Genomic DNA, 115,343 nt, shown 5'->3' with positions numbered 1-115,343 from the left:
TGGCTTTGAGTTCGTTTAGGTCAATTTCATTGTCTTTTATAATATTAGGGTATGAGAGGAAGGGTTTGCCATCATTTAAAGAACTTTAGTTCGTTTACGAGGATTGTAAATGAAATAGGATAATTGAAATCCATAATTAGAAATGATTTATTAAATATTATATCTTTACAGTCAAGAACAACGTTAGGGATAGTATCCCTAGCCCGACGCCACTTTTTAAAAGAGGCGTTTCTTTTTATATGCAAGTTCTAAGCTACAAATTAATTGTATATCAACTTTGTTGCTAGTTCAACATTAATTTATCATTCCTCAAAAAAAAATTTACGTGGGCCAATTTTGCCAATTTTTGTCCACATCAAAAAAACGTGGGTCATTTTTTTAATTTTTGGCCCATGTTAGCGTTTGCTGTTTTCGGTTACAATACTAATTTGCTCACCTTCTTCTTTTTTTAGGCTACTTACATTTATTAGAAGTTCAATTAAATCATTATTGAAATAGTAATTTTCCTTTCCAATCTTATTCTTTGTTATCAAACCTATTTCGCAAAGCTGATCGAGATGCCTGCCTGCTGTTTTTCTAGCTATTCGAAGGTCGTTTTTTATAAATTCTATTTTTGTATAAGGATGTTTAAATAAGCTATTGATCAAATCTTGCGAATAAATTCTGGGTAATTCAGAACGGATTTTTTGTTTGTGAATTACCATTAATTTTTTAATCTCACGGATAATAAATGAAGTTTGTACTGCCGTTTCTTCTACAGCATCGAGCATATAGAGTATCCAAGGCTCCCAATTATTGGTTTCTCTAGTTTGTTGTAGCAAACTATAATAGGTTGATTTATTTTGGTTAATATATCTACTTAAATATAGTATTGGTAATTTAAGCAAGTTTTCTTTTACTAAATATAAAATGTTAATGATACGACCTGTTCTTCCATTACCATCGTAAAACGGATGAATACTTTCAAACTGATGGTGAATAATTGCCATTTTTACAACAGGATCTAAATCTGTCAGTGATCCATCATTAATGAAAAGTTCAAGATTGCTCATTAAATCAATAATTTTATCAAATTCTTGCGGAGGGGTATATACGGTTTCGCCTGTTTGGTCATTCTTCAATGCGGTGCCCGGTACTTTTCTAAAACCAGCATCATTTTCTTCAAGCAACTCTTGTAGTTTAAGAATATGGTTTACCGTAATTAGTCCACTCTCTTTTACTTGACTAAACCCTTCTAAAAGTGCTTGTGCATAATTATAAACTTCTTTAGCTGCATGGCTTGTAAACTGACGGGTTATAGTATCACTAGTATAAAGCTCATCATGTGTAGTAACAATATTTTCAATTGCAGAACTGTCTTTAGCTTCCTGTAACGAAAGCGTATTGAGTATTATTCTTTCATTTGGAATACTTTCGGCCACACCATTTAGCCCGGCTAAAGCCGCACGTACAGCATTAAGTCGCTTTAATACCGCTTTAGTCTCTACTTCTTGCTGTAATGGTAAAGTAGGTATTTGATGTATTTTGGCCATTTATAATCAAATTAAATAATACGTGGGCTAATTTAGGCTTTTTTTGTCCACATTAAAATAACGTGGGCTATTTTTTTAATTTTTGGCCCACGTTGTTATTGAAACACAAATATTTGTATCAGCCCTTGTGTCTCAAACCCGATTGTAGTGAAAATCCTTTTTGCTGCTGTCATCCTAAGCTTGTCGAAGGATTGTGTGTTTATTGCAAAGGCGCTTCGACAAGCTCAGCGTGACAATTGTAGCATATTCGTTCGCAAAAAGATTGTAACGAAAAGCGGGACGAACTTTAATAGTTGCAGCAATAAGCTTTTCTAAAATAAAAAAGCTACCCTTTTGAGGTAGCTTTAAAATATGATTTGTCTTTCTGAAAGGTTGTAAGAATCTTTTAATTAGATTCCTCGTCGCTAATGCTTCCCTCGGAATGACGACTTTATGTTATGCCAATAATCTAATTGGCTCTTCTAATAATCCTTTTAAAGTTTGTAAGAATTGAGCTCCAGTTGCGCCATCAACCACACGGTGATCGCAACCTAAAGTTAACTTCATTACATTACCCGGAACAACAGCACCATTTTTAACAACTGGTACCGCTTGTATAGCACCTACAGATAAAATTGCTCCATCAGGTGAGTTAATGATTGAGGTAAACTCATCAATACCAAACATACCTAAATTAGATACTGTGAAAGTTGAACCTTCCCAATCCGCAGGTTGTAATTTTTTAGCTTTTGCTTTAGCACCAAAGTCTTTTACTTCTGCCGAAATGTGAGATAAAGATTTACCATCAGCAAAACGAACAACAGGCACTAATAAACCATCTTCAACAGCCATAGCTACACCGATGTTGGTATGCTCGTTGAAACGGATTTTATCGCCACCCCACGATGAATTTACCGCTGGATGTTTTTTCAAGGCAATAGCAACTGCTTTAATTACGATATCGTTGAAAGATACTTTTACTGGAGCAACTGCATTAATTGCTGTACGAGCAGCCATTGCGCCATCCATATCTATACTTACCGTTAAGTAGAAATGTGGAGCTGTGAATAAACTTTCGGCCAAACGTTTTGCAATAACTTTACGCATTTGCGAAACTGGCTGTTCAGTAAATTTAACTTCGCCAGCATAAGTTGGAATAACTGGTGCTGCTGCTGCAGTTTCTTTTGGACTTTCGGCTTTTGCACTTTCAGTCTTAGCTGCGGGCGTGAAGTTTTCTACATCTTTTTTAATGATGCGACCACCTTCTGCACTACCAGCAACTTGTGCTAAATCAATTCCTTTATCTTTTGCAATTTTTTTAGCCAAAGGCGATGCAATGATACGACCACCGTTAGCATTTGAAACTACTTGCGCTTTTTCCTCTTCTTTAGGTCCTTCTTCTTTCGCACTTTCAGATTTTTCTGCCTCTTTACTTTCTGATTTAGGAGCTGGCACATCGCCTCCCGCCAAAATACCACTTACATCAGTTCCTTCTGGACCAACAATTGCAATAATGCCATTTACTTTGGCAGCTTCGCCTTTGTTAACACCAACGTGTAATAAAGTTCCAGTTGCATAACCCATTACTTCCATAGTAGCCTTATCGGTTTCTACATCAGCTAAAATATCGTCATCTTTTACTTTATCACCTACTTTTTTATGCCACTCAGCAATAACGCCTTCTGTCATGGTATCGCTTAACAAAGGCATACGAATTACTGTAACACCTTTTTTAGCTAATTCTTCTTCGCTTAAGCCACCGCCTTGTGCTGGTGCTTCTGCTTTAGTTTCTTCTTTTTTCTCTTCAGCTTTAGGCGCTTCTTCTTTCGGACCTTCGGTCTTCTCCTGACTTCCCGACTCCGCTTCTAAAGCAGCTTTATAATCTTCGCCTTCTTTACCAATTACGGCAATTACGGCATCAACCGGAACGGCTTTACCTTCTTCAACGCCGATAAATAATAACGTTCCATCCCAGTAAGATTCTAAATCCATGGTCGCTTTATCAGTTTCTACTTCTGCTAAAACATCACCGCTTTTAACTTTATCGCCTACTTTTTTATGCCACTTTGCCATCACCCCTTCGGTCATGGTATCGCTCATTTTGGGCATTTTTACTATATCAGCCATTTATATATATCTATTGAAATGCGTTTCTATTAAATTTCTTGGTAAGGATAATCAGATTGAACGTATACATCTTTGTATAACTCTGATGGATCTGGCCATGGAGATTCTTCAGCAAATTTTACCGATTCATCAACAATACCTTTTACTTTTTCTTCAATTTCAGTAATCCAAGCTTCATCAGCATATTTCTCTTTCAAAATCACTTCTCTAACTTGCTCAATTGGATCTTTTGCTTTGTACTCTTCCAATTCTTCTTTAGTACGATATTTAGCAGGATCAGACATTGAGTGACCTCTGTAACGATAAGTTCTCATTTCTAAGAAAGTTGGCCCTTCACCAGCACGAGCACGTTGAATTGCTTCATCCATTGCGTTGTGAACGGCAACAGGATCCATTCCGTCAACTGGAGCACATGGCATATCAAAACCTAAACCAATTTTATAAATATCAGACATGTTAGTAGTACGCTCTACCGAAGTTCCCATAGCATAACCATTGTTTTCGCAAACAAAAATTACTGGCAACTTCCACAACATAGCCATGTTAAACGATTCGTTTAAAGCACCCTGACGAACAGCACCATCGCCCATGTAACATACATTTACATTTTTAGTGCCTTTGTATTTTTCTGCAAAAGCAATACCAGCACCTAAAGGCATTTGACCACCTACAATACCATGACCACCATAAAAGTGATGCTCTTTGCTAAAAATGTGCATCGACCCACCTTTACCTTTAGAACAACCTGTAATTTTACCATACATTTCTGCCATGATGCTATTTGCACTCATACCTAAAGCCAAACCGTGAGCGTGATCTCTGTAAGAGGTAATCATAGAATCTTCTGGGCCCATAGCCGAAATTGCACCAGCAACAACAGCTTCTTGACCGATATATAAATGACAAAAACCACGAATTTTTTGCTGTCCGTATAATTGTCCAGTTTTTTCTTCGAATTTGCGCATTAGCAACATCGACTCAAACCACTTCAAATAGGTATCCTTATTAATTTCTACTGCACTCATGTTGAGGTATTGATTTTTTGTTTGTGGAGCAAATTTAATTTTTTTTCTGGTAATTTAAGCTATAGTTAAGTGTAAAATCATCAATAGGTACAGATAGCATATTGAAATACAAGTGTTTTATTCATATTTATATCACAGCTTGTAAAATCAAACATTTTTTTTTAATCAATCATCAAGCGCTTTAATCATTTCAATTGATTTACAACATAAAATATAATTTTGCGAATATGTTATTTTGCATAATCTACAAACAAATTTTATACTTCAGAAAATTTAGAATGATGAAATTAAAATCGAACAACTTTGTTGATTTTAAGACAATGAAATGATAAAATGTTAATAACTTTTACTTTTAAACATTTAACATTTGGATAACATTTGTAAATAGCATACTTTTGCTACCCTAACAATAAGCCCTTAGTGGTGTACGTTTAAGTGTAAGTGTCATTTACCCAAACTTAACAGTATAACATGAATAAAAAGTTTTTGTTTTCTACCCTAATCGTTCTTTGCAGCTTTTCTGCTTCATTTGCCCAGAACAAAACAAAAGAAACCAATAAATTAGAAGACCCGGATAACTTAGCCTCGCAATATTTCTCGCAGGTAATGGGTGTGGCTGTAGATGCAACCTCTAACTTAAAATTGTATAAATTTATTTACGAGTGGATTGGAACTCCTTACCGTTTTGGAGGAAATACCAAAAATGGAATTGATTGTTCGGCCTTTGCAAAAACCATTTATCAAAAAGTTTTTAACACTACCATTTTACGTAACTCACGTGATATTTTTAGTATGGTAGATCCTTTAGCTAAAGATGAATTGAAAGAAGGAGATCTAGTTTTCTTCAAAATTAAAAGCCGCAGCATTTCTCACGTTGGTGTTTATTTAGGTGATAATCGCTTTGCGCATTCTAGCTCTGGTGGTGTAAAAATCAGTAACTTAAACGAGCCATATTATAGCCGTTATTTTTACAAGGGTGGAAGAATTTTGGACGACGCCAAAAAAGATTTTGTAGAAGAATAGTTCAGTTAACAGTTGACGATTTACAGTCAAAAAAGTAAAATATGTCACCCTGAGCGTAGTCGAAGGGTAATCCCTCCCAAATAACTGAGAGGGATTTTTTTATACCTAAATATGAAGAAATTTTTAAGCCTTTTGTTGATTGTTAGCGGATTAGCTTATTTTTTGATGAGCTGCCAGAATAAAACGACTAAAAATGATACTATAGTTAAGATCGATACTCCGAAGTTAAGGAAGATTAAAGACACCATTAACATTGTTGCGGTTGGCGATATGATGTTGGGTTCTGCTTTTCCGAGCAAAACAAATCTTCCGCCAGATGATGGGGTAAATAGTTTTATAAACGTAGCTGAATATTTAAAAGGTGATATTGTTTTTGGCAACCTAGAAGGATGTTTTTTAAACTCTGGAAACTCTTCTAAATGTATTGGATCAAACCCAAATAGCTGCTACGCCTTTAGAATGCCCGATAGCTATGGAGCCATTTTTAAAACTGCTGGTTTTAATGTGTTGAGTATTGCCAATAACCATGTTGGCGATTTTGATGCCCGAGGAAGAAAAAATACCGCAAAGATTTTAGATTTACTACAAATCAACTATGCTGGTCAGCTAAATAAACCATTTGATATTTTTGAGATAGACAGTGTGAAATATGCTTTTTGTGCATTTGCACCTAATGAAAACACAGTTTCGATCAAAAATATTGATAGCGCCAAAAAGCTTGTAGCTAGCTTAAAAAAGCAAGTAGATATTGTTATTGTATCATTTCATGGTGGTGGAGAAGGCGCAAATTTTGAGCATGTAACGCGTAAAACAGAAATATTTTATAAAGAAAATAGAGGCAATGTTTATGCATTTGCTCATGGCGTAATAGATGCAGGTGCAGACGTTGTTTTAGGACATGGCCCACATGTAACCAGAGCAGTAGAAGTTTATAAAAACAAGTTTATTGCTTATAGCTTAGGAAATTTTTGTACTTATGGTATGTTTAGCTTAAAAGGCTCAAACGGTTTTGCTCCGCTTTTACAATTAAAATTAAATGCCAAAGGCGATTTTTTATTTGCTGATGTAATTTCGGTTAAGCAGGATAAGATTAATAGATTAACTGTTGATATAACAAACACCGCCTTTAAAAAAATACAAACTTTAACCAATTTCGATTTCCCTGAAAATCAGTTAAAGTTTGAGAATAATAAGATTAGCTTGAAAAATTAATAAGTATTTTCACTGTTAGCAATAAACAAATTCCAAAATTTCAAAGTTGGAATTATTAGGCTTACAATAATTTTCATAATTCTTGCATTTGTACATTTATACAAGAATTATAAAAAAAAGAAAACACTAAGCTTCGTCTTTGGTATTTCTTACCAAACCAATGCCCGAGACAAAGAAGATAATACCAATAATACCAACTACAATTAATTCTCTAGTACCAGTGCTGTGTTGCACAAAGCCCCATCCAGCATAAATAAGGCCAATAATACCTAAAATGGTAAGTACAGTTCCAAAAGTTCTTTTAACGTTCATAAGTTTAGATTTAATAGCTCTATAACATCAAACTTGTCTTTTTGTTTGTGCGGGTAAACAACAAATTTTAAAGCATAAAAAAACCCGCCAATTGTTTAGCGGGTTTTAAATAGTTAAGTAAATTTATTTATTAAAAGTTGGCAAATTAGTCGCAGTTTTTGCTCCTTCTGTTAACTTCATCAAATCAACCATAATTTTTAAGCTTTCATCTTGCACAAAATCAAATGCTTCCTCTTTAATGGTTTTATCACCTTTTTTAACTGGTGCTAAACCTCGTGATGCTCTTAGTTTATTTAAACGGTCATAAGATTTTGCTTCTAATTCATCGCGTTCTTTTTTAAGTTTAGCTTCATTTAATGTAATTGAAGTCTCGCCCTCACGTTTTTTAGATTCTAAAATATCTTCTTGTAAAATTTTATAATCTAAAGAAGTAGCCATTCTTTGCTGATGCATTTTCAACAAATTTGATTTTACATCTGTTAAATTAGCCACACTTTGAAAGTTTGATGGTTTAATTACATCAAATGGCAAAGCCGATGGCTCTGTATCTTCTCCTATTTTATCTAGTGGATAAATAGATGGAAATGTAAAATCTGGAACTACGCCTTTATGTTGTGTACTTGATCCGTTTATACGGTAAAATTTACCCATTGTTAAATTAAGTTGCCCTAACTGCGGAACTCCATTTTTATCAACTATAGTTACCGTATTGCCATTTTTATCTGGAGCAGCAACAACTGTTGAATTTGTTTTGCTTTTTGTAGCAGCAATAGCCGACATCATTTTTTGAAGGATAGAAGAGTCTAGCATATCGTTTAATGAAATTACACGCTGTACAGTTCCTTTACCATAGGTTTGTGTACCCATTACAACGCCACGACCGTAATCTTGTATTGCACCTGCAAAAATTTCAGAAGCTGATGCACTTAATCTATCAATCATTACACCCAAAGGGCCAGTCCAAACGGCACCAGGATCCTTATCTGAATTTACACTAATTTCTTTATTATATTCTCTTACTTGAACTACTGGTCCTTTATCAATAAACAAACCTGTTAAATCAATCGCCTCTGGCAATGAACCACCACCATTTGCTCTTAAATCAACCACTATTGCATCAACTTTATCGATGTTTTTTAAGGTATCAATTAATAAACGAACATCACGAGTGGTACTTTTATAATTTTTATCTCCAGCTCTAGCTGCTTCCCAATCTGCATAAAAACCTGGTACATCTATAATTCCTATTTTGTAAGGTTTGCCATCAGATTGAACTGTTTTAACTGTTTTCTTCGCAGATTGATCAGCCAAAATTACTTTCTCTCTTACCAATGTAATAATTACAGGTTTGGTAGACATATCTTGTCCAACAGGAATAACTTTTAACCTAACTGTGGTGCCTTTAGGACCTTTAATTTTTGAAACTGCATTATCAATTCTCCATCCAATAATATCCTCAAACTCGCCATTTACACCTTGTGCAACGGCAACAATTCTATCACCAGCGTTAATTTGTTTGCTTTTAAATGCTGGTCCGCCTGGTACAACAGAAACTATTTTGGTTACTTCATTGTCTAATTGCAACGTTGCACCAATACCTTCAATAGAACGAGACATTTCTTGATTAAAAGATTCTGCATTTCTTGGATTGAAATAATTGGTATGCGGATCAACAGCTTCAGTAAAAGAGTCCATCAAAATCTGAAAAACATCTTGGTTATTGAATTTAGCAGCTTGTGTTTTTAATCCTTCGTAACGTTTAGTTAATGTCTCTATATTTTTTGATGCATCGGCACCAGTAATTTTTAAGTTAACTAATTCATATTTTACACGTTTTTTCCAGATATCATCCAACGCAGTGGAAGAACTTACCCAAGGCATTTTTTCGCGATCGTAAACATAGGTATCATTCTGATTAAAATCATACTTCGCTTTAATTTGCGCTAATGAGTAATTAATGCGATCGTTATATCTTTTTAAATAAACATTGAAAATATAAAATGGGGCACTCAAATCTCCATTTTTAAAATCATCATCTAACGCCGTTCTATATTGCTCAAATTCTTTAATATCACTTTCTAGGAAGTAATATTTTGAAGGATCTAAAGCCTTAATATATCGATCTAAAACAATCGAAGAAATAGAATCATTGATTTTAATTTGTTTGTAATTGTAATTTTCTATCAAACCAACAACCTGTCTTAAAGCCAAACTCTGTTGATCATCTGGTTTAATATTCTGAACACCATCGACCATTTTTTGTGGTTTTGGCGAAGCACTGCAAGCAAGAGCTGCAGCGGTAAATGTTATCATTAATATTCTTCTCAACATCTCTTTAACTGTTTTAAGTTCCATTCTTATAAAATCATCATCCAATATGATACCAATTTTTTAAATAAACAAAAAAGATACAGTTTTACTCTGTATCTTTTTTGTAAACTTTATAAAAGCAATATTTTAAACGGTTTTTCTATTCATCAATTTTAAAATAGCGTTTTTATTTTTTATCAGATTGTTTCTCAGCTATAATAGATCTATTACTTTTAATTTGCTGATTAAATTGCGTAATTTTTGATGTTTTAGCCAATAACTCTGCTCTATTTAAATCTTTGGTAGCCAAACTGTATTCTTTCTTTTTAATCTTTACCAAGGCCAAACCAATAACCGAATCTATATATGAAGTATTATTACCTATTTGGCGAGCTAAAATTCCTTGTTGCGTATAAAACCACATCGATTGTGTGAATTTATTAGCGGCTAGGTAGATTTTTCCTAATTGATTATAAGAAGCCATTTGCCCAGCTTTACTTCCAATTTTTGAATAGGTTTTTAATGCTGCATTTAAAACTACCTGTTCAGCCTCTGAGTAACGGGTTAGCAACATGTGTATGTTACTCATGCGCAATAAAGTAGCACCATATCTGCTAAACTTTCTATCGTTATTATATTCAAATGCTGCTTTACCAAATAATGTTAATGCTTCATTCAAATCTCCCCGGCGTTCGTTTCTTTCTGCATCTTCAAAAAACTCATCAGCCTCATTTTCACCATTTTGGGCAACAGCAATATTTATTGCCGAACCTACCTGAGGTACATCTTGAGGCCCCGAGTTAATGTGTTGAGCATCAACCTGAAGAACAAGTAATAAGAATGAAAACGTTAAACAGATTTTATTCATCCTACGAAGATATAGAAATTTTAGTTAAACAACTGTAAGCTACCATCAAAAGAAGCCCAAACCATGTAAGGATGAGAATCGCAATGATAAATTTCGCCTTTGGCGGATATACCAATAACTCCAGCAAAACCATCAAATGATTGGAGTTCAACAAAAGATTTATCACAAGCATCTTTTAGTGCAAAACCATCAATAACACGAGTTACAATTTTGGCAGCCAGTGCGCCACTTACAATATCTTCGCCAACACCTGTACAAGAAATACCAGCAAATTCATTGGCAAAATTACCTGCAACTGTTGCCGAGTCGCTAACACGACAAGGAATTTCAAATCCTTTTCCGCCAGTAGATGTTGCCGCAGCAATATTTCCTTCAGCATCTAAAGCTACACAACCAACTGTACCTTGTTTATTTTGTTGGTTTAGCTTTTCGTTATATTCATTTTGTCGTTGTTCGGTAATGGGATTAAAATATTCGAACCCATTATTGCGAGCAAAAGCTAATGCTCCTTCACCACTTAAAACCCGATCATCATAAGTTAAAAGCTCTTTAGCAACTTCTATTGGGTTTTTAACATCTTCTAAGTTAATTACACCACTAAATTTCTGAGTTTTACCATCCATTAAAGAAGCACTTAATCTTACCTTTCCATCACTTTGTATTTGAGAACCAATGCCCGCATTAAAAAGTTCGTTGTCTTCTAAAAGTGCAACCGTATAAACAACTGTTTCTAATGCTGTATGCGAGTTTAAGTATTGGTAAGATTTTTCAACAATGGTAGCTAATGCAGTTTGCTTTGCTTTTTTTGTTTCTTGGTTGGTAGATGATTCACTGAAAAATCCACCATGTATAATCACTTTCATTTTTAGCGTATAAAGTATCAAGATTCTAGGATCGAGTATCAAGACTTGCGAATCTTAGCTCGAAAACTACAACTGTAACCTGAATTAATCTACTGGTACAGTTTTAGGGTGATGAATTACCAATTGGTGTGTAGATAAATCATAAACATCGCTATCGCACATTACATGTACCACCATGTTTTTAATTGATACAGGTTGTCCCATTTCAACATCAGTTAAATTGGTATCTGCCATATGCCTTCCATCAACCAAAATTACCATGCCAGAGCCAATGGCCTCCATCGTATTGCCTTGTATGTAAAGTCCAGTATCTTCCCCTAAACCAATACCCAAAATACCCGGATTACTTGCTGCTGCATATAACAAACGCCCAATTCTACCTCTTTGTACAAAATGAGTATCTACAATTACACCATCTATAAACCCTAAACCACCCGTAATTTTCACTTCACCTTTTAACAAAGCATCTTTACTGCTACCTTGGTAAATCATATTTTTTGAACTTGCGGCAGCACCTGCTGATGTACCTGCGATTACAATCTCTGTATTTTGATATTTATCTAACAAAACACGATGAATTTCGGTACCACCAAATATAGATGATAAGCGTAACTGGTCTCCGCCAGTAAAAATGATCACATCAGCCTGCTTTATTCTTTCAGCATAAGCTGGATTATTAGCCTCTTCTCTACTGCCAATATTTAAAACACCAACATCATGTACATCTAATTGTGCAAATGCTTTGATGTATTCTTCGCCAACTTTTTCAGGAATAAGAGATGCTGTAGTCATTATTTCGAACCTCGATTCGGTATCTTTGGCAGACTCAGTAGTTATTCTTTTTAAAATTCCTCGCTCAAAAAAGTTCATGTTTTGGGGCAAACCGAACTGTGTTTCGGCAAAACTTCCTGTATTAATTGCGCCACCAATTATTATTAATTTCCCTTTTGGAGCCATGCTTATTCTTTAGATTTTTGCTAAAATGCCAATTTTATATGCATTAGCCTAATATTTAACATTATTTTTATCAATATTATACTATTAATTAACATTTTGAAAGATTTACGGTAGGTGATTTAACTAATATTTAAATTTTATGCCGCTAAAAATCTTTTATTTTTGTTGTTAAATAAATTGAAAAAAAATTTATACTTTAATTTTTTCTTTTGAGATCAAAATCTCAACGGAGTAAACACTCCAAAACTACCAATTTAAACAAGACAATTAAATGAAGATATTAGGCATACAGGTACTTAGGGGACCAAACATTTGGTCGATAAATAGGAAAAAATTAATTCAAATGCGATTGGATTTGGAAGACATGGAACAACGTCCTACAAATTTGATTGACGGCTTTAGAGAAAGAATTGAAAAACTCATTCCATCCTTATATTCACATCGTTGTAGTAAAAGTGCACCTGGTGGTTTTTTATTACGTGTTGAAGAAGGTACCTGGATGGGGCATGTAATTGAACACATTGCTTTAGAAATACAAACTTTAGCAGGCATGGACACTGGCTTTGGCAGAACCAGACAAACCAAAACCGATGGTATTTACAATGTAGTATTTAGTTATACCGAAGAAAAAGCTGGTGTTTATGCCGCAGAATCTGCTGTTCGCATAGCGGAAGCTTTAATTGATAATAAAGAATATGATTTAGAACACGACATACAAAAGATGCGTGAACTAAGAGAATCTGAACGTTTAGGTCCAAGTACAGGTTCTATTGTTGATGAGGCGATTGCTAGAGATATCCCTTGGATAAGGTTAAACAAAAGCTCATTGGTACAATTGGGTTATGGTAAAAACCAAGTTCGTTTTAGAGCTACCATGACAGAAAGAACCAGCAGTATTGCTGTTGATATTGCCGGAAATAAAGATGAAACCAAACGTTTATTAAATGATGCAGCTATTCCAGTTGCAAAAGGCATTACTGCATCAACATTAGAAGATGTTTACGAAGCAATTAAAAGAGTAGGTTTCCCTTTGGTGTTTAAACCTTTAGATGGCAACCACGGAAAAGGAGCAACAATTAATGTAAAAAATGAAGAAGAGGCTGTTGCTGCTTTTCATTATGCAAAAGAATACTCGAGAAGAATTATAATTGAAAGTTTTATTACCGGACATGATTTTAGAGTTTTAGTGATAGACCATAAAATGGTTGCTGCAGCTTTACGTGTACCCGCCCACATTAAAGGCGATGGTAAAAGCACCATTCAAGAACTTATTGATTTAGAAAATGCTGATCCGCGTAGAGGATATGGCCATGAAAATGTGTTAACTGAGATTACTGTTGATAGAGATACGGAAGATTTATTGGAGAAAAAAGGTTACACGTTAGCAACTGTTGCACCAATTGGTGAAATTGTATTTTTAAAATCTACTGCTAATTTAAGCACTGGTGGAACATCAATCGATGTAACAGATCAGGTTCATCCGCAAAATGTTTTTAACTGCGAGCGAATATCAAGAATTGTAGGATTAGACATTTGCGGTATTGATATTATGGCGCAAAATTTAACTGAACCACTTACAGATAATGGTGGAGTTGTACTTGAAGTAAATGCAGCCCCAGGTTTTAGAATGCATTTGGCGCCAAGCGAAGGTTTACCACGAAATGTTGCCGCCCCTGTTATTGATATGCTTTATCCGCCAGGAAAATCGGCACGTATACCAATTATTGCAGTTACTGGCACAAATGGTAAAACAACCACCACACGTTTAATTGCTCACATTGTGAAAAATAATGGTAGCAGGGTTGGTTTTACAACATCTGATGGAATTTATGTACAAAACACCCTTTTAATGAAAGGCGATACCACTGGTCCATTTAGTGCGGAATTTATTTTAAAAGACCCAACGGTTGAAGTTGCTGTTTTAGAAACTGCCAGAGGGGGGATTTTACGTGCGGGTTTAGGTTTTAACAAATGTGATATTGGCGTTGTTACCAATATACAAGAAGATCATTTAGGTATTTCAGACATCAATAATCTTGATGATTTGACCAGAGTTAAATCTGTGATAATTGGTGCAGTGAAAAGAAATGGATGGGCAGTTTTAAATGCTGATAATTCTTATTGCCTAAAAATTGCTCAAAGTGCTGATTGTAATATTGCTTATTTTAGTATGGATGAAAAAAATCCGACAATTAAGGAGCACAGCAAAAAAGGTGGTATTTCTGCAATTTACGAGAATGGTTTCATTACCATTAAAAAAGGCGATTGGAAAATAAGGGTGGAGAAAGCAACGCACATTCCGTTAACTTTTAATGGTTCAGTTGCATTTATGATCCAAAATGTTTTGGCTGCAACGCTAACTACATTTTTATATGGATGTAAAACGGAAGACATCAAACTTTCTCTTGAAACCTTTATACCATCTGCAGCGCATACACCAGGCAGAATGAATGTTTTTAAATTTAAAGATTTTAAAATTTTAGTAGATTTTGCACATAACCCAGATGGTTTTAATGGAATAAAAGATTACTTGGCCACAGTAGATGCAACTGAACATGTTGGTGTTATTTCAGGCACTGGCGACAGAAGAGATGAAGACATTATCGAAACTGCACGTATTGCCGCTCAAATGTTTGATAAAGTAGTGATTTGCCAAGAAAAGTATTTAAGAGGGAGAACGCAACAAGAGTTGATCAATTTATTAATAACTGGCTTAAAAGAGATAAAACCTGATATTGCAATTGAAGTTAATAACAATGGCGAAGAATGCATGAAAAATTTAGTTACTCATGCTAAATCAGGATCATTTATTACCATTTTAAGTGATACAATTGATAATGCAATACAAAAAGCAACTTACTATTTAGATAAAGAATTAGAAAGTAAGTAAGCATTAAAAACAAAAAAAATCCCATTTTGCAAATGCAAAATGGGATTTTTTTTGTTATAAATTTTTATTGTGCATCTCTTAATGCTTTAATCTCATCGTGAGAAACTCTTAAATCTGCTTTTTGTTCTGTAATTAAACTTCTCAAATCCGCTGAAAGACCTTCTTCTTCTAAAGCCATTTTATAAGCTTTTTGAGCTGCATCTTCACCAAATTCGCAGTTATTTAAAATAGTTTTACGATCATGACCTGAGAAAATTGCTTTTACGTCCATCCAAGCTCTGTAAATTTTCCCTGAATTAGTAGTACCGCTTTCTGCATCTTCTCCTAAAGCTTGTACTTCTGTAGCCAAAGCCATTTTATGTTGATGACTTTCGCCAATCATTTTTACAAATAATGCTTTCAAATCAGAATCTTCTGCTTTTAATTCTTCGATTGCTTTTTCGTAACCTGCAACTCTATCGTTATTAATTTGAATTAAGTCGTTTAAAGTTTCTGTGTTTACTGTTCTATTTTCCATGTCTTTTTATAGTTTTGATGTGGTTTAAGAACATAGATCTACAGTAAAAGTTTAACTTTCCTTAGCACATTTAGGAATGTTTATTTTAGAAATGAAAAAGGATTGCCTTGTGTATAAATATTTAAACCACATAGCTACATAGTTCAGCATAAACAAAGTAATGTGTCTATGCAGTGAAAAATTAAATCTTTGACAACGGCAAATACCCTAAAAAGATTTCGTCTTCTGGCATTTCATCTACAGGTGTAAATTTTAAAGCATATTTGCTTTTTGTTTCTTTTGATAAAATATCTTTGATCTCAAAAATATCATCAACATCAACACCAAACTTGTCATCAATGTGAGAAGTAGCACCTTTGAAGCCTACGTGTTTGTAAAAAGCACTTTCTTTAGCTTCTTTGATAGCTAAGGCTTTTTGGTCAGAAACGGCGAGCATTTTATAATGGAGCTCTTCAAACTCATCTCGTTTGTAACCGCCCAAATTCATAAAAAACAAACTTCTAACTTCTGTTTTATTTTCATCTGCTTTATCAATTACCTCAACTTTATAGTTGCCAACTTTTTTTACAATTCGGTAAGCATCTACATGTATTTTACCTTTCGCCTCTGGCCAAAAAGCAATCATTTCGGGCAATAAATCCTTAACTGAATTTCCAATGCCAAAAAAAATATCGTGTTGTTCTATGTTTCTTCCTTTGGGGGTAGCTCCCAATAAAATCATATATAATTGAGGTAATTGCATGTATCTTATTTAATGATAAGTTTAATTTTAGAACATTTAAAAGTCGCTTAACGTTTTAAAAACATCAAATTTGTTTGAGTAATTTAAAGAAACTGTATTAATGAACTTCCTTTTTAAATCTTTCGATCAGTTTTTTACACCTAGCTTCAACTTCTTTAAAAACTGGCTCAAACAAATGACTATGACGATAAGGATCCATAACCTCACCTCTATCTGCCAAAAAGAATTGAACTTTATTTCGCTGCTCATCATTTTTAGCAAGTTTTAAAACATCTTTATAGTTGTTTTTATCCATTACCAAAATGTGATCAAACTCATCAAATAAGTTGCTTGTAAAATGTCTTCCCCTTTGGGCAGAAATATCATAACCAAACTCTTTTGCTACAGCAGTACCTCGTTTATCTGGCGGATTACCTACATGCCAATCACCAGTACCAGCAGAGGCTACTTCCCAACCTAAATTTTGCTCATTAATTAGATGACGCATTACACCTTCTGCTAACGGGGAGCGACAAATATTACCTAAACAAACCATTAAAATTTTCATGCTATTTTTTTTGTGCATTATAGGTAGATACAATAGTGTGAATTGATCCATTCAAAGTAATATTGTATGTTTCAGTCATGGTATCTTCTTTCTTGATAAATGATCTTACAGGAAATTCATTATTATAATTAAGCATAATCTGATCGCCCTCTCTTGTCCATCTATACTTCGCACGATTGCCCCACATATCACAAAGGGGTCCATTTGAGGTAGCTTCAAAAAGACCGCTTGGATAAAATGTAAATTTGAAATTACTAGTGCATCCAAGTGGATTTTCTAAGCTCAGGTAATCTGTTGTTGTTTTACCATTTCTTGTTACAGCTGGACTAGCAACTTGGGATGTTAAAACCCAGTTATAATCAGTTAAATCTTCTGATACCTCTCTTTTTTTACAAGAAAAGCTCAATAAAATTAAGGCTAGAGATAAAAATAATTTCATAGTTTATATAGTTTATATCTCTAATACGATTTTCGATTAAAATTCGCTACAATAAAAAATTAATGCTTAGCTATAAATATTATTTAAAATCCCTGCTAAGCGAACACCACCTTTTAGTAGTTGGTCGTTAACTGTTCCAATCCAATCAAAATTGTACCTGTAACTTAGTTTATCATCATTTTTAATACCCGTAGCGTAAATTTTATTACAAATGGTATAAGATTCGAAAACACAATCTTTTAAACTAGCTTTCTGTAAAGTAGCTACTTGTTGTGGTGTTGTAAAATTAATTGCTTTTGTAAACTCTGTAAAACTCAATTGCTGAAAATCGATTAAACCTTCATCCCATACTCTATGTAGGTTAGATTTTTCGCCAAACCATAACAATTGAACTCTATTACCTCCTAAATCTTCTTTACGAGCAGTATGCATTGGCTGATGTAGATCGCCAACTAAATGAATAATCATTCGCAAGGCCAATTTCTTTTGTTCTAGTGTACTTTTACTATTCTTAAGCACAGCAATCATTTGGTTGGTTTTGTTATAAATGTTAGGCTCAGGTTGCTTATCTAAAAACGTAAAAACATCACTTTGCGATAAATTTGCGGGCAAGTTTACATAATGCCAATTGCCTAAATAATTATAACTGGTATCAGATTTTATAAAATCTGCCCAATTAGCAGACATCGCCAAGCTTTCATTACCTAAAATTTGCTTTATTGCTAACCTCGTTTTAGCACTAATGTATTTATCGGCCACCTCACCAACTACACGATGACCAATTACACCCCATGCCGATGCCGTAAAAGGCAAAGCGGCAATGGCTACAAAGGCAATTGCCTTTTTCAAACTCGAAAATCTCTTCATTTTATAATTCTTTAGGCACACAAGTAATTTTTTCTTTTAGTGCCAATATACATTCCCTTTGATCATTTAAACTTGCTAAAACCAATTGATTGGCTCCAGAAGATTTGATCATAAAACTGGTTAAATATCTTCCGTTGCGGTAACAGCCAGAAACTTTTTGTTTATAATTTGCTTTGGTAAACGTACCATTTAGCATTAAAGTATCGCCTTTAACTACATAGGTTCCTTTGGCGTATTCCTTCCAAACCCCGTTATTAAAGCAGCTATCTTCGTAATAATTTACTTTAGAATAAGTTGTTAAATCTACGTAAAACGAATCGCAGGTTATTTTAAATTGATGCTTGGTGTAGTTTAACAATTGATCTGCGTTTGCAATGCTATCCTGTTTCCAAACGCCTTGCAGCAAAGCCTCACCCTTACCTTGTACGTTGGGTAAACGGGTGCAGGAAAGGTAAAAAGCTAGAAGGAAAATCATCACCATCCATAAATCCCTTCCCCGAAGGAGAAGGGACTTTTGGACAGTAAAATTATTGAAGTTTCGCAACATATTAAAGTTTGGATTTTTACGCTTAACATCCCTCCCAGCCGCGGCGGAAGGTTAGGAGGGGATTATTTCAAACTTCCAACCATATCTTCTGGTTTAACCCAAGCGGTAAATTGCTCGTCGGTTAACAACCCTAATTCTACAGCAGCTTCGCGTAAAGTTTTATTTTCTTTGTGCGCTTTTTTAGCAATTTTTGCTGCATTTTCATAACCAACATGCGGATTTAAAGCTGTAACCAACATCAAAGAATTTTCCATGTGTTGTTTAATCATTGGTTTATTAGGCTCAATACCTTCTGCACATTTATCATTAAACGAAACACAAGCATCACCAATTAAACGTCCGCTTTGTAAAACATTAGCTGCAATAACTGGTTTAAAAACATTTAATTCAAAATGACCATTGCTACCGCCAATACCTACGGTTACATCGTTACCCATTACCTGTGCACAAACCATTGTCATCGCTTCTGGCTGTGTCGGATTAACTTTTCCTGGCATAATAGATGAGCCTGGTTCATTATCCGGAATAATGATTTCTCCAATTCCCGATCGCGGACCAGAACTTAACATTCTAATGTCGTTAGCCACTTTCATTAAAGAAACCGCAACGCGTTTGTAAGCGCCAGATAATTCTACCATTGCATCATGAGCTGCTAAAGCTTCGAATTTATTTGGTGCAGTTACAAAACCTAAACCTGTTAATTCTGCAATTTTTTTAGCCACCAAAACATCATATCCAGCCGGTGTATTTAATCCAGTACCAACTGCAGTACCTCCCAGAGCCAATTCGCTAATCATTACCAAAGCATTTTTAATTGCTCTAATGCCATTGTCTATTTGCTGTACATAACCAGAAAATTCTTGCCCTAAAGTTAAGGGTGTTGCATCCATAAAATGCGTACGACCAGTTTTTACAATATCATTCCACCCCGCAGCTTTTTTCGCCAAAGTATTTCTTAATTTTTCTAACCCAGGAATGGTAATTTCTACCGCTTGTTTGTAAGCTGCAATATGCATCGCAGTTGGGTAAGTATCATTACTCGATTGAGATTTATTTACATCATCATTCGGATGTAACACTTTTTTATCATCAGCTAAGTTACCACCATTTAAAACATGTGCTCTATTGGCAATAACCTCATTTGCATTCATGTTGCTTTGCGTACCAGAACCTGTTTGCCAAATTACCAACGGAAATTCTGCATCAAGTTTACCTGCAATAACTTCATCGCAAGCATTGGCAATTAATTGTGCTTTATCAGTTGTTAAAACACCTAATTCGGCATTAGCTAATGCTGCTGCTTTTTTCAAATAACCAAAAGCATGTATAATTTCTTTCGGCATACTTGCCTCCGGACCAATTTTAAAATTGTTACGCGAACGTTCGGTTTGTGCACCCCAATATTTATCTGCAGGCACCTGAACCTCGCCCATGGTATCGTGTTCTATTCTAAAACTCATGTTGTTATTATTTTTTTCCCAAATTTAACCTTTTTGGCACTTAAATTAAATTTATTTAGAAACGTTACATAAACATTAGAAAAACATTGGAAAGCGGTTCTTGGCAAGCTGTAGCCCCACTTTCCGCTTTACTTCGGGCAACCAAAGGTTTAGCCCTTCGTGTTCGCTGCAATTGGGTTTATTTTACAATATAAAGTGGTCGTATCCAGATTAGTTACCCACAATCAACTTCTGCTTTTATCATTTATAACTTTCTTCTCAAATTCTAAAAACATAACAATGTTTAAAACTCTTTTGCGTTTAAAAAGGCAATAATCCTTATTTTGCCAACTTTTTAAACCTGTATCTCTATCTACATGAAGTTTCGTTTACTAATCACTGCATTTGCTTTAACCATTATTTCGCTCTCCGCTTGCACCTCAAAAGAAGAAAAAGTTAAAAAGGCAGCTGCCGATAAAAAAGTTAGGATTAAAGAAGACGATAAAGCAGATAGTACTTTATTGGTTTACAATCCAAAAAAAGAAGACAAATGGATTGCCGATTTTGCAGAAAATTTGCATCGAAAATATGGCTTTAATGGCAACATTTTAGTAGCCAAAAAAGGTAAAATTATTTATCAAGGTGCTAAAGGTTGGGCAGATTATTTACATCGCGATAGCCTTAAAATAAACTCTGAATTTGAGTTGGCGTCAATTACCAAAACTTTTACAGGCGTTGCAATTATGCAATTAATAGAAGCTGGAAAATTGAATTTAACCGATGATGTTAAAAAGTTTTTCCCCAACTTTCCTTATGATGGTATAACAGTAAATATGCTTTTATCCCACCGAAGTGGAATGATGAATTACGTTTACTTTATAGATGACATTTGGCGCAAGGAAAAGAAAGATATGAAAAAGGGGATTTCTAATCAGGATGTGCTGCAGGTTATCGCTGATAAAAAACCCAATCCTTATGCCAAACCCGATAACAGATTTCATTATAACAACTCAAACTATATGGTTTTGGGTGGCATCATAGAAAAAGTATCTGGCAAACGTTATTCGCAATTCATGATGGAAAATGTGTTTAAACCTGCCGGGATGAAAAACACCCATGTTTATTCAAAAGCAGAATATGAAAAAATCCCTGTTGATGTAGTTGGGCATGATCGCAACAATTTTAAATACTCGGTAGCACAAAACTTTTTAGATGGCCCTGTTGGCGATAAAGGAATTTATAGCACCATACATGATTTGGTATTGTTTGATAAATATTTAAAAAACGAAAGACTGTTGACCAATAAAAGTTTAGACTCAGCTTACGTAGGCAGAAATAAACCTGTAAATGGTCACTTTAACTATGGCTATGGTTGGAGAATGTTTGATGGAAAAGGCATGGATAAAGTAGTTTACCACACAGGTTGGTGGCATGGTTTCCGCCATATTTATGTTCGCGATTTAGATAAGGATATTGTGGTTATTTTCTTGGGTAACAAAACCAATGGAAGTTTAATGCAATTAGATGAGTTGTATAAATATCTAAAAATGCCAATCATCCGTAAAGGTGCTTATAGTGGTGCTGGTAGTTTACCTGGTAGCGATGAGGATTAAAACCCCAAACCCCTAAAGGGGCTCTAATTTTAACACCCTATTTTTTCAAAAAAGAAAAGATAATTATTTCTGTTAGCAAAAGCCCCTTTAGGGGTTTGGGGTTAAGAAATCTTGTCTAAAGCGATTGCTCTAGCCTTTTTGCTTAAATAATTTTTAAGCAAAATATTTTCTGGCAATTCTAACATGGCATCTTTTCCAAAAATCTCTATGACTGTATTTCTAGCCTCTTGTAAAATAATCTGATCTTTTGCCAAGTTGGCCATTTTCAATTCTAAAACACCACTTTGCTGTGTACCTGTAATATCACCTGGTCCACGTAATTGTAAGTCAATTTCAGATATTTCGAAACCATTGTTTGTTTTAACCATGGTTTCTAAGCGTAGTTTTGAGTTTGGCCCTAACTTATTCCCCGACATTAAAATGCAATATGATTGTTCTGCACCTCTACCAACCCTACCACGTAACTGATGCAGTTGTGACAGTCCAAATCGCTCTGCATTTTCAATAATCATAACCGATGCATTTGGTACGTTTACGCCAACTTCAATTACCGTAGTAGCTACCATAATTTGGCTTTTACCATCAATAAATTGCTGCATTTCGTATTGCTTGTCGGCATTTGGCATTTGCCCATGCACTTTACTTATTTGATAATTTGGTAATGGAAATTCAAAACGCATTTGCTCTATTCCAGCTTCTAAATGCATTAAATCTAGCTTTTTACTCTCTTCAATTAAAGGATAAACAATGTAAACTTGGCGGCCTTTCGCAATTTCTTGTTTCATAAAACCAAACATTCGTAAACGCTGGCTTTCGTATAAGTGCAGCGTTTCAATCGGTTTTCTACCCACAGGCAATTCATCAATAACAGAAACATCTAAATCGCCATATAAAGTCATGGCTAAAGTTCTTGGAATAGGTGTAGCTGTCATTACCAAAATATGTGGCGGAATTACATTTTTGCGCCATAGTTTAGCTCGTTGTTCAACTCCAAATCGATGCTGCTCATCTATTACAACTAAACCGAGGTTTTTAAATTGAACCTTATCCTCTATCAAAGCATGGGTGCCAACTAAAATATCAATCTCACCACTTTCTAATTGTTGGTGCAAAATTGTTCTTTGCTTTTTAGTTGTATTTCCCGTTAGGATACCAATATTTACCAATTCTCCTTTTAACAAATCAATTAAGGATTGATAATGTTGACGTGCTAAAATTTCGGTAGGAGCCATCATACAAGCTTGGTAACCGTTATCGTTTGCTAAGAGCATGCTCATTAAAGCCACCACTGTTTTACCACTGCCAACGTCACCTTGTATCAATCGGTTCATTTGGCTTCCCCTTTGGGTATCTAACCTAATTTCTTTAATTACTCGTTTTTGAGCATTAGTTAAATCAAAGGGAAGCATCGTTTTATAAAAGATGTTAACTTTATCTCCAACGGTATTAAAAAGAGCCCCTTTATATTTCAGACTTCTTAATTGTTTATTATGCAACAGCTGAAGTTGGATAAAAAAAAGCTCTTCAAATTTCAATCTCCGCTCTGCATGTTGTAGCATGGTAGTATTTGCCGGAAAGTGAACATGAATTAAAGCATCCCTTCTACTGATTAGTTTATACTTCTCTAAAACATACGAAGGTAAAGTTTCTCTAACTTCGTTAATATGTAATTCAATAATATGATGAACTAACTTCTGGATACCCTTACTATCCAAAAACCCTTTCTTCATTTTTTCGCTGGTATGGTAAATTGGTTGTAAGGTTAAATTACCAGTTATACCAGTTTGTCTGGGATAAGTTTCTAAATCAGGGTGAGATATACTAAAACTGCTCCCAAACAGAGCGGGTTTGCCAAAGGCGATGTAAGTAGTACCTCTCATCACATTTTCTTCAACCCATTTTAAACTTTGAAACCAAACCAAGTCCATTGTACCAGTTTCATCAGCAAATTTTGCAACAATTCGTTTTTTCTGCTTTTCTCCAACTATTTCCTTGCTAATAATCTTGCCCACAACCTGCACCAAAGGCATTTCGGGGTTTAGCTCATTAATTTTATAAAATCTTGTTCTATCTATATACCTAAAAGGATAATGATTTAAAAGTTGCTCATAGGTAGATATACCCAACTCCTTTTGCAAGAGTTCAGCTCGTTTAGGGCCAACGCCTTTTAAGTAAACTAATGGTGTATCTAAATTAGTAGCAAACAAAGCGATATTATTTTCTTTTAAAATTAAAGATATCTTTTATCAAGTACCAATTAAATAAGAAAACAGCAAATAACAATAATAAATATGCTAATAACTGATTAAAACTAATTTGCTCATCAAAATATAAAACAGCTATGGCAAAAGCGATAATTGGATTAAGGTAAATGATAATGCCTAACGTTGATGATGGTATACCAATTAGCGCATACAAACTTAAAAATAGTGGAATTACCGTAAATACTATTGCTATGATCGTGATGTGACTCCAAAACCATAACCCTTCCGGAAAAGCCTCATGATGATATAAATAAAATGGCATCATTAAAATTACGGCTATAGCTATTTGAAGCGCTAAAACATTCAACTTATCTAAATGCTGCATTTTACGCTGAATAATTAAATAAAAAGCATATAATGCCGCAATGCCAACCGACCATAAAACCTCAATTATAGACCCCGTAGCTAATAAAACAATACTTAGCAAGGCAATGCCTAACGCAATCAATTTAATTCTTGAAAGTTCTTCCTTAAGAATTAAAAAACCACCAAATGCAGTAATTAAGGGGCATACCATATAAGCAAATGCTGCTGATTTTAAGCTCACATTATTTACCGCATAGATGAAAGTATACCAGTTTAGCGTTAGCAATATAGAGGCACCAACAATTTGCCATATAATAATCTTTCTCTCTTTTAAAGTAACTGATTTATAATATTGAAAATCTTGCCTTAAATACTTTCTTCTGAACAATAATATCGCAACCCATATAACAATTAAAGATGTAAATATGCGATAGTATAAAATCTCTTCAGAAGGAAATGCTTTTAGGTTTCTAAGTGGGATAGAAAAAAAACCCCAAATTGCAACAGATAAAAACGCTGCTAATAAATAACGTGATTTAGATTTCAAAAAACTATGCTTTATATGCAGTAACTGAAATCTCTACATTTACACCTTTTGGTAGTCCTTTTACTGCCACAGTTTCACGAGCCGGAAATTCAGAATCAAAGTATGAACCATATATTTCATTTACTTCTGCAAATAAAGCCATATCAGACAGAAAAATTGTGGTTTTTATGATATGAGCAAATTGGTAATCAGCTTCTATTAATACTGCTTTTATGTTACGCATTACTTGGTGAGTTTCTTCATCTATTGAACTTGTACTTAACTCGCCATTTTCTGGATTGATTGCTACTTGACCAGATGCAAATAAAAATCCATTTGCTATAACAGCTTGGCTGTATGGACCAATTGGAGCGGGTGCATTTGTTGTATTGATAATTTTTTTCATTAAGATTTTAGTATGAATAGTTGAAATAATTTGTAAATAATGCCGCCAAGAAATAGCAGTATAGCCAATGCATTGATAATGTGCATCGCTTTAAGGTTAAAATTGGTTGGACGATTTGGGTCTTTTTTTCTAAAAAAGTACATAAACAAATGTAGGCATAAAAAAAAAGTCCCGACCAAATGGTCAGGACTTTTTTTTATTGAATTAAGAAAGATTAGTTTCTTGAAGTTTCAACACGACGATTTTGGATACGACCTTCTTCAGTATCGTTAGAAGCGATTGGATTAGCTTCGCCAAAACCTTTAGCAGTAACTTGACTAGCGTTAACGCCAGAGTTTACTAAGTAAGTTTTAACAGAATTAGCTCTGTCTTTAGATAACTTCATGTTGTATGCAGCAGTACCTTCGCTAGAAGCGTAACCTTTTGTAGTTACTTTACCACCGTTTTCACGCAATACTGAAGATAATTTATCTAAAGTTGGGTAAGATTCAGTTTTTAAAACTGAAGAGTTAAATTCAAATTGGATAGTTTCGAAACCAGTTACATTAGATGCAGTTTCAGTAGTAGTAGTTACTGGAGCTGGAACTGGAAGTGGACAACCAGAACCATCAACTTTAGTACCTGCTGGAGTACCAGCACATTTGTCAAATTGATCAGCAACACCGTCACCATCAGTATCTTTTTTCAAATCTTCAACAGATTTTTCTACGTTAGAAACACGGTTTTTCAATGCTTCAACTTCTTGACGTAATGTAGGATCTTTTAATTCATCATACATCATAGCTACTGGGTTAACCCAATCTAAATTAGGTTTAGCTTTCGAACCTAAAGAGAATTCTAAACCAGCAGAAGCGTAAGAATATCTATCTTTTGAAGTACCACCTGCATAAACACCATCAACGTTATCGCCATCAACAAAATTCATTGTATAAGCTAAGTTGAAAGATACGCGATCAGAAACTTTAAATTTGATACCAGCACCTACAGGAATGTAAGCTTCTTTGATGTAATCATTATCACGCTCTTCACCATACTGACCTTTGAAATCAGTTGTAGTTCCAGCAGCAGTAGTTACTTTAGGGTTATAAGCCATTAAACCGTAACCTGCAGTAACGAAGAAATTAACTGAATTCTCACGACGTAAGAAATCAACAGTTGCAACGTTAACAACACCTCTAATATCAGCAGCATACTGAATATCAGTTTCAAATTCTCTAGCACCATTTCTGATACCACCTGGTGCATCTGTATTTGTTCCAGATAATTTACCACGGAAAATGTTACCTTCTAAACCGAAAGCATGACCTAATTGCTTACGTAATGAGATACCATAACCTAAGTTAACATCCCAGTTAGTGAAGTCATTTGATCCACCAGTTACAACAACTGGAGCTAAAACTCCACCATTGATACCTAATGACCAAGTTCTGTACTGTGCTCTTCCGCCGAATACTTTCGCAGAAGAAGTAGTTGCTGGAGCATCTTGAGCGCTAGCAAGAGAGGTAACTCCCATTACTGCTACAAGAGATGCAACAACACCCTTTTTTAAAGTAGAATAATTCATAATTTTCTTTTTTAAGGTTAAACAAATATTAATTGTATAATTTTTTGTAAGACAAAATTAAACAAATTTTTATAATCTCAAAACACTTGTACAAACTCCGTTCCAAACTTTATATTTAGCACACAATTTATTACATTTGGTTTATTAACTTTAATTAAAGATAGCTAAAATTATGAAATACAAGCAAATAAACAATTTGTTATTTGTACAAAACAGATCGAATTTTATTAAAAGGCTTAAAACTAATGCAATAGCTATATTTCAATCTAATGATGAATTTCCGCGAAGTGGAGATCAGAATTTTCTTTTTAAGCAAAATGCCGATCTGTTTTATCTGTCAGGCATTGATCAAGAACAGTCAATATTGCTGCTTTATCCCAACTGTCCTAATCCGTTGTACAGGGAAGTCCTATTTTTAAGACAGACTAATGATCATATTAGAGTTTGGGAAGGTCATAAATACACTAAAGAACAGGCAAACATAGTCTCAGGTATTAAAACTGTGTATTGGCTATCAGATTTTGAGCAAATATTACACAGCGTGATTCATTATGCAGATCACATTTATCTTAACTCTAACGAAAATGACCGTTATGCACACACCGTAACTTATAGAGATATTAGATTTATAAATCAACTAAAAGAAAAATATCCATTACATCATTATGAGCGAGCTGCCCCAATAATGCGAGATTTACGTGTAATAAAATCTGATACTGAGGTAGAACTTACCCAAAAAGCTTGTAATATTACCAAAGATGCGTTTAATAGGGTTTTAAAATTTGTAAAGCCAGGTATTTCAGAATACGAAATTGAAGCAGAAATTATTCATGAATTTATTAAGCAGCGAGCAACGGGCCACGGGTATACGCCCATAATTGCCTCTGGAAACAATGCAAACATTTTGCACTACGTTGATAATAATCAAATTTGTAATGATGGTGATTTAATATTAATGGATTTTGGCGCAGAGTACGCTAACTATAATGCAGATTTAACCAGAACCATCCCTGTTAATGGTAAATTCAGCCGTCGACAAAAAGATGTATACAATGCTGTACTCAATGTACTTAATGAAGCAAAAAAAATAATGGTTGACGGAGCATTATGGAACACTTACCATGAACAAGTTGGAGAAATCATGACAGAAGAATTAATTAAGTTAAAGTTAATTTCGATAACTGATGTGAAAAACCAACCTAAAAGCCAACCAGCCTATAAAAAATATTTTATGCATGGCACATCTCATCATTTAGGTATTGATGTTCATGATCTTGCAAGTAGATATACTCCATTTGCTGCTGGTAATATTTTAACATGCGAACCAGGCATTTATATCCCTGAAGAAGGTTTTGGGATAAGATTAGAAAATGATATTTTAATCACAAAAGATGGAAATATTGATTTGATGGCAAATATTCCGATTATAGCTGAAGAAATTGAAGAGCTTATGAATGCTTAATCCAATCCTCAACAAATCTATAAATATTAAAATCGCTTAATTTTATAGCTTCATTTATTGCTTGATGAAGCTTTTTTTGATCAACACTTTTCATTTTATAGTGTTGAATTAATCGAATAGCTTTTTCTGCCATTAAAAAGCCTTTTCTGTTATTGGTATTTATGATGGGCTTGACAATCCAATTGCAAAGTTGTGGTATGCCTTCATTTTTTTCGGCTACTGTTTTAAATAATGGTATATCTTCTACTTGCTGATGAATCATCTTCTTCAAATTATTTGCAAAAGTATCAGCCCCTTCTCTATCAGCCTTATTTACAACAAATGCTTGGGCAATCTCCATCAAACCCGATTTTATATTTTGTATTTCATCTCCAGATTCTGGCACTAAAACCACTAAAGTTTTATCGGCCAAACCAGCAATTTCTACTTCCGATTGCCCAACACCTACTGTTTCCACAATTATTAAATCGAAATTAGCGGCCTTTAACACATCAATCATTTCTAAGGTTTTAACAGAAACCCCACCCAAAGCACCACGAGTAGCTACAGATCTGATATAAACATTAGGATTATTAAACTGCTGAGCCATTCTTATCCGATCGCCCAATAGCGAACCAAAATTAAATGGGGAGGTTGGGTCTACTGCCAAAATGGCTACTCTTTTACCTTCATTAACAAAATGGTTAGTAATTTGATTAACCAATGTGCTTTTACCGGCCCCAGGAGGACCTGTTATGCCAATTACTGCAACATTCTTTACTTCCAATTCTTTTAATAAACTTGCAGAGGGTTCAATCTCATTTTCTACAAGCGTTAACACTCTTGCTAAAATGCGAAAATCTCCATTTGTAATACCTTTAATAAGATTTTGGTAAGAATTCATTAAACAAATAAACAGAATTTTATTTTTAACAAACAATGTCTTTTTCAATTTTGATACGTTATCTTAACTTATCAACTTGTAGCATAAATAAACAAACTACAAAAACCGTAACTTTGTAGTCCTTAAATTTTTAAATGAAAACCTATTTTAGATTATTATCCTTTGCTAAACCAATAGAAAAGTTTGCAATACCGTATGTTATTGCAACGCTTTTCGCAATTATATTTAATACATTTTTATTCACGCTATTGGGGCCAATTATGAATACTATATTCTTAAAGCCTTGTGATGACCAAATAACAACTGTAACTAAAGATAGTTCATGGAACCCAATGAATTTATTTAGTCAATATATAGATCAAGTTATTTTAACCCACGACAAAACTTATGCTTTACAGTTAATATGCATTGTAGTTATTTTTACTGTACTGCTAGCAAATTTCTTTCGTTATTTTTCTCAAAGATATATGGAAGATTTGAGAGTGCATACCCTCTTAAAGCTTAGAAAAGCCGTGTTTGACAACGTGATGAATTTACATGTTAGCTATTTTAATAACGAAAGAAAAGGAGATATCATCTCGAAAGTAGCTTCTGATGTACAGGTAGTACAATTTACAGTTACCAATACCTTACAGGTTGTATTTAAAGAACCAGTACAACTGATATTTTATATAGCGGTTTTAGTTTCCATTTCATTTAAATTAACCATATTTTCTTTACTAGTAATCCCTGTCTCAGGTTTTATCATCAGTAAAATTGTAAAAAGGCTAAAACAGCAATCTACACTTTCTCATGAATCATTCGCTAAAATGATAGGGTTCTTAGACGAATCATTAAGTGGAATAAAAATTATCAAAGCATTTAATGCCACTTTTAGGATAAAGGAAAAATTTCAAAAAGAAAATCAATTCTATTCTAATTTGAATAGAAAAATGGCCAGAAGGCAACAACTCGCTTCACCAGTTTCGCAAACTTTGGGTGTATTTGTAGTAGTTTTTATTTTGCTATATGGCGGAAGCATGATTTTAAGTGGTAATAGTGACCTTAAAGCTGGAGAATTTGTGATTTACTTAGCCACTTTCTCACAAGTAATGCTGCCCATTAAAGCAATCACAGATTCTTTTAGTAGTATCCATTCAGGCATATCTGCCGGAGAAAGGGTTTTAGATTTAATTGATACCGAGCCTGCATTGGTAAACAAGTTAGATGCTAAAGAATTGTCGAATTTTGGCACTGCAATAACTTTAGAAAATGTTTCATTTAATTATGGAGATAAACAAATTCTAAAAAACATTTCACTTACCATAGAAAAAGGGAAAACTGTTGCTTTGGTTGGTCCATCGGGAGGTGGAAAAAGTACTTTAATGGATTTAATTCCTCGTTTCCACGACCCCAAATCTGGTTTAATAAAAATTGATGGCTTTGATTATAAAGATTTAACTGTAGAAAGTATTAGAATGCAAATGGGTACGGTTAATCAGGAGTCTTTCTTATTTAATGATACCATTCAAAATAACATCGCCTTTGGCAAACCCGATGCAACAATTGATGAGGTTATTGCAGCGGCTAAAATTGCCAATGCACATGAGTTTATTTTAAATACAGAAGAAAGCTATCAAACTTTTGTTGGCGATAGAGGAAACAAACTTTCTGGCGGACAAAAACAGCGAATTTGTATAGCGAGGGCTGTTTTAGCTAATCCGCCGATTATGTTATTAGATGAAGCAACTTCTGCATTAGATACAGAATCTGAAAAATTAGTACAGGATGCCTTGAATAATTTAATGCAAAATCGTACCTCAATTGTAATTGCCCACCGTTTAAGCACCATACAACAAGCTGATTTAATAGTAGTAATTGATAAAGGAGAAATAGCTGAAAGCGGTAGCCATCAAGAGTTGATGGGCAAAGGTGGTTTGTACAAACGTTTAATTGAGATGCAAACTTTTAATGATTAATGATGGATATTTCAATTAATCAAGCAAAGATTAGTATTGTTATAGTTGTTAGAAATGCCGTAAAAACGATTGAAAACACTTTAAAAAGCATTATAAATCAGGATTACAAGAACTTTGAATTGATAATTTTGGATGGGCTTTCTACTGATGGAACTTTAGCAGTTATTGAAAAATACAAAAACGAAATAACTTATTTTAAATCAGAAAAAGATAATGGGATTTACGATGCAATGAACAAATCAATTGAGCATTGTACTGGAGATTATATTTATTTTATTGGTGCCGATGATGAGTTAAATAACAAAACTGTATTAGCTGATATTTTTAAAAATCAATTAATTAATGATGATATTATTTATGGTAATGCATTTTATATTAAAAGAAAAAAAATCCGTTTCGGAAAAATAAATCGCTACCACTTATGTAAGCACAATTTCAATCATCAAACTATATTTTATCCTAAAAGTGTTTTTAAAAACTATTGTTACGAAACAAAGTATACCATTTGGGCAGATTATTATTTAAACATAAATTTATTTTTTATAGCCAAATATAAATTTGCTTATGTAAAAGTTATTGTTTCAAAATTTAATGATTTGGGTACATCTGGTATTAACAATATAGACATGACATTTGAAAAGGATAGAAAAAAAATTGTTTCAGAAATTTTTCCTTTTGATGTTTATGTTTTTCATCTTGCCCGTAGACTATTTTTAACATTGCAGCGATATTTCAAAAATTAACAAATGAATAATGTAATTATTGTCCCGCTTTATAAAAATGAGCTCAATCAATTTGAACATATCTCTTTAAAACAGTGTTTTAAAATATTTATTGGCAGAAAGATTATTGCCATAAAACCCAAAAGCCTAAACCTATCTAATATAACTAAAGAATATACTTTCAATGATGTTGTTTCTTTTGACGATGAATTTTTCATTGATATCAATGGCTACAATAAATTAATGTTGTCAGCCATTTTTTATGAACAATTCTTGGCCTACCATTATATGTTGATTTATCAAACTGATGCTTTTGTATTCACAGATCAGTTGGATTTTTGGGCAAATTCTGGATATGATTATATTGGCGCTCCTTGGCTAAGGCCATTAAAAAACAACAATATTTTTAATAGATATATATTCGATATCAAATGTTATATCTACACCAAATTTAATGTGAAGAAAAATGGCTTACCAAAAGGTAAGCAACTTTATAATAAAGTAGGAAATGGCGGATTTTCGTTAAGAAACATCTCAAAATTTCATGAAATCTGTATAGTAAAAAGAGAACTAGCAGAGCGATATATTAATTTAAATAATCCTTCTTTTAATGAAGATATTTTTTGGTCTATTGAAGTGAATAGAAAAAGGTTAAACCTAAAAATCCCAAATTTACGCTTGGGCATAAAATTCGCTTTCGAAAATTATCCAGCATACGCTCTGAGATTGAATAACGGCGAGCTGCCATTCGGTTGCCATGCTTGGGAAAAGAATTTAGCGTTTTGGATGAGTTTTTTAAAAAATGAGGGATACAATGTATGATCATTAATTTTTACCTACTTACTTTCAACCTTGTACTTTAAAACATAATACCACAACTTATATTTTAATGCATTGCTCATCACCTTACTATTTTTAAACTTTTTTAAATAGCTTAGGATTTCCAAATATGTTTTCTTCGATTCAACTAATGAAACGATAAATCTCTTAAAAGCCCTTTTCTCAATCTTATATTGCTCATCATTTGTAATGTTGTCAACAAATTTAGGCAAGATATTTTCCCACTTGTTTTGAATTTTTAATGTATCCTCTAACCATTTTGCATCATAACTCCCTTCAGAAAAATGCTCAATTAGAATGTCATATGTTACAAAAACACCATATTCGCGACCTACATTTAAGCAAAAGTCAATATCATAACAGTGAAATCCTTCTAATAACTTCTCGTCAAATGGTCTAGCCAAAGCAATTGTCCTTGTAGTTGAAAGCCATAAACCATCTAAAACAACTACCTCTGCTGGTGATGTACCTTTTGGATTATTATAGATGAGTTCTTTTTCTTTATCTGATTTTTTATAACATTGAATATAATTTGAAAAGGTGGTTGTACCATGATTACTATCAGCTCCCCATCCTGATGGAGCAAGTGATTTGTATGAGCTTCCAACAACACCTAAAACGCCAATACTCGTATTCTTTTTAAAGGTATCGACTAGTAATTTCCCCCAGTTTGATGTGCGATAAGCAATGTCTTCATGCATAAAACATAAAATTTCAAACTTTGCCTTATTAGCTCCATTATTATATACCTCGCAAATACCTTTATTACCAGTTGAATTATTATAGGCTATAATTTCATAAGGAACACCAATAGTTTCATCGATATTTAAACTTACGTTAGCTAACATCTCTTCGCTAACAGAACATATTATGATTGATATCATTTTAGATTACTTATAACAAAACATTAAAACGCTCACTATAAATAAAAGTATTTTATCATACTTTATCCTTAAGCCAGCCTCATATTAATAATAGTGAAAAACTGCATCTTTTACAAATTTAGTTACTCCTATAATTGGGATTATTAACACATGATATGCTATGACTACTTTTTATAAAGATAGAAAACCGCAGTATCACCACGTTTAAGTTCATTCAATTGCTGAGCTTTTGATTCATAATCCTCCATTTCTTGTTCAGAGAAATTTTCGTAGTAAGGATATGGCCCATAGTTATTTTTTGAAGAAAATAAAGGAATACTTTTTTTATATAGTTCACTAGCCCAAAACTGAAAGCTTGAAGAATCAAATAAAGTATGCTTAATATTGAAACTTGTATGATCTGCGAGTATTTCCATACTTTTTAATGTATGCAGAAAGAAGTGCCTAGGAGCATCTAACTGAACCCAGTTCTCTCCATAAATCTTCCACGCATCTCCTAATATTGGAATGCAAATAGCTAGACAACCATTTTTTTTTAACAGACGATGGCAATCATTTAAAACTTGGTGCTGTTGATCCATGTGCTCAAATACATGATTCATCATTATCACATCGTATCTATCGGGATCAAGTTCGTTCAATTCTTTTTTTCTAATTTTTACACCATAGCCATGGTCAATTTCTTCTGGCAGATACTTATCTACCCCTTCAACATTTTCAAAACCAAAATTAAATAAATCGCACAATAAATATCCTCTTCCACAACCTACCTCAAGGATACGATCTTTAATTCCAACATTTATATGTTTTATATAATTTAAAGCAGTAGCCTTACGCTTTAGAACTCTTTTAACCCTAAAACGCCCAAATAATCTTTTTATAAATGGTTTACGCTTTAAAAGGGCTGTTTTTGTGGTAAAAGAATAATAATAAGGTGGATAATATTTATCCATATTACCTGGAATTTCAGCTATTTGTAAACAACCGCAATTTGAACATTCATTGTATTTGAATTCGTCATTAAAGCCAAACATCTTCTCTTTAAATGTATAAGTTTTACTAAACTTAGATTCGCAAATGTGGCAGACTGGGGCTAATAAACTTTCAGTGTTCAATTAAATTCGTGATTAATTAAATAAATTCATTCTTTTAAGATTTTTATAAATGATAAGAAATTCTATTAAAAAAATATTCTTAATTGGAAGGTACAAAATTAAAGACACTTAAGTATCTTTTAATTAGTTTAAATACGATAAGAAAACTACTAACTTCAATCAATTGCAAAAAAAAAGTGACCTCTTGTTAAAGGTCACTTTTTGATAATATTTAGTTATTTACAACTTCCTTTTAACCTCTACTTGTTCGTAAGCTTCTACAATATCTCCAACTTCGATATTATTAAAGTTTTGGATGTTTAGACCACATTCGTAACCTTTAGAAACTTCTTTAACATCATCTTTGAAACGTTTTAACGAAGCTAATTCACCTGTGTAAATTACCACACCATCACGTACAATACGGATTTTGCTATTTCTAGTGATCTTACCATCTAATACCATACAACCTGCAATGGTACCAACTTTTGTAATTTTAAAGGTTTCTCTAATCTCTACGTTAGCCACAATTTTCTCTTCAAATTCTGGAGCCAACATACCTTCCATAGCCGCTTTAATCTCGTTAATTGCATCGTAAATGATAGAATATAAACGAATATCGATTTGTTCAGCTTCTGCTAATTTGCGGGCACCTGGCGAAGGACGTACTTGGAAACCGATAATGATAGCATCTGAAGCAGAAGCCAACAATACATCAGATTCTGAGATTTGACCCACTGCTTTACCAATAATATTGATCTGAATTTCTTCAGTAGATAACTTCAATAATGAATCGGCTAATGCTTCGATAGAGCCATCCACATCACCTTTAACAATTAAGTTTAACTCTTTAAAGTTACCAATTGCTAAACGACGACCAATCTCATCTAGCGTAATATGTTTCTGTGTACGTAAACCTTGCTCACGCATTAACTGTAAACGTTTATTTGCAATTTCTCTCGCTTCAACTTCACTTTCCATTGCATTAAACTTATCACCCGCAGTTGGCGCACCTTGCATACCTAATACTTGTACAGGTACAGATGGGCCAGCTTCATTAACTTTAGCACCACGTTCGTTAAATAAAGCTTTTACTTTACCACTATAACTACCTGCTAAAATCGGATCACCAACTCTTAATGTACCAGCTTGTACCAATACAGTAGTTACAATACCACGGCCTTTATCTAATGTTGCTTCGATAACCGTACCCGTTGCACGTTTGTTAGGATTAGCTTGTAATTCTAATATCTCTGCTTCTAATAAAACTTTATCTAATAATAAATCTACGTTTAAGCCACTTTTACTTGATATTTCTTGCGACTGGAATTTACCACCCCAATCTTCAACCAAAATATTCATTACAGATAATTGTTCTTTCACTCTATCTGAATTAGCTCCTGGTTTATCAATTTTTGTAAAAGCAAATACTAAAGGTACACCAGCAGCCTGTGCATGGTTAATTGCTTCTTTAGTTTGAGGCATCACCGCATCATCCGCAGCAATAACAATAATGGCAATATCTGCTACTTTAGCACCACGAGCACGCATCGCTGTAAAGGCTTCGTGACCAGGAGTATCTAAGAAAGTAACTTGTTTACCAGAGTTTGTAGTTACTTTATAAGCTCCAATGTGCTGTGTAATACCACCAGCCTCACCAGCAACTACATTCGCTTTACGAATATAATCTAGCAATGATGTTTTACCATGATCTACGTGACCCATGATCGTAACAACAGGAACTCTAGCTTCTAAATCTTCTGCTGCATCTTCTTCTTCAATTACGCTATCGGCTTCTTCATCAGCTTTTACAAACTGAATTTCGTAACCAAATTCATCAGCAACAATTGTTAAAGTTTCTGCATCTAAACGTTGATTAATAGAAACGAACATACCCAAACTCATACAAGTACCAATAATTTTTGTTACTGGAACATCCATCATATTAGCCAACTCATTTGCCGTAACAAACTCAGTAACTTTTAATACTTTAGATTGTAATTGTTCTTCTGCTGCTGCTTCTTCTGCAGTTAAAGCAACATCATCACGTTTCTGACGACGTAATTTTGCTCTTTGTGCAAATTTACCAGATTTACCTGCTCCACTTAAACGTGCAAGTGTTGCTTTAATCTGATCTTGTATTTCTTTTTCTGTTGGCTCTTCTTTTGGTCCGCCAGATGGAGCACCTGGACGAGCATTTCTAAAGTTTGGACGACCACCAGCGGTATTGTTAGTGTTATTTCTAAAATCTGGTCTGTTAGCTGGCACACCTGTTCCGGCAGGGCGAGGAGCTTGTTGTCCTTGCTGACCTTGACTTGGAGCAGCGCCCTGCGTACCTTGACCTTGTTGAGGTGCATTTGGTCCACCTGGCGTTTTTTTACGCTTACGTTTACGTTTAGCAGCTTCACTATCATTTGATGAAGCAACAGGTTGATTTCTACGGTCTGGTGTTGTTGGTAATACAATTTTACCAATAATATTTGGTCCAGATAATTTTACCGAACGAGCTTTAATTACTTCGTCTTCCGCTGGAGTTTCTGCAACAGGTGTAGCTGTAACAGCTGGCTTAGCCTCTTCCACTTTTGGTTTTTCTTCAACCTGTTCGGCAGGCAGAACAACCTTAGTTTCTTGAACTGGGGCTTTAACTTCTTCAACAGGAGCTGGCTTTTCTTCTTTCGGTTGCTCTACCTTAGGTTCAACTTTAGGTACTTCAGCAACTACAGGAGTTTCCTTTTTTGTTTCAACTACTGGCGCTGGCTCTTCCTTCTTATCAGGACGAGTTTTTGTATTTAAATTGTTTAAATCAATTTTACCTACAATTTTAACACCAGGCAGCGAACCATCATCTTCTTTTGCAACTATAGGCTCCGCAGGTTTTACTGGCTCAGCAACTTTAACTGGCTCAACTGGCGTAGCTTCTACAGGCTTTTCTTCCTTTGGCTTCTCAGCTGGAGGAGTATAAGAATGAAGGTTTTTAATTAAAATCCCTTCGTTTTCAAAATCTTGTTTTTTACTAGGCACCTCAGGAGCTTTCTCAGCTGCTTCGGGTTCATCACGACGAATTTTTCCTATAACTATCTGATTGGCTTCTTCTTTTACGATTTTATCCCCCTGAAACTCCTTCATCAATGTATCGTACATCTCTTTAGAAAGTTTGGTAGTGGGCTTATTTTCCACAGCAAAGCCTTTCTTACCAAGAAAATCTACTGCTGTAGCAATTCCTATGTTAAGCTCTTTGGCTGCTTTAAATAAAATTACGGCTTTGTCGTCTGACATCTATTATCCTATTATTTTTACTAATTATATACAAAAGTAACGTTTATTCTTGTTTATTCAAGCATACAACGTTATTCAAATTCCGATTGAAGAATACTAATCACTTCTTTGATTGTTTCTTCCTCTAAATCGGTACGTTTTACTAATTCATCTACTGATAAAGCTAAAACACTTTTTGCAGTATCGCAACCTATTGCTTTTAATTCATCAATGATCCAGCTATCAATTTCATCTGAGAATTCTTCGATATCCACATCTTCATCTTCTTCTCCAGCTTCACGATAAACATCAATTTCGTATCCCGTCAATTTACCTGCCAATTTAATGTTGTGTCCGCCACGGCCAATTGCTAATGAAACCTGATCTGGTTTTAAATAAACCGAAGCAGTTTTATTTTCATCATTTAATTTAATCGACGTAATTTTTGCCGGGCTTAAAGCTCTCTGAATATACAGAGAAACATTGTTTGTAAAGTTAATTACATCAATATTTTCATTTTTTAACTCTCTCACGATACCGTGGATACGAGACCCTTTCATACCAACACAAGCACCTACCGGATCAATTCTATCATCGTAAGATTCAACAGCAACTTTAGCTCTTTCTCCTGGTTCACGAACAATTTTCTTGATCGTAATTAAACCATCAAAAATTTCTGGAACTTCAATTTCGAACAAGCGTTGTAAAAACTCTGGTGCAATTCTAGAGATGATAATTTTTGGTGTTGCATTAACCATATCAACTTTAGAAATTACGGCACGTACCGAATCCCCTTTCTTGAAATAATCTGCAGGGATTTGTTCTGTTTTAGGCATCATTAATTCGTTGCCTTCATCATCTAATACCAAAGTTTCTTTTTTCCAAACCTGATAAACCTCTCCTGTTACAATTTCGCCAACTCTATCTTTATATTTCTTAAAGATTTCATCTTTTTCTAATTCTAAAACTTTAGAAACTAAGGTTTGGCGAGCTGCTAAAATCGCTCTGCGACCAAAACTTTCTAATGTAATTTGCTCAATGTAATCGTCCCCAACTTCCATATCAGCATCTAATAGCTTCACTTCAGCAAGTTCTATTTCTAGATCATCATCTTCAGAAAAACCATCTTCCATTACTTTTCTAGTTCTCCAGATCTCCAAATCCCCATTATCTGGATTTACAATTACGTCACAGTTTTCGTCTGTTCCATATTTTTTACGCAACATACTGCGAAATACCTCTTCCAGTACACTAATTACTGTAGGGCGGTCGATGTTCTTAAAGTCTTTAAACTCCTGGAATGAATCGATTAAGTTAATATTGCTCATTTGTTTATTTAAATGAAATTAAAACCTTTGTTTCTACTATATTATTAAATTCAATTTGGGTATTTACCAGTTGAACTTTTTTACCTTTTTCTTTTACTTTCTCTTCAATTTCAATTGCCAGCTCACTAACCGAAATTAATTTACCCTCTTTTGCTGTACCATCACTCAATTTAATGCCTAAATCTCTGCCAATGTTTTTATGAAATTGACGATTTAATTGTAGCGGTTCTCCAACACCAGGAGATGAAACTTCTAAATTATAAGCTTTGTCAATGGTGTTTTCTTCTTCTAAATGAAAACCAACATGTCTACTAATCGCTGCACAATCCTGAATACTGATCCCTTCATCACCATCTACATGAATAATGAGTTTATTGTTTGGAAGCATCTTTATAGACACTAAAAACAGTTCGGGTCTGTCTGCAATCTTTTCTTCAACGAGTGCTGCAACTCTTTTTTCTACCTGCATATCCTAATTTGTTGTAAAAGAAAAGAGGGGACTCTGTCCCCTCTTCTTCCTCTATTACGGTGCAAATGTACGAATTATTTTTGCAAAACAAAAAACCCTTTTGAAAATGAGGCGCATAACTAACGTTTTAAAATTTTTTGCTGCGCTTTTATTTGCCTACCAACCTGCGATTTTATGATTTCTTCGCTTTTGGCAAATTGTGTATTAATCATCGTTTCTATCAAGTAAACCTTCCCTCTCACAAATTCATTTTTTGGTGTGTAAATTAAACTGTCTCCTATTATTGTTAAATCTCCAGGGTACACTATTTCCATACTTAATGAATCATCTTCGCTAGGTGTTTGTAAAACCGAAACAACGTTTTGATAGGCAGAATCCGTTTCAAGGTTGGTTTTAAGTTGATATAAACTAGCGTCATTAATGTTTTTGATAATGATTTTTGAACTATCAGAAGAAAACTGAATAGATAATGGCTCACTATTTGTACTGCCGCAAGCAATTAAAAACCACAATAGGTTTATAATTGCAAAAAATTTAACTTTATTAAACATTTAACTAAATTAACATTATGAAGCTTATTCTCGAAATTTTATTAATGGGCTTTGCCATGATGGTGGGCGCCTACCTAGTACCCGGCGTTAGTGTAGATGGCTACATGAGTGCGCTAATTGCCGCTTTATTAATTGCTTTAGCAAATGCAACCATAGGTTTAGTGCTTAGAGTTTTTACATTTCCCTTAAACGTATTAACACTCGGCTTAATCTCATTTATCATCACAGTTTTAATGATTTTATTGGTAGATAGCTGGATGAAAGGCTTTAATACCTCAGGTTTCTTAGCCGCGGCAATTTTGGCCATTGCAGTTTCGCTTATTAAAATGATTTTAGATTCTATTTTTGGCGTAGAGAAAAAGTAACATACAAATAACCGCAAAGAAACAACCTGCCTGCCAGCAGGAAACGCAAAGTTAATTTGATCTGCTTCGCGTACTTGTTTTCTTTGCGGTTAAATAATTACCTGTATACTTGAGGGCTATTTACTTAAAATACTTCTGCTAATTACCATTTTCTGTATTTCCGATGTTCCTTCGTAAATCTGCGTAATTTTTGCATCACGCATTAAACGCTCTACATGGTATTCTTTAACAAAACCATAACCTCCATGTATCTGTACTGCTTCAACTGTAACATCCATAGCTACTTTACTGGCAAAAAGTTTAGCCATAGAACCAGCTAAAGTATAAGACTGACCTTGATCTTTTAACCAAGCAGCCTTATAAACCAACATTCTGGCAGCTTCAATTTGAGTAGCCATATCTGCTAACTTAAAGGCAATTGCTTGATGATCTGAAATAGGCTTACCGAAAGATTTACGTTGTTTTGAGTACTCAAGCGCCAACTCGTATGCTCCAGCAGCTATGCCTAAAGCTTGTGCTGCAATTCCAACTCTACCACCTTCTAAAGTTTTCATGGCAAATGAAAAACCGAAACCATCTTCGCCAATTCTATTTTCTTTAGGCACTTTAACATCGTTAAACATTAATGAGTGTGTATCAGAACCGCGAATACCTAATTTATTTTCTTTAGGGCCAATTGTAAAACCAGGTGTGCCGGCTTCTACAATAAATGCATTTATACCTTTATGTCTTAATTCTTTGTGGGTTTGCGCAATTACCAAATAGGTACTCGCTGTACTACCATTGGTTATCCAGTTTTTAGTGCCGTTTAACAAATAATAATCGCCCATATCTTCTGCAGTAGTTTGTTGCGAAGTAGCATCAGAACCTGCTTCTGGCTCCGATAAACAAAAAGCACCAATTTTTTCGCCAGATGCCAAAGGTTTTAAATATTTTTCTTTTTGCGCCTCGTTACCATAAGCTTCTAAGCCATAGCAAACTAATGAATTGTTAACCGATACCACAACCGATGCTGATGCATCAATTTTTGAAAGTTCTTCCATTACTAAAACATAAGAAACAGCATCCATGCCACTTCCGTTATATTTCGGATCCACCATCATACCTAAAAAACCAAGCTCGCCTAACTTTTGAACTTGTTCCTTCGGAAATTTTTGATGTTCATCTCGCTCTATAACTCCCGGTTTTAATTCTGTTTGTGCAAAATCTCTGGCCGCTTGCTGTATCATTAATTGTTCTTCACTTAATTCAAAAAGCATAATTTAAATTTATATATGGTTAGATTTTCCAAATTTAGTGTTTCTTAGTTAAATTGCTATGGCTGCATAGTAATTTTTTTATCATCATTTTATTTAAACGCTTAAAAATGAGACAGTAAAAGTTTTTAGAAAGGCGACTGTATGCAAGAAAATTAGTTTGCCCTGCTGTTCGCTTTACTTCGTGGCAACTGAAGAGTTACCACTGCGTGTTCGCTACCATCAGGCTTATTTTACAAAAGCTTTTGCTACTATGTATGGCAACCCACCCAAGCACAGTGTAATTAGCTAAAATAAACAGATGGCAATGGATGACGATTTTCCCCGAAGAAGTCGGGACTAAAAGCATCGGCAGAAATGAAAAGCAGGACCGTGGCAACCGAAAAGCACAGCAATTGCTTTTCAAAACAAAATAAATGTTTACGTCTTCTAGAAATAATAAAATTGAAAAGAATAAGGCCTCGACTACGCTCAGCCTGACATATACCCTACTTTAACAACTTATTGTTATCGTCAGGAAAAACCAAAATTGGCTGATATTTTTTAGCCTCTTCCATAGGCAATGAGCCGTAAGACATAATGATTAAAATATCACCAAGCTGAACTTTTCTGGCCGTTGCACCATTTAAACAAATCATACCAGTACCACGCTCACCTCTAATGGCGTAAGTTTCGAAACGCTCACCATTGTTGTTATTTACAATTTGAACCTTTTCATTAGGTATAATATTAGCTGCATCTAATAAATCTTCGTCTATTGTAATGCTTCCAACGTAATTTAACTCAGCCTGTGTTACTTTAACACGGTGTATTTTCGATTTTAGGATCTCGATAATCATTTGGCAAAGTTAGTAATTAAGGTTGAAGGTAAAAAGGTAAAAGCATAAGGCTACAATAAGAATACAATAAATTTTAGTCTTGTTAGCCTAAAAGCATGTTATCTATCAATCTGGTTTCGCCAACTTTTGCGGCTACTAAAGCAACTACACTGCCTTTTTCTTCGTGCTCAATAGGCAACAAAGTATCATCATGAGCTATCGTAAAATAGTCTAGTTCTACGCCATTTGTATCATTAATCATTTGTTTTGCCTCAGTTAGCAAATCCTTTAATTTCAATTTTTTATAATTATCTGCAACAAATTTTAATGCTTTACTTAAAACAAGCGCATTCATTCTATCATCATGAGATAGATGAATGTTTCTAGAACTCATCGCCAAGCCATCATCTTCTCTTATAATTGGGCACGATACAATTTCTATCGGTAGGTTAAAATGCCTAACCATATTTTTAATCATCAGCACCTGCTGAAAATCTTTTTGACCGAAAAAGGCAACATCTGGGCTAACTGCATCAAAAAGCTTTTTTACAATTTGAGTTACGCCTTGGTAATGCCCTTTTCTAAATTCACCTTCTAAAACAAACTCAGCCGGCCCCAAATCTATAAGCCAATTTTCTGGAGTTGGAAAGCTAGGGTACATCTCGGTTACAGTTGGCATAAAAACAAAATCGCAGCCTGCCTCTGTTAGCATTTTAATATCATGAGCCAAAGGGCGAGGATATTTTTCTAAGTCTTTAGGATCGGTAAACTGCGTTGGATTAACAAAAATACTACAAACAACCACCTCTGCATTTGCCTTTGCAATAGCTATTAGCGAAAGGTGCCCATTGTGTAATGCACCCATTGTTGGTACCAATGCTATTTTAGATACTGCCTGTTTAAATGGCTTTAGTATAGCTTTTAAAGCTGAGATCGTGTGTATAATTTCCAAATTACCAAATGGTTTTTAAGGGTGCTAAGTTGGTAATAAATCTATTATTTACAAAGCCTACTGCATAACTTATTGATAAATATTAATATTTTACGTACCTTTGCACCTTGATAATCTTGAAATTAACATAATTTAATATACAATATGGAGATGGCAAAAACGAAGCTACTGATTGTTACACACGAGATGTCGCCTTTCCTCGAACTCACAAAAATTTCAGAAATTACCCGTCAGTTACCACAAGCAATGCAAGAAAAAGGATTTGAAATCCGTATCTTGATGCCTAGGTTTGGCAACATTAACGAAAGAAGAAACAGGTTACATGAAGTGATCCGTTTATCTGGAATGAACATTATTATTGATGATAATGACAACCCACTAATTATTAAGGTGGCATCTATTCCGGCTGCTCGTATGCAAGTTTATTTTTTAGACAATGAAGACTATTTTCAGAGAAAATATGTTTTTAGAGATAAAGAGAATAAATTTTATGCAGACAATGATGAGCGTACCATTTTCTTTTGCAAAGGTGCTTTAGAAACGGTTAAAAAATTAGGTTGGGCTCCTGATATTGTACATTGCCATGGCTGGATGACTTCTTTAGTACCGGCATACATTAAAACTACTTATAAAAACGACCCAACATTTAAAAATGCAAAGGTTGTTTATTCTGTTTACGAAAACTGTTTTACTGAAAAGCTAAATACAGATTTACACAAAAAAGCGATGATGCAACACATGACAGCAGAAGACACAAAATCTTTTGTTGGTGCTGATAACAATAGCTTACACATTGGAGCGATAACTCACGCTGATGCAGTAGTGTTAGCTGATGAAAAGCTAGATGAAGAGGTGTTAAAATTTGTTAAAGATTCTAATAAACCAACTTTAGCTTTTAATTTAACCGAAAATTATGAGAATTTCTTTACTTTTTACGAAGAAATATCTAATGAAGAATTGGTTTCGGTAGCTTAATAAAGCATTATTTTAATAAAAAATATGAAATAGGCCATGTACCAATTCGATTAAACGAATACATGGGCTATTCCATATGACCGCTAAAAAAAATATTTTCCACATATGAAATTTATAAAACTAGACTTATTAACGTTGTTGATAAGTCTTTTTCTTTTCGCATCATGCGAAAGTACATCAACAATTGGTTTAGAGGTTGACCCAAGCTCGGCTGTGCAAGGAGATTTGATAGACACCATAACTATAAATTCAAGAACGCAGTTAGAGGATGTAACGAATACAAGAGGCGTTAGCAGACATCCTCTTGGTAACCTAAAAGACCCAATTTTTGGCACAACAGAATCTAGTTTAGCCATGGTAGTTAATTTACCAAATGCTGCTACTCATGATTTTGGAACTAATCCTGTTTTAGACTCTGCTGTATTGGTGTTAAATTACGGAGGTCAGTTTTATGGTGATAGTACTGCAAGCTATAGTGTAGATGTTCATCAACTTACAGAAAATATTAGTCAAAACGATACTTATTTAAACAATAAAACATACACTAACGCTACAACTGTTATTGGAAATAAAACTGGCAAAATTTATCCAACCACACGATATAAAATCACTGATATTGTTTCTGGGAAACCCGATACATTAAAAACAGTTACTCCGCAATTAAGAATTGTGCTTGATAAAACTTTTATCCAGAACAACATTGTTAACCTTGCTGCTGCCAATTTAAAAACTAATGCAAATTTCGTTCAGTCATTTAAAGGCCTTAAAGTACAAATTAATAAGACAGGCTCAACAGGCAATGGCGGCGTAATGTTTTTTGATTTTGCGGGCTCAAACTCAGCATTAGCCCTTTACTATAAAAAACAAAACAGCACTACAACTACTGTTACAGATACCGTTCCTGTGGTAAATTTTCCTATTGCAAATTCATTTAACGCAATTGCCGCTACTATCAAACATGATTACACTGGTACAGTAATAGCTACACAATTAGCAAACCCTAATACCCAATATGCTGTAACGTATTTACAACCGCTTGCTGGCTTAAAAAACAAAATTACATTTCCTCATTTAGGTAAATTTGCTACAGCAATTGGAAAAGTAATTGTAAATAAAGCTGAATTGGTAATTGATTTGAGCAATGGTTCTGATGTAATACCTTACAATGCTGCCCCACGATTGGCTTTATATAGGTATGATATTGCAGAGCAAAGACAAAATTTGCCAGATAATAACCCAGGTTCGCAAACAGTTGCTGGTGATATAAGGTATCCCCAAAATCTATCATACTCTTTTGGAGGATTTTTTGATCCAATAAAAAAACAATATATTTTTAATGTTACCTTATATGTACAAGATCTTCTTTCTGGCACTACAAAAGATTATGGTACTTTCTTAGCGCCAACACCATCAGGCGCTTCTGAATTTAGTTTTTTCCCATCAATTTCTACAGGTGCAAGATCGGTTATAGGAACTTACAAAAAGAACCCTATTGCTGGTGATAATACCATGAAGTTAAATATTTATTATACTAAAATAAACTAATTATATCCTAACTTACTTTATACTATTAAATCCCCCGAGAATTTTCTATTTTCGGGGGATTTATTTTTTGAAAAACATATGTGTGGAATTGTAGGCTACATCGGCTTCCGCGAAGCTTGGCCAATTGTAATTAAAGGTTTAAAAAGATTAGAATATCGTGGATATGATAGTGCTGGTATTGCATTAATAGACCATAATGATCTAAATATCTATAAAAAGGCAGGCAAAGTTCAAGAGCTTGAAAATTATGCTAATGGAAAAAATGTTTCTGGCACTGTTGGAATGGGACATACGCGTTGGGCAACTCATGGAGCTCCATCAGATAGAAACTCTCATCCACATACCTCTAATAACGGAAGATTAAGTATTATCCATAATGGTATAATAGAAAATTATGCAACATTAAAAGAGGAATTAGAAAGAAGAGGCCACACTTTTAATAGTGATACCGATACAGAGGTTTTAATTCATTTAATAGAAGAAATTTACAAAAATGAGCAGAATGATCTTTTAGAGGCGGTACGTTTGGCGCTTAAAGAAGTAAACGGTGCTTATGCAATAGTAATAATGGATCAGGATCATCCAGATCAGTTAATTGCGGCTAGAAAGGGAAGCCCTATGGTTATTGGTGTTGGCCAAGGGGAATATTTTATTGCTTCTGATGCTACTCCAATTATAGAATACACCAAAAATGTAATCTATCTTAACGATAATGAAATCGCGTTTCTAAAAAGAGATGAGTTATTGATTAAAAGATTAGATAATGTGGTTCAAACACCATATATCCAAGAGTTAGAGCTACAACTTGAAATGTTGGAGAAAGGTGGTTACGATCATTTTATGCTAAAGGAAATTTATGAGCAACCTCGTTCTATTAGAGATTGTATGAGAGGTAGGATTTATCCTGCTGAGGGCAAAGTTCAATTAGGCGGCATAAAAGAATTTGTTGATAAGCTTAAAAATATCGATAGAATAATTATTGTAGCTTGTGGCACATCATGGCATGCTGGTTTGGTAGGAGAATATTTGATAGAAGAATATGCTCGTATTCCTGTTGAAGTAGAGTATGCATCTGAATTTAGATATAGAAACCCGATCATTACCGAAAAAGATGTGGTAATTGCCATTTCTCAATCTGGCGAAACTGCAGACACCATGGCGGCAATTGAAATGGCCAAAGAACGTGGCGCAACAATTTTTGGTGTTTGTAACGTAGTTGGCTCATCGATACCAAGGTTAACACATGCGGGTGTTTACACACACGCCGGACCAGAAATCGGGGTGGCTTCTACAAAAGCTTTTACTGCTCAAGTTACTGTACTAACGTTGATGGCATTTTACATGGCTCAGCAAAAAGGAACAATCACAAATTCTAAATTAATTGAGTTATTAACTGAACTAGATACAATTCCAGATAAAATCCAGTTAGCGCTTCAATCAAATGATACCATCAAAGCAGTTGCAGAGAAATTTAAAGATTCAAGAAACTGTTTATTTTTGGGTAGAGGAAGTGGTTTCCCTGTAGCTTTAGAAGGTGCATTAAAACTGAAAGAGATTTCATATATCCACGCGGAGGGTTACCCTGCAGCAGAGATGAAGCATGGTCCTATTGCCTTAATTGATGAGGAAATGCCTGTTGTAGTTATTGCAACAAAAAATTCATCTTACGAAAAGGTAATCAGCAACATACAAGAGGTTAAAGCTAGAAAAGGTGTTGTAATAGCCATTGTAACCGAAGGTGATGTAGAAGTTAAAAAGATGGCAGATTATTGTATTGAAATACCTGATGCAGATGAAGCATTTTTACCGCTTTTGGCAACTATTCCGCTACAATTATTATCTTATCATATCGCTGTTATGAGAGGTTGTAACGTAGATCAGCCTCGAAACTTGGCAAAATCTGTTACCGTAGAGTAATTAAACAAAAACCCCGAAAATTTCGGGGTTTTTATTTGAATTTATATCAGAAGGGTAAATCACCAGTAGAGTCTACCGGACTTACGAAATCATCCTCGCTTTTTGGCGTTCCCGTGCTTGCAGGGGTATTCTCAAAATCACTTTTTCTACCTAACATCGTAAAGTTTTCTGCAACCACTTCAGTTACGTACTTTTTAACCTTTTCTTTATCTTCAAAAGAGCGAGTACGAAGTTTGCCTTCTATATAAACTAATTTTCCCTTCTGGAGATATTTAGAGGCTACCTCGGCCAAGCCACGCCACAACACAATGTTATGCCATTCGGTTTGCTCTACCCTTTTTCCATCTTTATTATACGTTTCGGAAGTGGCGAGAGGAAAACTCGCAACAGTTACTCCTCCATCTAAATGTCGAACTTCAGGATCTTTTCCTAAATGGCCAACTAAAATAACTTTATTAATACCAGACATAGTTTATTTGGTTAGTTTTATAAATATGTTTCTACGAAATCGCTGATTACTTTTGGATGTGGTAAAGTCTTAAATTCATCAATTGTTAACGATTTTATTTCTGCATGTAGATTAAAGTTAATAATATAATTTTCTAAAGCAAAAAATTGCACATATATAATTTGGTGTGTTAACAGGTGCTTTTTGCTTATTAAGGGCTTGATAATTACTTCCTTACCAAAGCTTTTTTTAACCAATTCCGAAAAAGATAAATCTGATATATCTGCAAATTCAATAGTTTCTATCAAAGGCAAATCATACATTTGCTGCCATACATCACCAGCGACTCTTTGCTTTGTAAGTATATCATCACCCTCCAAACACAAAAAATAATTAAACCACCGTTCTCTAACTTTTACCTTTTTCAACTTTACAGGCAAAATCTCAATTTTATTGTGGTTGTAAGCGAAGCAATCTAATTGTAAAGGACAAACTGCACATAAAGGCAACTTAGGCTTACAATGTAATGCACCAAACTCCATAATTGCCTGGTTATACAATGATGGCTGCTGATCTTCAATCAAATCTTGAGCTAAAGTTGAAAACTTTTTTTTCCCAATAGTAGAATTAATAGGCTCTTCAATTCCAAAATATCTAGCTAAAACTCTAAAAACATTACCATCAACAACCGCTTTAGCTTGGTTATTGGAAAATGATGAAATTGCAGCGGCAGTGTATTCACCAATTCCTTTAAGCTTAATCAAATCGTCGTAAGCGTTTGGGAAAATGCCTTTATGTATTTCTAGAACTTGTTTTGCGGTATAAAGCATGTTTCTACCTCTAGAATAATAGCCTAAACCTTGCCAGTGCTTTAAAATTTCTGTTTCGCTAGCATTTGCAAAATCAACAACTGTTGGATAATTTTCTAAAAATTTATTAAAATAGGGTAAACCTTGCTCAACACGTGTTTGTTGTAAAATAATTTCAGAAAGCCAAATCACATAAGCGTCGGTTGTGCTGCGCCAAGGCAAGTTGCGTTTGTTAGAGAGATACCATTTAACAATTTCTTTTTGGAAGTTCATTAGCCCAAAAATACAATCAATTTATATCAATTTGGTAAAACTTGCAATAACCTGATGAATATCATTGCAAATAAATCATCTTTTATTTTCCTATCTCATTAAAAAGCAATACTTTTGCAACCCCAAAACAGTTATAATATTTAACACACAATAATTTAATAAATAGAAAATATGACTAAGGCAGATATTATTTCAGAAATATCAACAAAGACAGGAATTGAAAAAGTAGACGTACAAGAGACAGTTGAAGCGTTTTTCAAGGTGATAAAAAATAGCATGATCGGTGGCGATAATGTTTACGTAAGAGGCTTTGGTAGTTTCGTAGTTAAAAAAAGAGCGCAAAAAACTGCTAGAAATATTTCTAAAAACACTGCCATTATTATCCCTGAGCATTTTGTACCAAGCTTTAAACCAGCAAAAGTATTTGTTGACAAAGTGAAAAATGCATCTAAAAAAGTAAAAGCAGAAGCTTAATCTATTATGAAAACCAATATCCGTTCAAAACAAGTTATAATTATTGTTGCAATGCTATTGCTTGTTGGATTTTTGTTTTCGAGAGAGATTAAAGCTTTAGTAATACCTAAACAAGAAACTGCTCAAATGCCTGCTGCACAACAGCAAAACACCGCTACAATAAGTATAGAGGAAGCATCAACAACTGCTAAAAATTTAGTAAGCAATGCAACAGCTAAAGATATTACGGTATTAGAAAGCAAATATAAAACAGCTAAAGCAGAAGAAAAAATCGCAAATGCGAAGGTATTAGCCCAGAAATGGGAAGATTTTGAACAATCTGTACCGAGCGCTTTGTACTTAGAAGTTGTTGCCAACAGTGAGCCTAGTCTTAACAATTGGTTAAATACTGGAAATCGTTTCTTAAAAGCATTTGATAATACACAGGATAGTTTAGTGCAACCAGTAATGCTGCAAAAAGCAAATGCAGCTTTTACTAAGGCACTAGCAATAGACTCTATCAGTAATGATGCAAAAACTGGACTTGGAATCTCAATCGTTAACGGAATGGGAGCACCGATGCAAGGTATTGCAATGTTAATGGATGTAGTTAAAAAAGATCCAAAAAACCTAAAAGCAAATATGAATTTAGGCATGTTTGCAATTAAATCTGGCCAGTTTGATAAGGCGATTATTCGTTTTAATGACATCATCAGCAATATTAAAGCTACACCAGATGCCTATTTTTATTTAGCAACAGCTTATGAAAATTTAGGTAAAAAACAAGAAGCAATAGACGCTTATTTAAATAGCAAAAAATTAGCAGCTAACCCAACACTAACAAAATTTATTGATAGTAAGGTTACTGAGTTAAAAAAATAAACGTTAATTAACAGATTAATAAAAACATTTAAAACTTAAAATTATGCCAAGCGGTAAAAAAAGAAAAAGACATAAAATGGCTACGCACAAACGTAAAAAACGTTTAAGAAAAAACAGACACAAGAAAAAATAGGATTTTCCTATTTTAATTGACCAAAAATAAATGCTCATTAACCTTTGCATTTATTTTTGGATTCTATGTTTTTTTGTCCATGTGTAATAAGGCGTAATAGCCTTAAAATCTGTAGCTTTTGGTAAAGGAATTAATAATCGATTCATCTCCTACGGGAGTAACCATAGCTTTAATTGAAGATAAATACCTAGTAGAACTTCATAAAGAACACATCAACAACAATTACGCCGTTGGCGATATTTATTTGGGCCGCATAAAAAAAATTATGCCGGGCTTAAACGCTGCGTTTGTTGATGTGGGTTATGAGAAAGATGCATTTTTGCATTATTTCGATTTAGGTCCGCAGGTACAGTCTTTAATAAAGCTTACAAAAATTAAGCGTAACGGTACAGTTAATGGCAATTTATTAGATAATTTTAAATTAGAAGGAGATATCAATAAAGCGGGTAAAATATCCGACATTGTTACCAAAAATTTAATCTTACCTGTTCAAATTGCTAAAGAACCTATTTCTACAAAAGGACCACGATTAAGCTCTGATCTTTCTATTGCAGGAAGATACATTGTTTTAGTGCCCTTTTCGAACGTAATATCGATTTCCAAAAAGATTAAAAGCAATACCGAACGTAATCGTTTAAAAAAGATTATTGAAAGTATTAAGCCTAAAAACTTTGGGGTAATCATTAGAACCGTTTCTGAAGGAAAAGGTGTTGCCGAATTACAAAAAGATTTATTAGACTCAGTTTCTAAATGGGAAAACTTTGCAAAAAAGTTACCTGATGCTGAGCCTTCTAAACGCGTTTGGGGAGAGATGGATCGTACTTCTACCCTAATACGAGATATTTTAAATGCTGATTTTGCTAACGTTTATGTAAACGATGCAAATCTGTTTGAAGATATTAAATCTTATGTTCATGAGATTTCTCCAGAAATGGAAAAAATCGTTAAATATTACAAACATAAAGAGCCCATCTTTGAGCACTTTGGCGTAGAGAAACAAATTAAAAATGGCTTTGGCAAAACAGTAAATTTTGCCGGTGGTGCCTATTTGGTGGTAGAACATACCGAAGCTTTACATGTAATTGATGTAAATAGCGGTAACAGAACAGCCAGCAAAGAAAACCAAGAAGAAAATGCGCTTCAAGTTAATAAGGAAGCTGCAAAAGAAATTGCTCGTCAGTTAAGATTGAGAGATATGGGCGGTATTGTAGTAATCGATTTTATCGATATGCACAAAGCAACCAACCGTAAAATGCTTTTCGATTACTTGCGTGAGTTGATGTTGTTAGACCGTGCTAAACACACCATTTTGCCTCCGAGTAAATTTGGATTGGTACAAATTACCCGTCAGCGTGTAAGGCCCGAAATGAATATTGTTACGGTAGAGAAATGCCCTACTTGTGATGGTACCGGAGAAATTAAGGCAAGTATTGTTTTAATGGATGATATTGAAAGTAATTTAACTTACATTTTGCAAGAGCAGAATGAAAAAAATATCACACTTTGTGTACATCCTTATATTGCTGCTTTTATTAAAAAAGGAATGGTTTCTTTACAATGGAAATGGTTCTTTAAATTTGGCCAGCGTATTAAAGTGAGATCAGTTTCATCTTATAATTTAACTGAGTTTCATTTTCTGTCATCTAAAGATGAAGAGATAAAATTGTAACAACAAGTTACGATTTCAGATTTACAAATTACGATTGCCTGGTTTCAAAAAAGAAATCAGGCTTTTTTGCTTAAAACTTAATCTGCTATTTAAAACGATTAGCTTTAAATTCGTATTTATAAATTGTCATTCGTAAATCCCTGTCTACTGTAGGCAGATAAAATCGTAAACACGCTTTTCGAGATGTTCTGAAAGGCATCTCGAAGTAATTAATAAAGTGGATTTGAAATCCACTATATTTAAAAGTTCAAGATGCGCTTCGCTTAACATCTCGAACAATTATGATGACTAAAATATCAGCCTTGTTTCAAAAACGAAATCAGGCTTTTTTGTTTAAAACTTAATCTGCTATTTAAAACGATTAGCTTTAAATTCGTAGAGACAAATCGTCATTCGTAAATCCCTGTCTACCGTAGGCAGATAAAATCGTAAATCAAATTGGCTAAAACTAAATCAGCATATTTCTGTCAGAGTTGTGGTTTCGAAACCGCTAAGTGGTTGGGCAAATGCCCATCTTGTAACCAATGGAATACCTTTGTAGAAGAAGTAATTGAAAAGGGCAATTCGCATGTACCTACTTGGAAATCGCCTTCTGGTACACAGCGTTTAAGTAAACCAAGTAAGGTTGAAGACATACAAAGCGCTACTGAAGAAAGAACAAGCACTGGCGATTTAGAATTAGACCGCGTTTTAGGCGGTGGCTTAATTGCTGGTTCGGTTATTTTAATTGGTGGCGAACCGGGTATTGGTAAATCTACGCTTATGCTCCAATTAGCATTAAATGTAGTCGGGAAAAAAGTGTTGTACATTTCTGGCGAAGAGAGTGAGCAGCAAATTAAAATGCGTGCCGAAAGGATTACCACTCAACCTAAGGCAGATTGTTTTATCCTTACCGAAACTTCAACCCAAAACATATTTAAACAAATTGAGCAGTTAGAGTCAGAAATTGTAATTGTAGATTCGATACAAACCTTACATTCTGCTCATATCGAATCTACTCCTGGTAGTGTATCTCAAGTTAGAGAATGCACCGCAGAATTACTTCGCTTTGCAAAAGAAACCAATACGCCAGTATTTTTGATTGGCCACATTACCAAAGATGGTGCTATTGCTGGTCCGAAAATTTTAGAACACATGGTTGATACTGTTTTACAATTTGAAGGCGATAGACATCACATCTATCGAATATTAAGATCGATAAAAAATCGTTTTGGTGCCGCAGCAGAGTTGGGTATTTATGCTATGCAAAGCAGCGGGCTAAGAGAAGTTTCTAATCCTTCAGAAATATTATTATCTCAAAGGGATGAAGAACTAAGCGGCATAACCATTGGGGCAACTTTAGAGGGCGCTAGACCAATGTTAATAGAAACACAAGCATTGGTTAGCGTTGCAGCGTATGGCACGCCGCAACGATCGGCAACTGGCTTTGACACCAAAAGAATGAACATGCTCTTGGCGGTATTAGAAAAACGTTGTGGCTTTAGGTTAAGTGCCAAAGATGTTTTTTTAAATATTGCTGGCGGAATTAAAGTAGAAGATCCTGCCATAGATTTGGCTATTATGGCAGCGATTATATCTTCACATGAAGATATATTTATATCTTCTAAAATCTGTTTTGCAGCAGAAGTGGGCTTATCAGGAGAAATTAGAGCAGTAAATAGAATAGAACAAAGAATTTCTGAAGCAGAAAAACTAGGCTTTGAAAAAATATTTATCTCTAATTATAACCTAAAAGGATTAAACAAAGATAAATTCAAAATCCAAATTGTTACGGTAAGCAAAATTGAAGAAGTTTTTAGTTTATTGTTTGGGTAATTAGCTAAGACTAGGAATATTATTACCCAATTTATGCTTAATTGGGTAAAATTTCTACATACTGTTGAATAGAAAAACTTGGCACATTAGATCAAAAATATACTAAATATTTGTATTTCAGATAAATACAGTAATTTTTTAAATTATTAATCATATTGGACAACTTATTGTCTTATGGTTATTGTTCTCATCTAGTAATGGAGGTTAACAAAACAATAGGGATGATTGACCTCACTACTGCAAAGTAGTGGGGTTTTTTTCTGAATAATTTTTATTCACAAGATTATTGCCCTAAGTAACAAGATTTTAAATACTTTTGTATCAGCACAAAAAATATCAAAACAATGAAAAAAGTTATTTTAAGTATTGCATTCAGTTTAATTACTGCATTAACATTTGCTCAAGATGCAAATACAATTGCTGGTAAAGCATTTGGAGATGGCGTTAAAAAAGGCGAGATCATTACCACCGCAGAAGTTGATGCAAAATTAGGCGACAGCACTAAAAGAGATATGAAAGTTACTGGCGAAGTAGTATTAGTTTGTCAGAAAAAAGGTTGTTTCATGAACTTAGCTATGCCAAATGGCGAGACGATGTTTGTAAACTTTAAAGATTATGCTTTTTTTATGCCCAAAGATTTGGCTGGTAAAAAAGTTGTGATTGATGGCTTTGCAGAAAGAAAAGAAACCTCTGTTGAAGATTTAAAACATTTTGCAGAAGACGCTAAAAAGTCAGCAGAAGAAATAGCAAAAATTACAAAACCTAAAAAAGAAATTGTGTTTGAAGCAAAAGGAGTTGTAATTTTGGAAAATTAAGAAGGTTCTCCTTTTTAATATTGATTGATTGAACCCTGCTCTCTCCGGAGCAGGGTTTTATTTTTATAATTATTTTGTAACAGCTTTAGTTATTTCATATCTATAATTTTATATTTAAATAAAAAATAACGCCCATGATTATTATCGCAATTATCGCCATCCTTGTACTAATTTTTGGTATCAGCATTTACAATTCTTTAATTAGCAAAAAAAACCAAGTTGCCAATGCCTTTTCAGGCATTGATGTAATGCTTAAAAAACGTTTCGATCTTTTGCCAAACTTAGTAGAAACTGTAAAACAATACACCCAGTATGAAGGAGAAACCTTAACCAAAATTACCGAATTACGTGGCAAGGCCTTAAGCACAAACGCTACCGAAGGTGATAAATTAGCCTTAGACCAACAGATTGGTACAGCAGTAAAAGGATTAATGGTTAGTGTAGAAAATTATCCAGATTTAAAAGCAAATACCAACTTTTTAAATCTGCAAACTACGTGGACAGAAAGTGAAGAACAAATTGCCGCAGCCAGAAGAAACTATAATGCAACTGTTACCACTTACAACAATGCTGTAATGATGTTTCCGAGCAATATGTTTGCAGGCATGTTAGGTTACCAAACTATGCCAGTTTTAGAAACTGCTTCCGAAGAACGTAAAAACATTAGCGCAAAAGAACTTTTTAATAGTTAATGGCTCAAGATTTTATCAGCAACCCTCAAATTCAGCCAGTTTTAGCCGAATTAGAAACGCTTAGAAAAAAGATTGTATCTAAGCAAACTCAAGGCTGGGGAGCAATTGCATTTGGCATTTTACTGCTAATTATTGCCGTAGCTTATAGCGCAGTAATTATCGGTGTTGTAGTTGGTGCAGCTGCCATAATTCCTGGTGTGGTTATCCTTTATAAAATTAGCGATGAGGGTGCGCTTTACAAAAGCCGCTTTAAGCACGAAATAATTGGCGCTGCCTTAAGTTCAATAGATCAAAATTTAACAATTAATCCAAATAATGGCATTGCCGAAGAAGAATTTAAATTCTCGCAACTATTTACTCAAGAGCCAGATAGATACCACACAGAGGATTTGATTACTGGTAAAATAGACAAAACTGCTTTCTATTTTGCTGAGGTACATGCCGAGTATAAAACCGAAACGCAAGGCAAAAATGGTAGGCAAACCCATTGGCACGATATTTTAAAAGGCATAGTATTTACTGCAGATTTCAATAAAAACTTTAACGGCATCACCGTAATTAGACCGAAAGATTTTGGCGCTACTCTTGGAGCATGGTTTTCCAAAAACGTATACTCTTTCGGCAATAAAAATGTAGTAGAGCTTGAAAATGATGGTTTCAATAAAAATTTCGTGGTATACAGCACCGATCAAATTGAAGCCCGTTACATTTTAACACCAGCATTAATGGAAAAAATTAATGATTTAAATAGTCGATCGGCTTACACTGTTTCGCTATCTTTTATCGATTCCAGAACTTATATTGCTTTCCCATTAGACCATAATTACTTTGAAGCTCCTGTTTTTAAATCGCTACTAAAACCAGATTTGTTAAAAAATGATATGGCAATTTTAGGTTTTATGTATGATATTGTACATGAGCTAGATCTGAACACCAGAATTTGGACTAAGCAATAATTATTATATTCATATTTTGATGATGAAGATTTTTGAAAAGCTAAGCTAGTATTTCATATCAAAGTTAGTCCCGCTGAATGTTTTACTTCAGGGTAATTAAAAAAATTACCACTACGTGTTCGCTGAATATCTTTAAGTTAAGCTTTTGATTTTGCACACTGTATGTCATTGCGAGGCACGAAGCAATCTCCTTGCCTTTTAGAGTCTAATTACAAAGAGGAGATTGCTTCGGGCGATGAAAAATCGACCCTCGCAATGACGAAACTCTCTTAACTTAATGGGATTAAGTATTCACTTCCGTCGGGTTTAAATAACATCTGGTGTGGAGCTATACAGGGTTTCCTTGCACTTGCCTAAGTTAAATAGCCCAAATTGAAGCGGCATACTTTTTATTAGTATAGGTAAACTTACAAAGTCTGATAATTTTATAGAAAGCGACTTCTTAAGTTTTAGCAGAGGTCCAAAAAGATATAGCGGAAAGTTGGACTGCCCTTAATCGTTGTAGTTTCATTGCGCTTCAAAACTAATTTAACTCATAGATTTTTCTCTCCGCTCTGAATGACAAAAACGTTATAAAAAAATCCCTTAACTTTCGCTAAGGGATTTGTATAAGTCTTCGACTAGGCTCAGACTGACAATTCTATTTTGATAAATACATCGATTTGTCTTTAACCAATTTACGGAAATAAGGATCTTCTAAATCTTTAATGAAACGTATAGCTTCACCAGTAGATTTCATTTCTGGCCCTAATTCTTTGGTTACTTCTGGGAATTTATCGAAAGAGAAAACAGGCTCTTTAATGGCATAACCTTTTAGCTTGCGCACAATGTTAAAATCTCTTAGTTTATTAACGCCAAGCATAATTCTGGCAGCGATGTTAATGTAAGGTACATCGTAAGCTTTGGCTATAAAAGGTACTGTTCTCGAAGCACGTGGATTTGCCTCAATTACGTAAACTTTATCATCCTTAACCGCAAACTGAATATTTAATAAACCAATTACGTTTAAAGCTTTTGCTATTTTCTTCGAGTAATTTTCCATATCGGCAATTACTTTTTCTGATAAGCTAAAAGGAGGCAAAACTGCACTCGAATCGCCAGAATGGATACCTGCAGGCTCAATGTGCTCCATTAAACCAACTATGTGGCAATCTGTTCCATCAGAAATTGAGTCTGATTCAGTTTCTTCTGCTCTATCTAAAAAGTGATCGATTAAAACACGGTTACCAGGTAAATCGCCGAGTAGTTTTACTACTGCTTTTTCTAAATCTTCATCGTTAATTACGATGCTCATTCCTTGTCCGCCTAATACGTAACTTGGGCGAACCAAAACTGGATAACCAACCTCGTTTGCAACAACAATTGCTTCTTCTGCATTTTCTGCTACACCATATCTTGGATAAGGAATTTCTAATTCTTTTAACAAATCAGAGAAACGACCACGATCTTCGGCAATATCCATATCGTTATAAGAAGTTCCGATGATTTTGATGTTATTCTCATGTAGTTTTTCGGCCATTTTAAGCGCCGTTTGACCACCTAATTGTACAATTACACCAACTGGATTTTCTAATTCAATAATCTCACGTACATGTTCCCAGAAAACTGGCTCGAAATATAATTTATCGGCCATGTTAAAATCTGTAGAAACCGTTTCTGGATTACAGTTGATCATGATTGCTTCGAAACCACTTTCTTTAGCTGCTAACAAACCGTGTACGCACGAGTAATCAAATTCGATACCTTGACCAATTCTATTCGGGCCAGAACCTAAAACAATTACTTTCTTTTTATCAGAAACAATAGATTCGTTGGTACCTAATTCATCTCCGTTTGATAATATTTCTTTACCTACTAATGAAATCTGAATTGGCGCTTCCTCAAAAGTGGAGTAGAAATATGGCGTTTGCGCTGCAAATTCTGCTGCACAAGTATCAACCATTTTGTAAACCCTTCTAATGCCTAGTTCTTTTCTACGATTGTAAACATCATCTTCGGTTACGTTACCTAAAACGTAAGCAATTTGTATGTCTGAAAATCCTTTTTGCTTTAAGTTAAAGAAAACGTCTTTCGGTACATTGTTTAGCGAATATCGCTTTAATTCTACCTCAAGGTTTACTAATTCTTGTATTTGGGTTAAAAACCATTTATCTATTTTGGTTACCTTACGGATAGATTCTAAAGGCACACCCATGCTCATTGCATCTTTAATTAAGAACAATCTGTTCCAACTTGGATGCTCTAAACCGTACATTATTTCTTCAATGCTTCTGTTATGTCTCCCATCAGCACCTAAACCAGCTCTGCCAATTTCTAAACTTTGCGTTGCTTTTTGTAATGCCTCTATAAAACTACGGCCAATTGCCATTACCTCTCCTACAGATTTCATCTGCAAACCTAACTCCATATTTGCACCTTTAAATTTATCGAAATTCCAACGAGGGATTTTTACGATAACATAATCTAAAGTAGGTTCGAAATATGCTGAAGTTGTTTTGGTAATTTGATTTTCTATTTCATCTAAATTGTAACCGATGGCTAATTTAGCTGCAATTTTTGCAATTGGATAACCCGTTGCTTTACTTGCCAAAGCTGATGAACGAGAAACACGAGGGTTAATTTCGATAGCGATGATGTCATCATTATCTGGGTTTACAGAGAACTGAACATTACATCCGCCAGCAAAATTACCAATGGCACGCATCATTTTTATAGCTTGATTACGCATTTCTTGGTAACAACGATCTGATAATGTCATTGCTGGAGCAACGGTAATTGAGTCTCCAGTATGAATACCCATCGGATCGAAGTTTTCGATAGAACAAATGATAATTACATTATCGTTTCCATCTCTCAACAATTCCAATTCGTACTCTTTCCAACCTAAAACCGCTTTTTCTACTAGAACTTCGTGAGTTGGCGAAGCTTCTAAACCACGTTTTAAAGCAGCATCAAAATCTTCTTTTTTGTGCACAAAACCACCACCAGAACCACCTAATGTATATGATGGGCGAATTACCAATGGAAAGCCAATGCTTTGTGCGGCTTCTTTTCCTTCTAAATAAGAATTTGCAATTTTTGATGGAGCAACACCCACACCAATATCAACCATTAATTGGCGAAACGATTCTCTGTTTTCGGTTTTTTCGATTGCAGCAACATCAACACCGATTATTTTAACACCATGAGCTTCCCAAATACCACGTTCTTCTGCATCAACGCAAAGATTTAATGCTGTTTGACCGCCCATGGTAGGCAATACGGCATCAATTTTAGGCAAATTTGGATTTGTTGCGTGGTCTGTTAAAATTTGCTCAATCGAATCTAAAGTTAATGGCAATAAATAAACATGATCGCCGATAACTTTATCCGTCATAATTGTTGCCGGATTAGAGTTGATAATTGAAACCGTAATTCCTTCATCTTTAAGAGAAAGTGCGGCTTGAGAACCAGCATAATCAAATTCGCAAGCTTGGCCAATAATGATTGGTCCTGATCCGATAATTAGTACTGAACGTATAGAGGTATCTTTAGGCATGAGGTTTTTAAAAAAGTCTAAAGTGAATAGTCAAAATTTTTGACTGATAGCTGGAAGAATTCCTTTGCTATGATGAAATATCCCAACTGCTCTGTCGGGATGCAAAGATAGGTTTTTGAACAGAGATTTAATTGATTTATTTAAAAAATATTATAATAAAAAAGAGGACAATTTGCCCTCTTAATTTTATTTCGAAATATGCAGTTATTGCATTAATTTAATTTCGCCAATATCTGTTGTAGCACTATCTGCTACTGCTACGTTTTCAACTGATATATCTTTATAAGGCGCATTTGCCTTAACCCAAACCATATAGGTGCCCTTTTTTACATTACTAAAAACAAAAGCTCCGTTATTGATCTGACTTCTTAACGTATCAGTTCCTGCAATTGCTAAAACTTCTTTGGCGCCTTCTGCAGGCGTTACTTTTCCTTGTATGCCGCCTTGTTTAATTGATCCGAAGGCAAATAAGCCCAATGATAGGGCTGTAGCAACCAATATATTTAAACCTGCTCTTTTCATAATGATAGATTTAATTTTTTATAAATACTTAATTAGATAAGTATAGAAATAACAATTCATTAAATTACATTGTTTCAATTATAAATCATTTGTATAAAATTCAATACATCAAATAATTTCTTAGCATAAAAACTTTTTGCAAGCAATAATCGTTTATATATTTAACAAAGCATCTCAGTTAGATTTTGTTTCAGAAGTCACGCAAAAGTCAAGAAGATGTTGAAAAACAATTATTGGCAAAAATGTTGTACTAATGGTAATCATAATGCGTTTAGTAAGTGTTATCAAAATTTGCACAGCGATTAGCTGATTTGAAATCGATCTAAAATTTCCTCAACAAGTTTGAGGATTCTTCATAAATAGTTTGTTTGGTTTATTTTCCGGTAGGGGTTGTTCCCTATCGGATTTTTTGTTTTACATGATTTTGTTAACTAAACATGTCCACTTAACCATATTCAAAACTGATATGTATTTTATACATTTGAAAAATGTTAGTATTGGCAAACGGATTTACTGAAAGCATAAACCAATTTCTTTTCGGCACTGGATTGTTAGAATGGTGCGGAGTTTTTACTGGCATTCTTTGCGTTTGGCTTGCTGCAAAAAATAACATTTGGAACTGGCCTATTGCCTGTGTTTCGGTGATAATTTATATTTTCATTTTTTTTGAAGGGAAACTTTATGCAGATGCTGGTTTGCAGGTATACTTTTTATTTATGAACTTATACGGTTGGTATTTTTGGAGTAAACACAGAAATAATCCAACCCAAGAAAGACCAATATTAAACATTACTAAAAAGGAAATACTGCTTTCTATCGCTGGCATCATTTTGTTTACCGTAGCTTTGGGTTTCACCTTGTTTAAAAAAACAGATGCCTCATTTCCATTTATTGACAGCTTTTGTACAGCTTGTAGTTTAGTTGCTCAAGTATTTTTGGCTCGTAAAGTTTTACAAAATTGGTTAATTTGGGTTTTTGTAGACATCATTTATGTTGGCGTTTATTTCTCAAAAGATTTATACGCAACAGGGTTGATGTATTTATTATACATCGGCATTGCAACTATGGGCTACATAGATTGGAGGAAAATTTACCGTGAACAAAAAAATTAAAAAAATAGCGATCGTTGGCCCAGAAAGCACGGGCAAATCTACCATGTCTATTGCTTTGGCTAAACATTATAATGTGCCTTGGGTACCAGAATATGCCCGCTATTATTGCGAAGCTTTACCAGCGGATTGCACTTTGCAGGATGAAATTAATATGTTTCATGGTCAGGTTGCTTTAGAAGAATCTATTTTGGCTACTGCCGAAACCGATTTTATTATTTGCGATACCACTTTTGCAACGGTAAAAATTTGGAGTGATGAATTTTTTGGAGAAACGCCTCAAATTGTTTTAGATGGATTAAAAAATCGTCCGTATGATTTTTATATTTTGTTAGACATTGATTTGCCTTGGCAGGATGATCCACTAAGAGATTTTCCGCATAAGCGAGAACATTTTATGCAAGTTTGGCATAATGAACTGAGCGCTCTTAATGCAAATTATGTTGTTATTGGCGGTATTGAAACTAGGTTGCAAAATGCGATTAAAGCAATTGATGAATTCTTGTAGCGGGAAAATTAAGGCGCCATTTTTTGATGATTTGCTAGCGTTAACGATGGAAGCGGCATCCCCCGATTTTTCATCGGGGATACAGCGGACAGCGTGTAAAAACGCCCAAAAAAAAGAACAAGTAACTAATTTTACAATCAATTTCGTATTCTCAATCATTTTGTTTTACATTTGCCCCATCAATAAGGGGTGCCTTGTTTTGTAAAAAACACAAATAAAGGCTGAGAACATACCCATTTTAAGGTTGAAGGTAAAAGCTTATAAGGTTGAAGGTAGCGATACGCTAACCCTAAACACTAACAGCTAAACCCTAACTTTAAATGCACCTGATCCAGGTAATGCTGGCGTAGGGATGGTTTATGGAGTTTAACTAAGGCTGGGAGTACCCCTACTCTTGGCAGGTTTAACTAAAACAAAATTACAAATTGAAAAATTTTAAAATCTTGGCATTATTTGCCATGCTATTGCCTTGTGTGGCTATGGCTCAAATTACGGTTAACGGTAAAGTAACCGACAACAATCAAAAACCTTTAGCAGGTGCAACCATCAGGTTAAAAAACAATGTTACGGCTGTTAACTCAAATACCAATGGCGATTACACTTTAAGTTTGCCATCAGGCAGATACACTTTCATGGTTAGTTTTTTAGGGTACCGAACTGAAGAAAAAACAATTAACCTAAGCTCAAACACAGCACTTAATTTTAGCTTAGCGCAACAAATTTTTATTGGAGATGAAGTTGTGGTTAGTGCAACAAGAGCAAGTAAAAACTCGGCCACAACATTTAAAAATTTAGATAAAGCGGCAATCGAGAAAAATAATCTTGGTCAAGATTTACCTTACTTGCTAAACCAAACGCCATCTGTTGTAGTAAGCTCTGATGCAGGAACAGGAATTGGTTATACTGGCATAAGAATTAGAGGTAGCGATGCCACAAGAATAAATGTAACTGTAAATGGTATCCCATTAAATGATGCCGAAAGTCAAGGAAGTTTTTTCATTAATCTACCAGACTTAGCCTCATCAGTAGATAACATTCAAATTCAACGTGGAGTAGGTACATCTACCAATGGTGCAGGTGCTTTTGGTGCAAGTTTAAATATACAAACAACTACCAGAAGAGATTCGGCCTATGCCGAGCTAAACAATACGTATGGTTCTTTCGAAACTTGGAAAAATACCGTAAATGTAGGTACAGGATTAATTAATAACAAATTCAGTTTTGATGGGCGTTTATCTAGAATAAAATCTGATGGCTATGTAGATCGGGCTTCTGCTAATTTAAAATCGTTTTTTGTTTCAGGTGCTTATTATGGCGAAAAAGATATCCTTCGTGCCAACGTATTTAGCGGAACAGAAAAAACTTATCAAGCTTGGAATGGAATTTCTGAAGCAAAATTGTTAACAGATAGAAGACACAACGACTTCACTTACGATAACCAAACGGACAATTATCAACAAGATCATTACCAGTTATTTTATACCAGAACATTAGGTAGTCAATTAACAGCAAATGCTGCTTTACATTACACTTACGGCAGAGGTTATTACGAAGAGTTTAGAGAAAATCAGGTATTAGATGATTACAATATCCCAGCGGTGAATATTGGCGGAGCTACAATCACAAATTCTGATTTAGTGAGAAGATTATGGTTAGATAACGATTTTTATGGGGTAACCTATTCATTGAACTATACGCCAAAAAGCAATTTAAACTTTATTTTGGGTGGCGCATACAATGAGTATGATGGTAAACATTTTGATGAAGTAATTTGGGCACAATTTGCAAATTATGATGGAAGTGGATCAATTAGACACCGATACAATGACAATGATGCTTTTAAAACAGATTTTAACATTTTTGGTAGAGCCAATTACCAATTAGATAAATTTAATTTCTTTGCCGATTTGCAATACCGTAGTGTTTATTATTCCTATTTTGGTATCGATCCATCGGGTACTCCGGCACAGCAAAATGCTAGTTTAAATTTCTTCAATCCGAAAGCAGGTTTGACTTATAATTTTAATGCAAAAAGCAATGTTTATGCATCTGTTGCGGTTGGTAACAAAGAGCCAAACAGAAGAGATTTTACCGATTCGAATATCAATAGCAGACCATTGCATGAAAATTTAACCAATTTTGAAGCAGGTTACAGAACCCAATTTAGCAACCTATCTTTGGGGGTTAATGGTTATGCAATGCTGTATAAAAATCAATTGATTAACACTGGTGAGCTAAATGAAGTTGGCGGACAAACCAGACAAAATGTACCAGATAGCTATCGTTTAGGTTTAGAATTTGATGGTAGATGGCAAATATCTAAAGATTTTTATTGGGCTGGAACAGCTACATTTAGTACAAATAAAATTAAAGAGTTCACAGAATTTATTTACGATGAAGACCCTACTGCAATAAATCCAGTTGTAATTAACACGTATCAAAATACCAATATTTCTTTCTCTCCCTCGGTAATTGCATCTAGTGAGATAGGCTATAATGTGATTAAAAACGGACAAATTGCTTTTGTAAGTAAATATGTGGGCAAACAAAATTTAGATAATACATCTGCCGGTAATAGAACCTTATCAAGCTTTTTTGTAAATGATATTCGCCTAAGCTACAACACCACATTTGCTGGCGTAAAAAATATCGGATTAACGTTTATGGTGAATAATGTATTTAACGAATTGTATGAAAACAACGGTGGTTCTTACAGCTATCTTTTTGGCGGAGCTTTAGAACGTGGCAATTATTATTACCCACAAGCAACCCGAAACTTTTTGTTAAATTTAAGCCTTAAGTTTTAACCCCCAACCCCCTAAAGGGGGCTTTTTACATCGTCATATCGAGCGCAGCGAAGCGAGGAGATATCTACAGATTTGCACTGCTAGAACAAAAAAAGTGTAGACTATTACAGATTTCTCCTCGCGGAAAGCTCGTTCGAAATGACGTAAAATATATCATGAAAAAATACATCGAAAAATTACATTTCATCACGCATGATCTTGCACAAAGTTCACACATTGAACAAGTGCAAGTAGCCTGTGAAGCTGGTGCAAAATGGATCCAATATCGTTGTTTAAGCAAAGCTGATGATGAACTTTTAGCGGACATCAATCTTATTGCAGAAATATGCGATGATTGGGGAGCAACTTTAATTGTAACCAACCACATCCATTTAAAAGGCAAAGCCGATATTCAAGGTTTTCATATTGAAGATATGGATGCAGATTTCATCGCCCTGCGTAAACAAGTTGGAGAAGAATTTACTTTAGGTGGCTCTGCAAATACGGTTGAGCAATTGATAAAATTGGCAAATGAAGGTGCAGATTATGCTGGTTTTGGGCCATTTAATACAACCTCTACTAAGCCAAACGATAATCCTTTGGTTAGCATAGATGAATATGCCAACGCTGTAAAAAAACTAAAATCAGCTAATATAGATTTACCAATTTTAGCGGTTGGCGGAGTTACTCTAGCAGATGTGCCAACATTAATGACAACTGGAGTTTTTGGTATTGCTGCATCATCAGCAATAAACCAGGCCGAAAATATGTATGAGGCTTATGTAGATTTTTACAGGGAAGTAAATTAGTTCTCAAACTTTATCATTCCGAGGCACAGCCTGTCCCGATTTCTCGGGAAGGAATCTCTAATAGGGATACTTCGCTGCGCTCTGTATGACAATGAGCATATTAAATTACCAAAATCAGGTCATTTTATGATTGTGAACAGATTCAAAGAAATTGAACAGCTTATATTTGAGCATATCAAATAATAAAACATGGATAACGCAAGTACGGATATCTTAAACATTGATGATGTTAAGTTATTAGTAGATGATTTTTACGGAAAAATTAGAGACAATGAACTTTTATCTCCCATTTTTAATGGCGTTATTAAAGAAAACTGGCCTGCCCATTTAGAGAAAATGTATGGCTTTTGGCAAACTTTATTGTTAGATGTGCAAGCATACAGCGGCAGTCCGTTTTTGAAACATGCTAAACTTCCCATACAAAAAGAACATTTTGACACATGGATTAGCTTATTCAATGAAACCGTAGATGAACATTTTACAGGCGAAAAAGCTTCAGAAGCCAAATGGCGTGCAGTAAGAATGAGCGAAATGTTTCAATATAAATTAGATTATTACAAGAACAACCCTGCTCAACCATTAATTTAATTGGTTAAAATCTTGTAATTTTTCCCTTTGTTATACTTTCCTGTTATTTTCTGTTAAATAATTAAGCTACTAAACCTTATTTTAGCAGAAATTATTTTCCATTGGAAGAACAATCTGTTTTAGCCGAAAAAAAAGACCCATTTGCTGCCCTCAGGTTTAGAGAATTTCGCTCATACATTGGCATGCGTTTCTTTTTCACTTTTGCTTACCAAATGCAAGCCATTGTTTTAGGCTTGTACATTTACGATTTAACAAGAGATCCATTAGCACTGGCTTTTATTGGTTTATGCGAAGCCATTCCATCTATATCAATTTCACTTTATGGAGGCTATGTGGCAGATAAAACAGAAAAAAAAGGATTACTGATTAAAATTTTCGCTGCTGTTTTAATTTGTTCTCTGGTAATGTTAACCTTTACCAATAAGCAGATGGGGCTGCAAAAAGATACAATTCTGCCCATTTTATACAGCATGATTTTTTGCATCGGCTTAGCTAGAGGCTTTTTCGGACCAACAACCTTTTCTTTAATGGGGCAAATTTTACCAAAAAAATTATATCCAAACGGGGCAACTTGGGGTAGTTCTAGCTGGCAATTGGCTTCAATTTTAGGTCCAGCAACAGGCGGTTTAGTATATGCTCATTTTGGCATAACCAACTCATATTTGGTTATTACCAGTTTTATTTTTGTTGCTTTAATCTGCATTCTATTTTTAAAAGCGCACCCACCAACATTTATCCCTAAAGAAAGTATTTTAAAAAGCTTAACCGAAGGTGTTCAATTTGTTTTTAAAAGTAAAATGATGTTGGGAGCCATTAGTTTAGATTTGTTTTCGGTGTTTTTTGGCGGAGCAGTTGCGCTTTTACCTATTATAGCGATAGAAATTTTGCATGTAGGATCCGAAGGTGCAGGTTATATGCGAGCTGCAGTTTCTGTTGGTTCGGTTTTAACTATGTTGGTTATGACTAAATACCCACCGATGAATAAACCTTGGCGTAATTTGTTAATTGCTGTAACAGGCTTTGGTGTAAGCATCATTTGTTATGGCTTATCAACTAGTTTTTACCTTACGCTATTCTTTTTATTCTGCGAAGGCGCTTTTGATAGTGTAAGCGTTATCATCCGTTCTACCATTATGCAATTGCTTACACCAGACCAAATGCGTGGACGAGTATCAGCGGTAAATAGTATGTTTATTGGCTCATCAAATGAAATTGGCGCTTTCGAATCTGGTTTAACAGCAAAGTTAATGCGTACGGTTCCGGCTGTAGTTTTTGGCGGTAGCATGACCCTAATTATTGCTTTCGTTACTTACATGAAAACTAAAAATTTATTGCCACTTACCTTAAATGATATTAAGCCAGCCGATAAAATTGAAGATCAAATTTAAATCATTGGGGTATTACTATTTGCCTTTAAATAGTCTTTTCTAATCACTAAGTAAATAATGCTACCAACAAAAGGAGCAAATAAAACCAAAGCCAAGAAAACAAATTTCATTAAGCCTGTTTTAAATTCTGATCGTAAAATATCTACAATACAGTAAATAATTAACAGAAAGGGCACAGCTACAATCGCTAAAATTAACCCAATTTCTGCACCACCCATGTTTAAAAATTCTAAAAGCATATCTAATAAATAGATTTGTTATAGAAATAGTTTTAAAATTTTTGAAAAGCAATAATTCTGTAGCTATTAAAGTTAGTCCGGCTTTCCATTGTATCTGTTCGCTTCCTTCGACTACGCTCAGGATGACAGCTCACAGGATGCCATTTCAATCCGGTTTAAATTGCAAGTTTTTTGCTACTATTAGGGGCTGCAATTTGCCAAGAACCACCAACTTTGTTAATTAAATCAGCCAAAGGCAGACAGGCTCCGATTTAGCTTTAATATTTTTGTCATGCTGAGCTTGTCGAAGCACAAAAATATGATAGCATTGGCGGGACTACAATTGCCGATGAAAAACTGACATTGTTTTTCAATAGATTTAAGCATTACGATACCCAGTCAAGCTGGGTACAACGAAACGACTGAAAACATTGCGACTCCGAGGAACAGCCTGTAAAGATTTTGAGCAAGGAATTTAATATTGGAATTAGGGATAGAGATTCTTCACTATGTTCAGAATGACAAATTTTGCCTAACTATCTAAACGTTCCCCAACCTGCTGTCTCCACATGGCGTAATACAAACCTTTTTCGGTCAATAAATCTGCGTGTTTACCTTGCTCAATGATGTTTCCTTTCTCCAATACAAAAATTCGATCTGCATGGCGAATGGTTGATAAACGGTGAGCAATTAAAATGGTAATATGACTGGTTAAAACAGAAACATCACGAATAGTTGCGGTAATTTCTTCTTCGGTTAAGGAATCTAATGAAGAGGTTGCCTCATCAAACACCAAAATATCAGGATTACGCAATAAGGCTCTAGCAATGGATAAACGTTGTTTTTCGCCGCCCGAAACTTTAACGCCACCTTCACCAATTACGGTATCTAAACCTTTATCAGCTCTTGCCAACAAATTATGGCAAGCCGCCTGATGCAACACTTTCATAATTTGCTCGTCGCTTGCATTTGGTTTTACAAATTGTAAATTTTCTCGTATCGTACCTGAGAAAAGCTGCGTATCTTGCGTTACAAAGCCAATTTTTTCTCGGAGCTGATCTAAATCTATCTTTTTGCCAGAAATTTTGTTGTAAAAAACTTCTCCTTCTACAGGTTGGTATAAACCCACTAAGAGTTTAACTAAAGTTGTTTTACCAGAACCAGATGGACCAACAAAAGCAATAGTTTCCCCATTATTTACAGCAAAACTAACTCCGTTTAAAGCATTGTGTTTGCCAGACAAATGTTTAAAACTTACGTTTTCAAAAGCTAAAGTTTCTACCTTTTCTATCTTAGCAGGATTAGCTGGTTTAACATCAATTGGTGTATTTAAAATCTTTTTAAAATTACCCAACGAAACCTCGGCCTCACGCCAAGCTAAAATTACATTGCCCAATTCTTGTAGCGGACCAAATAAGAAAAACGAGTAAAACAAGAAAGAAAAATATTGACCTGGTGTAATTGCTTTATCAAATATTAGCATCAATAAAACCACTACCATGGTACTACGAACCAAATTTACCGTTGTGCCTTGTACAAAACTCATGCTACGTACATATTTTACTTTACGTAGCTCTAAACCTAAAATTTTGTAGGTAGTTTTGTTTAAACGGTCAATCTCTTGACTAGCCAATCCTAAACTTTTCACCAATTCGATATTACGTAATGACTCGGTAGTAGAACCTGCCAAAGCTGTTGTTTCTGCAATAATAGAACGTTGGATGGTTTTAATTTTTCTGCTCAAAAACCAGCTTAAAAAACTAATAATTGGAATAGAAGCTGCATAAATTAACGAAACCTTGTAGCTTACGCTTAGTGAATAAACGATTACGAAGATTAATCCAATTAAGCTTACAAATAATATACTAATAAACGAGGTGATAAATTTCTCACTATCAGTTCTTACTTTTTGTAAAATACCTAAGGTTTCTCCACTTCGTTGATCTTCAAATACCTGATAAGGCAATTCTAGTGAATGCTTTAAACCATCAGCGTACATTTTGGCACCAACTTTTTGTACAATAATGCTGGTAAAATAATCTTGTAAGTTTTTGGCGATTCTTGATACCATTGCCGCACCAACAGCTAAGCCAACCAAACCTAAAACACCCCAGATATATTCCTCCCTGCTTAATTCAGTATGTCTGTTGATATATTTATCTAATATTTGTCCGGTAAAATATGGATCCATTAGTGAGAAACCAATGTTAAAAGATGCAAGTACCAATGCAAGCACTACAATCCACTTGTAATCTTTTAAATAGTTGAGCAGTAATTTCATGTGTTGTTTATTAATGGGTTTGAGTTTTATAAATTGCATTAATGAACTCGCACTCTCGGTTTGTTTTGGGGTGCAAAAATAAACAAAGGGAATGAAGCTTAGCTACATTCCCTTTTATATTACATTTTAGCGATATAGTGATTGCTTATGCAATAAGAATCTACTATATCGTCATGATATCTTTTTCTTTCACTTCTGCGTGTTTATCAACTTTTAAGATGTAAGCATCGGTAATCTTTTGCACTTCGCCTTCACCGGTTTTAATTTCATCGTCAGAAACACTTTCGCCTTTTAATTTTTGGATTTTGCTGTTGGCATCTTTACGGATATTACGAACAGTGATACGGCCTCTTTCTGCTTCCTCCTTAACTTTTTTAACTAAATCTTTACGGCGTTCTTCTGTTAAAGGTGGCACAACCAAACGGATAATTATACCATCATTTTGTGGGTTGATACCAATGTTAGCTTCCATAATTGCTCTTTCGATAGGAACCAATAAAGATTTTTCCCAAGGTTGGATAATTAAGGTACGAGCATCTGGCGTAGTAATACCACCAACTTGAGCTAGTGGAGTTGGTGTACCGTAATAGTCAACCATAATTCCATCTAACATACCTGCTGATGCTTTACCAGCTCTTATTTTAGTTAGTTCAGCTTCGCAATGTGCAATTGCTTTATCCATTGTTGCCTGAGCATCTACCAATTGTTTCTTTATGAGGTCATTCATGATTTGTAGTGTTTATACAAAAATATAAAAAAAGCTTAAAACTAGCCCTGTACCAAGGTCCCTATTTCTTCGCCGTTGGCAATTTTCATAAAGTTGCCATGTTTGTTCATATCAAATACGATGATTGGCACTTTATTTTCTTCGCAAAGTGTAAATGCAGTCATGTCCATTACATTTAAACCTTTTGCATATACTTCTCTAAAAGTAATTTCCGAATATTTTGTTGCAGTAGGATCTTTCTCTGGATCTGCGGTATAAATTCCATCAACACGAGTTCCTTTTAGAACAGCATCTGCGTTAATTTCAATCGCTCTTAATGCTGCTGCAGAATCTGTAGTAAAATAAGGGTTGCCGGTTCCTGCACCAAAAATAACTACTCTGCCTTTTTCTAAGTGACGAACAGCTCTCCTGCGTACAAATGGTTCGCAAATTTGTTCCATTTTAATGGCTGATAACAAACGGGTTTTTAAACCAACTTTTTCTAACGCATCTTGCAAAGCCATACTGTTAATTACGGTAGCTAACATGCCCATGTAATCAGCTTGTGCTCTATCCATACCAGATTTTTCTGCACTTAAGCCTCTAAAAATGTTACCGCCACCAATTACAATTGCTATTTCAAGACCTTTGTCGTGAACTGCTTTAATGTCTTCGGCGTACTGTTTAACACGCTCATTATCAATTCCGTATTGCTTATCGCCCATTAACGATTCGCCGCTTAGTTTCAGTAAAATCCGTTTGTACTTCATGACCTCAAAAATAGGTAAATGTTTTAAAGTTGGAAAGTATTAATGTTGAAAGGTTGAATTAACTTTCTTTCCTTGAAAAATAATTTCCTTAGTCTTAAGAGATTGATCTAAAATTATTAGGTTAGCAGCATAACCGATTGCTATTTTACCTAGCTCATCTTGTTTGCCTATAACCTGTGTGGGGATTAAATTAGCCATATTTAATGCGTCATTTAAAGGAATATCACAGTTATCAACACAATTTCTAACCGCATCAACCAAAGTAATATTCGAGCCAGAAAGTGTGCCATCTGGAGTAATAAATTTATCGCCCACCAATTGATGTTGGTATGGTCCGATATTACAAGCAGTAACGGCATCCGTAATTAAAAACAATCTACCTTTAGCCAATTTATAGCTCAATTTTATCGCTTCAAAATTTACATGGCTGCCATCGGCGATGATACTTGCCAAAGCTGTTGGGTGATTAAAAAAAGCAGTTGGTAAATTTGGCTCACGATGATGGATTGACGGCATTGCGTTAAACAAGTGTGTTGTTGTAACTATCCCTTTGTTGTAAGCTTCAGTTGCCTGCTCAAAGGTAGCATCGCTATGCCCCATAGAAAGCACTATATTGTTATCCAATAAAAGCTGTATTACTTCATCATCTTGTAATTCTGGAGCAATTGTCATCATTTTAACCACTCCATCTGCATGTTCAAGCACAGCTTTAACTTCTTCTAAAGTTGCTTTTTTGATAAATTTAGAAATATGTGCGCCTCTTCGCTTTACATTTAAATATGGGCCTTCGAGGTGTAAACCCATAAAACTTTTTGCCTTTGGGCGATATGCTTTTGCTGCTTCTATTGACTGACGAACGATTTCGGGAGAGTTTGTAGCAACACAGGCTAAAAAACTTGTTGTGCCTTTGCTAATTAAATCTGCATCCATTTGTGCTAAGGTTTCTACACTGGGGTAAGCAGAAAATAAATTGCCACCGCTACCATAAATTTGTAACTCAATAAAGCCTGGCACTAAATAATCTTGTTCTGCATCAATTATTTCGTAACCGTTTGGTAAGGTTCCATCGGTAAATGCTACAATTTTACCTTCATTAATTAATACCGTTTGGTTGGCAATTAACTCATTATCTTTAAAAAAACGGCTGTTAGTTATGGCTATCATGATATCAAAAATTGCAGGCAAATACGTGTTTAAACACCGATAAATCGTGTTTCATAATTTACTATTTATTATAAAATTTTGTAAATTTCTCCAAATATTGAAAGGAAGATGAGCAAAAAAGCAAATAAAAGCACAACATTTACAAAGCCAAATTTACAAGAAAAATCTATCGATTTTAGCGATCATATTTGTACGGTTATTATTACGCTTTACCTACTCATAGAAATGTCTCCGAAAATAGAAATTCAAGACCAAATGGGGTTACATTGGCTATTGATTGCGGCTTTAAATTTTCTTTCTCTGTCTTACATTTTTAGCAATAAAAATTTAATTGATCCTTTTCAGTTAAAATCTGTATTTAGAAATGCCATAAGCATCCCTTATTTACTCTTTACCTTTATATCTGGTGTTTCAATAATTTTAGCGCTAAATCCTGTAGAGGGTTTGGTAGTTTACAGCAGAGTTTTAACCACCGTTTTGGCCTTTCTTGTTCTTGGTGTTTTACTATTTAACAAATTGCACTTAATAAAAAATATTGCCTTAGTTATTACATTTTTGGCGCTAATGCAAGGTTTTGAAAGCGTAACTTACTTTTATAAAAATGTTAACAAAACTCCAATTGATGTATTAATTAACGATTTACAAGGAACCACTGGCAATAAAAATGTATTTGCAGCTGCTTTTATCATCAAACTTCCATTTATTATTTACTGCATAATTACACGTCGATCTTTATTAAAAGTAGTAGCCATTTTAAGTCTCTTTCTATGCCTATTTTCGGTGTTTTTAATAAATGCAAGGGCAGCATTTTTAGGTCTAATTTTAGAATTAACCATCATAACTATCGGTATGGCTTACCTCAGATGGAAAGATTTAAAATCAAAAAAGCATCTATTTAATACCAGTTACATCATTGTTGTTTTATTACTAAGTTTTATGGTAAGTCAGCATAGCTTAAAAAATGCGACTAAAGATAAAAGTTCTACATATGGTACGGTAGCCACTAGGCTAGGCACTTTAGCAGAACAAAATACTAGCGAAACAAATATTAGACTTGCCTATTGGAAAAAATCGATAGACTTAATTAAAGAAAAACCATTTATTGGCGTTGGTTTAGGGAACTGGAAATTATACACTCCATTATACACCAACACTATATTAGATGATAATGTATTCTCCAAACATCCACATAATGATTTTATTGAAGTTGCTGGAGAAACTGGTGTACCAAATGCCCTCATTTATTTATCTATTTTTATAATTGCTTTTTATTTAACTGTAAAGATTTTAAGTTCTGATAGAAGTTTAGAAGCAAAAACAATCGCAATCATAACTTTTGCTGCCTTGAGTGGTTATTTTGTTGATGCATTTTTTAATTTTCCGGCAGAAAGACCAAACATACAATTCCTTTTTGCATTGGCTCTTGCCTTATTTATTGTAAGCTGGCGTAATGGTAAACCACTTTTTATAGTTAGCAGTACAAATAAACCTTTAAAGGTATTTGCTGGGCTAGCGATATTACTTTGCATAAGCACTATTTATGTAAACGCGATGGTTTTTAACTCGTCTAGAGCACAATACAAAGTAGATAATGATTTGGCCGCAATAGATGGGATAGATACTGCGATGCCAAAATTAAAATACGAGGATGTTAACCTAATGTTTCCGGAGATGCCAAACATTGGAGAAAACTCTGAGACTATTGGCTTTAAAAAAGCAAAATACTTGCAAAAGGAAAAAAGATTTGATGAGGCAATTAAACTGTTAGACAGCGTACATTATCAAATGCCAAATTTAGTTTATGGCGATTATTTGAAATGTAATATTTACCTAGAAAAGAAGCAGTTAGACAGCGCCTTTAAATATGGCAAAAAAGCAGCTTATGCTAAACCTAGACATTTCTATTATTTTAGAATGGCTAGTTATTTGGCCAGAGTACACAAAGATGTTAAAGAAGTGCAAAAGCTTTTCAATCAGTATAATAAGTATCGAAAAGACCAGCAATCCTATTCTTATTATGCAGAATCGCTATTTTATAGTGATTATAGTAAAACGGAAGTTAAAAAAATTGTTAATGAAGGCTTAAAACTTTATCCTACCGATGCAACCATGCTTGGTTTAAAACCTTATTTACCATAATATAGGTTTGCATATTGCAACTGTAAATAATTGCACAAGCTTAAGTTAAATATATCCCTTACTAGTTCGAGCTTGCAGCTCGGACTTATAATTTTGGCACGAGCTACAACCTCACAACAGCGTTACGTTTTAAGCTATGCAACTGCAAATAATTTCACAATCCTGAGTTTTACAAACCCGATAGCAGTGAAAATTTTTGTCACGCTGAGCGTAGTCGAAGCGCAAAAAATTGGAACAAATAGCGGGACGAACGATAATGTGGAAAAGGATTTTGCTTTACCAAAAAAATCTTGAAGACATTGAGAATCTGTCTTGAAAACGTATTAATAAGTTTAACTTCCAGCGTATAGCATTACGATTGCCAGTCAAGCTGGCAATGACGGACATAACTAAACAAAAAAAGTCCCGATAAATCGAGACTTTTTAATATTGTAGTAAGCTTAAAATTAAGCGCCTAATTGTACTCTTGTGAAAGCTGTTACAGTTAAACCTTTAGAAGTATTGTCTAAAAATTTACGTACATCCATCGAACCGTCTTTAACAAACTCTTGGTTTAATAAAGTACTGTCTTTGTAGAATTTGTTCAATTTACCAGCTGCAATTTTTTCAACCATTTCTTCTGGTTTACCTTCTTGACGAATAACATCTTTAGCAATTTCGATTTCACGCTCGATAGTTGCTGGATCAACACCGTCTTTATCAACAGCAACTGGGTTCATTGCAGCAATTTGCATTGCAACATCTTTACCAGCATCAGTAATATCAACACCATTTGCACCTTCAAATACTACTAAAACGCCCATTTTACCGTTAGAGTGGATGTAAGAAACGATTTTTTCGCCAGATACATTTGCATACTCTTGAATAACGATTTTCTCGCCGATTTTACCAGTTAATTCAGTAATTGTTTCTGCAACTGTACGTCCATCTTCTAATGTAATAGCTGCTAATTCTTCTGCATTAGCAGGATTATTAGCAACTGCAGCAGCTAAAACAGCCTGAGCTAAATTACGGAAATCTTCAACTTTAGAAACTGGTTCAGTTTCGCAAGCTAAAGCAACTAATTTACCATTTGTACCATCTGCTGAAACAGCGATTGATACTAGACCTTCTGAAGTAGCATTACCTGAACGAGCCGCACTTACTTTTTGACCTTTTTTACGCAATAAATCAACCGCAGCTTCGAAATCGCCATTAGCTTCTACTAAAGCTTTTTTGCAATCCATCATACCAGCGCCAGTTTGTTGGCGTAGTTTATTTACATCTGCGGCAGTAATTTGTACTGTTGACATTTTGTATGTTTTTTAACCCGCAAATCCCGATAAATCGGGACTTGTGAGTAAGTTATTAATTTTATTTATTTTAAACCTTTCCCCCTTTAGGGACTAGGAGTTTATCCTTCTGTAGAATCTTCTGCTCCAGCTTGTGCTTCAGCAGTTTCTTTTTTAGTTGGTCTTTTCTCGCCAGCAGCTCTAGGCTCTTTAGATTCTGGAGCATCAGCAGCAGTTTTAACAGCTACAGCTTCTTTTTCAGCTTCATCATCTTTTTCGCGCTTGCGCTCGTCTAATCCTTCTTCAATTGCTTTGATAATTACATCAGTAATCAATAAAATTGATTTTGTTGCATCATCATTTGCAGGAATTGGGAAATCGATGTTAGATGGATCAGAGTTAGTATCAACCATTGCAAAAGTTGGGATGTTTAATTTCATCGCTTCTGCTACAGCAATATGCTCTTTTTTAACGTCGATTAAGAAAATTGCAGCCGGTAAACGGTTTAAATCTGCAATACCACCTAATAAACTTTCTAATTTGATACGCTCACGTTGGATCATCAAACGCTCTTTCTTAGAAAGAATTGAGTAAGTACCGTCTTTAGTCATTTTATCGATGGTAACCATCTTTTTAATTGACTTGCGAACAGTTGCAAAGTTGGTTAACATACCACCTAACCAACGCTCGGTTACGAAAGGCATGTTTACTTTTTTTGCTTGTTCAGCAACAATTTCTTTAGCTTGTTTTTTAGTTGCTACGAATAAGATCTTACGACCTGATTTTACGATTTGTTTAATCGCTGCTGCAGCTTCTTCAGTTTTAGTTAAAGTTTTGTTTAAATCTATAATGTGAATCCCATTGCGTTCCATAAAAATATATGGTGCCATTTTCGGATTCCATTTGCGGGTAAGGTGACCAAAGTGTACACCTGCATCCAATAAGTCTTGATATGTAGTTCTTGCCATTGTGTTTGTCTCCTTTAAGATTAACGTTTACTGAATTGGAATTTCTTACGTGCTTTTTTACGTCCTGGTTTTTTACGTTCAACCATACGCATATCACGGGTCATTAACCCTTTAGCACGTAATGCTGGTTTTTTCTCAGCATCTAATTCAACAATAGCCTTAGCAATTGCTAAGCGAACAGCTCCTGCTTGTCCTGTAACTCCACCACCTTTTACATTTACAGTAACATCATATTTACCTAGCAATTCAGAAACTTCTAAAGCTTGGTTAACAACGTATTGTAATGGTAATGTTGGGAAATATTCTTTGTGGTCTTTACCGTTAACGGTAATAATGCCGCTGCCTTCTTTTAAATAGATACGGGCAACTGCAGTTTTTCTTCTACCTGAAGTATTTGTAACTGACATTTCTTTTCTCTTTTAATTAAAGTTTAATGGTTTTTGGTGCTTGTGCCGAGTGCGGGTGTGCATCTCCAGCGTAAACAAAAAGATTGGTGTACAATTTTTTGCCCAATTTAGTTTTTGGTAACATACCACGAACAGCCTTCTCAACTACGCGAGTAGGGTGTTTTGCCATTAATTCTTTAGGAGAAATAAATTTTTGACCACCTGGATAACCAGTATAAGAAACATATTGTTTATCGCTAAACTTGTTTCCAGTCAATTTTACCTTGTCTGCATTAATAACAATAACGTTATCACCGCAGTCTACGTTTGGGGTAAATTCAGGCTTGTGTTTTCCTCTAATAATCATAGCGATTTTAGAAGACAAGCGCCCCAAAATCTCTCCTTGTGCATCAACTACAACCCACTGTTTATTAACAGTTTTGGCATTGGCAGAGACAGTTTTGTAACTTAACGTATTCACTTGCTTTTATTTAATTTGTTAAAAAATATTTTTATTCCCTGTTTTTTAGGGACTGCAAAGATAGGGAGAATACTTTAATTGTCAAAGAGTTGAGAGAAAAAAATTACCCCAACCCCTAAAGGGGCTTTTTATTTATCGAAACCTGCTGTTTATCTGTTCAAAGTCCCCTTTAGGGGGTTTAAGGGGTAAAGCAAGGATTTATGGTTCTTTTGATTGGCAGTCTGGCTTTGCGCTAAATCTTTATTTTCAGCTTTGACAACTTTCTTTCAGCCTTGCTATTAAAGTTGTCAAAGCTCAATAGAAAATAAAGGATATCGCTGCAATCCAGCTTTTACGGCAAATACAATGAAAGAAAAGAGGGTTGCAAATTAGGCTACAAATCATCAGGCTTAAAACCAATTCGTTTTCTTGGCTGGTTTTCCTTATCAATTAGCTTATCTAAATAGCCAAAAACAAGTTCTTAAAAATCAAACCACCCCGGTCTTCGACCACCCCTCCAATGGAGGGGAATTTAGGTCGCAATTCCCCTCCATTGGAGGGGTGCCTGCAAGGCGGGGTGGTTATAAAGCTTGCTATATTCACTCAACAAATTTCTCAACCTTGTAAAAATTCTTACAATTTGAATGTTCACTTGTATGGCTTGTTGGCTATTTAATATGCTTGATAACATTAATACGCCATGTTAGGCAAAAGCAAAAGGAGAATAGCGCAATCCCATCTTATCAGAATTGGAGGTCACAAATTTTCACTTCCAATTCTCCAATTCACTTTTAGTAAGCTCAAACATAAAGTCTTCAGGAAATCTGTCTATATTTCTCTTTGCAGCTTGCTTTAAAACTCGTGTTTCTACCCCCATAAAGTTCCGCTAAATCACGGTCTAGCATCACTTTTTGGTTTCTGATCACATAAATTTTGTTTACAACAATATCATCTGATAGTATTGCAAGGTTTTGTTTGTTGGTCATAGGTATATTAAATATAAAATTTATTTTGGCTTTTGGAGGTCACAAATTATGACATCAAAATTTAGCTATCTTCCATTATTCTTCTCCAGCAATAAATTTATATCTTCGCTTCATGTCATCACATCACATAGTTAGAGAAAAACAAGAACCAGCATTGTATATTCATCATTTAGGTAACTTTGATGAAGAATATTTAGGGCAACTTTTAGAATGGAGCCCAACTTTAATTGTTGCTGCAAGCGAGTATGAAAAGGTAATTTCGATGGGCTTAAAAGTGGATATTGTTTTTGGTAATGATGAAAACTTGAACACTCAAGAAAACACAAAGTGGATGTTTACCCCTCATGAAAGTTTGCCTACAGTGGTAAAATATTTAATCTCAGAAAAATATCCGGCAGTAAATATCATTAGTGTAGAGAATAAATTTGATGATCTGGCTTGTTTTTTAAACGACATCAACATTGTTTTATTTACTGAAACCGAAAAAAGTTATGCTGTAAAAAAGGATTTTAGTGTGTGGAAACCAGCAGGCTCAATTTTTAAGATAGACATAGTGGCTTACTTTGAAACCGATAATTTAAAGCAAATAGATAATGGAGATTTTGTAGTGATAAAAGATGGTTTTGTAAGCTTCAATTTTATGGTAGATTATTTGTTTTTGTCTGAGCCTTTGAATTAATTATCATGATACTTTTAAGAAAAGCGAAAGAGGCTGATTTACAAATTATCAGCGATTTAGCTGAGCGAATTTGGCCACAAACCTACAGTGAATACATTAGCGAAGAACAGTTAAGATACATGTTAGACTTAATGTACAGTAAAGCAGAACTTCTTTTTCAGCTGCAAGAAGGTTACAATTTTATCATTGCTGATGATGGCAAAGAAGATGTGGGTTTTGCTTGCTCATCGCTAATTGAACCAGAAACTGCCACTTATAAACTACACAAATTATATGTTTTACCAGAAATGCATGGTAAAGGTGTAGGTAAAATTTTAATTAACGAGGTTAAAAATTTAGCTGTTCGCGAAGGCGGAAAATTTTTACAACTTAACGTAAACAGAAATAATAAAGCAGCTGATTTTTACCAGAAAATTGGCTTTAAAATAAAAGAAACCGTTGACGTGAATATCGGCAACGGTTTCTATATGAATGATTATGTGATGGAAATTGAGATCAGTTAACAGTTCTCAAATTCACAGTTTTCAATTGACAATTGCCAACTGAAAACTGCCAATTGAATTAATTCCCTCTTATTGGATCTTTTGGCTTTGCTACATTTGGATATTTGAAAGTTTTCATTTCCTGTTGCAACAGTTTTACAGTTCTTTCTAATTGCGGATCTCTACCTTCTATTAATTCTTTGGGAGTTTGCTCAATAAAAATATCTGGTGCAACACCTTCATTTTCGATGATCCATTTGCCTTTAGTATCATAAATACCAAAGTTTGGCGAGGTAATACTTCCTCCGTCTAATAATTTAGGATAACCGCTAATGCCAACTAAAATACCCATAGTTGTACGACCTACCAATTGTCCTAAACCTTTCTGCTTAAACATATAAGGCATCATATCGCCACCAGAACCAGCATTTTCATTAATCAGCATTGCTTTAGGACCAAAAATACCATTACCTGGTGTGGTAAAACTTTTGCCATCTCTAATTGCCCAATAGCTAATTAAATCTCGGCTTAGTAAATCAATTACATAATCTGCTACAGAACCACCACCATTATTTCGTTCGTCTAACAGCAATGCTTTTTTATCCATTTGCGAGAAATAGTACCTGTTAAAATAAGTAAAACCATCCTGACCAGTGTTGGGCATATAAACATAAGCAATTTGGCCATTGCTCATTTGGTCAACTTTTTTACGGTTTCGCTCTACCCATTCCATTTTTCTCAATTCCATTTCTGCTCCAATAGAAATTGGCAAAACCACAACTTCTCTGGCACCGGTTAAACTTGGTTTTGTATTTACTTTAATAGCTACTTGTTTGCCTACTTTAAAATCAAACAAGCTATAAATTGAGGTAGTTGAAGTAACTGGAACTCCATTAACCGCAACAATGTAATCTCCTTCGTTAATGTTTAAACCTGGCTCTGCTAATGGTGCTTTAAAGCTTGGATTCCAATCTAAACGGTTAAAAATCTTTTTGATTTTATAAAAACCATTCTCAACTTCATAATCGGCACCCAGCATTCCTACAGCTACAGCAGTTGCAGTTGGCTCATCGCCAGGATAAATGTAATTGTGACCAACCACCATTTCGCCCATCATTTCGTTAAACAAATAGGTTAAATCAGAACGGTGGTTTACATGAGGTAAAAACTTCTCGTATTTAGCTTTTACAGCTGGCCAATTTGCACCATGCATGTTTTCTACATAAAAGTATTCTTTCTCCATTTGCCAAACTTCATTAAACATTTGTTTCCACTCGGCAGCAGGATCTACTAAAACTTTAATTCCATCAAGTTTCACTTTTCCAGTTTCGGGTGTAGCAGGTTTTTGCGCTGCAGGAACAATAAAATATCCACCTCTTGAGGCATAAATCATACTTTTCCCATCGGCACTAATGCCAAAACCGCTAATTCCAGTAACTAAAGATTTCGATTCCATTTTGTTTAAATCGATAGCATTTAGCTCACCGTTTTTTAGATATAAGAGCTGTCCTTCAATAGATCCATCTAAGTAAGATAAGCCATTAGCTATTGGCAAAGCGATAATTCTATTACTTAAATCATCTAAATCAACAACAATTGATTTAACTTCTGGAGTTTTAGCTTTTGTTTCCGCTTCTTTCTTATCCGAAGTTTTTTTATCCTCTTTTTTAGGCTCATCCTTTTTAGGCGCTGACTCTTCTGGTTTTACGCTTTCTTCATCGCTTTCTGTTTTATATAAAGAAGGTGTTTTTTTTGCTAAAATTAAAGCATAAGCATTAAAACTAACAGGGCGTTGGTAGGCCGACATGTGCAATCCGCTACCAGCCAAACCAATATCAGTGCTTGCTGTGCAGAATAAATATTTACCATCTTTACTAAACGATGGATTGTTGGTGTTACTCATTCCATCAGTTACTTGTGCATGTGTTGCTTTTTCTAAATTATAGATGTAAATAGCGCTTACTCCACTTTCTAAAGTTGCTACATAAGAAATCCATTTAGAATCTGGCGACCATGATGGCTGTAATTGATTGTATGTTCTATTGGTGTGCGAACCTAAATTATCTTGTTTAACCAATACAGGTTTTTTAGTATTGATATCGATGTAATATAAATTTAAGTGACTATCGCTGTAAAACAGTTTTTTACTATCTGGCGACCAAGTTGGCGAGAAATAGAAGTGTGTGCTACCTAAGTTGATGTATTCTGGCTCACCTTTGCTTACTTGATTTTGTAATACCAATTGGTATTTTCCATTCTTATCAGATAAGTAAGAAATGTATTTTCCATCTGGCGACCAAGCTGGATATTTTTCATAACTGCCTGGCGAATTAGATATATTTCTTGCATCACCTTTTTCTTTTGGAACAGTAAAAATTTCACCGCGGCTTTCGAATAAAGCTCTAACACCTTTTGGCGAAATATCATATCCTCTAATATCACTTGCTAATTCTTTAAAGTTAACACGTTTGTAAGGCGCATCTGCCTGTATACTAATACTAATTGCAGTTTCTTTGTTGGTAGCAGGATCAAAAACATGAATTTTTCCGCCCTGCTCAAAAGCCAATTTACCATTACCAGCAACTAAAGATTTAATGTCGAAATCTTTAAATTTAGTTAACTGATCTACTTTTTTAGTTTTTACATCGTAGCTATACAAGTTTAATGTTAAATCTTTATCCGATAGGTAATAAACTTTGCTGCCAACAAATTGTGGTTTTACATTATTAGAGGTATTGCCTGGAATAATTTCGATATCATTAGTGTTGGTATCGAAAATCCAAACGCTTGGCATGCCTCCGCCTCGGTAACGTTTAAAAGCAACATTAGAGCGGTCTGATGGGTCGGTGTTTTTAATATAAGCCCAATATCGTTGGTCTGCAGATGGCGAACCTTGCACAGCTTCTGGCATTGGTAAAGCTTTTTCTTGGGTTCCATCTGCCTTTATACGATACATTCTTGAGGTTAGCGTATAATTGTAATCACGAACTGCCGTGAAATACAGCTCTTCATTATTTAGCCAACCTCTAATCACATCGTTACCCGGATGATAAGTTACTCTTTTTGGTGCTCCACCTTCTATCGGAATGATATAGATATCACTATTGCCATCGTAATTACCCGTAAAAGCGATATGTTTCCCATTTGGAGAAAAAACAGGCGATTGCTCTACTGCTGGATTTACTGTTAATCTTTTAGCATTGCTGCCATTTAAATCCGAAATCCAGATATCGCCACCATATACAAAAGCTAGATTATTGGCGCTAACCGCTGGGCTGCGTAGCAATAAGGTTTCATCACTTTGTGCATTTGCCGTTTTTGTTAAGCAAAGCGATAAACCAGCCAACAAAAAAAGTTGATTTAGTTTGTTAAATTTCATTGTGTTTGTTTGGTTTAAGGTTTATTGTCTTGGTGCTAATTTTGGGATACGAGCTGGCGTATCAATTCCTTTAACTATGCTAACCGCACTTTTAGCAATTGCTTTTATGGTTGATAAAATATTTTCTACATCTAAGGTTTTATACTCGTCGGTAACTTGATGGTAATGTGGATCAACATCAATTTGATCGGTACTGATGGTATGTGCTGGAACCCCAAGAGCAGCTAAGGTTGCATTATCACTTCTGTAAAACAACTGCTCTTTAATGTATGGATCTGGATGGAAAGTAAATTCAGTTCCTGCTAAGTTTTTCTGTAAAATTTTGCCGAAATCAGATTTATCATAACCCGTAATGAAAGCGGTATTTTTACCAAATTTACTGTCTTTCCCAATCATCTCGATGTTAAACATGGCAACTACATCATCAGGATTTAATTGTTGCGAAAAATATTGCGAACCATACCCACCAACTTCCTCAGCAGTAAAAGCCACAAAAATTAAAGTGCGCTCGTTATTGTTTGCTTTTTTATAATATTTAGCCAAAGCAATCATTGCAGATGTACCCGATGCATCATCGTCAGCACCATTCATAATGCTATCGCCATTTTTAGCCTGAACTATGCCCATGTGATCGTAGTGACCAGAAAACACCACTAATTCTTTCGCCTTAGATTTACCCGGAATAATACCAGCCACATTAAATAAAGGCATTTTTAGCACTTCGTTTTTTAAATCAACTTTAAAATCTTTGGTAACTGTATCTTTATCGAGTACAAAAACTAAAGCGCTTTGCTTTGCTGTGTTTAGATCTTTTTCGTCAACTGGCCTACCGGTTTGCCCTTGTAAGCGTTTAAAAATATCAACAAATTTAACATCAACTAAAATCAACTGTTTTTTGCCACTTCTACTAATTACCCTGTATTGGCTCAAAAAATCTTTATTCGGATCTAGCTTAATCCAACCATCGCTATTGGTTTGATCAAAAGAAAGTTCTTTTGAATTGTTACCCATTACCACTATGTTTTCACTTGGTATAGCTTGCCCATCAATAGTAACTGAAACTGTAGTTGGCTTTAATTGATATTTATAAAAAGTTTGGCGATAGCCAGTTGCACCTTCAAGTGGTTTTAAACCAATCTGCTTAAATTCGTTTTCTATAAATGTTGCAGCTTTATCAATGCCAGGCGTAAAAGTTCTACGACCTTGCATTTCGTCGCCAGCCAAAGTTTTAATCAAGTGATCTACGTAATCTTTGGTAATAATTTTATTGATGTCTTGGGCATTTGCAACACTAGCTACAAAAATGACAAGGAGTGTGTAAATTGTTTTTTTCATATTCTTCTGTATTTTAATCCCATCAGGGATTTGGGTTGGTTTATTTAATCTGTGAGTTTAGCCAATTGTCTCTAAATGTTTGCATTGCTGATGTTAATATTCCGCCTGTTTTTTCTATCGAAACTATTTCTAATGTTGGGTTTTCTGCTAAGGTAAGTTGAGTTTTTTTCTCTTGTCCGTGGTAACTGTATGTAATTTCAATTACATCTCCAGGTTTTTTAGACTCAATTATTTTGTTTAACGAAGCTTGGTCTTTTACCTCATTACCATCAATACTTACCATAATATTATCGATATCTAAACCAGCATTGTAAGCTGGTGTACCTTTTAAAGTTGCCCCTAAAGTTGCTTTTCCATCTTCGAAATTCACTCTCCCAAAACCTGTAAATGCCTTGCCAGGATTAGCTTTTCTTAACACATAGCCTGCATTAAGCAATAATTTTGTGTAATCATTTTTAGCCGTTCCGTGAACATAGTTTTTAAAAAAATCTGCAGCAAAAGCTGGATTTTTTGTTAATTGAGCTAAAACCTTCTCCAAATCTTGCATGGTATAGGCAATTTCAGGTTTACCATGTGCTTTCCATAAAGCTTTCATGTAATCATCAAGCGAAAGCTTAAACTCGGCCCGTAAACGTAAATCTAAAGCTAAAGCAACCGATGCGCCGTAAATGTAGTAAGAGGTGAAAATATTGCTTTTATTTGTTTGATCTATTGCCACACCAGCATCAGCAAAAACCGCATACTGACTGGCTTGTACTGGCGAAAAATTTTGAGCACCAGGCGATGTTAAAACCGTATTGATAATTCCATTGAACGTTTGAGCAGCGTTTTCATGCGTTCTAAAACCTGCTCTGGTTAATAACAAATTGCCATAATATTGCGTAAATCCTTCAGCTAACCATAAACCATCGCTTATGTTCGAGTGCTCGAAATTAAAAGGCTCTAATGTTTTTGGTCTTAATCGTTCTACATTCCACGCATGAAAAAATTCATGAGAAAAAGTGCCCAACAAGCCAGATTCGTAACCTGCAATTTTTGGGGTACGCTGTACAATTACAGTAGAGTTTCTATGCTCCATTCCATCACCAGCGTATTGTGGTAAAACATCATGTAAAAAGTAATAATTACCATGATCAAACTTTGGCAACTCGCCCCAAACTGCTTCTTGTTCGGCAACAACTTTTTTAAGCATTGTAGCGTAATTATCTACAGTAGAAAGTTCATCATTAGAGTGAGAAATTAAATGGATGGTTTGTGTTTTTCCGTCAGCAGATTTTACATCCCAACTAACCGATTTGTAAGCGGCAATTTCGGTTGGGCTATCCATAAAATACTGCAAATTTGGAGCACTGTAAACTCCATTTTCCTCTTGCTTTAATTGCGTAGCAACTTTCCAATTCAGCTTTTCATCATAAATAAATTTTACTTTTCTAGCTCTGTTATCCCAACCAATTGGATAAATAAAAGTTGCAGGCATATTCATGTGTGCATGAGTTTCATCAAAACCTGCATAAGTTCCGTCAATCCAATTACCAAAAAGTGTATAGGTAATGCTCACGCTTACCCCATGATTTGGGATGGTGTATTCATCGCCTGCTGGCTGCGTAATTTTTAATTCTTTTCCGCTGCCATCAAAAGCCTTTAAGTTATAAACGTTTTTGCCAAATTCGTGTGTAGCGTATCTTCCTGGTGATGAACGGCTCATCCTTATCTTTAACGGACCAACGGGCACATCTCTTAAAAGCATGGTAATTTCTGCTTCGTGATGTATGGCATTTGGAAAATTAACTTCGTAATAAATAGCGTTCTGTTGTGCAAAAACGGCTAAAGAGATTATAAATAAGCTTAAGCTGAGTATAATTTTTTTCATCAAACTAAATTTGCCTTTAAGTTAAAGCTATTGCGCTAAAAAATACAATTATGTGAGAATTATTACTGATAAGACGACGGTTTGATACAATTGGTTGCACCGAAAATTTAAACCGCAAAGGCACAAAGAACACAAAGTGATGCCTTAAAATAAAAAATTAGCCAGTGGCAAAACGTTAACGGGTTATTCCTCAGACAAATCTCTACGAGCCTTGTTTCTAATCTGTTCTTTTCGTTTTTCTATTTCAGTGCCAACTCTAGTTTCATGAATGCCATCTGCAACTTCAATTTCAAAATCTTTATCCTTACCTGAGATATGAACGTGTGCAGTTTCTACATTTTCAACCGCATAATCATACGGGCCACGGCTGCTCATTAGTTTCACAAAAACAGGCAAACACTCAAAAAAGATAAATAATAAACCTATAAACGTAACTGCAATTGCGGTATTAGTATCTTTTGTACCATCAACGTTATAACTCAATTGCCCCAACGCCCAATTTCTATCTGCAAAACCTGCAATGCTACTTAAACTGTCTAATTGCTTACTGGTATACAATTTCTCAGTCATTAAGCCATCAAACTGTTTTCTTCCATCAACAAAAGCTTCCATTTTGCGCACATCTTTAGTTAAAGTATCTAAATTTTGTTCCCGCTGTTTCAGCTCTGCTTCCTTTCTTTTAGCATATGGGCCATAACCCATTACACCCGAAGTTTCATTGGTTTTATTGCCAAAAATCTCAAAATTGAGTTTTTGCCTATCCGCCTTTATGGCCGCAGCTAATGAATCTCTTTCGGCTTTGGCAGTGTTAAGTTTAGTAATTTCTATGGTGTATTTTTTGCCGAAAGCCTTGTTTAAAGTATCAATTTTAGACCGTTGCCCATTTAAGTAACTTACGTTTAAACGCTCTTTAATTTCTTTATCAAAAATCTTTAATTCTAACGGCCTCGAGATTACCATACCAATCATAATAGCCAATAAAATACGAGGAGTGGCTTGCCAAAATTGCTTATTGTTTGATGCATTTTTATTGATGCTTGATACAATATAGCGATCCATATTAAAAATGGCTAAGCCCCAAATAATGCCAAAAAACAGGGCAAATAGCCAAGCAAAATCTCCACCTTTAAACACAAAATACATGGCGTAACCACCAGAAAGTGCCGCAAATAAACCCGTAAAAAATATGGTTGCACCAATACCAAAATACTTGTTGTGTTCTGTAGGATGTTTTTCTAAAGTTTCGAGGTGTACGCCAGAGCAAAACCAAAAAAAGCGGGAGATTTGTTTCATTTGCAGGGTTTAATGTTGTAATTAGATAGTCAATTGCCAAAATTGTTACAATGCTAATTTACTCCGTTTTATTGAGCTATTTGGGTAATGTGAATTAATTGAAGAGCTTATTTTTTAGAAAATGAGCGTTTGGTAACAGGTGGCGGCCAATATCCCCGCTCTACACTACAATCTTTTACCCCTAATCCCGAGAAATCGAGAGTGGTAAAAGTATTTCCGTTTCGATCGGGTTTATAATGAAAGTTAGGTAGCCCGATTGCATTTTGCCTAAATAAGATTATAGTTTAGCCAAATGTGCAGTGGTAACGAAATGTGATTAAGTTTAGCATTATTAATATTTTAGCGAGGACGCCCACATGAGAAGACTCCAGCGTTGGCGTCCACGCCAACGCTTAACTTAATGTGTCCCTGTAGCATAACCATACGGCAACACTTACAAACAAATACAGCGCTTCGAAAAAAATATAATCTAATCTCAAGGCGATTAAATTATGAGATTTTAATTTTAGACTTTCGTAAGACTTTACCTTGTTATTCATTTTTGTACATTTGAAAAAATATTAAATTATGAACCCGACATAATTTAAATAATCAATAATTTTTTAAGATGATTATTTAAATTATCAAAGGCTCCATATTTCCATAAAGCAAATAAAACAAACCAATATGAAAGAGATTTCGGTACAAGAACTAAAACAGAAAATAGATAACAAAGAAGATTTTCAATTGATTGATGTTAGAGAAACTTTCGAGTACGAAACCTCTAATTTAGATGGATTAAACATCCCTTTGGGTGGTATTTTAATTGAAACAGATAAAATTGCAACAGATAAACCTGTAATTGTACAGTGCCGTAGCGGTAAAAGAAGCGCTGCCGCCATTATGCAGTTAGAGCAATTACACGGTTTTGATAACTTATACAATTTAAAAGGTGGTATTTTAGCTTGGCAAGAAGCTTACGACCCGAATATGCCGGTTTACTAATTTTGATTGAGAGAGTTTTGAATGATTGACTGTAGCGTTTTGCGAATATTCAATAATTCAATCCTGTTTACTAATTTTGAATGAGAGAATTTTGAATGATTGAGTGGGCATAACGCATAAATTCACTCATTCAAAATTCAATCCTTCTATCATTTTTATGAAAAAAAAGATATTCCTCAACGTACTTTTTAATATAGGCATTATCCTTTGCATAATTGGCATTGGTTGGGCTTACAACAACAATAGTCCGCTCGTTGTTGCCTTTTTTGCCGCAGCTTTAGTTGCTTTTGCTTACGTAAAAATACAGCTGATAAAGAGTTTAAACAAGGATTTTAAGAAGTAGGTTCTTTAAACAAACCCTCACCACCAACCAAACCCAAACCCGGCAAATCGTTTAAAATATATTTCCCATCCTCAAATTTTGGCTGCTCAAAAGGATTGTTAACCGTTAAAAAAGGTCCATCTAAATCTGCCCAATCGCACAATGGAGCTAACGCTGCACCTGCTAAAGTGGCAATAGAAGTTTCGCTCATGCAACCAATTAAAACTTTCATGCCAAAGCTGCGTGCTTTTAAAATCATTTGGTGCGCTTCGTACATGCCGGCACTCTTCATCAGTTTAATGTTAATGCCATGGTAAGCGCCTTTTAGCGTTTCCATATCGCCAATTCTTTGTACGGCTTCATCGGCAATAATGGGTATGGGACTGCGTTCAGTTAACCAAGCGTTACCATCTAAATTATTTTTATCCATTGGCTGCTCAATCAATAAAACACCCTGGTCGTGCAGCCAATAACACATGTCGATTGCTTGTTTTCTGTCGCTCCAGCCTTGGTTGGCATCAACGTATAAAGGTAAATTGCTTACACTGCGAATGGTTTGGATCAGCTCTTTATCATTATCTCTGCCCAATTTAATTTTTAATACTTTAAAACCTTTGGCATCAGCTACTTTTTCTTTTAAAACTTCAGGTGTATCAATCCCTAATGTATAAGAAGTAATGGGCATTTTGTTTTTATCAGCACCATAAATTAATGCACAAGTTTGATTTAAAATTTTGCCATTTAAATCGTTTAAAGCAATATCAATTGCTGCTTTTACTGCCGGATTTCCTTTTTCAATTTCATTTAAATAAGTATGAATTTCAGCAAAATCAAACGGATGTTGAAACCTGTTAAAATCTACTTTGGCTAAAAAAGCTGCTGCGGTAGTATGGCTCTCGCCCATGTAAGGCACCATACTTGCCTCGCCATAACCTGTAAAACCTTCGTAATCTAGTTTTATTAGCAATAATGGAGTACTTGTTCTGGTAAATTTCGCTATCGAAAATGGATGTTTTAATTCTAATTCAAATTGCTTGCAACTTATTTTCATTGTTTATCGTCTAATCATTAAAGGGTTTCACAACCTTAGGTTATATTTGTTCATCTAAACGCCAATAGCCATGAAAACTATCTCAAGATTACGGTATTTTCTTTATTTATCCATACTAATTGTTGGATGTACCACTGGAAAAAATGCTTTGCAAAAAGGCAATTACGATTTATCTGTATTTAAAGCCATCGATCGCTTAAAAAACGCTCCTAAAAACGAGGAAGCATTATACGTTTTACCCATTGCCTACGATTTAGCTTTAAAGGAACATTTGCGTAAAATTGATGAAGCTAAATTATCGTCGGATGTGTTGAGATGGGAAACTGTTTTAGGTCATTACCAAAAGATTAATCAATTAAGTGATGAAGTGAACAGCTCACCAGTAGCTTTGGGATTGATCAAAAATCCATCAAAATATATTAATGAGGTTGAAGATAGCAAAATTAAGGCTGCTGAGGTTCGTTATGCTTTAGGTTTGAATCAGCTTAACGAGAATAACAGAGCTAGCGCTAAAAATGCCTATTACAATTTCGAAAAGGCGCAATATTTTTATCCAGCTTATAAAGATGTTAGCCAAAAATTAGATGAAGCTTATTGGGCTGCTGTATTAAAAATTGTGGTGCAACCAGTTAGGGTAAACAGCAGTTATTACCAGTTAAGTAACCAATATTTTCAGGATCAGGTAGCTCAATTCATGAAAAATTACCAGCAAAATCGCTTTGTAATTTTCTATTCAGAGCAACAAGCAAATCAACAAAAAGTAAATCCAGATCAGATATTAAGATTAAACTTTGAAGATTTTATTGTGGGGCAAACTTATGTTAAAGAACGTGTGGAGAAAATTAGAAGAGATAGCGTAGTAATTGGAGAAACCAGAACCAAAGCTAAAATTTATGGAACTGTTACTGCTACGCTAAGTATTTTTGATAAACAAGTTTCATCATCTGGTTTATTAGCAATGACTATTTTTGATAACCAAACTCAGCGAATTATCCGCCAGCAAAATATACCAGGCACTTACATTTGGCAAGATAGCTGGGCAAATTACCATGGTGATGAAAGAGCTTTAACTAATCAGCAGTTACAAATGACCAGAAGAAGAGAAATTGCACCGCCACCACCAGCTACTTTATTTGTAGAATTTACGAAGCCAATTTATGCACAATTGGTAAATGAGATTAGTAATTTTTATAATAGGTATTAGGTTTCTCATCATTGCGAACCCGAATTTTGATCGGGTTCGCAATCTCCTTGCTAAAGTTGGGAGATTGCTTTCCGGAAAAACCCTATCGTGTGGACACAAATATTAGGATTTATTAATTTCTCTATGCCGCAAGGCATCAAACTTTTGAAGCATCAAAAGTATGCAAAAATGCTTGTCAATCCCGCCATGTGCCTTTTCACAGGCCCTCGCTCATCAAAAAAACAGCGGCACTTCGTTTTGCTCGCTAGTGATGAATGAAGGCATCTGCTTACTCGAACACAAAACCACTGCGTTTAAGGTTTGTAAGTGCTATTTGTTCTTTTGTACACCTGTTTTTTTGATTTGGCAGGCACTGGGGATTGACGGTAGCTCTTGGCACAAGACAGGAATGTATTAACGGAACTTAGCAAAAAGTCCAAAAATAATGAGCAAAAAGATTTGTCCACACGATAGGAAAAGTCGCGACAGGCTGTGCCTCACAATAACGAGCACATTAAAAACCTTTTTACTTCCAATTGATTTACCAAACCATTTTATTCACTAATATTGCAGCAAATGAACACAGCTGTATACAATCCTTTCAAAAACTTCGATTTTAAAAACGACAAATGCTTTTTAAGTGGCGATACTTTTTCATCGCCTTTGGCAACTGTAAACGTTTTGCCTGATTGGTTATTGAGCATGGCCAACTTAACAGGAAATGAACAAATCCAGCTGTTAGATGAAACGATTAGAACCTATAAAAGTTTAGTTGTGCCTTGTAGTGCTAAAGTTTACGATGAATTTGTATCGCCATTAGAAGATAAAATTGCCTTAGCTTTTGGTAAAGGATATGAAGGTGTATCGGCCTTGCCAGAAATAGATTTGTTTAATTGGATTGGTAAATTGATGTACAGCTTTTTGTATATAGAAATGCAGGGCGCAATCCGTTTACAACAATTAAGTGGAGATGGAATGAACATGTCGCAAGGTTTAATGCACAAGTTTGGCAACTTACACACCATGTTGCAAAGTATATACCGAGAAGTTGTTTTAGAAGATTTTACACCTTGGTCTATTGTTGTTGTGCCATTAGAAAACGAGGAAACGGCATTTAGTTTTAGAGATGAAATTAATACGCTAACTTTCTCCTTAAAATTTAAGGGTTTCGGTATTGTAGCCTGTTTACAAGACAATGGAACCAACAGAAGATACCATCAAGATATTTTAAAAAGTATAAGTGGTAAAAAACTTTCTGAACAACAGTTTGAAGAAATTGCGGCTCGCTTTTTTTATTCGGCTTATTTGTTTAATCGCCTACCAGAATATACCATTATGCCAGTTGATGGCGTGATTTACATTGATGCCATGCCATTACAAGGTATGCAGAACAAACCACTTTTTGATGCTTGGGCACACAAAACTTACGGACAAGTGCTAGAAAATTTTTGGAAACCTTGGGGCCACACGCTTTTTGAAATCATTAAAGATCCAAGAGCGCCAATGAGTTATTTTGACGAACCTTTTTTACCTGCTACCAGTTAAATATTGAATTCCTAAAGTAAGTTTTTCTATAAAATTTGGTATAATTCCAGGTACGAAAACTATCGTAAAAACTAAACCTGTTAGGGCGCCAAAAAAGTGTGCATCATGCCCAATATTATCTTGCCCTCTTTTACCCATATACCACGAATAATATAAATAAAGTACCGCAAATAAAACAGCAGGCATTGGTATAAACATTACCAATAAAAGTGTGGTAGGTTCAAATAAAATGTAACTAAACAAAACGGCACTAATTGCTCCAGATGCACCCAAACTTTGGTAGCCATAATTATCTTTATGTTTAATTAATGAAGGAACATCACTTAACACTAAGCCCAGAAAGTAAAGCAAGCCAAATTGCCAATGTCCAATCATCATCTCTAGCTTAAAAGCGAAGAAATAAAAAGTAAACATGTTAAAAATTAGATGCATCCAATCTGCGTGAATCAATCCGCTAGTAATAAATGTATATACTTTGCTCCCTTTACTTACGGTATAAGGATGGAAAATAAAATTACCCATTAATTGCCTGTCGTTAAAGGCATAAATACTAGTAATTACGGTAAATAAAAATATAATCGAAGCTACGGGAGTTTCGTTTAAGTATTGCATCATGTTATTTTAGGTTTAGTTTGGTGTTTTGCATTAACCTACCAATCGGATAACGCATGGTTGTTTTTTCGAAATAATCGGAGTTTTTGTATACGAAATCTAATTGCATTCTGGCGCTTTTGGCAAATTCAGGATTTTTTAGCTTTTCTGCATCAAGTTTGGCTTTTAAAGATGGGTTCTTTTTCAATAAATCTGCTGCAGTATCTTCAAAAGCGTAACCAGAGTAGCCTTCTTTTTGCCCTAAAATCGAATCGAAAAAATTCCAGTTAAAGAATGAGTCAATAGCTTGTGGTTCTAAGGTTTCAACTATGTATCTATTACTAAATTGGTTTACATAAACCACATAATCACCCTCGTAAAATTGTATATTTTGTTTCACCGTATTTACATTTACTGCCGAATGCTGGTAATGACCTTCGTAAGCACGAGTACTGGTTTTCATATCGCCTATGTAATACGTATCTAAATCTAATTTTATATCGCTTGCTAATTGCTGCATTTTTACATTGTTTAATTTAAGCAAAGCGATAACTTTATCCCAAGCCTTTGGAATGACATAAGCAACGGGTTTATTTACTTTTAAACTGGGCTCAAAATTGTTCCAATATTTGATGGTTTTGGTAAAAGGTTCATTTCTATCGTAATAAAGGCGATCAATTCCACTAATTTCACTTGGTTTATATTTGGCCGTATAACCTTTAAATTCAATACTATCATAAACATTTCTGTTCAATTTCCAATCTAGCGCAAACTCGTTTTGTTTGGCAGTATATTCATCCGCTTTGCGTTTATTCTCTCCAATTATTTTAGCATCGCGAACTACAATATCCTTATAGGCAAACAATAGTTTATAGGTAGATTCTACACGCTTATCAAAACTTTTAAGCATGTGTGTTTCTGGCATAAAGCCGATGGTATTATGTAGCGCAGAATAACCAGTAGAATAGCGTGGATATTCTATAAAACCAGTAATTCCTGTCTCTGGTGTTTCGCCAATAGAATTTACATAAGGTATCAATTCAAATCCTTTGGCTTTCATTTGGCTATACAAATCTGGCACCATTGTTTTGGTTAAATAATTGGCCAGTATCGGATTGAGTTTATCCTTCTGAGTAGGAATTAAAGTCATGGTGTACTGATAATCAGCACCATTACTGGTATGCGTATCTACAAAAATTTCTGGTTGCCAAGTGTTAAATATCTGTTGAAAAGCTTCCGAGTTTTTAGAGTCCGTTTTGATGAAATCTCTATTTAAATCGTAATTTTTGCTGTTCCCTCTAAAACCATAAGCAATTGGGCCGTTTTGGTTGGCACGAGATGTACCTGTTCTATCATGGCTCCCATCAATATTATAAACAGGAATTATACAAATCACTACATTATCAGGAAGCTGATTCGCTTTTAATAAATCTCTGGCAAACATCATGCTGGCGTCTATGCCTTCGGGTTCGCCCGGATGAATTCCATTGTTAATTAATAATATCCTTCGATCAGCCTTTTTTATTAATGAAGGATCAAAAACTCCATTTTTAGAAAGCACCACTAAATGTAAAGGTTTGCCAAAGTCGGTGCTACCATAAGTAAAAAGTTTAGCTTGTTTAGGATGGTTTTTCGCTAAGCCTTCGTAAAATTTTATGGCTTCGGCATAAGTTGTTGTTTCCCTTTTATTACTTAACTCATAAGGTGTTTGTTGAGCCCAACAAGAAACAGCAATAAAAAAAAATATAACGAGGAATAATCTCTTCATAAAACGACATGGATTGACGCCCTAAATTACCTCTTTTATTTTAAAGGCAGCAAATTGTGAAGTAATACAAAAATTTTTGATTAAAAAATTCTTTTAGAAATGCCCACGGGGCCAAAATTATACTTAATGCCTACAGATAAAAAGGAATATAGATCTGGAGATTTATTGGAAAAAATGGCCAATGAATCATTATAACCATCTAAACCTTCACCAAAAGTTACATTTCCTTGGCAGTTTATATTTAAAATGTATCTCAGTTGATCGTAGCTGTCTTTAAAATAAAAGTTCATGCCGAGGTTAACAGGCATTAAAAGTTCAGTGCTTTTGTCTTGCCCCGGAAACTCATAACCCAAGGGAGGAAATTCTGCTTGGGTATTGGGTTTATAGCGAACAATGTAGTTCATCTTATTCTTTATTGCGCCAATACCAACGCCTAAATACAACCCTTTAATTACATTTAAAAAATTATTGCGTTCATAATCTATAAACTGCCCAAGAGCTACTTTTCCATTTAAAGTTAATGCGTTATAATTATTTTTAAACTGCCTATTATGAGGGTTAGTTATGATGTTTCCACCATTAATTTTACCTGCTTGAAACTCTAACCCTACGGATGCAAAAGCGGTAAGATTATAATCTGCAGTTACGTAACCAGCATAACCTTGACTATTCTCTTGAACATCGGCATAAGAAATTGTTGTACCTATACCAGCACCAAGTCCGATTTTATAGAAGTTTACTTGACTATAAACTAGGGTTGCAAAAGACAACAACGAAAGCGTTAAAAGTATTTTTTTCAAGTGCTTGTTTTTTATAGGTTTACCTACAAAAATATAATCTTTAATCAATTTTTTAAATATTATTTTTGAAACGATGAATACTTATACCAACAACGAAACGAAATTACAACAGCGATTTATTAAATATGCTGAAATAGATACGCAGTCTGATGCTAGCTCTACAACATGCCCATCAACAGCAAAACAAAAAAAATTAGCAAAAGTATTGGTTAATGAGTTATTAAGTATTGGTATTACTGATGCCCACTTAGATGAAAACGGATATGTTTACGCAACAATTCCATCAAATACAAACAAAACAGTTCCAGTAATTTGTTTTTGTTCTCACATGGATACTTCACCAGATTGCAGTGGTGAAAATGTAAAGCCAATTATCCATCAAAACTACCAAGGGCAAGACTTGGTTTTGCCTGATGACATCAACGTAGTTTTAAGGTTAAGTGAACATAAAGATTTAAAACATCAAATTGGTAATGATATTATAACCGCAAGCGGAACAACTCTTTTAGGTGCAGATAATAAAGCTGGAGTAGCTGAAATTATGGAGGTTGCTGAATTTTTGATGCAAAACCCAACCGTAAAACATGGTGAAATTAAAATTTTATTTACCCCTGATGAAGAGATAGGAAGAGGCGTAGATAAAGTTGATTTAAAGAGATTAAACGCTGATTTTGCCTACACGGTTGATGGCGAAACTTTGGGTTCAATTGAAGATGAAACTTTTTCTGCTGATGGTGTAAAATTAATTATCAAAGGCGTAAGTGCTCATCCTGGTTTTGCTAAAGGTAAAATGGAAAGCGCAATTAAAGCATTGGCTGATATTTTATCGGCTTTGCCAAAAAACAAACTCACACCAGAAGCTACAAGTGAGAAAGAAGGATTTATACATCCGGTAGATATTAAAGGGAATGCTGAGCAAGCTGAAGCAGATTTTATCATTAGAGATTTTAATGATGAATTGCTAAAAGCTCATGAATTAACTTTAGAAAATGTGGTGAAAGAAGTGATTAAATCCTATCCAAACTCGAACTATGAGTTAAAAATAACCGAACAATACCGAAACATGAAAAAGGCATTAGATCAACATCCTCAAATAATGGATTATGGTATTGAGGCGATAAAAAGAGCAGGCATTAGCCCAATTAAACGAAGTATAAGAGGCGGTACCGATGGTTCGCGTTTATCATTTATGGGTTTGCCTTGCCCTAATATTTTTGCTGGCGAACACGCTTTTCATAGCAAACAAGAATGGGTTTCGGTACAGGATATGGAAAAAGCGGTGCAGACTATCATCAATATTGCTTGTATTTGGGAAGAAAATGCTTAGCTTTTAACATTAAGCAGTTAAGATTATTGAGCAATAAGAGAAATTTTGTACTCTTTTTTCTTAATTCCTTAATGTTAAAATTTATTAGCTCAATGTCAGCTTCGCTAAATATTGATCTTCTTCATCATCAAAAACAACTTCTAAATCCCACCCATTTTGATGAGCTACATGAGCCAATGTACCTTGATCTAAATACAACCAATTGAACCAATTGCCTTTTTGCGCTTTATACTCATAACAGTAACTAACTTCTCCGAAATAATGGTTGGCAGGTTTTTCTAAATCTTCGTATAAGTAAGAAATATCTGATGTATCAAAAATTAGCTGGCCATCTGGGTTAATCATATCTTTAGCCTTAACAAGAAAATCTGCAAAACCCTGTAATGTTCCTGTTAAGCCAATTCCGTTCATCAAAAATAGCAGTGTGTCGTATTTCTCCTTAACTAAATAAATATCTTGCTCAAAAGCTTTTTCTACACCTCGCTGCTGCATTATTTTCACCGCATCGGCGGAGATATCAATAGCCGTTACATCAAAACCTATTTCTTGCAAAAACAATGCATGACTGCCCACACCTCCACCCACATCTAAAATTTTGCCGTAGCATAAACTTATTGCTTTGTGTTCTAAAAAAGGCATTTCATCTTCGCCTCTAAAAAATAAATCTACAGGCATTTCTTCAACTTCGCCGTATGAATTATGTAACCACAAAACATCGGCTTTGCCAGTTTTATAAAAATCGCTGATTGCATTTCCAAATACATCCATTTGGTAAAGGTAAAGAATTGTTTAATTGGCAGATTGGCCAAAAGGATTTTTTTGAGATTGATTAAATTCTACTCGAGTTTTTGGTAAACTATCTGGATAATTTTCTCTGATAAAAGCAATCATATTTTCGCGGATATCGCAACGCAAATCAAACGCCTGACCAGAGTTTCTGGCACTCATTAAAAACCGAACCTCTACATTTAACTCTTTATTATCGGTTACCTGCACAACATTTACTTTTTTATCCCAAAGGGGATGTTCATTTAAAAGTCGAGTTAATTCATCTCGCAAAGGCGGAATAGGTAAATTATAATCTACATATAAAAAAACTGTTCCTAATAATTCTGCCGAAACCCTTGTCCAGTTTTGAAAAGGTTTTTCTATAAAATAAGTTATCGGTAATATTAATCTTCGTTGATCCCAAATTTTAACCACTACATAGGTTAACGTAATTTCTTCCACTCTACCCCATTCACCTTCAACAACTAAAACATCATCAATTCTAATAGGTTGTGTAAAAGCAATTTGAAAACCTGCTAATAAATTTCCTAAAGATTTTTGAGCAGCAAAACCGATGATGATACCACCAATGCCCACACCGGTTAATAAACCCGCACCAATTTTTCTCATACTCTCAAAACTGAGTAAAACTATAGCAATAGTAACCAGAACAATTAATACAATTACAAATTTTCTAATGAATTGTAATTGCGTTCTTATTTTACGTTCTCGAAGATTATTTTCTTTGTTTAAATCGTATTTATGAGCAACGATGTCTTTTAAAATACCAATAAAACCAATTAAAATAACAGAGAAATTAATGGTCAATAAAACTTCAAGCAGTTTTAAAAATTGAGCTTTTGAATGGGCAGAAAGCAACATATAATTGCTGGAAATGCTGAGCAAAAGCAAAGGAATAAAAAATCCAATCGGAGTACTTAAATTTTTAAGTATCGATTGGATTTGAAATGTTGCCCAATAACGAGCAAAAAATTTAAAAGATTTAAGTAAAATAAATTTAATGGCTACCCCAAGTAAAATTGCGCCAGCTCCTAAAATTAAATTTTTTAAAATTGGAGCAATTGAGGAGCCAAAAAAATCATCTAAAAACTGCAAATTAACTAGGTACTTTTACATTAGCTAATTTATCTTTTACGGTATCTTTAATGGTAGATAATTTGTCTTTAGAACTATCTAAAAGTTCGCAAAACCAATCACTTACTTTACCTTTTAATTCATCATCTTTATCTGATGCAATAACTAATGCCACCACAGCACCTAATGCAGCTCCAGCTAATACGCCTGCTAATATTTTTGTTTGCTTTGTCATAATCTAAAGTTTTAATATTTTTCTAACAACTTAGCTTTCATATTGTTCTTTTTAATTGTAAATTTTAGTGGTTAATTTTATACTATGCTTCAAAAACTGTCTTACTTAAACATCATGTTGGCTATTATTTATGTGCTTTTTTATTTTAAAACCATCAACATAAATTCAGTAGGGATATTTTTAATTATCATCATCAACTGGTTGGCTTTAAGAGCTAGTCAGCAAGAAAATTACAAGTTGAGCATTTGGCATTTTGCGGTAGGCTTATGGAGCTTATACTACGCTTGCTACACCGCTTACGGAATTTTTAATATTGTAAGCTCATCACTTGAATACGGCTTTGTTAGCAACGATGTAAATATCTATTTGATATTTGCAAGTACATTTACCATTTGTATTTTAACTCAACTTGTTTTATATGCGCTAAAAGCGAAGCTTAAATAAGAAATACATTATTAAAAAATAAGTAAACTGTACCAAAGCAAAAATCTTATATCAACATTTGTTATTAGATAATATTTGAAAGACTATCAATTCCACAAAATAAATTATGTATTTTAGTACTGATGAGTAAAAGTAAATTTGAAATAAGCAAAGAAAGTGGCCCCCATTTAAGGTTAGCAACTTTAGCAGGTAGTTGGGAAGGCAATACCTCAACTTGGTTTGAGAAAGATATTTTAGCTGATGAAGCACCAATGCGTGCCAAAATTAGTATGCTAATGGATGGTAGATTCATCAATTACGAGTACAGTAGCACATTAAACGGCAAACCTTACGAAGGTATAATGACTTGGGCTTATGATTTAGGTAATGAAAAATGCCAATGTAGCTGGGTAGATAGCTTTCACATGGGTACAGCAATTATGCATAGTGAAGGCCAAGAAACCAGAAATGGATTTAGCGTTACAGGTACCTACGGATGGATAGGAATTGGCGAACCATGGAGCTGGAGAACGGAACTTGAAATCATCAACCCAGATCAATTTATTATAAGAGCATTTAATATTTCGCCAGCCGGCGATGAAGCAAAAGCCACAGAAACAATTTACCACAGAGTGAAGTTGTAAAGCGATTAATAATTAATTTATTTCAAAAACTTAAGCACGCATAAATCCGTAAGTTGTTTACATCTGACAATGAAAGCTGTAAAAAAACAAAATTTACCTTCAAAAATTTGTGTGGTTTGTAACAGGCCATTTTCGTGGCGTAAAAAATGGGAAAAACACTGGGATGAAGTTAAATATTGCAGTGAACGTTGCCGCAATCAAAAAACAAACTAAATGAATTCAAAAACTTTCATTTTCGCTGGGGCATCTAGCGCTATTGCAATATCTGCGGCTAAACAATTACAAGCCGAAGGCCATCAAATTATTGGTTTATCGACTAAAAACACACCCAATGATTATAATGAGTTTTACACCATAAACAAGTATGAAACTGAATATTTTCCTAAAATTGAGGCGCAAATAGATGGTATCGTATATTTTCCGGGCACTATAAATTTAAAGCCATTTAACAGAATTACCATAGCAGATTTTTTAAATGATTACCATATTAATAGTTTAGGTGCTGTGGCTTTTGTGCAAGCATATTTACCAAATTTAAAAATGAGTAAACAAGCTAGTATTGTATTTATTAGCACTGTTGCTGTTACTGCCGGAATGCCTTTTCACTCATCAATTGCTATGGCTAAAGGCGCAGTAGAAGGACTTACAAAAGCTTTAGCGGCAGAACTCGCTCCTGTTATAAGGGTAAACTGTATAGCACCATCACTTACACAAACTCCCTTAAGTGAGAAATTTACCAATACCCCCGAAAAGTTAGAAGCAGCAGAAAAAAGAAATCCATTAAAAAAAGTGGGCAGTGCCGATGAAGTTGCCAATGCCATCACTTTTCTTTTAAGTGAAAAAGCAAGCTGGATCACTGGTCAGGTAATAGGAATAGATGGCGGTATGGGCAATTTAAAATTGATGTAAATAATTTTTAAAAGCTAACAAAGCTCAAAATCGGCAATAGCCATTTCTTTCCCATTAACCATAATTGATAATTTATGCAATCCGCGATAAAACGTTTTGGTGGTAATTAGTTTAAAACTTTGTTTACGTATAATTTTTACTTCCGCACCTGCGGGATAAGATTTCTCGCTAATTTTAAAAACTTTGCCTGCTAAACTGCCATTATTTTTAAGATAATAAACGGTGTATTCTAAACGAATATACCGCTCAATTTTATCCTCATTTTTAAGCACAAAAGAAAATTCTAACGCATTGCCTATCGCTATTTTAGCCATTTCAATTTGAAAGTTTTTTATTCCTAAACACTTCGTGTCTAAACCATAAAAGCTTAATATTTCTGGGTGTCCACTCTTTAATAAGCTTCTACAAGCATGTTTAATAATGGCATCGGTTTCTTTACCTAAGCCTTGCCATTTTTTGGCTATTTCAATTACAATCTCTGGGTTATCTTTTGTAATGTCATTTAAGTTATTTGCCACACTTCTACGAACATATTCAGATGGATCTGTTTTCAGATTTTCTAAAATTGGAAGTATTGTAGAGGGATCTCTTTTTAAAGCTGGTATAGCTGCACCCCAAGGCAAACGTGGTCTACAGCCCTCACTTGCAAAGCGCCTAACATGATAATTTTGATGTGTTGACATTTGCAACATATCTGCCATTAATTGATTGCCATATTTTAGCAAAAACGGACGAATAGCAAATTCAGCACTTATAAATTGAGTTAAAAACACAAGCGAATTGATTGAGTTTTTATAATCAGCTAAGCCATAAGTGGCAATGTAATCTGGCAAAAACATAAACACTAATTGCTGTTCTGCAAAACCATCAGCCCTAAGTTGAGTTACAATTTTTTCTATCAATTGGGTACTTTTAGCAAAATCTGTTGGCATAAAATGATGCAGCACTTTTGTAGTATGCTTTACCCTTTCTTTCCATTCCATTTGATAAAAAGCATCATCCAAAACTAAGTCGATAAACTTAGCTGAAACAAAATCTGGTAGCGTTTTAGTTAATGTAGAGGCAAATGCCTTGTAAAATTCTTCGTTGTAAATATCTTTAATTAGGCCCATATCAATATTGGCCTGTAAATTAAAGAAACATCATTCTATTTTTAAAATTAGATTTCAACAAAGTTTAGTTTATGATTTATTTAGCAAGCGCATTAAATTTATATATTTGCACTATTGAAAAATATTATAAATCTGGTATAGGTAAAGATTTTTAAAATCTTTGTAAATAATTGGCCCCGTAGTTCAACGGATAGAATACCTGCCTGCGGTAGGCAGGGGTGTTTCCTAAACATTAGATATGGATATTTATTATGTTTATGCTATTAAAAGCGAAGTTGATGGAAGAATATATGTTGGTTTTAGTTTAGATGTTGAGAAGAGATTAAAACAGCATAATGCTGGGAAAACCAAATCTACTAAGGGATATAGACCTTGGAGATTAATTTCTACAGAGGAGGTTTTAAGTAGAATAGCTGCTAGAGCTAGAGAAAAATATTATAAATCTGGTGTAGGTAAAGATTTTTTAAAATCTTTGTAAATAATTGGCCCCGTAGTTCAACGGATAGAATAGATGTTTCCTAAACATTAGATAGCAGTTCGATTCTGCTCGGGGCTACAAAAACTAAATCGCTTCTCCATTAATTGGTAAAGTAAACCAAAAAGTACTTCCTTTGCCTATTTGGCTTTCTACACCAATTTCTCCTCCATGGCGCTTTACAATATCTGCGCTAATGTACAGCCCTAAGCCTAAGCCAGAAACCTGTAAACCAGACTGGTCTGCTCTGTAAAAACGATCAAACAAATAAGGGATTTTATCATCAGTAATGCCTGGTCCCTTATCTTGCACTTGTACATTAGCAATGTTACCCTGCTGCTCTATTTTAATTATAATATCTTTAGAATCAGGAGCGTATTTTACCGCATTATTTACCAAGTTCACAATAACCTGATCAATTCTATGCTCATCAGCATAAATCATTAGTTTATGATCACCCTCAAATAAAAGCTCGTGTTTACCTACTTCTCGAACATGATTACAGCATTTGTCCATCATTTCAGCAAAAACAAACCAGTCTTTTTTCAATCTAATTTGTCCCTCGTTCATTTTAGCTACATTCAACAAATCATCAACCAGATCTGTTACTTTATCCATACTTCTGGTAGATTGATCTATTAATCGTGGCAAAATACTCGGATTAGGGTTTTCCTTCATCCTGCTAAGCAATTGCAATGAGGCCTTTAAACTGGTTATTGGGGTTTTAAGTTCATGACTTGCAATTGAAATAAAATCATCTTTCTGTTGTTGCAAAGCTTTATATTCTGTAATATCTATTACTGTTCCTAATGTGCGCTCTGGCTCTCCATTTATATCGAAATATATGTTAGATTGAATACGCACCCAACGCATGCTATCGCTTCGCATTACCCTTGCCTCATAAAAAATCTTTCCACTGTCTTTCCCTAAAGCATGAGCTTCATTACTAATATTCTGATCTTCTGGATGATAAGATGCGATAATTTTTTCTCTTGAAATACCAGATTTTACTCCAAAAATTTCGTTAAATCTATCAGATGTTACTAGCTCGTTGGAGTTATAATGGTAATCAAAAGTTCCTATTTCTGCTGCTTGTACAGCAAGCCGAATCCTTTCTTCAATTTCTTCGATAGATTTTCTAGCTCTAACTTTTTCAGACACATCAATACCTACCACCATAATTGCAGAAACAATACCTAAAAGATCAATAACAGGTTCATACACAAAATCGATGTACATCAGTTCTGAAACCTCATTTCTCACCAAGAAAAGTTCAGCTTCTTTAGCCATATAAGCCTTTCTTGTTTCAATTACTTGCTGCATAACTGGGGCATAAGCATCCGCTGCTTCAGGCACTCCCTCCCAAATGGTTAATCCATCAATTTTTTCTCTCTTTCTACCTACCAATTCTAAGTAACGATCATTTACATCTGTTACCATTAAATCTGAAGCTCTAATTACACATATTGCAAAAGGCGCTTGTAGTATTAGATTTCTAAATCTTTTTTCGCTTAATTCTAATAAATGATGTGATTCAGTTAGTTCTTCATTAGTTGCTGCTAGCTCTTCATTAAGTGCCCCTAACTCTTCGTTTGATGCGCTAATTTCTTCGTTAATAGCGGCGAGCTCCTCATTAATCTGACGAGTCTCTTCACTCATAAGCTCAACTTGCTTTGTAGCCTTTACTAAACTGGTTACATCAGTAGCATAACAAGCAACGCCAATTACATCTTTGTCATTTCCATAAACCGGCTCGTACGAAAATGTAAAATATGCTGTTTTCATTTCACCATCTATCATCAAATCTGCACGATCATTTACAGCACGATACGCCTCGCCAGTTGCCAAAACCCTTAAAAGCAAGTGTTCAAATGGTTGATTTTCTAATTCGGGCAAAGCATCTCGCCAACGCATTCCAATCACAGTTTCGTCTTTACCCCAAGCTTTTAATGTGGCTGCATTGGCTATAGAAATGGTTAATTCCTGACCAGAAATAACATAAATAGGATATGGCGAACGCTCAATTAAGCTGTTTAATATGTCTTTATTTGATTTCATTTACACAAATTCTCCATTAAATATGCCTTTAAAGCTAAACAAGCATAGCGCAAGATAGTTTTACTTGAGGAGTTAGTAAATGTAATAAACTGAAATTTACTAAAAACCTTATCTATAAAAATCTATTCATTCGTGATAAATATATTACAATTAAAGTTTAAGCAGCGCTGATATAGTTTAAAGTGTATTGTTTTTTCGCCATTTCCATGGTGCTATTGGATTGGCATCTTTCCATAAGCCAATTCTGCTTTTTCTGGCCTCCAATTCTAGTTGATGGTATGTTTGATTGGTTGAATATTTTTTAAAATGCCAAGCCATGCCTTGCTTAACCAATTCTTGATTTACTTGCTGTTTATTCTCATTTACAATTACAGCAATTAAACGATTGTACCTATCGTAATTTTCTCCGTAAATAGTTACATTCTGACCAAAACATAAATCTGATAAGGCAATTTTAGCTTGATTACCAAAAGGTTGCTTACCACGTTTCTCGGGGCAATCGATGTGTGCTAAACGAATTTTGATGGGCGTTTCTTCGTATAAAACTTCCATCGTGTCGCCATCTATTATACGGATTACTTTGGCGACAAATGTTTGCTGCTCGAAGGTGGTGAGTATTATTGGCTGCGTAGTGTTTTGGCTACAGGAAATACCAATGAAGAGAAATAAAATGGGCGAAACAAATTTAACCTTTTTAATCATTATTTTTTTCTTAATGTTGTTTAAATTCATTCCCCGAACTTGTTTCAGCAAATTGTTTTTTTGTTTTGATGAAAATGGAAAGGATTAAATATATACCCACAATTACATCAACGATATTCCATATTTCTCTACCCAAAGCAATTTTAAAAAATGGTTGAAATAACAATACCAAAGCTATAAAAATAACCATTTCTACTTGTAGTTTTTGTAGATGCGCTTGATAAGCTAAAACGCCAAAGCCTACTATCGCAATAATCCTAAATAACTCGTAATAAGCGTATGGCATTTTTGCAAGGCAGAGAAATAGAAGAATAGCAAGGATGATTTTGATTTGGGTGGACATTAGTTAGTGATGTTTTAAATCATTGTTGAGATCTTTTAATAATTATATATATCACACCTAAAACTCCATAACCTAAACTCACATAAGTCCAGATACGTGTTTTACTATTTGGTAGTTTAGAATCTGTACAACCCCAAGCCAACCAAAATAATGGCACAAAACTAAGTATTAGCGTAATGTAAGCCCAATAATTATCGTGTCCTTTCAGCTTAAGCAATTTATAGCCTAAAAAAACATGAAGGATAAATATTGATAAAGTAATTATCAATAAAGTTATTTCCATTAAGCCCATTATTTATCCTTATTGTAAAAATTTTGATTTGTATCTTCGTCTAAGCTTATTTTTTTGCTAAATAAGCTGCGAGCTTCTCTTTCTTTCGAAAACATTGTAGCAATTCCTTCTTCATTCTTATCAAATGACATTGAATTATTTATTGAAAGTGAGCTAGCAAACTTTTCTACGTCATGGTCTGTTCCAATATAGGTAAATGTCCAACGTTTTAACTTTAAATCCTCGATTAAAAGCTTAATGTCTTTAGCTGCATATTCTTTTGATGCGTTTTCTTCTCCATCTGTTAAAACTGTTACCAATACATTGTGTTTCTCAATCATGCGTGTAACTTGAAGGAGCTTGTTTATACCAAAACCCAAGGCATCAAAAAGGGGTGTACTTGCATTTGGCTGGTATGTTTCTGCATCAATTTCATTTAATTTATTAACTGGGTCAATAAAATGAAGCAATTTTAGACCAATACCATTAAAACTAACTAAGGATATATAATGCTCCTGTTCAGGATATTCTTTTTCTATGCCTTTTATAGTTTGAACAATTTCATTGAAGCCGTGAATAATACTCTTCTTAATCGATTGCATTGAACCGCTTTCATCTAAAATGATGAGGTTGTGAACTTGATGTTTTTTCATTTTAATAATATTTAATGTAATATAAACCCGTACTCTTAATCCCAAAACTCCAGTATTTCTTGCCTTCAGTTGTTACTCCGAAACGAAAGCCAAAAAAGGCAAAACTTGTACCTAAACCATTTTTTGACACCGTAGTTCTTAAAGGTCCTAAATTTGCTGATTTTCGAAAACGCCAAGACATCTTATGATTTTTCAAACTCCATTTTATAATCAGTATCCATATATTTTAATTTTAATTTATCAGATTGAATTTCTAATACCTCAAAATCGTTTTTATTGCCTAATATTTCAGTAGAAATTATATTGTTTGATTGGTCAAAATTCCATATTCCAATACTAACTTTATCATCCTCATATAACCTAAATTCATTGTCTATATTTTTGCCATTTCTAAACATAAATTCTATCTTTTTATCCTTCTCCATATGAAGCCAAAAAATATTCTCAATTTTCAATGGTGAGGATTTAGGAATATTAAGATTATTTAGATTGTTTGCTTTAAATTCTTTAACTCGTTTTAAAGCGATTTGATTTTGTGCTTTAGCAACCTCGGTCAAAATCTCTCTATGCAAGCTTTCTTCAATTTCACGTTTAATTGTCGCTATTTGAATTTTTTTCTTGTTAGCAATACTTAAAAGGTCGCTCTTTAATTCAGAATCCTTGCGATGTTTTAAATTTGCTAAGTCCAAGCTTTGTTTTTCTTCCAAAAGCATAAGTTCATCATAAGATCCTTTACTACTCATTAACTTAGTAAGTAATGGGAGTAATTCTACCAACATAAATAATATAGTTATAGCTAAATGTGTATTTCCTTCTAAGTCATAGTAAAGAACATTAACTCTCTGGCTTACACCAATGTTATTTCGCACATACCTATCAACTTGAAGTGAATCAACTTGATTTATTTTATTAACTTTCAATAATTGGAGAGAATCTAATTCAGCCTCCCCCATATTTAACTTATTTGTTGCTTGATCCAAAAGAAGCTTATAGCTACTAGCTAATTTACCCCATCCAGGACCATGTCCTGTTCCTTTTTTCACTTCTCTATCTAAATTGGATTGTGCTACAACTTGAGCAGTTTTTTTTGACTCAACTTCTTGTTGTTTTATGATGACTTCATTTTGTATACTTTGAGAATTAGCAACACTCAATTTCTCTTTAGCTTTTATTCTTATTTTATTTTCAACTTCCTTCTCAAAAATTTTGAACTCAAGAGGTGTAGCCACAACAATACCAATCATTAAAGCTAAAGCGATACGAGGTATAGATTTAAGAATTTGAATTTTTAAGTTGTCATTTTTACTAATTGTAGCCACAATTGCTCTATCTAACGATAAAATAATGAAACCCCAGATAATCCCAATTGGAAGATAAAGCCATACAAAAGACACGCTTTCTGTGTTAAAAGCAAAGGAGAGAAAATAAGTAGCAGAAAATACTGATAGAACCGCAACACAGAATACGACAATTCCAATATTGGTGTATTTGCTAATTTCTTTGTCGTCACATTTTTTGACAATTTCAACACTGGCACCGCTGCACCAAATAAAAAAATCTCTCATTGTTAAGGTTTAATATAGGATTTGATTTTATCAACAATTGATTTTATGTTTTTTGGCTTCGATACTTTTTTTGCAATATTTGTTGAAATAGTCCCGTCACTATGGTCAATAGTTAGGTTGAAATCAATTGTTTCCAAGCTAAGTGCTATATCATAATCTATTGTCGGAATGAACTCATAATCAAGATTAATGGCTTTACCAATGTCAGGCACAATTTGGTCAAATTTGGGCACTAAATTTAGTAATTCAAGCTCATATTTGTTCTGGATTACTGTTATATGAAGTTTTACGGATGTCTCGTTAAACAATTCATTTTTGCACCAAATTCTGTATGTAGTATCTTGTTTGATGTGTTCTGAAAATTCTGTATTGTTGAATACATCTGTTTTGTTTCCGAGATTGTCTTCCAGCACTATTTCAGTTGCATTCTCAATGTCCCAATTCAACGTAACGGGAACAGAAGCAACCACAAATAAATAATTTGATGTGAAGCTTTTGATTTTTATACGGCTGTAAACTTCAACTGTTACTTCTTGTTCGATTTTTGTTTTTCCGTCTAAAGATGTCGCAACTATTTTATAGTGAGTGTGTTTTTGAGGTTCAATTTTTTTTTCTCCGCGATTGTTTAATACTTCACTTTTTCCATCGTAAAATAGTTCTACTTTTTCAGCATTTTCAATATCCCATTTTAAATCAGTTGATTTACTAAATTCGATTTTATGTTGTTTGCTTCTAAACTCTTTGATTTTAGGTAAGGCGAGTACTTCAATTCTAATTTCTTGTTCTACTTTTCCGAAAGCGTTTTCGGCAGTTAATTTATAAATTACCGATTGAGTAGGAGATACGGAAATTGAATTTTTGCCTGTTATATATCCTATTCCAGCAATATTAATGCTTTCAAAATCTTCAACATCCCACAATAATTCTACACTTTTTCCATTCAGAACTGTAGAAGAATTGGAAGTAAACCTTTTTATAATTGGCTTAGTCATTAAACTGCCAATCGCTTGATGCCATTGTTTGTAACTTAATCTTCTACTTGGGTTCTTGTATCCATAATTTACAGTTTCATCAAAAGCCTTTATGATACCATTTGGAAGTTGCTTTAATCTTTCAATATACCAATCATAAGCTTGTGGGTCTTTAAAATTGGTTTCTGTTTTATCAATTACGGGATACCTGTATTTTAAAAAATAGTTACTTATTTCATCTCGTCCTACTGTTTTCAAGAAAAACAAAGGATGAAATGGAAAAAGCAGAAAATGTACACCAATCGCAACAGCCCAAGTATCGGTATTAAAATCGACAGTTATTAAGGATTTCCCACTTCTCAATTGCTTTTGAATTTCCGGAGCAAGCCAATCACCAGGTTTTCCAAAAATTTCAGGATTGTCATTTATTGCACCTCCTTCGTAATCAATAAGGCAGAGTTTGCCTTCGGTCATATTTACGAAGAAGTTCTTAGGGTTAAGGTCGGCATATATGAAATTCATATTGCCCAAATGCTTGAAAGCTTCAACTAAATCATAAGCCATTTTTAACCTATGATTTACTGAAAGATTGTAAAATTCGTTCTTTAGTTTCTTCCTTTTATCTAAATCTGCTTCGTTGAAAAAACTATCAAATTCAATCCATTTTTTACTCTCTAAGAGATTGGCAGAATAACCAGTTACTCTTTTATTGTTGAGTGTTCCCTCAAAACTAAATTGTGGCAAAGCACCAAGTCCGTTTACCTTGTCTAAGGTTTTTTCGTTATTATCTTTTAGTTTTTCATTGTATTTTGAAATTTCATCTTGAAATCTTCTAATAGTATTAAAGCCTCTTTCATCGCTACCTGTTCCATCATTTAGAAGTATTTTTATTACTTGAATCCTTTTTAATGTTTTACCATTGGCTGATTTGCAAAGATATACTTCGCCAAAGCCGCCACTTGCAAAAGGTTTGTCGTCAATAACAAAGTGATTGATATTGTCAAACTCAGTGTTTAGATTGGTTGTCTTATAAAGGTTGCTATTGAGCTGGATTGTTTTCAATTACTTCATCATTTGAAAGGTTATTGTTGTTTTCCATTCTTTTATTATCTTGATACTGCAAAACCTGAGGTGTGATTAAGATGCCAATACTTGCATCGTCATCAATTAAAGGTTTTATTGCTTCTAAATAATTTGTTACAAATTCGTTTAAGTTTTTACGGTTGTGTTCTGCTGTTTCTTCAAAATATAATTTCAATTTTTGAAAAAATAAATTCATCGTTTCTTCAAATTTTATCCATTTCCCAGCTGAATTGCTTCCCATATTCAATTGGTCATTAGAAAAAATACCGTCGGTGCAAATCATCAAAATATCTCCAAAGAAATTGTCTTTCTTCAACTTTATTACGCTTGGCTCTGCTTCTTGAAAAGAAGAGTTTGCTGAAATTAATCTATACAAAGCTTCTTTGCCTCCGTGAGGAATAGAGTGAGGATTTAACAGGTTAACAGCATTCCATGGAAATAAATATGTAATCGGAAATTCGTTAAAATTTCCTTTTATATGCCATACCGCTCCGTTCCCTGCATATGCAATTTCCAATTCTTCTTGTTTGTTCAAAGCAACAATTGCTGTTGTTCCGTAATGATTTGGGTCATTCTCGTTTTCTGATGCTTGACCAATCAATTTGCTCTTTGCATTTTCAAAAAGTTGTTTGAAGTCTGTTATTTCAGACTTTTCAAAATTGTTGAGTAATTCAGAATTGATACTCTGAACAACTATGCTTGAAGCCTCTCCAGCAAAAGATAGACTACCTAATCCGTCAGCAACAATAATTGCGTTTTCAAGTTCTATATGTGCGTCTTGATTTTCCGTTTTGTTTGTAACTGTACCTGTTGCTGTAAGTAATTTAAATGTCGGTTTTTCCATACTTAGTATTTGCTGATAGAGACGATGTAAAAAATTGTCTCAAATCATTTTCTGAATAACTTGTCTTGAAAAAATTAGGAGCAGAAGCAACATCAAGAAGTACGTTTTTAGCCAACTTCGTTTCTTCTTCTCCAATTTGTTCTTTTGCTAAAAACAATGTTGTACAAATTTGAATTTTGTCATTTTCCTTTACTTGTTTTGAAATATTTAGAGTTTCATCTGCTTTTAAGCACAAACCATCCGATAAAACAATAATACTTACTTTATGGTCAATGCTATTTTGAAGAGCTTCGGGAGAAGATAAAAACTCTTTAGCAAGTTCTTCCGCTTTTTGCAATGCACCGCCAATAAATGTTCTGCCACCGTGTCCATTATTTACAGGATTATAGTCGGCATAATCGTCAATGTCTTCCAATGGCGTGATAGGTGTGTGAATAGTTGCATTGTCATCAAAAGTTACCACAGCAATTGAAAAATTATTTTTAATTGAACTGTTTTTGAAAAACCCTAAAAAGTCCCTTACGGAAACATTTACGTTGTCTGCCAAAGGTCGGTTTCCATCTCCGATATAATGTTGCATAGAGCCACTTCCGTCAAGCACTAAAATACCTAATTGATGGAATGTTCTTGACGACGCAACGTCTGGAATTTCTGTGATGTTACTCATTGGATTTGTTTTAATTTAGAAATTATTTATGTTTTATCAATATCTGTCCAAAGCCTCATGCAACTTCTCTCTAAAATCATAAATTTCATCAAGGCTATTTAGTTGATGTTTCTCACCAGCATCTTTTCCGTTATGAAACACTTCTATGTATTTATTAACGGTATTAAAATGAAACCTGCAGATGGGCTTACGATTATTATCATCTAATAAAACACCAAAATAAGACTGCGTATCTCTTGATGAAATTCGATCAGAAGCGATTTTTTCACGTAAAATTGCTTTTACTATTTGAAAAGCTTCTAACTCTTCGGCTGTGGTTATTACTTTATTTGTATCAGTATTTTGATCGATTGTATTTGTTTTGGTTTCATCCTGCTTTTCTATTTTTTCGTTAATGCTTAAGGCAGATTTTAACCTATGGCTAATAGATTCGTTGATAGAAATAGCTAAAGCTTTTTTGGTATAATCTTTAAATGCAAGCATTCTACTGGCAATTAAAGGCTTGTCGAAAAATCGATTAACCAATAGCTTTACAAGTTCATCTGATGGATTTTCTATTTCCTTCTCAAACTCTTTACGGATTGCCTTGATATATTTTAGCGCTTCTGCCGAATCTAAAATTGTCTCTAAATGGTATTCGTTTTTAGTGAAACTCTCTAAAATTTTAATTGAGCTATCTTTTAAATCTTCAATATCAATGGTTAAGAAAGGCTTCTCATCCATAATATTTGGTTTTTCTAAATCAGTATAAAAATTATAGATTGTCCCATTGGTTAACACGCCAAACCTTGCTTTAGAAACGTGATAATATCTGTGCAATTGAGAATTATGCGCATCTGCATTTTCTTTCCAATGCTTGCATTCGAAAATGAGGATGGGCTCGTCATTTTTTTTAATTACATAATCAATCTTTTCACCTTTTTTGGTTCCTATATCACAAATATGCTCTGGAATTACTTCTGTTGGATTAAAAATATCATAACCTAAAATTTGTATAAAAGGCATTACAAATGCATTTTTGGTTGCTTCTTCGGTGTTAATTTGATCTTTTAATCCACTTACACGCTGATGCAGCTGCTCGAGTTTTAATTTTAGTTCCATGTTATATTTTAATTTTTAAAATCTTCCTTTCAAAATGTGGCGGTTGCTCTAGCCCTACACCAGAAACAACCCCCATCATTTATCTGAGCGTAAATAGTATTTTATCTGCTATGGCAACCTTTTGCACAAAAGTAGCAGCCTGTAAGTTTCGAGATTTGGTACTTTTGTTTGGCAACGGTAATTGCATCGCTACAAAAATTAAAATCGCCTAATAAAATTCTGTTTTTAATTAAAGGCAAAAACGTACAGTTTTCTTTGTGTACTTCATGATCTCCGTTGGCTTGAGCTTGACTGTTGAGGTAGAAATTGGGCATAATTACATTGATATAGAGATGATATCAAATGTAAATACGCTAAAAGAACATTCCTTACGGGAAACCGTAAAGCGAAGAATTATTTTAAAAATTTGGTGATTTGCAGTAGAGCTTGTTCAATAAACGGGATGGAAGCGGTATCCTTTTTACTTAAAGTCCCTTTTAGGAAATTTAGGGGTAAAAGATTCCTGCCAGCAGGCAAGGTAGCGTACAGCCCGACTAACATTCATCGTAGCTGTACTTTTGCTTTACCAAATAAGAAATATGAATGTTAAATGATGCCGCCATCTTTACAAAAAACAATTAATTGTTCGTTTTTTGTAAAGCCCTGTACTTCTTTTATATGGCTTAATCGCTTTTCGATACTGCTTAAGCCTGATGGTTTGATGTTATTTTTTTCTAAATAAAACGGAATATCTTTTTGCGGCATTCCGTTAGCTAATAAAGAGATAATGGTTTTATCGTAATTGCTAAACTGATGTGGGTTTTCTACGCTTGAAGTTTGCTTTAAATTTGGCGAAAGGTATTTATTATTTTTTAAGATAGATTCAATCGCCAATTTCATGTCTTTAGCATCATGCCTAGCTTTTGGCACAAAGGCATCAATGTCTAAATCTTTAATTAAAGCTTTCGCAATTTCTAATCTATTTTCTATAGAAAATACTAAGATTTTTATTGTGGGTTGTATTAATTTAATCGCTTTAATAAGCTCTACACCACTTTTTATCAATTGTGGTGTATCATCTTCAAACGAAAGATCGGTGATTAGTAATTCATACGGATTTTTATCATTTATTGCTTTTTTAATGC

At 34.4% G+C, this 115,343-nt stretch carries 108 protein-coding genes and 1 tRNA gene (1 of these 109 only partly in view); 39 read left to right on the top strand and 70 right to left on the bottom strand.

The features are described 5' to 3' along the window. Positions 1–395 precede the first annotated feature (395 nt). The 3 genes from FA045_RS01590 to pdhA all read right to left on the bottom strand — a co-directional run bounded on the left by FA045_RS01590 (position 396) and on the right by pdhA (position 4,663). Positions 396–1,532, bottom strand: a complete 1,137-nt coding sequence (locus FA045_RS01590; protein WP_136873753.1) for a Fic family protein — start codon at positions 1,530–1,532, stop codon at positions 396–398. Positions 1,533–1,967: 435 nt separating this feature from the next. Further along, positions 1,968–3,638, bottom strand: a complete 1,671-nt coding sequence (locus FA045_RS01585) for a pyruvate dehydrogenase complex dihydrolipoamide acetyltransferase (protein ID WP_136873751.1) — start codon at positions 3,636–3,638, stop codon at positions 1,968–1,970. Between the two features lie 29 nt (positions 3,639–3,667). Next, on the bottom strand, positions 3,668–4,663 hold the full coding sequence (gene pdhA, locus FA045_RS01580; protein WP_136873749.1) for a pyruvate dehydrogenase (acetyl-transferring) E1 component subunit alpha: 996 nt from the start codon (positions 4,661–4,663) through the stop codon (positions 3,668–3,670). A 471-nt stretch (positions 4,664–5,134) separates the two neighbouring features. Between pdhA and FA045_RS01575 the strand changes: the two genes are divergently transcribed. Next, positions 5,135–5,686 (top strand): C40 family peptidase, encoded by a 552-nt coding sequence (locus FA045_RS01575; RefSeq protein ID WP_136873747.1) that lies wholly within the window; start codon positions 5,135–5,137, stop codon positions 5,684–5,686. 111 nt (positions 5,687–5,797) lie between these two features. Continuing rightward, complete coding sequence (locus FA045_RS01570; protein WP_136873745.1) at positions 5,798–6,898, top strand: CapA family protein; 1,101 nt, start codon at positions 5,798–5,800, stop codon at positions 6,896–6,898. Between the two features lie 126 nt (positions 6,899–7,024). On the opposite strand, the gene FA045_RS01565 is transcribed toward FA045_RS01570, so the two are convergent. The 5 genes from FA045_RS01565 to FA045_RS01545 all read right to left on the bottom strand — a co-directional run bounded on the left by FA045_RS01565 (position 7,025) and on the right by FA045_RS01545 (position 12,208). Next, positions 7,025–7,210, bottom strand: a complete 186-nt coding sequence (locus FA045_RS01565; protein WP_136873743.1) for a hypothetical protein — start codon at positions 7,208–7,210, stop codon at positions 7,025–7,027. A 123-nt stretch (positions 7,211–7,333) separates the two neighbouring features. Next, the gene (locus FA045_RS01560; RefSeq protein ID WP_136873741.1) at positions 7,334–9,565 is read right to left on the bottom strand and encodes a carboxy terminal-processing peptidase; all 2,232 of its coding nucleotides are present in this window, start codon (positions 9,563–9,565) and stop codon (positions 7,334–7,336) included. Positions 9,566–9,707: 142 nt separating this feature from the next. Further along, complete coding sequence (locus FA045_RS01555) at positions 9,708–10,388, bottom strand: hypothetical protein (RefSeq protein ID WP_136873739.1); 681 nt, start codon at positions 10,386–10,388, stop codon at positions 9,708–9,710. 20 nt (positions 10,389–10,408) lie between these two features. Then, entirely contained in the window at positions 10,409–11,251 is an 843-nt protein-coding gene (locus tag FA045_RS01550) for an isoaspartyl peptidase/L-asparaginase (RefSeq protein WP_136873737.1), read from the bottom strand. Positions 11,252–11,335: 84 nt separating this feature from the next. Beyond that, on the bottom strand, positions 11,336–12,208 hold the full coding sequence (locus FA045_RS01545) for a cyanophycinase (protein ID WP_136873735.1): 873 nt from the start codon (positions 12,206–12,208) through the stop codon (positions 11,336–11,338). A 271-nt stretch (positions 12,209–12,479) separates the two neighbouring features. Here FA045_RS01545 and cphA point away from each other — a divergent pair, with 271 nt between their 5' ends. Then, the gene (gene cphA / locus FA045_RS01540; RefSeq protein WP_136873733.1) at positions 12,480–15,098 is read left to right on the top strand and encodes a cyanophycin synthetase; all 2,619 of its coding nucleotides are present in this window, start codon (positions 12,480–12,482) and stop codon (positions 15,096–15,098) included. A gap of 64 nt (positions 15,099–15,162) precedes the next feature. On the opposite strand, the gene FA045_RS01535 is transcribed toward cphA, so the two are convergent. From FA045_RS01535 to fumC, 7 genes are all read right to left on the bottom strand, one after another. Beyond that, positions 15,163–15,615 carry a ferritin-like domain-containing protein gene (locus FA045_RS01535; RefSeq protein WP_136873731.1) on the bottom strand — a complete coding sequence of 151 codons (453 nt, stop codon included), beginning with the start codon at positions 15,613–15,615 and terminating at the stop codon, positions 15,163–15,165. Positions 15,616–15,796: 181 nt separating this feature from the next. Next, positions 15,797–16,357: a DUF1543 domain-containing protein gene (locus FA045_RS01530; protein ID WP_136873729.1), complete on the bottom strand. Its 561-nt coding sequence runs from the start codon at positions 16,355–16,357 to the stop codon at positions 15,797–15,799. Positions 16,358–16,454: 97 nt separating this feature from the next. Then, a complete protein-coding gene (locus tag FA045_RS01525; RefSeq protein WP_136873727.1) occupies positions 16,455–16,904 on the bottom strand; it encodes a low molecular weight protein-tyrosine-phosphatase in 450 nt (149 codons plus the stop codon). A gap of 1 nt (position 16,905) precedes the next feature. Continuing rightward, the gene (locus FA045_RS01520) at positions 16,906–17,343 is read right to left on the bottom strand and encodes a hypothetical protein (RefSeq protein ID WP_136873725.1); all 438 of its coding nucleotides are present in this window, start codon (positions 17,341–17,343) and stop codon (positions 16,906–16,908) included. A 66-nt stretch (positions 17,344–17,409) separates the two neighbouring features. Next, positions 17,410–18,210: a S1/P1 nuclease gene (locus FA045_RS01515; protein WP_136873723.1), complete on the bottom strand. Its 801-nt coding sequence runs from the start codon at positions 18,208–18,210 to the stop codon at positions 17,410–17,412. A 1-nt stretch (position 18,211) separates the two neighbouring features. After that, positions 18,212–18,685: a fumarate hydratase gene (locus tag FA045_RS01510; protein WP_225871234.1), complete on the bottom strand. Its 474-nt coding sequence runs from the start codon at positions 18,683–18,685 to the stop codon at positions 18,212–18,214. A 134-nt stretch (positions 18,686–18,819) separates the two neighbouring features. Then, positions 18,820–20,217: a class II fumarate hydratase gene (gene fumC, locus FA045_RS01505; RefSeq protein WP_136873721.1), complete on the bottom strand. Its 1,398-nt coding sequence runs from the start codon at positions 20,215–20,217 to the stop codon at positions 18,820–18,822. A gap of 356 nt (positions 20,218–20,573) precedes the next feature. On the opposite strand from fumC, the gene FA045_RS01500 reads away from it, so the two are divergent. After that, the gene (locus FA045_RS01500) at positions 20,574–21,809 is read left to right on the top strand and encodes a serine hydrolase domain-containing protein (RefSeq protein WP_136873719.1); all 1,236 of its coding nucleotides are present in this window, start codon (positions 20,574–20,576) and stop codon (positions 21,807–21,809) included. Between the two features lie 101 nt (positions 21,810–21,910). On the opposite strand, the gene recG is transcribed toward FA045_RS01500, so the two are convergent. From recG to FA045_RS01480, 5 genes are all read right to left on the bottom strand, one after another. Beyond that, entirely contained in the window at positions 21,911–24,016 is a 2,106-nt protein-coding gene (gene recG / locus FA045_RS01495; protein WP_136873717.1) for an ATP-dependent DNA helicase RecG, read from the bottom strand. 7 nt (positions 24,017–24,023) lie between these two features. After that, positions 24,024–24,926, bottom strand: a complete 903-nt coding sequence (locus FA045_RS01490) for an EamA family transporter (protein ID WP_136873715.1) — start codon at positions 24,924–24,926, stop codon at positions 24,024–24,026. 4 nt (positions 24,927–24,930) lie between these two features. Beyond that, positions 24,931–25,311, bottom strand: a complete 381-nt coding sequence (locus tag FA045_RS01485; protein ID WP_136873713.1) for a RidA family protein — start codon at positions 25,309–25,311, stop codon at positions 24,931–24,933. Continuing rightward, on the bottom strand, positions 25,311–25,454 hold the full coding sequence (locus FA045_RS19150) for a DUF6728 family protein (RefSeq protein ID WP_317130561.1): 144 nt from the start codon (positions 25,452–25,454) through the stop codon (positions 25,311–25,313). Before FA045_RS19150 ends, FA045_RS01485 begins: the two co-directional genes overlap by 1 nt. Before the next feature lie 71 nt (positions 25,455–25,525). Further along, entirely contained in the window at positions 25,526–26,875 is a 1,350-nt protein-coding gene (locus FA045_RS01480) for an OmpA family protein (RefSeq protein WP_136873711.1), read from the bottom strand. 172 nt (positions 26,876–27,047) lie between these two features. Between FA045_RS01480 and FA045_RS01475 the strand changes: the two genes are divergently transcribed. After that, positions 27,048–28,337 carry an aminopeptidase P family protein gene (locus FA045_RS01475; RefSeq protein ID WP_136873709.1) on the top strand — a complete coding sequence of 430 codons (1,290 nt, stop codon included), beginning with the start codon at positions 27,048–27,050 and terminating at the stop codon, positions 28,335–28,337. On the opposite strand, the gene meaB is transcribed toward FA045_RS01475, so the two are convergent. After that, positions 28,324–29,220 carry a methylmalonyl Co-A mutase-associated GTPase MeaB gene (gene meaB, locus FA045_RS01470; RefSeq protein WP_136873707.1) on the bottom strand — a complete coding sequence of 299 codons (897 nt, stop codon included), beginning with the start codon at positions 29,218–29,220 and terminating at the stop codon, positions 28,324–28,326. The two genes, FA045_RS01475 and meaB, sit on opposite strands and share 14 nt — an antisense overlap. 134 nt (positions 29,221–29,354) lie before the next feature. Between meaB and FA045_RS01465 the strand changes: the two genes are divergently transcribed. The 3 genes from FA045_RS01465 to FA045_RS01455 are packed head-to-tail and all read left to right on the top strand — an operon-like array spanning position 29,355 to position 32,722. Then, positions 29,355–31,178 carry an ABC transporter ATP-binding protein gene (locus FA045_RS01465; RefSeq protein WP_136873705.1) on the top strand — a complete coding sequence of 608 codons (1,824 nt, stop codon included), beginning with the start codon at positions 29,355–29,357 and terminating at the stop codon, positions 31,176–31,178. Further along, a complete protein-coding gene (locus FA045_RS01460) occupies positions 31,178–31,921 on the top strand; it encodes a glycosyltransferase family 2 protein (protein WP_136873703.1) in 744 nt (247 codons plus the stop codon). The genes FA045_RS01465 and FA045_RS01460 overlap by 1 nt, the downstream gene beginning before the upstream one ends. 3 nt (positions 31,922–31,924) lie before the next feature. Next, positions 31,925–32,722, top strand: a complete 798-nt coding sequence (locus FA045_RS01455; RefSeq protein WP_136873701.1) for a DUF5672 family protein — start codon at positions 31,925–31,927, stop codon at positions 32,720–32,722. A 14-nt stretch (positions 32,723–32,736) separates the two neighbouring features. Here FA045_RS01455 and FA045_RS01450 read toward each other — a convergent pair whose 3' ends face one another. The 6 genes from FA045_RS01450 to FA045_RS01425 form a co-directional block, all read right to left on the bottom strand. Then, complete coding sequence (locus FA045_RS01450; protein WP_136873699.1) at positions 32,737–33,624, bottom strand: glycosyltransferase; 888 nt, start codon at positions 33,622–33,624, stop codon at positions 32,737–32,739. A gap of 164 nt (positions 33,625–33,788) precedes the next feature. Beyond that, positions 33,789–34,658 carry a class I SAM-dependent methyltransferase gene (locus FA045_RS01445; protein WP_136873697.1) on the bottom strand — a complete coding sequence of 290 codons (870 nt, stop codon included), beginning with the start codon at positions 34,656–34,658 and terminating at the stop codon, positions 33,789–33,791. A gap of 300 nt (positions 34,659–34,958) precedes the next feature. Then, a complete protein-coding gene (gene infB, locus FA045_RS01440; protein ID WP_136873695.1) occupies positions 34,959–37,994 on the bottom strand; it encodes a translation initiation factor IF-2 in 3,036 nt (1,011 codons plus the stop codon). Positions 37,995–38,065: 71 nt separating this feature from the next. After that, positions 38,066–39,301, bottom strand: coding sequence for a transcription termination factor NusA (nusA, locus tag FA045_RS01435; RefSeq protein ID WP_136873693.1), 1,236 nt, complete (start codon positions 39,299–39,301; stop codon positions 38,066–38,068). A gap of 4 nt (positions 39,302–39,305) precedes the next feature. Further along, positions 39,306–39,770, bottom strand: coding sequence for a ribosome assembly cofactor RimP (gene rimP, locus FA045_RS01430; protein ID WP_136873691.1), 465 nt, complete (start codon positions 39,768–39,770; stop codon positions 39,306–39,308). Positions 39,771–39,889: 119 nt separating this feature from the next. After that, the gene (locus FA045_RS01425) at positions 39,890–40,321 is read right to left on the bottom strand and encodes a hypothetical protein (protein WP_136873689.1); all 432 of its coding nucleotides are present in this window, start codon (positions 40,319–40,321) and stop codon (positions 39,890–39,892) included. 17 nt (positions 40,322–40,338) lie between these two features. On the opposite strand from FA045_RS01425, the gene FA045_RS01420 reads away from it, so the two are divergent. Further along, a complete protein-coding gene (locus FA045_RS01420) occupies positions 40,339–40,686 on the top strand; it encodes a phage holin family protein (RefSeq protein WP_136873687.1) in 348 nt (115 codons plus the stop codon). A gap of 116 nt (positions 40,687–40,802) precedes the next feature. On the opposite strand, the gene FA045_RS01415 is transcribed toward FA045_RS01420, so the two are convergent. The 3 genes from FA045_RS01415 to panC form a co-directional block, all read right to left on the bottom strand. Next, positions 40,803–41,945, bottom strand: a complete 1,143-nt coding sequence (locus FA045_RS01415; protein ID WP_136873685.1) for an acyl-CoA dehydrogenase — start codon at positions 41,943–41,945, stop codon at positions 40,803–40,805. Between the two features lie 485 nt (positions 41,946–42,430). Beyond that, complete coding sequence (gene panD, locus FA045_RS01410) at positions 42,431–42,781, bottom strand: aspartate 1-decarboxylase (RefSeq protein WP_136873683.1); 351 nt, start codon at positions 42,779–42,781, stop codon at positions 42,431–42,433. Positions 42,782–42,863: 82 nt separating this feature from the next. Next, the gene (gene panC / locus FA045_RS01405) at positions 42,864–43,712 is read right to left on the bottom strand and encodes a pantoate--beta-alanine ligase (RefSeq protein ID WP_136873681.1); all 849 of its coding nucleotides are present in this window, start codon (positions 43,710–43,712) and stop codon (positions 42,864–42,866) included. A 150-nt stretch (positions 43,713–43,862) separates the two neighbouring features. Between panC and FA045_RS01400 the strand changes: the two genes are divergently transcribed. The 3 genes from FA045_RS01400 (at position 43,863) to glmS (ending at position 48,149) form a co-directional block, all read left to right on the top strand. Next, positions 43,863–44,687 (top strand): glycogen/starch synthase, encoded by an 825-nt coding sequence (locus FA045_RS01400; RefSeq protein ID WP_136873679.1) that lies wholly within the window; start codon positions 43,863–43,865, stop codon positions 44,685–44,687. Positions 44,688–44,792: 105 nt separating this feature from the next. Further along, positions 44,793–46,232 (top strand): DUF4270 domain-containing protein, encoded by a 1,440-nt coding sequence (locus tag FA045_RS01395; RefSeq protein WP_136873677.1) that lies wholly within the window; start codon positions 44,793–44,795, stop codon positions 46,230–46,232. Between the two features lie 78 nt (positions 46,233–46,310). Next, on the top strand, positions 46,311–48,149 hold the full coding sequence (gene glmS, locus FA045_RS01390; RefSeq protein ID WP_136873675.1) for a glutamine--fructose-6-phosphate transaminase (isomerizing): 1,839 nt from the start codon (positions 46,311–46,313) through the stop codon (positions 48,147–48,149). A gap of 46 nt (positions 48,150–48,195) precedes the next feature. Here the strand turns inward: glmS and FA045_RS01385 are convergent, their stop codons facing one another. Continuing rightward, on the bottom strand, positions 48,196–48,618 hold the full coding sequence (locus tag FA045_RS01385) for a single-stranded DNA-binding protein (RefSeq protein ID WP_136873673.1): 423 nt from the start codon (positions 48,616–48,618) through the stop codon (positions 48,196–48,198). A gap of 17 nt (positions 48,619–48,635) precedes the next feature. Beyond that, a complete protein-coding gene (mutY, locus tag FA045_RS01380) occupies positions 48,636–49,679 on the bottom strand; it encodes an A/G-specific adenine glycosylase (protein ID WP_136873671.1) in 1,044 nt (347 codons plus the stop codon). Between the two features lie 171 nt (positions 49,680–49,850). Between mutY and FA045_RS01375 the strand changes: the two genes are divergently transcribed. The 7 genes from FA045_RS01375 to FA045_RS01345 all read left to right on the top strand — a co-directional run bounded on the left by FA045_RS01375 (position 49,851) and on the right by FA045_RS01345 (position 57,094). Beyond that, on the top strand, positions 49,851–50,153 hold the full coding sequence (locus FA045_RS01375) for an HU family DNA-binding protein (protein ID WP_136873669.1): 303 nt from the start codon (positions 49,851–49,853) through the stop codon (positions 50,151–50,153). A gap of 6 nt (positions 50,154–50,159) precedes the next feature. After that, positions 50,160–51,014 carry a tetratricopeptide repeat protein gene (locus FA045_RS01370; RefSeq protein WP_136873667.1) on the top strand — a complete coding sequence of 285 codons (855 nt, stop codon included), beginning with the start codon at positions 50,160–50,162 and terminating at the stop codon, positions 51,012–51,014. Positions 51,015–51,265: 251 nt separating this feature from the next. Continuing rightward, positions 51,266–52,816 (top strand): Rne/Rng family ribonuclease, encoded by a 1,551-nt coding sequence (locus FA045_RS01365; RefSeq protein ID WP_136873665.1) that lies wholly within the window; start codon positions 51,266–51,268, stop codon positions 52,814–52,816. A gap of 438 nt (positions 52,817–53,254) precedes the next feature. Beyond that, complete coding sequence (radA, locus tag FA045_RS01360) at positions 53,255–54,631, top strand: DNA repair protein RadA (RefSeq protein WP_136873663.1); 1,377 nt, start codon at positions 53,255–53,257, stop codon at positions 54,629–54,631. A 344-nt stretch (positions 54,632–54,975) separates the two neighbouring features. After that, a complete protein-coding gene (locus tag FA045_RS01355) occupies positions 54,976–55,446 on the top strand; it encodes a DUF4920 domain-containing protein (protein ID WP_136873661.1) in 471 nt (156 codons plus the stop codon). A gap of 134 nt (positions 55,447–55,580) precedes the next feature. Continuing rightward, entirely contained in the window at positions 55,581–56,138 is a 558-nt protein-coding gene (locus FA045_RS01350) for a LemA family protein (RefSeq protein ID WP_205943075.1), read from the top strand. Then, positions 56,138–57,094: a DUF3137 domain-containing protein gene (locus FA045_RS01345; RefSeq protein ID WP_136873657.1), complete on the top strand. Its 957-nt coding sequence runs from the start codon at positions 56,138–56,140 to the stop codon at positions 57,092–57,094. The genes FA045_RS01350 and FA045_RS01345 overlap by 1 nt, the downstream gene beginning before the upstream one ends. A 640-nt stretch (positions 57,095–57,734) precedes the next feature. Here FA045_RS01345 and carB read toward each other — a convergent pair. Both carB and FA045_RS01335 read right to left on the bottom strand, forming a co-directional pair. Then, positions 57,735–60,632: a carbamoyl-phosphate synthase large subunit gene (gene carB / locus FA045_RS01340; RefSeq protein WP_136873655.1), complete on the bottom strand. Its 2,898-nt coding sequence runs from the start codon at positions 60,630–60,632 to the stop codon at positions 57,735–57,737. Positions 60,633–60,836: 204 nt separating this feature from the next. Next, entirely contained in the window at positions 60,837–61,154 is a 318-nt protein-coding gene (locus tag FA045_RS01335; RefSeq protein ID WP_136873653.1) for a peptidase associated/transthyretin-like domain-containing protein, read from the bottom strand. Positions 61,155–61,642: 488 nt separating this feature from the next. Between FA045_RS01335 and pnuC the strand changes: the two genes are divergently transcribed. From pnuC to FA045_RS01305, 6 genes are all read left to right on the top strand, one after another. Next, on the top strand, positions 61,643–62,266 hold the full coding sequence (pnuC, locus tag FA045_RS01330; protein WP_136873651.1) for a nicotinamide riboside transporter PnuC: 624 nt from the start codon (positions 61,643–61,645) through the stop codon (positions 62,264–62,266). Next, on the top strand, positions 62,250–62,771 hold the full coding sequence (locus FA045_RS01325) for an AAA family ATPase (RefSeq protein ID WP_136873649.1): 522 nt from the start codon (positions 62,250–62,252) through the stop codon (positions 62,769–62,771). The genes pnuC and FA045_RS01325 overlap by 17 nt, the downstream gene beginning before the upstream one ends. 425 nt (positions 62,772–63,196) lie before the next feature. Further along, positions 63,197–65,578 carry a TonB-dependent receptor gene (locus FA045_RS01320; protein ID WP_317130560.1) on the top strand — a complete coding sequence of 794 codons (2,382 nt, stop codon included), beginning with the start codon at positions 63,197–63,199 and terminating at the stop codon, positions 65,576–65,578. A 155-nt stretch (positions 65,579–65,733) separates the two neighbouring features. Further along, complete coding sequence (locus FA045_RS01315; protein ID WP_136873647.1) at positions 65,734–66,366, top strand: thiamine phosphate synthase; 633 nt, start codon at positions 65,734–65,736, stop codon at positions 66,364–66,366. A gap of 189 nt (positions 66,367–66,555) precedes the next feature. Next, positions 66,556–66,954: a group III truncated hemoglobin gene (locus FA045_RS01310; protein WP_136873645.1), complete on the top strand. Its 399-nt coding sequence runs from the start codon at positions 66,556–66,558 to the stop codon at positions 66,952–66,954. A 101-nt stretch (positions 66,955–67,055) separates the two neighbouring features. Beyond that, positions 67,056–68,342 (top strand): MFS transporter, encoded by a 1,287-nt coding sequence (locus FA045_RS01305; protein ID WP_136873643.1) that lies wholly within the window; start codon positions 67,056–67,058, stop codon positions 68,340–68,342. Here the strand turns inward: FA045_RS01305 and FA045_RS01300 are convergent. The 5 genes from FA045_RS01300 to nagA form a co-directional block, all read right to left on the bottom strand. Beyond that, positions 68,339–68,581 carry a PLDc N-terminal domain-containing protein gene (locus FA045_RS01300; RefSeq protein ID WP_136873641.1) on the bottom strand — a complete coding sequence of 81 codons (243 nt, stop codon included), beginning with the start codon at positions 68,579–68,581 and terminating at the stop codon, positions 68,339–68,341. The two genes, FA045_RS01305 and FA045_RS01300, sit on opposite strands and share 4 nt — an antisense overlap. Before the next feature lie 511 nt (positions 68,582–69,092). Next, positions 69,093–70,841 carry an ABC transporter ATP-binding protein gene (locus tag FA045_RS01295; protein ID WP_136873639.1) on the bottom strand — a complete coding sequence of 583 codons (1,749 nt, stop codon included), beginning with the start codon at positions 70,839–70,841 and terminating at the stop codon, positions 69,093–69,095. A 163-nt stretch (positions 70,842–71,004) separates the two neighbouring features. After that, positions 71,005–71,568 carry a ribosome recycling factor gene (frr, locus tag FA045_RS01290; protein ID WP_136873637.1) on the bottom strand — a complete coding sequence of 188 codons (564 nt, stop codon included), beginning with the start codon at positions 71,566–71,568 and terminating at the stop codon, positions 71,005–71,007. A 41-nt stretch (positions 71,569–71,609) separates the two neighbouring features. Next, positions 71,610–72,317 (bottom strand): UMP kinase, encoded by a 708-nt coding sequence (pyrH, locus tag FA045_RS01285; protein WP_136873635.1) that lies wholly within the window; start codon positions 72,315–72,317, stop codon positions 71,610–71,612. Between the two features lie 39 nt (positions 72,318–72,356). Further along, entirely contained in the window at positions 72,357–73,481 is a 1,125-nt protein-coding gene (gene nagA / locus FA045_RS01280) for an N-acetylglucosamine-6-phosphate deacetylase (RefSeq protein WP_136873633.1), read from the bottom strand. A 108-nt stretch (positions 73,482–73,589) separates the two neighbouring features. Here nagA and FA045_RS01275 point away from each other — a divergent pair, with 108 nt between their 5' ends. Further along, positions 73,590–75,620, top strand: a complete 2,031-nt coding sequence (locus FA045_RS01275) for an O-antigen ligase family protein (RefSeq protein WP_136873631.1) — start codon at positions 73,590–73,592, stop codon at positions 75,618–75,620. Between the two features lie 446 nt (positions 75,621–76,066). On the opposite strand, the gene tsf is transcribed toward FA045_RS01275, so the two are convergent. The 6 genes from tsf to FA045_RS18995 all read right to left on the bottom strand — a co-directional run bounded on the left by tsf (position 76,067) and on the right by FA045_RS18995 (position 79,691). Next, positions 76,067–76,912 (bottom strand): translation elongation factor Ts, encoded by an 846-nt coding sequence (tsf, locus tag FA045_RS01270; protein WP_136873629.1) that lies wholly within the window; start codon positions 76,910–76,912, stop codon positions 76,067–76,069. 101 nt (positions 76,913–77,013) lie between these two features. Further along, the gene (gene rpsB, locus FA045_RS01265) at positions 77,014–77,859 is read right to left on the bottom strand and encodes a 30S ribosomal protein S2 (protein WP_136873627.1); all 846 of its coding nucleotides are present in this window, start codon (positions 77,857–77,859) and stop codon (positions 77,014–77,016) included. A 20-nt stretch (positions 77,860–77,879) separates the two neighbouring features. Continuing rightward, the gene (gene rpsI, locus FA045_RS01260; RefSeq protein WP_136873625.1) at positions 77,880–78,266 is read right to left on the bottom strand and encodes a 30S ribosomal protein S9; all 387 of its coding nucleotides are present in this window, start codon (positions 78,264–78,266) and stop codon (positions 77,880–77,882) included. A 16-nt stretch (positions 78,267–78,282) separates the two neighbouring features. Continuing rightward, positions 78,283–78,726 carry a 50S ribosomal protein L13 gene (gene rplM, locus FA045_RS01255; RefSeq protein ID WP_136873623.1) on the bottom strand — a complete coding sequence of 148 codons (444 nt, stop codon included), beginning with the start codon at positions 78,724–78,726 and terminating at the stop codon, positions 78,283–78,285. A gap of 745 nt (positions 78,727–79,471) precedes the next feature. Further along, positions 79,472–79,537, bottom strand: coding sequence for an ORF6N domain-containing protein (locus FA045_RS19115; protein WP_262709600.1), 66 nt, complete (start codon positions 79,535–79,537; stop codon positions 79,472–79,474). Continuing rightward, on the bottom strand, positions 79,521–79,691 hold the full coding sequence (locus tag FA045_RS18995) for an ORF6N domain-containing protein (RefSeq protein WP_262709596.1): 171 nt from the start codon (positions 79,689–79,691) through the stop codon (positions 79,521–79,523). The genes FA045_RS19115 and FA045_RS18995 overlap by 17 nt, the downstream gene beginning before the upstream one ends. Before the next feature lie 112 nt (positions 79,692–79,803). Between FA045_RS18995 and FA045_RS01245 the strand changes: the two genes are divergently transcribed. Next, the gene (locus tag FA045_RS01245) at positions 79,804–80,370 is read left to right on the top strand and encodes a thiamine pyrophosphokinase (protein ID WP_136873621.1); all 567 of its coding nucleotides are present in this window, start codon (positions 79,804–79,806) and stop codon (positions 80,368–80,370) included. A gap of 5 nt (positions 80,371–80,375) precedes the next feature. Continuing rightward, positions 80,376–80,873 (top strand): GNAT family N-acetyltransferase, encoded by a 498-nt coding sequence (locus FA045_RS01240; protein ID WP_136873619.1) that lies wholly within the window; start codon positions 80,376–80,378, stop codon positions 80,871–80,873. Positions 80,874–80,931: 58 nt separating this feature from the next. On the opposite strand, the gene FA045_RS01235 is transcribed toward FA045_RS01240, so the two are convergent. From FA045_RS01235 to FA045_RS01220, 4 genes are all read right to left on the bottom strand, one after another. Beyond that, complete coding sequence (locus tag FA045_RS01235; RefSeq protein ID WP_136873617.1) at positions 80,932–84,231, bottom strand: S41 family peptidase; 3,300 nt, start codon at positions 84,229–84,231, stop codon at positions 80,932–80,934. Positions 84,232–84,252: 21 nt separating this feature from the next. Next, positions 84,253–85,566, bottom strand: coding sequence for a M20/M25/M40 family metallo-hydrolase (locus FA045_RS01230; protein ID WP_136873615.1), 1,314 nt, complete (start codon positions 85,564–85,566; stop codon positions 84,253–84,255). A gap of 40 nt (positions 85,567–85,606) precedes the next feature. After that, positions 85,607–87,436: a M61 family metallopeptidase gene (locus FA045_RS01225; protein ID WP_136873613.1), complete on the bottom strand. Its 1,830-nt coding sequence runs from the start codon at positions 87,434–87,436 to the stop codon at positions 85,607–85,609. 183 nt (positions 87,437–87,619) lie between these two features. Then, positions 87,620–88,729 (bottom strand): DUF4407 domain-containing protein, encoded by a 1,110-nt coding sequence (locus tag FA045_RS01220; protein WP_136873611.1) that lies wholly within the window; start codon positions 88,727–88,729, stop codon positions 87,620–87,622. Between the two features lie 666 nt (positions 88,730–89,395). Between FA045_RS01220 and FA045_RS01215 the strand changes: the two genes are divergently transcribed. Both FA045_RS01215 and FA045_RS01210 read left to right on the top strand, forming a co-directional pair. After that, positions 89,396–89,713: a rhodanese-like domain-containing protein gene (locus FA045_RS01215; RefSeq protein WP_136838965.1), complete on the top strand. Its 318-nt coding sequence runs from the start codon at positions 89,396–89,398 to the stop codon at positions 89,711–89,713. 157 nt (positions 89,714–89,870) lie between these two features. Beyond that, positions 89,871–90,056, top strand: coding sequence for a DUF6358 family protein (locus FA045_RS01210; protein WP_136873609.1), 186 nt, complete (start codon positions 89,871–89,873; stop codon positions 90,054–90,056). Here FA045_RS01210 and FA045_RS01205 read toward each other — a convergent pair. Continuing rightward, entirely contained in the window at positions 90,046–91,086 is a 1,041-nt protein-coding gene (locus FA045_RS01205; RefSeq protein WP_136873606.1) for a dipeptide epimerase, read from the bottom strand. The genes FA045_RS01210 and FA045_RS01205 overlap by 11 nt on opposite strands. Positions 91,087–91,156: 70 nt before the next feature. On the opposite strand from FA045_RS01205, the gene FA045_RS01200 reads away from it, so the two are divergent. Together FA045_RS01200 and FA045_RS01195 are read left to right on the top strand one after the other, a co-directional pair. Next, complete coding sequence (locus FA045_RS01200) at positions 91,157–92,290, top strand: hypothetical protein (protein WP_136873604.1); 1,134 nt, start codon at positions 91,157–91,159, stop codon at positions 92,288–92,290. Positions 92,291–92,845: 555 nt separating this feature from the next. Then, the gene (locus FA045_RS01195; protein ID WP_136873602.1) at positions 92,846–93,814 is read left to right on the top strand and encodes a hypothetical protein; all 969 of its coding nucleotides are present in this window, start codon (positions 92,846–92,848) and stop codon (positions 93,812–93,814) included. Here the strand turns inward: FA045_RS01195 and FA045_RS01190 are convergent. The 3 genes from FA045_RS01190 to FA045_RS01180 form a co-directional block, all read right to left on the bottom strand. Then, positions 93,797–94,429 carry a rhomboid family intramembrane serine protease gene (locus FA045_RS01190; RefSeq protein ID WP_317130559.1) on the bottom strand — a complete coding sequence of 211 codons (633 nt, stop codon included), beginning with the start codon at positions 94,427–94,429 and terminating at the stop codon, positions 93,797–93,799. The two genes, FA045_RS01195 and FA045_RS01190, sit on opposite strands and share 18 nt — an antisense overlap. 1 nt (position 94,430) lies before the next feature. After that, positions 94,431–96,173, bottom strand: a complete 1,743-nt coding sequence (locus FA045_RS01185) for a M14 family metallopeptidase (protein WP_136873600.1) — start codon at positions 96,171–96,173, stop codon at positions 94,431–94,433. A gap of 80 nt (positions 96,174–96,253) precedes the next feature. Further along, on the bottom strand, positions 96,254–96,973 hold the full coding sequence (locus tag FA045_RS01180) for a porin family protein (protein WP_225871233.1): 720 nt from the start codon (positions 96,971–96,973) through the stop codon (positions 96,254–96,256). A gap of 73 nt (positions 96,974–97,046) precedes the next feature. Here FA045_RS01180 and pepT point away from each other — a divergent pair, with 73 nt between their 5' ends. Beyond that, positions 97,047–98,300, top strand: a complete 1,254-nt coding sequence (gene pepT, locus FA045_RS01175) for a peptidase T (RefSeq protein WP_136873598.1) — start codon at positions 97,047–97,049, stop codon at positions 98,298–98,300. Positions 98,301–98,384: 84 nt separating this feature from the next. Here pepT and FA045_RS01170 read toward each other — a convergent pair whose 3' ends face one another. The 3 genes from FA045_RS01170 to FA045_RS01160 are packed head-to-tail and all read right to left on the bottom strand — an operon-like array spanning position 98,385 to position 100,398. Next, entirely contained in the window at positions 98,385–99,068 is a 684-nt protein-coding gene (locus FA045_RS01170) for a class I SAM-dependent methyltransferase (RefSeq protein ID WP_136873596.1), read from the bottom strand. Between the two features lie 21 nt (positions 99,069–99,089). Then, positions 99,090–100,184, bottom strand: a complete 1,095-nt coding sequence (locus FA045_RS01165) for a mechanosensitive ion channel family protein (RefSeq protein WP_136873594.1) — start codon at positions 100,182–100,184, stop codon at positions 99,090–99,092. A 1-nt stretch (position 100,185) separates the two neighbouring features. Continuing rightward, a complete protein-coding gene (locus FA045_RS01160; RefSeq protein ID WP_136873592.1) occupies positions 100,186–100,398 on the bottom strand; it encodes a YtxH domain-containing protein in 213 nt (70 codons plus the stop codon). Between the two features lie 84 nt (positions 100,399–100,482). Here FA045_RS01160 and FA045_RS01155 point away from each other — a divergent pair, with 84 nt between their 5' ends. The 4 genes from FA045_RS01155 (at position 100,483) to FA045_RS01140 (ending at position 102,374) form a co-directional block, all read left to right on the top strand. Continuing rightward, positions 100,483–100,842 carry a hypothetical protein gene (locus tag FA045_RS01155; protein WP_136873590.1) on the top strand — a complete coding sequence of 120 codons (360 nt, stop codon included), beginning with the start codon at positions 100,483–100,485 and terminating at the stop codon, positions 100,840–100,842. Positions 100,843–100,964: 122 nt separating this feature from the next. After that, entirely contained in the window at positions 100,965–101,465 is a 501-nt protein-coding gene (locus FA045_RS01150; protein WP_136873588.1) for a DUF1579 domain-containing protein, read from the top strand. Between the two features lie 69 nt (positions 101,466–101,534). Further along, positions 101,535–101,678 carry a DUF2256 domain-containing protein gene (locus FA045_RS01145; protein ID WP_136873586.1) on the top strand — a complete coding sequence of 48 codons (144 nt, stop codon included), beginning with the start codon at positions 101,535–101,537 and terminating at the stop codon, positions 101,676–101,678. After that, the gene (locus FA045_RS01140) at positions 101,679–102,374 is read left to right on the top strand and encodes an SDR family NAD(P)-dependent oxidoreductase (protein WP_136873585.1); all 696 of its coding nucleotides are present in this window, start codon (positions 101,679–101,681) and stop codon (positions 102,372–102,374) included. Between the two features lie 14 nt (positions 102,375–102,388). Here FA045_RS01140 and FA045_RS01135 read toward each other — a convergent pair whose 3' ends face one another. Next, the gene (locus FA045_RS01135; RefSeq protein WP_136873583.1) at positions 102,389–103,486 is read right to left on the bottom strand and encodes a DNA alkylation repair protein; all 1,098 of its coding nucleotides are present in this window, start codon (positions 103,484–103,486) and stop codon (positions 102,389–102,391) included. A gap of 238 nt (positions 103,487–103,724) precedes the next feature. Here FA045_RS01135 and FA045_RS01130 point away from each other — a divergent pair, with 238 nt between their 5' ends. Continuing rightward, positions 103,725–103,964: a GIY-YIG nuclease family protein gene (locus FA045_RS01130; protein WP_136873581.1), complete on the top strand. Its 240-nt coding sequence runs from the start codon at positions 103,725–103,727 to the stop codon at positions 103,962–103,964. A 6-nt stretch (positions 103,965–103,970) separates the two neighbouring features. Beyond that, positions 103,971–104,042: transfer RNA gene (locus FA045_RS01125), tRNA-Arg, on the top strand. Between the two features lie 6 nt (positions 104,043–104,048). Here FA045_RS01125 and FA045_RS01120 read toward each other — a convergent pair. The 13 genes from FA045_RS01120 to FA045_RS01060 all read right to left on the bottom strand — a co-directional run. After that, positions 104,049–106,019 (bottom strand): PAS domain-containing sensor histidine kinase, encoded by a 1,971-nt coding sequence (locus FA045_RS01120; RefSeq protein WP_136873579.1) that lies wholly within the window; start codon positions 106,017–106,019, stop codon positions 104,049–104,051. Between the two features lie 177 nt (positions 106,020–106,196). Continuing rightward, positions 106,197–106,721: a thermonuclease family protein gene (locus FA045_RS01115; protein WP_205943074.1), complete on the bottom strand. Its 525-nt coding sequence runs from the start codon at positions 106,719–106,721 to the stop codon at positions 106,197–106,199. Positions 106,722–106,731: 10 nt separating this feature from the next. Continuing rightward, positions 106,732–107,064: a DUF6804 family protein gene (locus FA045_RS01110; RefSeq protein WP_136873575.1), complete on the bottom strand. Its 333-nt coding sequence runs from the start codon at positions 107,062–107,064 to the stop codon at positions 106,732–106,734. A 19-nt stretch (positions 107,065–107,083) separates the two neighbouring features. Then, positions 107,084–107,347: a hypothetical protein gene (locus FA045_RS01105; protein ID WP_136873573.1), complete on the bottom strand. Its 264-nt coding sequence runs from the start codon at positions 107,345–107,347 to the stop codon at positions 107,084–107,086. Positions 107,348–107,355: 8 nt separating this feature from the next. After that, positions 107,356–107,988: a vWA domain-containing protein gene (locus FA045_RS01100; RefSeq protein ID WP_136873571.1), complete on the bottom strand. Its 633-nt coding sequence runs from the start codon at positions 107,986–107,988 to the stop codon at positions 107,356–107,358. A 1-nt stretch (position 107,989) separates the two neighbouring features. Then, complete coding sequence (locus tag FA045_RS19175) at positions 107,990–108,169, bottom strand: DUF4236 domain-containing protein (protein ID WP_136873569.1); 180 nt, start codon at positions 108,167–108,169, stop codon at positions 107,990–107,992. 1 nt (position 108,170) lies between these two features. Beyond that, positions 108,171–109,553: a DUF4407 domain-containing protein gene (locus FA045_RS01090; RefSeq protein ID WP_136873567.1), complete on the bottom strand. Its 1,383-nt coding sequence runs from the start codon at positions 109,551–109,553 to the stop codon at positions 108,171–108,173. Positions 109,554–109,555: 2 nt separating this feature from the next. Continuing rightward, positions 109,556–111,586, bottom strand: coding sequence for a serine/threonine protein kinase (locus FA045_RS01085; protein ID WP_136873565.1), 2,031 nt, complete (start codon positions 111,584–111,586; stop codon positions 109,556–109,558). Continuing rightward, positions 111,564–112,451 (bottom strand): protein phosphatase 2C domain-containing protein, encoded by an 888-nt coding sequence (locus tag FA045_RS01080; RefSeq protein WP_136873563.1) that lies wholly within the window; start codon positions 112,449–112,451, stop codon positions 111,564–111,566. The genes FA045_RS01085 and FA045_RS01080 overlap by 23 nt, the downstream gene beginning before the upstream one ends. Beyond that, the gene (locus FA045_RS01075; RefSeq protein WP_136873561.1) at positions 112,432–113,118 is read right to left on the bottom strand and encodes a vWA domain-containing protein; all 687 of its coding nucleotides are present in this window, start codon (positions 113,116–113,118) and stop codon (positions 112,432–112,434) included. The genes FA045_RS01080 and FA045_RS01075 overlap by 20 nt, the downstream gene beginning before the upstream one ends. Positions 113,119–113,154: 36 nt before the next feature. Next, a complete protein-coding gene (locus tag FA045_RS01070; protein WP_136873559.1) occupies positions 113,155–114,219 on the bottom strand; it encodes a type I restriction endonuclease in 1,065 nt (354 codons plus the stop codon). Positions 114,220–114,320: 101 nt separating this feature from the next. After that, entirely contained in the window at positions 114,321–114,533 is a 213-nt protein-coding gene (locus FA045_RS01065; protein WP_136873557.1) for a hypothetical protein, read from the bottom strand. Between the two features lie 271 nt (positions 114,534–114,804). Beyond that, on the bottom strand, positions 114,805–115,343 hold the 3' portion of the coding sequence (locus tag FA045_RS01060) for a response regulator (RefSeq protein ID WP_136873555.1). 130 nt of this gene lie beyond the right edge of the window; only the last 539 of its 669 coding nucleotides appear in the window; its start codon lies beyond the right edge, outside the window; the stop codon is at positions 114,805–114,807.

Source organism: Pedobacter cryotolerans (genome assembly GCF_005116475.1).
GTDB classification, from domain to species: Bacteria; Bacteroidota; Bacteroidia; order Sphingobacteriales; family Sphingobacteriaceae; genus Pedobacter; species Pedobacter cryotolerans.
This window is presented reverse-complemented; position numbering and strand designations above follow the sequence as displayed.

Bases quoted from the DNA above. Each gene is read 5' to 3' on its own strand.
- FA045_RS01590 (WP_136873753.1), bottom strand. From the start codon at position 1,532: ATGGCCAAAATACATCAAATACCTACTTTACCATTACAGCAAGAAGTA.
- FA045_RS01585 (WP_136873751.1), bottom strand. From the start codon at position 3,638: ATGGCTGATATAGTAAAAATGCCCAAAATGAGCGATACCATGACCGAA.
- pdhA (WP_136873749.1), bottom strand. From the start codon at position 4,663: ATGAGTGCAGTAGAAATTAATAAGGATACCTATTTGAAGTGGTTTGAG.
- FA045_RS01575 (WP_136873747.1), top strand. From the start codon at position 5,135: ATGAATAAAAAGTTTTTGTTTTCTACCCTAATCGTTCTTTGCAGCTTT.
- FA045_RS01570 (WP_136873745.1), top strand. From the start codon at position 5,798: ATGAAGAAATTTTTAAGCCTTTTGTTGATTGTTAGCGGATTAGCTTAT.
- FA045_RS01565 (WP_136873743.1), bottom strand. From the start codon at position 7,210: ATGAACGTTAAAAGAACTTTTGGAACTGTACTTACCATTTTAGGTATT.
- FA045_RS01560 (WP_136873741.1), bottom strand. From the start codon at position 9,565: ATGGAACTTAAAACAGTTAAAGAGATGTTGAGAAGAATATTAATGATA.
- FA045_RS01555 (WP_136873739.1), bottom strand. From the start codon at position 10,388: ATGAATAAAATCTGTTTAACGTTTTCATTCTTATTACTTGTTCTTCAG.
- FA045_RS01550 (WP_136873737.1), bottom strand. From the start codon at position 11,251: ATGAAAGTGATTATACATGGTGGATTTTTCAGTGAATCATCTACCAAC.
- FA045_RS01545 (WP_136873735.1), bottom strand. From the start codon at position 12,208: ATGGCTCCAAAAGGGAAATTAATAATAATTGGTGGCGCAATTAATACA.
- cphA (WP_136873733.1), top strand. From the start codon at position 12,480: ATGAAGATATTAGGCATACAGGTACTTAGGGGACCAAACATTTGGTCG.
- FA045_RS01535 (WP_136873731.1), bottom strand. From the start codon at position 15,615: ATGGAAAATAGAACAGTAAACACAGAAACTTTAAACGACTTAATTCAA.
- FA045_RS01530 (WP_136873729.1), bottom strand. From the start codon at position 16,357: ATGCAATTACCTCAATTATATATGATTTTATTGGGAGCTACCCCCAAA.
- FA045_RS01525 (WP_136873727.1), bottom strand. From the start codon at position 16,904: ATGAAAATTTTAATGGTTTGTTTAGGTAATATTTGTCGCTCCCCGTTA.
- FA045_RS01520 (WP_136873725.1), bottom strand. From the start codon at position 17,343: ATGAAATTATTTTTATCTCTAGCCTTAATTTTATTGAGCTTTTCTTGT.
- FA045_RS01515 (WP_136873723.1), bottom strand. From the start codon at position 18,210: ATGAAGAGATTTTCGAGTTTGAAAAAGGCAATTGCCTTTGTAGCCATT.
- FA045_RS01510 (WP_225871234.1), bottom strand. From the start codon at position 18,685: ATGATTTTCCTTCTAGCTTTTTACCTTTCCTGCACCCGTTTACCCAAC.
- fumC (WP_136873721.1), bottom strand. From the start codon at position 20,217: ATGAGTTTTAGAATAGAACACGATACCATGGGCGAGGTTCAGGTGCCT.
- FA045_RS01500 (WP_136873719.1), top strand. From the start codon at position 20,574: ATGAAGTTTCGTTTACTAATCACTGCATTTGCTTTAACCATTATTTCG.
- FA045_RS01485 (WP_136873713.1), bottom strand. From the start codon at position 25,311: ATGAAAAAAATTATCAATACAACAAATGCACCCGCTCCAATTGGTCCA.
- FA045_RS19150 (WP_317130561.1), bottom strand. From the start codon at position 25,454: ATGTACTTTTTTAGAAAAAAAGACCCAAATCGTCCAACCAATTTTAAC.
- FA045_RS01480 (WP_136873711.1), bottom strand. From the start codon at position 26,875: ATGAATTATTCTACTTTAAAAAAGGGTGTTGTTGCATCTCTTGTAGCA.
- FA045_RS01475 (WP_136873709.1), top strand. From the start codon at position 27,048: ATGAAATACAAGCAAATAAACAATTTGTTATTTGTACAAAACAGATCG.
- meaB (WP_136873707.1), bottom strand. From the start codon at position 29,220: ATGAATTCTTACCAAAATCTTATTAAAGGTATTACAAATGGAGATTTT.
- FA045_RS01465 (WP_136873705.1), top strand. From the start codon at position 29,355: ATGAAAACCTATTTTAGATTATTATCCTTTGCTAAACCAATAGAAAAG.
- FA045_RS01460 (WP_136873703.1), top strand. From the start codon at position 31,178: ATGATGGATATTTCAATTAATCAAGCAAAGATTAGTATTGTTATAGTT.
- FA045_RS01455 (WP_136873701.1), top strand. From the start codon at position 31,925: ATGAATAATGTAATTATTGTCCCGCTTTATAAAAATGAGCTCAATCAA.
- FA045_RS01450 (WP_136873699.1), bottom strand. From the start codon at position 33,624: ATGATATCAATCATAATATGTTCTGTTAGCGAAGAGATGTTAGCTAAC.
- FA045_RS01445 (WP_136873697.1), bottom strand. From the start codon at position 34,658: ATGTTTGGCTTTAATGACGAATTCAAATACAATGAATGTTCAAATTGC.
- infB (WP_136873695.1), bottom strand. From the start codon at position 37,994: ATGTCAGACGACAAAGCCGTAATTTTATTTAAAGCAGCCAAAGAGCTT.
- nusA (WP_136873693.1), bottom strand. From the start codon at position 39,301: ATGAGCAATATTAACTTAATCGATTCATTCCAGGAGTTTAAAGACTTT.
- rimP (WP_136873691.1), bottom strand. From the start codon at position 39,770: ATGCAGGTAGAAAAAAGAGTTGCAGCACTCGTTGAAGAAAAGATTGCA.
- FA045_RS01425 (WP_136873689.1), bottom strand. From the start codon at position 40,321: ATGTTTAATAAAGTTAAATTTTTTGCAATTATAAACCTATTGTGGTTT.
- FA045_RS01420 (WP_136873687.1), top strand. From the start codon at position 40,339: ATGAAGCTTATTCTCGAAATTTTATTAATGGGCTTTGCCATGATGGTG.
- FA045_RS01415 (WP_136873685.1), bottom strand. From the start codon at position 41,945: ATGCTTTTTGAATTAAGTGAAGAACAATTAATGATACAGCAAGCGGCC.
- panD (WP_136873683.1), bottom strand. From the start codon at position 42,781: ATGATTATCGAGATCCTAAAATCGAAAATACACCGTGTTAAAGTAACA.
- FA045_RS01400 (WP_136873679.1), top strand. From the start codon at position 43,863: ATGGCAAAAACGAAGCTACTGATTGTTACACACGAGATGTCGCCTTTC.
- FA045_RS01395 (WP_136873677.1), top strand. From the start codon at position 44,793: ATGAAATTTATAAAACTAGACTTATTAACGTTGTTGATAAGTCTTTTT.
- glmS (WP_136873675.1), top strand. From the start codon at position 46,311: ATGTGTGGAATTGTAGGCTACATCGGCTTCCGCGAAGCTTGGCCAATT.
- FA045_RS01385 (WP_136873673.1), bottom strand. From the start codon at position 48,618: ATGTCTGGTATTAATAAAGTTATTTTAGTTGGCCATTTAGGAAAAGAT.
- mutY (WP_136873671.1), bottom strand. From the start codon at position 49,679: ATGAACTTCCAAAAAGAAATTGTTAAATGGTATCTCTCTAACAAACGC.
- FA045_RS01375 (WP_136873669.1), top strand. From the start codon at position 49,851: ATGACTAAGGCAGATATTATTTCAGAAATATCAACAAAGACAGGAATT.
- FA045_RS01370 (WP_136873667.1), top strand. From the start codon at position 50,160: ATGAAAACCAATATCCGTTCAAAACAAGTTATAATTATTGTTGCAATG.
- FA045_RS01355 (WP_136873661.1), top strand. From the start codon at position 54,976: ATGAAAAAAGTTATTTTAAGTATTGCATTCAGTTTAATTACTGCATTA.
- FA045_RS01350 (WP_205943075.1), top strand. From the start codon at position 55,581: ATGATTATTATCGCAATTATCGCCATCCTTGTACTAATTTTTGGTATC.
- FA045_RS01345 (WP_136873657.1), top strand. From the start codon at position 56,138: ATGGCTCAAGATTTTATCAGCAACCCTCAAATTCAGCCAGTTTTAGCC.
- carB (WP_136873655.1), bottom strand. From the start codon at position 60,632: ATGCCTAAAGATACCTCTATACGTTCAGTACTAATTATCGGATCAGGA.
- FA045_RS01335 (WP_136873653.1), bottom strand. From the start codon at position 61,154: ATGAAAAGAGCAGGTTTAAATATATTGGTTGCTACAGCCCTATCATTG.
- pnuC (WP_136873651.1), top strand. From the start codon at position 61,643: ATGTTAGTATTGGCAAACGGATTTACTGAAAGCATAAACCAATTTCTT.
- FA045_RS01315 (WP_136873647.1), top strand. From the start codon at position 65,734: ATGAAAAAATACATCGAAAAATTACATTTCATCACGCATGATCTTGCA.
- FA045_RS01310 (WP_136873645.1), top strand. From the start codon at position 66,556: ATGGATAACGCAAGTACGGATATCTTAAACATTGATGATGTTAAGTTA.
- FA045_RS01300 (WP_136873641.1), bottom strand. From the start codon at position 68,581: ATGCTTTTAGAATTTTTAAACATGGGTGGTGCAGAAATTGGGTTAATT.
- FA045_RS01295 (WP_136873639.1), bottom strand. From the start codon at position 70,841: ATGAAATTACTGCTCAACTATTTAAAAGATTACAAGTGGATTGTAGTG.
- frr (WP_136873637.1), bottom strand. From the start codon at position 71,568: ATGAATGACCTCATAAAGAAACAATTGGTAGATGCTCAGGCAACAATG.
- pyrH (WP_136873635.1), bottom strand. From the start codon at position 72,317: ATGAAGTACAAACGGATTTTACTGAAACTAAGCGGCGAATCGTTAATG.
- nagA (WP_136873633.1), bottom strand. From the start codon at position 73,481: ATGATAGCCATAACTAACAGCCGTTTTTTTAAAGATAATGAGTTAATT.
- FA045_RS01275 (WP_136873631.1), top strand. From the start codon at position 73,590: ATGAGCAAAAAAGCAAATAAAAGCACAACATTTACAAAGCCAAATTTA.
- tsf (WP_136873629.1), bottom strand. From the start codon at position 76,912: ATGTCAACAGTACAAATTACTGCCGCAGATGTAAATAAACTACGCCAA.
- rpsB (WP_136873627.1), bottom strand. From the start codon at position 77,859: ATGGCAAGAACTACATATCAAGACTTATTGGATGCAGGTGTACACTTT.
- rpsI (WP_136873625.1), bottom strand. From the start codon at position 78,266: ATGTCAGTTACAAATACTTCAGGTAGAAGAAAAACTGCAGTTGCCCGT.
- FA045_RS18995 (WP_262709596.1), bottom strand. From the start codon at position 79,691: ATGACCAACAAACAAAACCTTGCAATACTATCAGATGATATTGTTGTA.
- FA045_RS01245 (WP_136873621.1), top strand. From the start codon at position 79,804: ATGTCATCACATCACATAGTTAGAGAAAAACAAGAACCAGCATTGTAT.
- FA045_RS01240 (WP_136873619.1), top strand. From the start codon at position 80,376: ATGATACTTTTAAGAAAAGCGAAAGAGGCTGATTTACAAATTATCAGC.
- FA045_RS01235 (WP_136873617.1), bottom strand. From the start codon at position 84,231: ATGAAATTTAACAAACTAAATCAACTTTTTTTGTTGGCTGGTTTATCG.
- FA045_RS01230 (WP_136873615.1), bottom strand. From the start codon at position 85,566: ATGAAAAAAACAATTTACACACTCCTTGTCATTTTTGTAGCTAGTGTT.
- FA045_RS01225 (WP_136873613.1), bottom strand. From the start codon at position 87,436: ATGAAAAAAATTATACTCAGCTTAAGCTTATTTATAATCTCTTTAGCC.
- FA045_RS01220 (WP_136873611.1), bottom strand. From the start codon at position 88,729: ATGAAACAAATCTCCCGCTTTTTTTGGTTTTGCTCTGGCGTACACCTC.
- FA045_RS01215 (WP_136838965.1), top strand. From the start codon at position 89,396: ATGAAAGAGATTTCGGTACAAGAACTAAAACAGAAAATAGATAACAAA.
- FA045_RS01210 (WP_136873609.1), top strand. From the start codon at position 89,871: ATGAAAAAAAAGATATTCCTCAACGTACTTTTTAATATAGGCATTATC.
- FA045_RS01205 (WP_136873606.1), bottom strand. From the start codon at position 91,086: ATGAAAATAAGTTGCAAGCAATTTGAATTAGAATTAAAACATCCATTT.
- FA045_RS01200 (WP_136873604.1), top strand. From the start codon at position 91,157: ATGAAAACTATCTCAAGATTACGGTATTTTCTTTATTTATCCATACTA.
- FA045_RS01195 (WP_136873602.1), top strand. From the start codon at position 92,846: ATGAACACAGCTGTATACAATCCTTTCAAAAACTTCGATTTTAAAAAC.
- FA045_RS01190 (WP_317130559.1), bottom strand. From the start codon at position 94,429: ATGATGCAATACTTAAACGAAACTCCCGTAGCTTCGATTATATTTTTA.
- FA045_RS01185 (WP_136873600.1), bottom strand. From the start codon at position 96,173: ATGAAGAGATTATTCCTCGTTATATTTTTTTTTATTGCTGTTTCTTGT.
- pepT (WP_136873598.1), top strand. From the start codon at position 97,047: ATGAATACTTATACCAACAACGAAACGAAATTACAACAGCGATTTATT.
- FA045_RS01170 (WP_136873596.1), bottom strand. From the start codon at position 99,068: ATGGATGTATTTGGAAATGCAATCAGCGATTTTTATAAAACTGGCAAA.
- FA045_RS01160 (WP_136873592.1), bottom strand. From the start codon at position 100,398: ATGACAAAGCAAACAAAAATATTAGCAGGCGTATTAGCTGGAGCTGCA.
- FA045_RS01155 (WP_136873590.1), top strand. From the start codon at position 100,483: ATGCTTCAAAAACTGTCTTACTTAAACATCATGTTGGCTATTATTTAT.
- FA045_RS01150 (WP_136873588.1), top strand. From the start codon at position 100,965: ATGAGTAAAAGTAAATTTGAAATAAGCAAAGAAAGTGGCCCCCATTTA.
- FA045_RS01145 (WP_136873586.1), top strand. From the start codon at position 101,535: ATGAAAGCTGTAAAAAAACAAAATTTACCTTCAAAAATTTGTGTGGTT.
- FA045_RS01140 (WP_136873585.1), top strand. From the start codon at position 101,679: ATGAATTCAAAAACTTTCATTTTCGCTGGGGCATCTAGCGCTATTGCA.
- FA045_RS01135 (WP_136873583.1), bottom strand. From the start codon at position 103,486: ATGGGCCTAATTAAAGATATTTACAACGAAGAATTTTACAAGGCATTT.
- FA045_RS01130 (WP_136873581.1), top strand. From the start codon at position 103,725: ATGGATATTTATTATGTTTATGCTATTAAAAGCGAAGTTGATGGAAGA.
- FA045_RS01120 (WP_136873579.1), bottom strand. From the start codon at position 106,019: ATGAAATCAAATAAAGACATATTAAACAGCTTAATTGAGCGTTCGCCA.
- FA045_RS01115 (WP_205943074.1), bottom strand. From the start codon at position 106,721: ATGATTAAAAAGGTTAAATTTGTTTCGCCCATTTTATTTCTCTTCATT.
- FA045_RS01110 (WP_136873575.1), bottom strand. From the start codon at position 107,064: ATGTCCACCCAAATCAAAATCATCCTTGCTATTCTTCTATTTCTCTGC.
- FA045_RS01105 (WP_136873573.1), bottom strand. From the start codon at position 107,347: ATGGAAATAACTTTATTGATAATTACTTTATCAATATTTATCCTTCAT.
- FA045_RS01100 (WP_136873571.1), bottom strand. From the start codon at position 107,988: ATGAAAAAACATCAAGTTCACAACCTCATCATTTTAGATGAAAGCGGT.
- FA045_RS19175 (WP_136873569.1), bottom strand. From the start codon at position 108,169: ATGTCTTGGCGTTTTCGAAAATCAGCAAATTTAGGACCTTTAAGAACT.
- FA045_RS01090 (WP_136873567.1), bottom strand. From the start codon at position 109,553: ATGAGAGATTTTTTTATTTGGTGCAGCGGTGCCAGTGTTGAAATTGTC.
- FA045_RS01080 (WP_136873563.1), bottom strand. From the start codon at position 112,451: ATGGAAAAACCGACATTTAAATTACTTACAGCAACAGGTACAGTTACA.
- FA045_RS01075 (WP_136873561.1), bottom strand. From the start codon at position 113,118: ATGAGTAACATCACAGAAATTCCAGACGTTGCGTCGTCAAGAACATTC.
- FA045_RS01070 (WP_136873559.1), bottom strand. From the start codon at position 114,219: ATGGAACTAAAATTAAAACTCGAGCAGCTGCATCAGCGTGTAAGTGGA.
- FA045_RS01065 (WP_136873557.1), bottom strand. From the start codon at position 114,533: ATGCCCAATTTCTACCTCAACAGTCAAGCTCAAGCCAACGGAGATCAT.